Origin of the sequence: Parafilimonas terrae, assembly GCF_900115755.1 — a bacterium.
GTDB classification, from domain to species: Bacteria; Bacteroidota; Bacteroidia; order Chitinophagales; family Chitinophagaceae; genus Parafilimonas; species Parafilimonas terrae.
Genome location: NZ_FOXQ01000003.1, coordinates 1 through 115,343, shown reverse-complemented (window position 1 = coordinate 115,343; position 115,343 = coordinate 1). Strand labels below are relative to the sequence as shown.

101 protein-coding genes and 1 tRNA gene (1 of these 102 running past the window's edge) are annotated in these 115,343 nt (G+C 38.7%); 57 read left to right on the top strand and 45 right to left on the bottom strand.

The genetic code is table 11. The features are described from left to right. A protein-coding gene (locus BM015_RS06855) for a hypothetical protein (protein ID WP_090656535.1) crosses the window boundary here: on the top strand, positions 1 to 578 show its 3' portion. Its footprint begins 34 nt before the window's first position; only the last 578 of its 612 coding nucleotides appear in the window; the start codon falls outside the window, past its left edge; the stop codon is at positions 576 to 578. A 172-nt stretch (positions 579 to 750) separates the two neighbouring features. Here the strand turns inward: BM015_RS06855 and dnaJ are convergent, their stop codons facing one another. The 5 genes from dnaJ to folK form a co-directional block, all read right to left on the bottom strand. Next, positions 751 to 1,911, bottom strand: a complete 1,161-nt coding sequence (dnaJ, locus tag BM015_RS06850; protein ID WP_090656532.1) for a molecular chaperone DnaJ — start codon at positions 1,909 to 1,911, stop codon at positions 751 to 753. Between the two features lie 21 nt (positions 1,912 to 1,932). Next, a complete protein-coding gene (locus BM015_RS06845) occupies positions 1,933 to 2,496 on the bottom strand; it encodes a nucleotide exchange factor GrpE (protein ID WP_090656529.1) in 564 nt (187 codons plus the stop codon). 160 nt (positions 2,497 to 2,656) lie between these two features. Continuing rightward, positions 2,657 to 4,342 (bottom strand): tetratricopeptide repeat protein, encoded by a 1,686-nt coding sequence (locus BM015_RS06840; RefSeq protein ID WP_090656526.1) that lies wholly within the window; start codon positions 4,340 to 4,342, stop codon positions 2,657 to 2,659. 207 nt (positions 4,343 to 4,549) lie between these two features. Beyond that, a complete protein-coding gene (locus tag BM015_RS06835; protein WP_090656522.1) occupies positions 4,550 to 5,179 on the bottom strand; it encodes a deoxynucleoside kinase in 630 nt (209 codons plus the stop codon). 25 nt (positions 5,180 to 5,204) lie between these two features. Next, entirely contained in the window at positions 5,205 to 5,696 is a 492-nt protein-coding gene (gene folK / locus BM015_RS06830; RefSeq protein WP_090656519.1) for a 2-amino-4-hydroxy-6-hydroxymethyldihydropteridine diphosphokinase, read from the bottom strand. Positions 5,697 to 5,844: 148 nt separating this feature from the next. Between folK and sppA the strand changes: the two genes are divergently transcribed. Continuing rightward, positions 5,845 to 7,605, top strand: coding sequence for a signal peptide peptidase SppA (sppA, locus tag BM015_RS06825; RefSeq protein WP_090656516.1), 1,761 nt, complete (start codon positions 5,845 to 5,847; stop codon positions 7,603 to 7,605). Positions 7,606 to 7,629: 24 nt separating this feature from the next. Here the strand turns inward: sppA and BM015_RS06820 are convergent, their stop codons facing one another. Further along, positions 7,630 to 8,001, bottom strand: coding sequence for a hypothetical protein (locus tag BM015_RS06820; RefSeq protein WP_090656512.1), 372 nt, complete (start codon positions 7,999 to 8,001; stop codon positions 7,630 to 7,632). A 91-nt stretch (positions 8,002 to 8,092) separates the two neighbouring features. Here BM015_RS06820 and BM015_RS06815 point away from each other — a divergent pair, with 91 nt between their 5' ends. The 4 genes from BM015_RS06815 to BM015_RS06800 all read left to right on the top strand — a co-directional run bounded on the left by BM015_RS06815 (position 8,093) and on the right by BM015_RS06800 (position 13,559). Further along, complete coding sequence (locus BM015_RS06815) at positions 8,093 to 10,621, top strand: ATP-dependent Clp protease ATP-binding subunit (RefSeq protein WP_090656508.1); 2,529 nt, start codon at positions 8,093 to 8,095, stop codon at positions 10,619 to 10,621. A gap of 273 nt (positions 10,622 to 10,894) precedes the next feature. Next, positions 10,895 to 11,470 (top strand): RNA polymerase sigma factor, encoded by a 576-nt coding sequence (locus tag BM015_RS06810; RefSeq protein WP_090656505.1) that lies wholly within the window; start codon positions 10,895 to 10,897, stop codon positions 11,468 to 11,470. After that, a complete protein-coding gene (locus BM015_RS06805) occupies positions 11,445 to 12,689 on the top strand; it encodes an outer membrane beta-barrel protein (RefSeq protein ID WP_090656503.1) in 1,245 nt (414 codons plus the stop codon). The genes BM015_RS06810 and BM015_RS06805 overlap by 26 nt, the downstream gene beginning before the upstream one ends. A gap of 165 nt (positions 12,690 to 12,854) precedes the next feature. Beyond that, positions 12,855 to 13,559, top strand: a complete 705-nt coding sequence (locus tag BM015_RS06800; RefSeq protein WP_090656499.1) for a toxin-antitoxin system YwqK family antitoxin — start codon at positions 12,855 to 12,857, stop codon at positions 13,557 to 13,559. Here BM015_RS06800 and BM015_RS06795 read toward each other — a convergent pair. The 3 genes from BM015_RS06795 to BM015_RS06785 all read right to left on the bottom strand — a co-directional run bounded on the left by BM015_RS06795 (position 13,556) and on the right by BM015_RS06785 (position 16,282). Next, positions 13,556 to 14,851 carry a hemolysin family protein gene (locus tag BM015_RS06795; RefSeq protein WP_090656495.1) on the bottom strand — a complete coding sequence of 432 codons (1,296 nt, stop codon included), beginning with the start codon at positions 14,849 to 14,851 and terminating at the stop codon, positions 13,556 to 13,558. The genes BM015_RS06800 and BM015_RS06795 overlap by 4 nt on opposite strands. Before the next feature lie 63 nt (positions 14,852 to 14,914). After that, a complete protein-coding gene (locus tag BM015_RS06790) occupies positions 14,915 to 15,517 on the bottom strand; it encodes a phosphatase PAP2 family protein (RefSeq protein WP_090656492.1) in 603 nt (200 codons plus the stop codon). A gap of 21 nt (positions 15,518 to 15,538) precedes the next feature. Next, positions 15,539 to 16,282, bottom strand: coding sequence for a class I SAM-dependent methyltransferase (locus BM015_RS06785; protein ID WP_090656488.1), 744 nt, complete (start codon positions 16,280 to 16,282; stop codon positions 15,539 to 15,541). Positions 16,283 to 16,383: 101 nt separating this feature from the next. Here BM015_RS06785 and glmM point away from each other — a divergent pair, with 101 nt between their 5' ends. Together glmM and BM015_RS06775 are read left to right on the top strand one after the other, a co-directional pair. After that, positions 16,384 to 17,775, top strand: a complete 1,392-nt coding sequence (gene glmM, locus BM015_RS06780) for a phosphoglucosamine mutase (RefSeq protein WP_090656485.1) — start codon at positions 16,384 to 16,386, stop codon at positions 17,773 to 17,775. Between the two features lie 7 nt (positions 17,776 to 17,782). After that, positions 17,783 to 18,328: a GNAT family N-acetyltransferase gene (locus BM015_RS06775; RefSeq protein WP_090656478.1), complete on the top strand. Its 546-nt coding sequence runs from the start codon at positions 17,783 to 17,785 to the stop codon at positions 18,326 to 18,328. A gap of 36 nt (positions 18,329 to 18,364) precedes the next feature. On the opposite strand, the gene BM015_RS06770 is transcribed toward BM015_RS06775, so the two are convergent. From BM015_RS06770 to BM015_RS06760, 3 genes are all read right to left on the bottom strand, one after another. After that, positions 18,365 to 18,937: a hypothetical protein gene (locus tag BM015_RS06770; RefSeq protein ID WP_090656474.1), complete on the bottom strand. Its 573-nt coding sequence runs from the start codon at positions 18,935 to 18,937 to the stop codon at positions 18,365 to 18,367. 90 nt (positions 18,938 to 19,027) lie between these two features. Continuing rightward, positions 19,028 to 20,698, bottom strand: a complete 1,671-nt coding sequence (locus BM015_RS06765; RefSeq protein WP_090656471.1) for a TonB-dependent receptor — start codon at positions 20,696 to 20,698, stop codon at positions 19,028 to 19,030. Positions 20,699 to 20,788: 90 nt separating this feature from the next. Then, positions 20,789 to 23,824, bottom strand: coding sequence for a tetratricopeptide repeat protein (locus BM015_RS06760; RefSeq protein WP_090656468.1), 3,036 nt, complete (start codon positions 23,822 to 23,824; stop codon positions 20,789 to 20,791). A gap of 178 nt (positions 23,825 to 24,002) precedes the next feature. Here BM015_RS06760 and BM015_RS06755 point away from each other — a divergent pair, with 178 nt between their 5' ends. The 3 genes from BM015_RS06755 to BM015_RS06745 all read left to right on the top strand — a co-directional run bounded on the left by BM015_RS06755 (position 24,003) and on the right by BM015_RS06745 (position 25,690). Next, the gene (locus tag BM015_RS06755) at positions 24,003 to 24,413 is read left to right on the top strand and encodes a DoxX family protein (RefSeq protein ID WP_090656465.1); all 411 of its coding nucleotides are present in this window, start codon (positions 24,003 to 24,005) and stop codon (positions 24,411 to 24,413) included. Positions 24,414 to 24,501: 88 nt separating this feature from the next. Then, entirely contained in the window at positions 24,502 to 24,909 is a 408-nt protein-coding gene (locus BM015_RS06750; protein ID WP_090656461.1) for an acyl-CoA thioesterase, read from the top strand. Positions 24,910 to 25,306: 397 nt separating this feature from the next. Continuing rightward, positions 25,307 to 25,690, top strand: coding sequence for an RNA recognition motif domain-containing protein (locus BM015_RS06745; RefSeq protein ID WP_090657080.1), 384 nt, complete (start codon positions 25,307 to 25,309; stop codon positions 25,688 to 25,690). A gap of 122 nt (positions 25,691 to 25,812) precedes the next feature. On the opposite strand, the gene BM015_RS06740 is transcribed toward BM015_RS06745, so the two are convergent. Further along, positions 25,813 to 26,028 carry a hypothetical protein gene (locus BM015_RS06740; RefSeq protein WP_090656458.1) on the bottom strand — a complete coding sequence of 72 codons (216 nt, stop codon included), beginning with the start codon at positions 26,026 to 26,028 and terminating at the stop codon, positions 25,813 to 25,815. Between the two features lie 189 nt (positions 26,029 to 26,217). After that, positions 26,218 to 26,637, bottom strand: a complete 420-nt coding sequence (locus BM015_RS06735; protein ID WP_245751273.1) for a hypothetical protein — start codon at positions 26,635 to 26,637, stop codon at positions 26,218 to 26,220. A 196-nt stretch (positions 26,638 to 26,833) separates the two neighbouring features. On the opposite strand from BM015_RS06735, the gene BM015_RS06730 reads away from it, so the two are divergent. The 11 genes from BM015_RS06730 to BM015_RS06680 all read left to right on the top strand — a co-directional run bounded on the left by BM015_RS06730 (position 26,834) and on the right by BM015_RS06680 (position 39,342). Beyond that, positions 26,834 to 28,912 (top strand): ComEC/Rec2 family competence protein, encoded by a 2,079-nt coding sequence (locus BM015_RS06730; RefSeq protein WP_090656452.1) that lies wholly within the window; start codon positions 26,834 to 26,836, stop codon positions 28,910 to 28,912. A gap of 12 nt (positions 28,913 to 28,924) precedes the next feature. Beyond that, positions 28,925 to 30,454 carry a bifunctional phosphoribosylaminoimidazolecarboxamide formyltransferase/IMP cyclohydrolase gene (gene purH / locus BM015_RS06725; RefSeq protein WP_090656449.1) on the top strand — a complete coding sequence of 510 codons (1,530 nt, stop codon included), beginning with the start codon at positions 28,925 to 28,927 and terminating at the stop codon, positions 30,452 to 30,454. A 177-nt stretch (positions 30,455 to 30,631) separates the two neighbouring features. After that, positions 30,632 to 32,665, top strand: a complete 2,034-nt coding sequence (locus tag BM015_RS06720; protein ID WP_090656446.1) for a T9SS type B sorting domain-containing protein — start codon at positions 30,632 to 30,634, stop codon at positions 32,663 to 32,665. Positions 32,666 to 32,710: 45 nt separating this feature from the next. Next, complete coding sequence (idi, locus tag BM015_RS06715; protein WP_090656443.1) at positions 32,711 to 33,238, top strand: isopentenyl-diphosphate Delta-isomerase; 528 nt, start codon at positions 32,711 to 32,713, stop codon at positions 33,236 to 33,238. Continuing rightward, positions 33,231 to 34,724: a 1-hydroxycarotenoid 3,4-desaturase CrtD gene (gene crtD, locus BM015_RS06710; RefSeq protein ID WP_245751272.1), complete on the top strand. Its 1,494-nt coding sequence runs from the start codon at positions 33,231 to 33,233 to the stop codon at positions 34,722 to 34,724. Before idi ends, crtD begins: the two co-directional genes overlap by 8 nt. Before the next feature lie 10 nt (positions 34,725 to 34,734). After that, positions 34,735 to 35,424 carry a carotenoid biosynthesis protein gene (locus BM015_RS06705; RefSeq protein WP_090656439.1) on the top strand — a complete coding sequence of 230 codons (690 nt, stop codon included), beginning with the start codon at positions 34,735 to 34,737 and terminating at the stop codon, positions 35,422 to 35,424. Next, entirely contained in the window at positions 35,421 to 35,912 is a 492-nt protein-coding gene (locus tag BM015_RS06700; RefSeq protein ID WP_090656436.1) for a sterol desaturase family protein, read from the top strand. The genes BM015_RS06705 and BM015_RS06700 overlap by 4 nt, the downstream gene beginning before the upstream one ends. A 357-nt stretch (positions 35,913 to 36,269) precedes the next feature. After that, positions 36,270 to 37,592, top strand: coding sequence for an alpha-L-fucosidase (locus BM015_RS06695; protein ID WP_090656433.1), 1,323 nt, complete (start codon positions 36,270 to 36,272; stop codon positions 37,590 to 37,592). A gap of 154 nt (positions 37,593 to 37,746) precedes the next feature. After that, positions 37,747 to 38,334 carry a polysaccharide deacetylase family protein gene (locus tag BM015_RS06690; RefSeq protein ID WP_245751270.1) on the top strand — a complete coding sequence of 196 codons (588 nt, stop codon included), beginning with the start codon at positions 37,747 to 37,749 and terminating at the stop codon, positions 38,332 to 38,334. Between the two features lie 125 nt (positions 38,335 to 38,459). Further along, on the top strand, positions 38,460 to 39,227 hold the full coding sequence (locus BM015_RS06685; protein ID WP_090656427.1) for a TatD family hydrolase: 768 nt from the start codon (positions 38,460 to 38,462) through the stop codon (positions 39,225 to 39,227). Between the two features lie 28 nt (positions 39,228 to 39,255). Further along, a tRNA-Ser gene (locus BM015_RS06680) sits at positions 39,256 to 39,342 on the top strand. A gap of 512 nt (positions 39,343 to 39,854) precedes the next feature. Here BM015_RS06680 and BM015_RS06675 read toward each other — a convergent pair. From BM015_RS06675 to BM015_RS06660, 4 genes are all read right to left on the bottom strand, one after another. Further along, on the bottom strand, positions 39,855 to 40,079 hold the full coding sequence (locus BM015_RS06675) for a recombinase zinc ribbon domain-containing protein (protein ID WP_090656424.1): 225 nt from the start codon (positions 40,077 to 40,079) through the stop codon (positions 39,855 to 39,857). Positions 40,080 to 40,082: 3 nt separating this feature from the next. Next, positions 40,083 to 40,325 carry a recombinase family protein gene (locus tag BM015_RS22060; RefSeq protein ID WP_090656421.1) on the bottom strand — a complete coding sequence of 81 codons (243 nt, stop codon included), beginning with the start codon at positions 40,323 to 40,325 and terminating at the stop codon, positions 40,083 to 40,085. 312 nt (positions 40,326 to 40,637) lie between these two features. Next, entirely contained in the window at positions 40,638 to 42,290 is a 1,653-nt protein-coding gene (pgi, locus tag BM015_RS06665; RefSeq protein WP_090656419.1) for a glucose-6-phosphate isomerase, read from the bottom strand. Between the two features lie 27 nt (positions 42,291 to 42,317). Further along, on the bottom strand, positions 42,318 to 43,337 hold the full coding sequence (locus BM015_RS06660; RefSeq protein WP_245751269.1) for a threonine aldolase family protein: 1,020 nt from the start codon (positions 43,335 to 43,337) through the stop codon (positions 42,318 to 42,320). Positions 43,338 to 43,588: 251 nt separating this feature from the next. Between BM015_RS06660 and pfkA the strand changes: the two genes are divergently transcribed. The 5 genes from pfkA (at position 43,589) to cysS (ending at position 51,674) form a co-directional block, all read left to right on the top strand. Further along, positions 43,589 to 44,593: a 6-phosphofructokinase gene (pfkA, locus tag BM015_RS06655; RefSeq protein ID WP_090656413.1), complete on the top strand. Its 1,005-nt coding sequence runs from the start codon at positions 43,589 to 43,591 to the stop codon at positions 44,591 to 44,593. A gap of 36 nt (positions 44,594 to 44,629) precedes the next feature. Further along, a complete protein-coding gene (gene pyk / locus BM015_RS06650; RefSeq protein ID WP_090656410.1) occupies positions 44,630 to 46,123 on the top strand; it encodes a pyruvate kinase in 1,494 nt (497 codons plus the stop codon). A 139-nt stretch (positions 46,124 to 46,262) separates the two neighbouring features. Continuing rightward, positions 46,263 to 47,897: a beta-N-acetylhexosaminidase gene (locus BM015_RS06645; protein ID WP_090656407.1), complete on the top strand. Its 1,635-nt coding sequence runs from the start codon at positions 46,263 to 46,265 to the stop codon at positions 47,895 to 47,897. 51 nt (positions 47,898 to 47,948) lie between these two features. Then, positions 47,949 to 49,847, top strand: a complete 1,899-nt coding sequence (gene nagB / locus BM015_RS06640; RefSeq protein ID WP_090656403.1) for a glucosamine-6-phosphate deaminase — start codon at positions 47,949 to 47,951, stop codon at positions 49,845 to 49,847. A gap of 318 nt (positions 49,848 to 50,165) precedes the next feature. Continuing rightward, the gene (cysS, locus tag BM015_RS06635; protein ID WP_090656400.1) at positions 50,166 to 51,674 is read left to right on the top strand and encodes a cysteine--tRNA ligase; all 1,509 of its coding nucleotides are present in this window, start codon (positions 50,166 to 50,168) and stop codon (positions 51,672 to 51,674) included. Positions 51,675 to 51,822: 148 nt separating this feature from the next. On the opposite strand, the gene BM015_RS06630 is transcribed toward cysS, so the two are convergent. After that, positions 51,823 to 52,044 (bottom strand): hypothetical protein, encoded by a 222-nt coding sequence (locus BM015_RS06630; protein ID WP_090656397.1) that lies wholly within the window; start codon positions 52,042 to 52,044, stop codon positions 51,823 to 51,825. 154 nt (positions 52,045 to 52,198) lie between these two features. Here BM015_RS06630 and BM015_RS06625 point away from each other — a divergent pair, with 154 nt between their 5' ends. After that, positions 52,199 to 53,710: a glycerol-3-phosphate dehydrogenase/oxidase gene (locus BM015_RS06625; RefSeq protein WP_090656394.1), complete on the top strand. Its 1,512-nt coding sequence runs from the start codon at positions 52,199 to 52,201 to the stop codon at positions 53,708 to 53,710. Positions 53,711 to 53,837: 127 nt separating this feature from the next. On the opposite strand, the gene BM015_RS06620 is transcribed toward BM015_RS06625, so the two are convergent. Beyond that, positions 53,838 to 54,710 carry a cell division protein FtsX gene (locus BM015_RS06620; RefSeq protein ID WP_090656391.1) on the bottom strand — a complete coding sequence of 291 codons (873 nt, stop codon included), beginning with the start codon at positions 54,708 to 54,710 and terminating at the stop codon, positions 53,838 to 53,840. A gap of 221 nt (positions 54,711 to 54,931) precedes the next feature. On the opposite strand from BM015_RS06620, the gene fbp reads away from it, so the two are divergent. Further along, a complete protein-coding gene (fbp, locus tag BM015_RS06615; protein WP_090656388.1) occupies positions 54,932 to 55,954 on the top strand; it encodes a class 1 fructose-bisphosphatase in 1,023 nt (340 codons plus the stop codon). A gap of 11 nt (positions 55,955 to 55,965) precedes the next feature. Beyond that, positions 55,966 to 56,985, top strand: coding sequence for a zinc-binding alcohol dehydrogenase family protein (locus BM015_RS06610; protein ID WP_090656385.1), 1,020 nt, complete (start codon positions 55,966 to 55,968; stop codon positions 56,983 to 56,985). A gap of 324 nt (positions 56,986 to 57,309) precedes the next feature. On the opposite strand, the gene BM015_RS06605 is transcribed toward BM015_RS06610, so the two are convergent. From BM015_RS06605 to BM015_RS06595, 3 genes are all read right to left on the bottom strand, one after another. After that, positions 57,310 to 58,230 (bottom strand): alpha/beta fold hydrolase, encoded by a 921-nt coding sequence (locus BM015_RS06605; protein WP_090656381.1) that lies wholly within the window; start codon positions 58,228 to 58,230, stop codon positions 57,310 to 57,312. 257 nt (positions 58,231 to 58,487) lie between these two features. Further along, entirely contained in the window at positions 58,488 to 58,997 is a 510-nt protein-coding gene (locus tag BM015_RS06600) for a hypothetical protein (RefSeq protein WP_143075771.1), read from the bottom strand. A gap of 666 nt (positions 58,998 to 59,663) precedes the next feature. After that, positions 59,664 to 60,941 carry an NAD(P)/FAD-dependent oxidoreductase gene (locus tag BM015_RS06595; protein WP_090656375.1) on the bottom strand — a complete coding sequence of 426 codons (1,278 nt, stop codon included), beginning with the start codon at positions 60,939 to 60,941 and terminating at the stop codon, positions 59,664 to 59,666. Positions 60,942 to 61,089: 148 nt separating this feature from the next. Between BM015_RS06595 and BM015_RS06590 the strand changes: the two genes are divergently transcribed. The 3 genes from BM015_RS06590 (at position 61,090) to BM015_RS06580 (ending at position 63,751) form a co-directional block, all read left to right on the top strand. Beyond that, a complete protein-coding gene (locus tag BM015_RS06590) occupies positions 61,090 to 62,145 on the top strand; it encodes a glycosylasparaginase (protein WP_090656372.1) in 1,056 nt (351 codons plus the stop codon). 86 nt (positions 62,146 to 62,231) lie between these two features. Continuing rightward, entirely contained in the window at positions 62,232 to 62,759 is a 528-nt protein-coding gene (locus tag BM015_RS06585; protein WP_090656368.1) for a hypothetical protein, read from the top strand. Positions 62,760 to 62,875: 116 nt separating this feature from the next. Continuing rightward, a complete protein-coding gene (locus tag BM015_RS06580; RefSeq protein WP_090657077.1) occupies positions 62,876 to 63,751 on the top strand; it encodes a pirin family protein in 876 nt (291 codons plus the stop codon). A gap of 95 nt (positions 63,752 to 63,846) precedes the next feature. Here the strand turns inward: BM015_RS06580 and rpsT are convergent, their stop codons facing one another. Beyond that, positions 63,847 to 64,101: a 30S ribosomal protein S20 gene (rpsT, locus tag BM015_RS06575; protein ID WP_090657075.1), complete on the bottom strand. Its 255-nt coding sequence runs from the start codon at positions 64,099 to 64,101 to the stop codon at positions 63,847 to 63,849. Positions 64,102 to 64,315: 214 nt separating this feature from the next. Here rpsT and BM015_RS06570 point away from each other — a divergent pair, with 214 nt between their 5' ends. Together BM015_RS06570 and odhB are read left to right on the top strand one after the other, a co-directional pair. Then, positions 64,316 to 67,114, top strand: coding sequence for a 2-oxoglutarate dehydrogenase E1 component (locus tag BM015_RS06570; RefSeq protein WP_090656365.1), 2,799 nt, complete (start codon positions 64,316 to 64,318; stop codon positions 67,112 to 67,114). Positions 67,115 to 67,212: 98 nt separating this feature from the next. Beyond that, positions 67,213 to 68,820, top strand: a complete 1,608-nt coding sequence (gene odhB / locus BM015_RS06565; RefSeq protein WP_090656362.1) for a 2-oxoglutarate dehydrogenase complex dihydrolipoyllysine-residue succinyltransferase — start codon at positions 67,213 to 67,215, stop codon at positions 68,818 to 68,820. A gap of 32 nt (positions 68,821 to 68,852) precedes the next feature. Here the strand turns inward: odhB and BM015_RS06560 are convergent, their stop codons facing one another. From BM015_RS06560 to BM015_RS06540, 6 genes are all read right to left on the bottom strand, one after another. Next, on the bottom strand, positions 68,853 to 71,627 hold the full coding sequence (locus tag BM015_RS06560) for a CHAT domain-containing protein (RefSeq protein WP_090656359.1): 2,775 nt from the start codon (positions 71,625 to 71,627) through the stop codon (positions 68,853 to 68,855). 313 nt (positions 71,628 to 71,940) lie between these two features. Beyond that, positions 71,941 to 74,706, bottom strand: coding sequence for a CHAT domain-containing protein (locus BM015_RS06555; RefSeq protein WP_177191836.1), 2,766 nt, complete (start codon positions 74,704 to 74,706; stop codon positions 71,941 to 71,943). Positions 74,707 to 74,771: 65 nt separating this feature from the next. Next, the gene (locus BM015_RS21525) at positions 74,772 to 74,912 is read right to left on the bottom strand and encodes a hypothetical protein (RefSeq protein WP_177191835.1); all 141 of its coding nucleotides are present in this window, start codon (positions 74,910 to 74,912) and stop codon (positions 74,772 to 74,774) included. 48 nt (positions 74,913 to 74,960) lie between these two features. Then, on the bottom strand, positions 74,961 to 75,695 hold the full coding sequence (locus BM015_RS06550; RefSeq protein ID WP_090656352.1) for a tetratricopeptide repeat protein: 735 nt from the start codon (positions 75,693 to 75,695) through the stop codon (positions 74,961 to 74,963). Positions 75,696 to 75,754: 59 nt separating this feature from the next. After that, a complete protein-coding gene (locus tag BM015_RS06545; protein ID WP_177191834.1) occupies positions 75,755 to 76,321 on the bottom strand; it encodes an RNA polymerase sigma factor in 567 nt (188 codons plus the stop codon). A gap of 288 nt (positions 76,322 to 76,609) precedes the next feature. Next, positions 76,610 to 77,095 (bottom strand): hypothetical protein, encoded by a 486-nt coding sequence (locus tag BM015_RS06540; RefSeq protein ID WP_090656346.1) that lies wholly within the window; start codon positions 77,093 to 77,095, stop codon positions 76,610 to 76,612. 794 nt (positions 77,096 to 77,889) lie between these two features. On the opposite strand from BM015_RS06540, the gene amaB reads away from it, so the two are divergent. The 8 genes from amaB (at position 77,890) to BM015_RS06495 (ending at position 85,993) form a co-directional block, all read left to right on the top strand. Further along, positions 77,890 to 79,410 carry an L-piperidine-6-carboxylate dehydrogenase gene (gene amaB, locus BM015_RS06535; protein WP_090656343.1) on the top strand — a complete coding sequence of 507 codons (1,521 nt, stop codon included), beginning with the start codon at positions 77,890 to 77,892 and terminating at the stop codon, positions 79,408 to 79,410. A 65-nt stretch (positions 79,411 to 79,475) separates the two neighbouring features. Then, positions 79,476 to 80,096, top strand: coding sequence for an energy transducer TonB (locus BM015_RS06530; RefSeq protein WP_177191833.1), 621 nt, complete (start codon positions 79,476 to 79,478; stop codon positions 80,094 to 80,096). Between the two features lie 118 nt (positions 80,097 to 80,214). After that, positions 80,215 to 81,009 (top strand): thymidylate synthase, encoded by a 795-nt coding sequence (locus BM015_RS06525; protein WP_090657073.1) that lies wholly within the window; start codon positions 80,215 to 80,217, stop codon positions 81,007 to 81,009. Between the two features lie 119 nt (positions 81,010 to 81,128). Beyond that, entirely contained in the window at positions 81,129 to 81,626 is a 498-nt protein-coding gene (locus tag BM015_RS06520) for a dihydrofolate reductase (protein ID WP_090656337.1), read from the top strand. Positions 81,627 to 81,760: 134 nt separating this feature from the next. Next, the gene (locus tag BM015_RS06515) at positions 81,761 to 82,525 is read left to right on the top strand and encodes an O-methyltransferase (RefSeq protein ID WP_245751268.1); all 765 of its coding nucleotides are present in this window, start codon (positions 81,761 to 81,763) and stop codon (positions 82,523 to 82,525) included. 354 nt (positions 82,526 to 82,879) lie between these two features. Beyond that, on the top strand, positions 82,880 to 84,016 hold the full coding sequence (locus tag BM015_RS06505) for a Re/Si-specific NAD(P)(+) transhydrogenase subunit alpha (RefSeq protein WP_090656327.1): 1,137 nt from the start codon (positions 82,880 to 82,882) through the stop codon (positions 84,014 to 84,016). A 220-nt stretch (positions 84,017 to 84,236) separates the two neighbouring features. Further along, positions 84,237 to 84,548, top strand: a complete 312-nt coding sequence (locus tag BM015_RS06500) for an NAD(P) transhydrogenase subunit alpha part 2 (protein ID WP_245751267.1) — start codon at positions 84,237 to 84,239, stop codon at positions 84,546 to 84,548. Between the two features lie 5 nt (positions 84,549 to 84,553). Next, positions 84,554 to 85,993 (top strand): NAD(P)(+) transhydrogenase (Re/Si-specific) subunit beta, encoded by a 1,440-nt coding sequence (locus tag BM015_RS06495; protein WP_090656320.1) that lies wholly within the window; start codon positions 84,554 to 84,556, stop codon positions 85,991 to 85,993. A 37-nt stretch (positions 85,994 to 86,030) separates the two neighbouring features. On the opposite strand, the gene dprA is transcribed toward BM015_RS06495, so the two are convergent. From dprA to BM015_RS06475, 4 genes are all read right to left on the bottom strand, one after another. Continuing rightward, complete coding sequence (dprA, locus tag BM015_RS06490; protein ID WP_090656317.1) at positions 86,031 to 87,131, bottom strand: DNA-processing protein DprA; 1,101 nt, start codon at positions 87,129 to 87,131, stop codon at positions 86,031 to 86,033. A gap of 180 nt (positions 87,132 to 87,311) precedes the next feature. Further along, positions 87,312 to 88,028 carry an SIMPL domain-containing protein gene (locus BM015_RS06485; RefSeq protein WP_090656314.1) on the bottom strand — a complete coding sequence of 239 codons (717 nt, stop codon included), beginning with the start codon at positions 88,026 to 88,028 and terminating at the stop codon, positions 87,312 to 87,314. Between the two features lie 89 nt (positions 88,029 to 88,117). Beyond that, positions 88,118 to 88,933 (bottom strand): mechanosensitive ion channel family protein, encoded by an 816-nt coding sequence (locus BM015_RS06480; RefSeq protein WP_090656310.1) that lies wholly within the window; start codon positions 88,931 to 88,933, stop codon positions 88,118 to 88,120. A 181-nt stretch (positions 88,934 to 89,114) separates the two neighbouring features. Next, positions 89,115 to 90,347: a nucleoside recognition domain-containing protein gene (locus BM015_RS06475; protein WP_090656307.1), complete on the bottom strand. Its 1,233-nt coding sequence runs from the start codon at positions 90,345 to 90,347 to the stop codon at positions 89,115 to 89,117. Positions 90,348 to 90,469: 122 nt separating this feature from the next. Between BM015_RS06475 and ychF the strand changes: the two genes are divergently transcribed. After that, a complete protein-coding gene (gene ychF, locus BM015_RS06470) occupies positions 90,470 to 91,567 on the top strand; it encodes a redox-regulated ATPase YchF (protein WP_090656304.1) in 1,098 nt (365 codons plus the stop codon). 164 nt (positions 91,568 to 91,731) lie between these two features. Here ychF and hisS read toward each other — a convergent pair whose 3' ends face one another. Both hisS and BM015_RS06460 read right to left on the bottom strand, forming a co-directional pair. Further along, complete coding sequence (gene hisS / locus BM015_RS06465) at positions 91,732 to 93,090, bottom strand: histidine--tRNA ligase (protein WP_090656301.1); 1,359 nt, start codon at positions 93,088 to 93,090, stop codon at positions 91,732 to 91,734. 41 nt (positions 93,091 to 93,131) lie between these two features. Next, complete coding sequence (locus BM015_RS06460) at positions 93,132 to 93,614, bottom strand: low molecular weight protein-tyrosine-phosphatase (protein WP_245751266.1); 483 nt, start codon at positions 93,612 to 93,614, stop codon at positions 93,132 to 93,134. Between the two features lie 168 nt (positions 93,615 to 93,782). Here BM015_RS06460 and BM015_RS06455 point away from each other — a divergent pair, with 168 nt between their 5' ends. The 7 genes from BM015_RS06455 to coaD all read left to right on the top strand — a co-directional run bounded on the left by BM015_RS06455 (position 93,783) and on the right by coaD (position 99,961). Beyond that, the gene (locus BM015_RS06455) at positions 93,783 to 94,595 is read left to right on the top strand and encodes an energy transducer TonB (protein ID WP_090656298.1); all 813 of its coding nucleotides are present in this window, start codon (positions 93,783 to 93,785) and stop codon (positions 94,593 to 94,595) included. A 31-nt stretch (positions 94,596 to 94,626) separates the two neighbouring features. Next, positions 94,627 to 94,860, top strand: a complete 234-nt coding sequence (locus BM015_RS06450; protein ID WP_090656295.1) for a hypothetical protein — start codon at positions 94,627 to 94,629, stop codon at positions 94,858 to 94,860. 7 nt (positions 94,861 to 94,867) lie between these two features. After that, positions 94,868 to 95,818 carry a PstS family phosphate ABC transporter substrate-binding protein gene (locus BM015_RS06445; protein WP_090656292.1) on the top strand — a complete coding sequence of 317 codons (951 nt, stop codon included), beginning with the start codon at positions 94,868 to 94,870 and terminating at the stop codon, positions 95,816 to 95,818. Further along, on the top strand, positions 95,818 to 97,575 hold the full coding sequence (locus BM015_RS06440) for a tetratricopeptide repeat protein (protein WP_090656290.1): 1,758 nt from the start codon (positions 95,818 to 95,820) through the stop codon (positions 97,573 to 97,575). Before BM015_RS06445 ends, BM015_RS06440 begins: the two co-directional genes overlap by 1 nt. A gap of 211 nt (positions 97,576 to 97,786) precedes the next feature. Further along, a complete protein-coding gene (gene pyrR, locus BM015_RS06435) occupies positions 97,787 to 98,308 on the top strand; it encodes a bifunctional pyr operon transcriptional regulator/uracil phosphoribosyltransferase PyrR (protein WP_090656286.1) in 522 nt (173 codons plus the stop codon). Positions 98,309 to 98,506: 198 nt separating this feature from the next. Continuing rightward, complete coding sequence (locus BM015_RS06430; protein WP_090656282.1) at positions 98,507 to 99,439, top strand: aspartate carbamoyltransferase catalytic subunit; 933 nt, start codon at positions 98,507 to 98,509, stop codon at positions 99,437 to 99,439. Between the two features lie 54 nt (positions 99,440 to 99,493). Next, positions 99,494 to 99,961, top strand: coding sequence for a pantetheine-phosphate adenylyltransferase (coaD, locus tag BM015_RS06425; RefSeq protein WP_090656280.1), 468 nt, complete (start codon positions 99,494 to 99,496; stop codon positions 99,959 to 99,961). Between the two features lie 65 nt (positions 99,962 to 100,026). Here the strand turns inward: coaD and BM015_RS06420 are convergent, their stop codons facing one another. After that, positions 100,027 to 101,637, bottom strand: a complete 1,611-nt coding sequence (locus tag BM015_RS06420) for a Na+/H+ antiporter (RefSeq protein WP_090656278.1) — start codon at positions 101,635 to 101,637, stop codon at positions 100,027 to 100,029. A gap of 149 nt (positions 101,638 to 101,786) precedes the next feature. On the opposite strand from BM015_RS06420, the gene BM015_RS06415 reads away from it, so the two are divergent. Further along, on the top strand, positions 101,787 to 102,248 hold the full coding sequence (locus BM015_RS06415; RefSeq protein ID WP_090656276.1) for a hypothetical protein: 462 nt from the start codon (positions 101,787 to 101,789) through the stop codon (positions 102,246 to 102,248). Here BM015_RS06415 and BM015_RS06410 read toward each other — a convergent pair. After that, positions 102,245 to 103,093, bottom strand: coding sequence for an aminotransferase class IV (locus BM015_RS06410; protein WP_090656273.1), 849 nt, complete (start codon positions 103,091 to 103,093; stop codon positions 102,245 to 102,247). The two genes, BM015_RS06415 and BM015_RS06410, sit on opposite strands and share 4 nt — an antisense overlap. Beyond that, entirely contained in the window at positions 103,090 to 104,211 is a 1,122-nt protein-coding gene (locus tag BM015_RS06405; protein WP_245751264.1) for a DmpA family aminopeptidase, read from the bottom strand. The genes BM015_RS06410 and BM015_RS06405 overlap by 4 nt, the downstream gene beginning before the upstream one ends. Positions 104,212 to 104,524: 313 nt before the next feature. Here BM015_RS06405 and BM015_RS06400 point away from each other — a divergent pair, with 313 nt between their 5' ends. Continuing rightward, a complete protein-coding gene (locus tag BM015_RS06400; protein WP_218148446.1) occupies positions 104,525 to 105,691 on the top strand; it encodes a mechanosensitive ion channel family protein in 1,167 nt (388 codons plus the stop codon). Positions 105,692 to 105,788: 97 nt separating this feature from the next. On the opposite strand, the gene BM015_RS06395 is transcribed toward BM015_RS06400, so the two are convergent. Both BM015_RS06395 and BM015_RS06390 read right to left on the bottom strand, forming a co-directional pair. After that, the gene (locus tag BM015_RS06395; RefSeq protein ID WP_090656267.1) at positions 105,789 to 106,418 is read right to left on the bottom strand and encodes a porin family protein; all 630 of its coding nucleotides are present in this window, start codon (positions 106,416 to 106,418) and stop codon (positions 105,789 to 105,791) included. Positions 106,419 to 106,614: 196 nt separating this feature from the next. Further along, a complete protein-coding gene (locus BM015_RS06390) occupies positions 106,615 to 106,983 on the bottom strand; it encodes a hypothetical protein (protein WP_143075770.1) in 369 nt (122 codons plus the stop codon). Positions 106,984 to 107,181: 198 nt separating this feature from the next. On the opposite strand from BM015_RS06390, the gene BM015_RS06385 reads away from it, so the two are divergent. Continuing rightward, complete coding sequence (locus tag BM015_RS06385) at positions 107,182 to 107,688, top strand: hypothetical protein (protein ID WP_090656260.1); 507 nt, start codon at positions 107,182 to 107,184, stop codon at positions 107,686 to 107,688. Positions 107,689 to 107,805: 117 nt separating this feature from the next. Here the strand turns inward: BM015_RS06385 and BM015_RS06380 are convergent, their stop codons facing one another. After that, entirely contained in the window at positions 107,806 to 108,861 is a 1,056-nt protein-coding gene (locus BM015_RS06380) for a ScyD/ScyE family protein (protein ID WP_143075769.1), read from the bottom strand. Between the two features lie 325 nt (positions 108,862 to 109,186). After that, complete coding sequence (locus BM015_RS06375; protein WP_090656253.1) at positions 109,187 to 111,223, bottom strand: adenylate/guanylate cyclase domain-containing protein; 2,037 nt, start codon at positions 111,221 to 111,223, stop codon at positions 109,187 to 109,189. A gap of 149 nt (positions 111,224 to 111,372) precedes the next feature. On the opposite strand from BM015_RS06375, the gene BM015_RS06370 reads away from it, so the two are divergent. After that, entirely contained in the window at positions 111,373 to 111,924 is a 552-nt protein-coding gene (locus BM015_RS06370) for a hypothetical protein (RefSeq protein WP_090656249.1), read from the top strand. Positions 111,925 to 112,004: 80 nt separating this feature from the next. Here the strand turns inward: BM015_RS06370 and BM015_RS06365 are convergent, their stop codons facing one another. Together BM015_RS06365 and BM015_RS06360 are read right to left on the bottom strand one after the other, a co-directional pair. Further along, complete coding sequence (locus tag BM015_RS06365) at positions 112,005 to 112,667, bottom strand: hypothetical protein (RefSeq protein WP_090656246.1); 663 nt, start codon at positions 112,665 to 112,667, stop codon at positions 112,005 to 112,007. Between the two features lie 3 nt (positions 112,668 to 112,670). Then, positions 112,671 to 113,009, bottom strand: coding sequence for a PadR family transcriptional regulator (locus BM015_RS06360; RefSeq protein ID WP_090656242.1), 339 nt, complete (start codon positions 113,007 to 113,009; stop codon positions 112,671 to 112,673). 188 nt (positions 113,010 to 113,197) lie between these two features. Here BM015_RS06360 and BM015_RS06355 point away from each other — a divergent pair, with 188 nt between their 5' ends. Together BM015_RS06355 and BM015_RS06350 are read left to right on the top strand one after the other, a co-directional pair. Further along, entirely contained in the window at positions 113,198 to 114,370 is a 1,173-nt protein-coding gene (locus tag BM015_RS06355; protein ID WP_090656239.1) for a sialidase family protein, read from the top strand. Between the two features lie 148 nt (positions 114,371 to 114,518). Beyond that, positions 114,519 to 115,256: an IS982 family transposase gene (locus BM015_RS06350; RefSeq protein ID WP_090656236.1), complete on the top strand. Its 738-nt coding sequence runs from the start codon at positions 114,519 to 114,521 to the stop codon at positions 115,254 to 115,256. Positions 115,257 to 115,343 lie beyond the last annotated feature (87 nt).

The following is a 115,343-nucleotide window of genomic DNA, read 5'->3' as shown; positions in this document are numbered from 1 at the left end:
ATCCAAACATTCATATAGACGAACTCATTCAATCATTAAAAGCAGATGGCTTGGCTGCAAAGTTTGAGTTAAGCTCGACCGAAGAACCAGGCAGGTGGACGATACTTAACATTTTAAATGCTGATGGAGAACCTTTAGCTCAGTTAGAAAGAAATCTAATTGTTGAAGGAGAATTGGGAAAAGAAGAACTCGATGAGTTTAAGGAAGATATTCAGAATTACAAACCTATATCTGCTGTTAAATGGCTTACAAATTACTTTGACAAAGTAAAAGTCATTTACGCTTTTCAAATGCTCAATGCTGCATTTGATGACGGGAATTTTGAAATTGTTAGTAGCATCAAAACAAAAATCTGGAACAAGACTAAAGGCATATTGCAAACCGACAATGAAGGATTTTCTAATGAAGACGGCTATCATATTCTTTGGCAATTTTCAGATACAGTAACTGGTGACTGGAGTTGTGCAGTAAGAAATTGGTTAGGCAATTGGGACATGTTTGTAATGGACTTGGGCGACAAAAATCAAAGACAAGAGTTTCAAGACGGTAAAATTCCTAAAAAAGCAAAGCGACTTTAAATCAGCAGGCGAATATCTACCCAATTTACTTCAGGACGGATCGAACAAAAAAACGTCCCGGCTCTGCCCGGACAGATCAAAAACATCATCCTGTTTTAAAAATATTTCAAGTTCATCAATATAAAAGCCGCCTGATATTTCCAGGCGGCTTTTATAAAATATGCTTTCTTATTTAAGAGAAAACTTCCTTCACTTTATCAAAAAAGCTTTTTTCACTTTTGCCTGGCTGCGGCTTGAAATTAGGACTGCCGTTTAGCTGGTTCAGCATTTCCTTTTCCTCGTGTGTTACATGCTGCGGCGTCCAGACATTTACATGAATAAGCTGATCGCCCCTGCCATAACCATTTACTTCAGGAAAACCCTTGCCTTTCAGCCTGAATATTTTTCCGCTTTGTGTACCGGGCGGGATTTTTATTTTAGCCCTTCCATCTATAGTAGGCACTTCTACCTGGGTTCCAAAAACCGCATCTGGAAAAGAAATATGCAGTTCGTAAGCTACATTCAGGCCATCACGTTGTAATTCTTTATGTGCTTCTTCTTCAATAAGCACAATTAAATCGCCAGGCATGCCGCCGCGTTCCCCTGCATTCCCTTTTCCGCTAAGGCTAAGCTGCATACCTTCCTGTACGCCGGCTGGAATATTAATGTTAACGGTTTCTTCGCCATACACGCGGCCTTCGCCTTTGCAGGCAGAACATTTACTGGTGATGGTAGAGCCTTCGCCGTTACAGGTGGGGCAGGTGCTTACCGTTTGCATTTGCCCTAAAAATGTATTGGTAACTTTTCTTACCTGGCCGCTGCCACCGCAGGTACTGCAGGTTTGAATGCTGCCTTTATCTTTTGCACCGCTGCCATTGCAGGTGGTGCAGGGCACATATTTTTTTACCTTAATGTTTTTAGTTACACCCTTTGCCATTTCCTCGTAATTAAGCTTAAGCTTTATACGAAGGTTGCTGCCCCTTGTGCCATGGCCTCTTCCGCCGCCACTGCTTCTTCTTCCGCCGCCAAAAAAACTGCCGAAAATATCATCGCCGAAGATGTCTCCAAACTGGCTGAAGATATCTTCCATATTTACGTTCTGGCTGCCACTGAAACCGCCGCTGCCAGGCGCAAATGCTGCATGACCGTAACGGTCATATTTTGCTTTTTTATCCGGATCGCTTAATACTTCATAAGCTTCGGCAGCTTCTTTAAATTTTTCTTCTGCTTCCGCATTGCCGGGGTTTCTGTCAGGGTGATATTGCATTGCTACCTTGCGGTAGGCTTTTTTTATTTCATCTCCTGAAGCAGTTTTTGTAACGCTTAATATTTCGTAATAATCTCTTTTTGTCATGTAACCTGTGTATCTCTGTTATTATTTGCCTACTACAACTTTGGCAAAACGAATGATTTTGTCGTTTAAGTAATAACCTTTTTGAATTTCGTCAACTACTTTACCTATATGCTTTTTATCGGGCGCCGGAATTTCAGTAATAGCTTCCTGTTTTTCAACGTCAAAATCTTTGTTGAGGCTATCCATTTGTTTTAGGCCTTTGCTTTCCAGTGTTTTTTTGAGTTTGTTGAAAATAAGCAAGGCGCCTTCGCTGAATTGTTTGATATCTCCGGAAGATTCCAGTTGTTTTTCTGCACGCTCACAATCGTCCAGCACATCCAAAAGTGATATAATTACTTCTTTACCTGCTGTTTGGCGCAGTTCTGCATTTTCTTTTGCAGTGCGCCTGCGATAATTGTCAAATTCAGCAAAGAGGCGTAAATATTTGTCTTTTTGATCCTGAAGCTCGGTATTCAGCTTTTCTATCTGCGATTCTTCCTCAACCGGGTCGTTCAGGTAATTGGTGCCGGCTGCATTTTCGTCAGCATTAATATCCAAACCGGCATCGTTTACATTCGTTTGTTCCTGTTTATCTTTTTCTTCCATAATTAATAATAGAAAATAAGTTTAGTCAAAATTTTTGCCAGTGGCAAATAGACGAAAAATTGTCAGCCTGAAAAAACTAAAATTTTCATTTACGGGACTAACAAGCGTTTAACTGACAGATATGTATGCCAGTTATCATTACTGTGCAAAATCTAATTTTCTAATGCATCTTCAAAAAAGACCGGGCTACGCCAATTTCAGGCCTGCCGGAGCTGGCAATATCTGTTACAGCCAGTAACTGTTTGAAATAGAAATTGGCTTTTTCATTATCGCCCGATTTTTGTGCGGCTATGCCTGCATTATATAAACTGTTAAAGCGATTAGGGTTTTTAATTAACACTGCATCATAAGCGTTTAATGCAGCTTTATTTTGGTTGGTTTGCATCAGCATATTTGCTAATAATTCTCTTGCCGGCAACACTTTCCCAGGCGTTACGGGATGTTTTTCAATACTGTCTTCCATATCTGCGGCAAGCTTCATTTCCTTTAATGCATTTGCTGTATCGCCTTGTTCAAATTGCACCCAGGCATTGCCTGCCTTTATTTGAATGGCAACTTCTTTTGCATTATAGCTGTCTTTTTGCTTATCCAATATATCTTTAAGCTGGTAAAGTTTTGCTAGCTCGGCCTTAGCCTCATTTATTTTACCTATGTGCGCAGCGCCTAATGTTCTTGTAAAATGTACAATGGCTTCCTGCCACGGATATGCGCCCCATGAAAAATTTGCCTGCGGCAACTGCAATTCAGCCGCTTCTTCCCACTTGCTGTTCTCCAATACATACCGCGAAGGAATGGCTGCAAAAGCGTAAGCAATTTTAAAATTAACAGGATAAACCAACCTGATGCTATTTAAATAGCTAACCTGTTGTGCGGCGAGCTTATTATTGCCTTTTTGCAGATACGCATAAACAAGATAGTCCAGGCCATGCAGTTCTTCATCCCAATGCCCCGAAATGCCTGCCTGCTTTGCATAACATTGAGCGGCAGCCACAGACTGCAAATTGGAACGTATATCTTCATCCCAAAGGCCAAGCCTTGTAAATATATGCGATGGCATGTGCAGCGCATGGGCTGAAGAAGGCGCTACCTGTGCATAAGCTTGCGCAGCCGGCAAAGCTAGCTGAGCAAGGCCCGGATAGTCGTAAGTATGAATAATGTAATGAATAATGCCGGGATGATCTGGCTCTTTGGCGTAAAGGGCATTTAATATGCTGCCTGCCTTTTTTTGCTTTGTATATGTTTTATCGGCCGGGCTTGCGGCTGCATCTAATGCCAATGCATAAAAAATAGCGGCTTCATTATCATCAGGATGTTTTGCGCATAATTGCTCCATTGCTTTTTCAAAATACAGGCAACGGGTATAATGATCTTTTGTATCCCAATCTTTATAATACAATCCTATGGCGTTTATGTAACCGGCTTCTCTTTCAGATTTGGTTTGAATGCTGTTTGCGATGGCAATTGCTTTAGCGCCTTTTTGCAATTCCGCTTCAGTTGGCGGGCTCCATAACGGGTGAAAATTACACATGGCAATGCCCCAGTATGCCATGGCACAGTTTGGGAATTCATCTATCACTTTTGCAAATACTTTCTCCGCTTCATCGTATTCAAAAGAGTGCAATAATTCAACAGCCAGGTTAAAATCTTTTTTGGCGGCAACACCACAGGTCATATCAAAATTAACTATGCCAAACTGCGCATTTGTAGCCCCGCAGGAAATAACATTACCCCTTTTTAAATTTAGCTGGCTGATAACTTCATTAGAGGGAGAGGTATTTTTGTTTTTGCATGATAACAGCACAGGTGTGAACAAAAATACAGGCAGCAGTTTTTGCAGGTGATTCATTAGGTTAATTTGAATACAGTATAAAGTTACAGGAGATTATTTCAGAAAGCAGTGCGGCCCACGGAAAATTATTCTGAATTTATTAAAGGGAATGAGCGGCTTTTTGATTTAAAGATGGTTGCAATGAGTTTTTATATTAAATGAAGGCCGGGGAAGCAAAGCCAGCTTCAGGTTAAAGTTTCTATTTTCCAAACAGGGATCATCAGCCTATAAAGAAATATATTGCTGGCCGCCTTCAAATTCTATTTTTAATGCATCCATTAAAACCTGCAAATGTTCTTCGTTGCTTAAAAAATCGGCATTTACAGCATCCACAAAAATTGTTTTTATATTATGCTGTTTTATATAGCTGGTATAGGTTTGCTGAATATTGAACAGGTATTCATCCGCTATATTTTGTTCGTAAATACGGTTTCGTTTTTTAATGTTTTTCTGCAGTTTTTGAACAGGTGAATGCAGGTAAATCAAAATGTCGGGGAAAGCAATCTGCGTTTGCATTATATCGAATAAGCGCTGGTACAGCCTGAACTCTTCTTCCGGTAAATTAACTTTTGCAAATAGCAGGCATTTGGTAAAAATATAATCGGAAACAGTGATACTTTGAAAGAGATCGCTGGTGTGAATCATGTCTTTTAGCTGCTTATACCGTTCAGCCATAAAAAATAATTCCAGCGGAAAAGCATTTTGTTTTGGGTTTTCGTAAAACTTTGGAAGAAAGGGGTTGTCAGCAAATTGTTCCAGTATAAGGCGTGCATTTAATTTTTTGGCAAGGAGGTGCGCCAGCGTTGTTTTGCCAGCTCCAATGTTACCTTCAATAGCTATGTAATGGTATTGCATCAGCGCTCAAAATTAAAAGCCGTATTTACTTTTCTGGTGAAATTTTATGCACAGGTAATTCATCTTTACACTCTTTCAATAATTCGATAATGTTTTTTTTGTAAACAGGATGTATAATATTACCGGCAATTTCTGTAAGCGGCGCTAATACAAATCTTCGTTCGGCTAAACGCGGATGCGGAATGGTAACAGTTGCAGATTTGTAAATCATTTCATTCATTAATAAAATATCAATATCAATAACTCTGGGCGCCATTTTAAAACTGCGTTGCCTGCCCATTTCGTTTTCAATTGCCAACAGGCGTTGCATTAATTCATCTGGCTGCAATAAAGTATTAATTGATAAAGCCTGGTTGAAAAAATCCGGTTGTTCGGTAAAACCCCATGCGGCAGTTTGGTAAACAGACGAAATGTTGTTAATGCTGCCACAATTCTTTTCTATAAGTCTTGCAGCCGTTTGCAAGTTTTCAAAACGATTGCCCAAATTGCCACCTGTAAGCAAAAAAGCTGTATTCATAAATACGCACAAATATGGCTTCAAATATCTTTATTTTTGTGTATTGTGATGTATGAACTGTAATTGCACATTCCCTATATCTTAAAAGGCAGAGTTTTGTTGTTCCGGTTTAATCAGTCACTTTTAAGGGTTAGTAAATTCAGATAAAATGAGAAGCTTTCTTAAGATATTTCTTGCAACATTGGTAGCATTAATAGTATTTACGCTTGCCTTATTTTTTGCTTTTTCGGCAATTATCGGCAGCGCTACTTCACCCTCAAAACCCGCGATAGGAAAAGATGCGGTTTTAGTGCTTGATTTAAACCAACAGCTTGATGAACAAGCAAGAAACAGCCCTTTAAATACCTTATTTGATAATCCTTCCAACAATGTTCCCGGTTTGTACGACGTTGTGCGCATGATTGATTATGCAAAGAGCGATTCTTCTATAAAGGGTATCTATATAAAGGCTGACGGCAACGAAAATGGTTATGCTGCAAGCGAGGAATTAAGGCAGGCTTTGGTTGCCTTTAAAAAGAGTAACAAATTTATAATTGCTTATGGCAATGTTATTCCCGAAAGCTCCTATTATGTAGCTACCATTGCCGATAAAATTTATTGCAACCCTGCCGGCGGTGTTGAGTGGAATGGCTTTTCTGTTGATCTGGTATTTTTAAAAGGGCTGCTTGATAAGCTTGAAATTAAACCCGAAATTTTTTATGCTGGCAAATTTAAAAGTGCTACAGAACCTTTGCGGGCAACGCAAATGACGGATGCCAACCGCCTGCAAACTACTATCTGGCTAAATGACATTTATAATAATTTATTGATAAGAACGGCGGAAGCAAGGCATTCCGATACAGCTACTTTGCATAACCTCGCTAATTCAGGCGCTGTGCAAACAGCTAATGATGCATTAAAATATAACCTGGTAGATGGTTTGAAATATGATGATGAATTGAAGGCTGACATTTCAAAGCGCCTTAAAAAAGATGCTGATGATGACATCAATTTTGTTTCGTTTGGCAAATATGCAAAAGCAGTAAATTTTACCAAAAATGGCAGTGGCGGAAAGATTAATATTATTTATGCACAGGGCGATATTGTGGATGGAAAAGGAGATAGGGACCAGATTGGCAGCGATGATTTTGTAAAGCTTATTCGTAAGGCAAGGCTTGATGATGATGTGAAGGCCATTGTTTTTCGTGTAAACTCACCAGGCGGCAGCGCTATGGCCAGTGAAGCAATATGGCGGGAAATTATTTTAGCGAAAAAAGCAAAACCTGTTGTAGTAAGTATGGGCGATTATGCAGCTTCGGGCGGTTATTATATTTCATGCGCAGCGGATTCTGTATTTGCAAACGAAACAACTATTACAGGGTCAATTGGTGTGTTCAGTGTTTTGGCTAACATGAAAGATTTTTTCAACAATAAACTCGGCGTAACATTCGATGGAGTAAAAACCGCACCTTATGCAGATCTTGGTTCTATAAGCAGGCCGCTTACCGATCCCGAAAAACATTTTATACAGGCTTCAATTGATACCATTTATTCCACTTTTAAAACACGTGTAGCCGATGGCCGTAAAAAAGATACAGCCTATATTGACAGCATTGCACAAGGCCGTGTTTGGATTGGCAACCGTGCTATTGGCATTGGCCTCGTTGACAGAACCGGAACTTTGCAGGATGCCGTTAATTGTGCGGCACGCATGGCTAAACTTACAGACTACCGCACCCGTGAATATCCTGAACAAAAGACCTGGCTTGAACAGTTGACCGATCAGTCTTATTCTGTTGAAGGACAACAAAAGGCATTAGTGAAAGAGATTGGCCAGCAACAATACACGCTTCTGCAAAAAGCAAAACAGTTATCTGAAACGATTAATATTCCGCAGGCGAGGCTGCCGTTTTATTTTGAGTGGCGCTAACAGTTTTTGGGTTGATATTAATACTTATTCATCTCCCAGTAATTCTCTTTCAATTTCTTCCATTTGCACTATATCCCAGGCTTCTGTTTCTGAAGGCGTGATGTTTAACCCGCTGTCTAAATCTAGTTGATTAATGAATGCCTGAACGGGCAATTGCAATTCGCATAAAACAAACGAAACCTGGTGCTCATAAAATTGTTGTTGCCATGCAGCTAATTCTTTAACAAGATTTTCTTTAACAGTTACGGCATTCTTCAAGTTGATAACAAGATTTGTCTTATGTTGCAGGAACGAAGTAAGCAGTTCTTTCAATTCCGCTGTTAAATTGTCAGAAGTAAAATCTGAATCCGGCGTTATTATCGTAAATTTTTCTCTGGTATCAATTTTGAATTTCATACAGTTCTTTATTAGATCTTTTAACACTTGTGCATAATTGATTTAGTACAGACCTCAAAAATATTTCTTAAACTTGTACAAACACTATTAAATGGATAACAACTTTTCCGCCCAGGTTAAAGAGATCATATCCTATAGCAGGGAAGAGGCATTAAGATTGGGAAATGATTTCATAGGCACAGAACATCTTTTGCTGGGATTGATTAGAGATGGAGAGAATACAGCAATAAAGATTTTAAAACAATTGAACGTTGATCTGTACGAATTACGCAAGGAGGTAGAACTGGCTGTGCGTGATAAAACAGGTAAGAATATAGCTAATATTAACAGCATTCCTTTAACCAAGCAGGCTGAAAAAGTAATACGGGTAACCGTGCTTGAAGCAAAAGCGCTGAAAAGCCCGCTGGTTGAAACGGAACATTTAATGCTGTCTATTTTAAAGAATAAAGAAAACATTGCTACACAAATTTTAAATCAGTACGACGTGGATTACGATTTATTTAAGACAGAGCTTGGTGTTGTACGCAGCAATGAACCGCGCAGCGAATACACCGAAGAAAATGATGATGATTTTGAAGACGAAAGGAAACAGGGTTATTCATCGGCACAGAAAAAAACAACCGGAAATGCAAAAAGCAAAACACCGGTATTAGACAATTTTGGCAGGGATATTACCAAACTCGCTGAAACAGGCGCACTTGATCCTATAGTTGGCCGTGAAAAAGAAATTGAAAGGGTTTCTCAAATCCTCAGCCGCCGTAAAAAGAACAATCCTATTTTAATTGGTGAACCGGGCGTTGGTAAAACTGCCATAGTAGAAGGCCTTGCATTACGTATAGTGCAAAGAAAGGTAAGCAGGGTTTTATATGATAAACGTGTTATCAGTCTTGATCTTGCGGCATTGGTGGCAGGTACAAAATACCGCGGCCAGTTTGAAGAAAGGATGAAAGCCATTATGAATGAGCTGGAAAAGAACCGCGATGTAATTCTTTTCATAGATGAAATTCATACAATAGTTGGAGCGGGCGGCGCCAGCGGTTCACTTGATGCCAGCAATATTTTTAAACCGGCTTTATCAAGGGGTGAACTGCAATGTATTGGTGCTTCAACATTGGATGAATACAGGATGTATATTGAAAAAGATGGCGCTTTAGACCGTCGCTTTCAAAAAGTGATAGTTGATCCTCCAACGGTTGAAGAAACCATCCAGATACTGAATAACATTAAGCCGCGTTATGAAGATTATCACAATGTTGTTTACAGCAATGATGCAATAGAAGCTTGTGTTAAGCTCAGCGACCGTTACATGACAGACCGTTTATTACCCGATAAAGCAATAGATGTATTGGATGAAGTGGGGGCAAGGGTGCATTTAAAGAACATCAATGTTCCGCAGAATATACTTGATCTTGAAAAGCAGATTGAAGAAATAAAGCTTGAAAAGAACCGCGTGGTTAAAAGCCAGCGTTTTGAAGAAGCTGCCGCTTTGCGCGATACAGAAAAAAGGCTTGGTGAAGAACTGGAAAAAGCAAAAACAGACTGGGAAGAAGAAAGCAAGCACAAACGCTACCCGATAGATGAAGAAAATATTGCTGAAGTAGTAAGCATGATGACAGGAATACCGGTAAAACGCATGGTGCAGGCAGAAAGCGAAAAGCTGCGCAAAATGTCGGAAGATATGAGGGGCATGGTAATAGGCCAGGACGAAGCAATTTCAAAAGTGGTAAAAGCTATACAGCGTAACCGTGTGGGATTGAAAGATCCTAAGAAGCCCGTTGGCAGTTTCATTTTCCTTGGCCCTACCGGTGTTGGTAAAACCGAATTGGCAAGATCGCTTGCAAGATATATGTTCGATTCAGAAGATGCGTTAATCCGCATTGATATGAGCGAATACATGGAAAAATTTACGGTAAGCCGTTTAATTGGTGCGCCTCCGGGATATGTTGGTTATGAAGAAGGAGGCCAGCTTACAGAAAAAGTGCGCCGCAAACCTTACTGTGTTATTTTGCTGGATGAAATAGAAAAAGCGCATCCTGATATTTATAATATTCTTTTACAGGTTTTGGATGATGGCCAGCTTACTGATGGCCTTGGAAGAAAAGTGGACTTTAAGAACACGCTTATTATTATGACCTCAAATATTGGCGTACGCCAGTTGAAAGATTTTGGCGAAGGCGTTGGTTTCGCTACGGCAGCCAGGGTTCAGAGCGCAGAAGAAAATAATAAAGCTGTTATTGAAAAGGCTTTGAAGCGTACATTCTCCCCGGAATTCCTTAACAGGATTGATGATGTGGTTATCTTCAATTCTCTTTCTAAAGAAAACATCTTCCAGATTATTGACATATTAATGAAAGGTGTGCTGAAGCGCCTTAACAATATGGGCTTTACTTTGGAAATAACCAATGAAGCAAAAGAATTTATTGCTGAAAAAGGTTATGATGTACAGTTTGGTGCAAGGCCGTTGCACAGGGCAATTCAAAAATACCTTGAGGACAGCCTGGCAGAAGAAATACTGAATATGAATATTAAACAAGGTGATGTTTTAATTGCTGATCTTGACAAAGAAAATCAAAAGATAAAATTTGAGTTTGGTAAAAAGGAAGAAGAAGCGAAAGTTTAAGAATATATACAAAGGTAAAAAGCCCCGTTTCTAAAGCGGGGCTTTTTATTTATTTGATTTAATAAGAATGGCAGCAGCATGAATGATTTTTCACACTCCTTAATAAATTTAAATACCTAACCCAAAAAAATCAATACCTTTCCATTGTAATTAAATTCCTGCACTAATCGTTACGCCTTATTATGACAAACGCCATCCATTGTTTTCATCTTTTCAGGCAACCATCTTTAATTAGGTTACGTATTCTTATCAAAAACATAAATCCTTGACAATTTGGAATCTTTATACAAATTAATCAGGGATTGCATTGCAAGGGACAGTAAAAGCCAACGTGCATTTTACGAGTATTATTACGGATTTGCTTTAAAAACGGTTTTCAGGTACATATATCAATACGATAAGGCTGCGGATGTTGTGAACGATGGTTTTGTAAAAATATTCAACAGCCTTGAAAGGTTTAAGTTTAAGAAGGGTGACGCTGATACAGAAAGAATATTAATGGGCTGGATGAAACGCATCCTGATTAATACAGCTATAGACGAATTAAGAAAACTGCAGAATTCACCTGTTGTTGTAGAGTTGCCCGAATATATATGGGAACAAACGGACAGGTGTTACAATGCGGATCAAAAAATATTATATAAAGAACTGATTTGCGAGATAAAACGGTTGCCGCCTTCTTACAGAAAGGTATTTAATATGTTTGTCATAGATGGCTTTTCACATGGCGAAATTGCCAATATGCTGGGAATTTCTGAGGGCACTTCAAAGTCGGCATTGGCAAAAGCAAAAGCGCAGCTAAAAAGATTTATAGAAAACAGATTTGCTGAAAAAAGTTATGCTGTATAATAACGATGATTTTGAAAAATTATTCCGTAAAGCGGCTAAGGGTTATCCCCTGAAAACAGATTCAGCCAATTGGGATGATCTTGCAGCAAAACTTGAAACTTCACAAAAAACGGCCGTAAAAAAAAACAAATGGACGTATAGTTTAATTATTCTGCTGCCGGTTCTTATTACAGTTTCACTCTTGGTTTACAGGTTCAATACAAACACAAACGATAATAATATTGCGAAGGAGGCAGCATCGGCTTCAATACCACCTATTATTAAAGGTTCACTAAAAGATGAAGTGCCTGGCAGTAGTTCAAATGTTGCTGCTGTAACTAAAGAACCTGTGTTGGAAAACCAGGCCGTGCATACAGAAAAGCAATATTTGTTACCTGCGGAAATAAATATCCTGGGAAGCAATACTAATATTAATACCGGTTCATTTAATGAGAGCTTTAAAACTATTTCAAACATTAACCTGCCTGAAAGAATACTATATAATGAAGACATAATGCCGGTGCAGTCAGTTAATGCTGAACCTGCAATGCAGAAAGAAAGACTTAAAAATGAAATGGGGAGTGAAATAGCGGCAGATGATGCTGCAAATGCACCCGAATCAAACCAAATAAAACTAAAGCTGGAAAAAAGAATTTATGGGGTAGCGTATGGCGGGCCTGAGTTAACCAGCGTTAAGTTTCAAAGAGCTTCATCACCAGGCTATAGACTGGGGGTGGCGCTTGGTTATAAAATAAACAACAGGTTTAATATTGAAGTGGGCCTGCAACGGGAACGAATAGATTTTTACAGTGATGGCCGGTATATTGATACGAGCCTTTTAAAAATACAAAAGGGCAATGATGTTGAAAAAGCTTATGCCAGCAGCAAAATAACGAGTGTGCCACTTAAGTTAAAATATAATTTCTGGCAAAAGAAAAACAGCAGTTTCTTTATTGGAGCTGGCGTTAATGCTGTAATCATTACGCATAGTGAGAGGTATAATTACGCTGTTTCAAAAAACGGTGTTCAGGGCTATATGTCGAAACAATATAGTGCACTAACAATGCCAAAATATTTTTCGGGCGTTAGCTTTAGCGGAGGTTACCAAACGAAAGTTGCAGGCGACTGGAGTATTAAAGCTGAGCCATATTACCAGGCGCCGGTTAAAAATTTTGGTGTTGGAAAAATACCAGTCAGCAATTTTGGAATTGATATAGGAATAATAAAAGATTTGAAATAAAAATACTAAGCTTTGTTTGATGTGTTTAATGTTCCCTTACGCCCGGCCTGAAAAAAACAAATCTTTGGGGGTTCTTTTAGAGTGGTAAACTCAAAGCCTCGCCTTGGTGCGGGGCTTTTTTCTGCGTATGATTTTTGCACAACTTTTTATTACAAAAATCGTTTTATGAATATGAAGCCGGTTACAGCTATTTTTATTTTAATATCAATGCATATATCACAGTGGTCTTTTGGCCAGTGTAAAACTTATAAATTAAATAAAAAGAGCGATACCATTAATTGCACCGATTTTCAAAATTTAAAACAGGGAAAATGGGTAACCAGAGTTGAAGAAAATTATGGAGAGCCCGGCTACCAGGAAGCCGGTTTTTATAAAGATGGCAAAAAAGAAGGCGAGTGGACGCGCTTTAATTTAATGGGCGATGTAACTGCTGAGGAGCAATACAAATGGGGTTATAAAGATGGTATTTGCCGTTATTATAACCTGATGGGGTTAATACGCGAAGAAAGCTGGCGTGCAACCAATCCTAAGAATCCTTATGATACGGTGAGGGCTTATCATCTTGATAATCCTGATAAATACGACTTAAAAATTATTAAGGTTGATGCATCAACGGTAAAGCATGGCACATGGACTTATTATGATCCGCAAAGCGGAACAATTACCAAAACGGAAGAATATGTGATTGACCAGCTCATTCCTGCCAAAAAAGCAAAGATGATCGCAGCAAAAGATTCCTCTGTTTTTAAGAGCCCTGCAGATTCGCTTGCTGCTGCCAATAAGAAAAAACCTCCGGAAGTGTTGGAATGGGAAAAGAAACATCAGAAGAAAAAAATTAAGGTAAGGGATGGGGCAACAGGTGTAAATTAATCGTTCTCTGATTTTAATTCTTCCTGCGATTTGTGCACAAGAATTTTATCAATGCGGTTATTATCCATATCTACAATTTCAAACCTGAAGCCCTGCCATTCAAGCTCATCGCCGGGCTGTGGTATGCGTTCCAGTTGTTCGAGCACAAAGCCTGCAAGCGTATCAAAATCCAGCTCGGTTTCCGGCAGGTAATCGGTATGATGGAAATAACTTAAAAAATTATAAAATGGTATCTGCGCATCAATTAAATAGCTTCCATCTTTTCTTTCAATAATCTCATATTGTTCTTCATCAAGATGCGGCACCTCGCCCACAAGCGCATCAAGAATATCATTCAGTGTAATTATGCCTTGCAACGTTCCATATTCATCCACAATAAAGGCATAATGCGATTTTTGTTCTTTAAACCTTTCCAGTATTTTATAAGCCGTATTATTTTCAGGCACATACAGCCCGGGCCTCATCACATCTTTTAACGGTGTTCCCGGCTCTGCGTTTATAATATTTTTAAGAGAAACAATACCTTTTATTTTATCGATAGAACCGTCGCATAAAGGAAAAACACTGTGAATCTCATCATCGGGCAGTTTGTGCACATCATCCACCGTAAGGTTTGAATCAAGCCAGATTATATCGCTGCGGTGCGTCATCAATGAAGTAATATTCCTGTCGCTCAGGTGAAACACCCTTTCAATAATTTCCTGTTCCGCTTCTTCAATAGTACCTTGTTCCGTGCCTTCATGAATGATGGCCTTTATTTCATCTTCTGTAACATTAGTGTCTTTATTCTTGATGTTTAAAAGCTTTACAATAAGGTTTCCCGATTTGGAGAGCAGCCACACAAAGGGATAACTGATCATTGAAATAAAACGCATGGGGCCCGCCAGTGTTTTGGCTATTTTTTCAGGGTTGCTTAGCCCTATTTTCTTTGGGACCAGTTCGCCCAGCACCAATGAAAAATAAGTTACTATAATTACAATCACTGTTGTTGCCAGCCCGTTGCTGTAAGCTGCGGTGAAATCAAATTTTTGAAAAAATGCTATGAGGTCATCTTTTAAATTCTCTCCCGAAAAAATACCATTAAGTATACCAATTAAAGTAATGCCGATTTGTATAGTAGAAATAAAAGTGTCAGGATGATTAATGAGTTTCAGCGCTTCTTTGGCCCTGTTGTCGCCCCGGTTTGCCTGGGCTTCCAGCCTCGCCCTGCGTGAAGATACCAGCGCAATTTCGGCCATAGCAAAAACTCCATTCAAAAGAATAAGCCCGAGAATAATTAATATTTCAGTCATATAAAGTTGTAAAACTAAATAATAAGTAGTTACCTATAACATTTGTGCCACGATGTTAACAGGTTACAAATTATTTACAAAAGCCTCCGGGGATTTTAGTGGAGGCAAACCGACTTTTTTATTGTAGATAAGCGCTACGCAATAACCGATAATGCTGCCTATTATAGCACCCGCTAAAATGTCGGTTGGGTAATGAACGCCAACATACACCTGGCCGTAGCTGATGGTGGCTGCCCAAAAGAAGAAAAGATAAATCCAGTTGCCGCAATATTTTCTTAACGTGCAAAAGATAAAAACGGCTGCACCAAAATGATTGGTTGCATGCGAAGAAGGGAAACTGTTGCCACCGCTGCAATGATTTAAAAGCATGCGTACATATTCAATCATATCCGGATCGCGGCACGGCCTTAACCGCATTGCCCATTGTTTAATAACGGAACTGCTGAATTGATCAGTAAGTGTAACATTAATAATGATAAATAAAACCCACGTCCAGGCGCGCCATCCAAAATTTATAAATATGAAAACTAATAAAAATAAATATAACGGATACCAGGTGGTTGCATCCCTCCACCATGGAAAATTATTATCCAGGAATGAGTTTGTCCAAACTGTGTTTATCTTATAAAACAATTGAATATCCCAGTTATGTATGGTTTGCCACATTGCTTTTATTTATTTGAGTAATCAGTGAATCTTTTTTGCAATCATAATCATCCTTGGTGAATTCTTTACATGGTAAGCATTCAGGTTGTAATCACCAAACACATCTTCCACCCTTAATCCCTGGTAAGAAAACATGTCAGTAAAATCGCCCAGGGAAAATTTTTCAACCTGTTCTGTAAAAGTTTCATCAATGCCTTTTGCAGTATCATGCACATGAATGCGTTTGAAAAAATATTTTTCGTCACTCCATCTTTCAATATTAAAATCAATGCCTTCAAGTTTCAATGTTTCGTTATGCTTTAAATGTCCTTCCGTATAATGCACATTCAGGTAATCAATTACCAGTAAGCCATTCTGCTTAAGGCTTTGGGCTAATGTGCGTATGGCATCATTATGCTCACGGGTTGTTTTAAAATAACCAAAACTTGTAAAGAAATTAAAGACATAATCAAAATAGTTGATGTAAAAAGGCAGCCTTATATCATGCAGGTAGAAATGCAGATTTTCAGTTTTATTTTTCTGAGCTTCGGCAATTGCTTCTGCACAAATATCAACTCCTGTTGTATTAAATCCCTTTTCTGCCAATGCCACGCTGTGCCTGCCTTTGCCGCATGCAGCATCTAAAACATAACTTCCTGCAGGCATTTGTAATTTATCTGCGAGTTTATTCACCAGCATAGCTGCTTCAGCCTTATCATGTTTCCTGTATAAAACATCGCTGTAAGGTGAGCTGAACCATATTCTAAACCATTCATTGGCCTGCATGCAACAAGTTTTTATTTGAGTTTTTAGCCGGAATATTTATTCACCATAAAACAGCTTTCTGTTTTTTACGGTATGTTTGCGCACTGCAAATAACCGCAAAAATGGCTTTAATAAAAAGTATATCAGGAATAAGAGGCACGATAGGAGGAAAACCCACAAATTCTTTAAGCCCTTTAGATGTTGTAAAGTTCACTGCTGCTTACGCCGAATGGCTGAAGCAGCAAAACCAGGATAAAAAAAACAGGTATTCCGTTGTAGTTGGCAGAGATGGCCGTATCAGCGGGCCATATATACAGCAGCTTGTAATATCCACATTGGTTGCAAGCGGAATTGATGTAATAAATCTCGATTTAAGCACAACGCCAACTGTAGAAATGGCCGTTGGTTTTAATAATGCCGATGGTGGAATTATTATTACAGCAAGCCATAACGGCGCCGAATGGAATGCTTTAAAATTATTGAATGGACAGGGTGAATTTTTAAGCGCTGCTGATGGTGAAAGCTTACTTGCACTTGCAGATAGCGAAGCGTTTGGTTTTGTAGCTGTTGACAAATTGGGTACAGTTACAAACGATAACTTTGCCATGGAAAAACACATCGAAACCATTGTGCAGTTGCCAATGGTGGATGTGGAGGCCATTAAAAAGAAAAAATTTAAAGTTGTTGTTGACTGTATAAACAGCACAGGTGCAATAGCTGTTCCCGCTTTATTAAAAGCGCTTGGCGTAAAAGATATTATTTTATTGAATGAAGAGGTGAACGGAAAGTTTGCGCACAACCCGGAACCATTGCCGCAACATTTGAACGGTATATGCAACGAAGTAAAGAAGCTGCATGCAGATATTGGCATTGCTGTTGACCCTGATGTTGACCGGCTTTGTTTTATTTGCGAAGATGGCAGCCTGTTTGGTGAAGAATATACTCTGGTTGCAGTGGCAGATTATGTATTGCAGCAAACAAAGGGTAATACGGTAAGCAATCTTTCATCAACCCGCGCATTAAAAGATGTAACGGTTAAACATGGCGGCGAATATTTTCCCAGTGCCGTTGGCGAAGTGAATGTTGTTACGAAAATGAAAGAAGTGAATGCTGTTATTGGCGGTGAAGGCAATGGCGGCGTTATTCTTCCGCAGTTACATTATGGCCGTGATGCGCTTGCCGGCATAGCTTTGTTCTTAACTTATCTTGCAAAAAATAATAAAAGCGTTTTGCAATTGCGTAAAACCTATCCCGATTATTTTATCAGCAAAAACAAAATAGAGCTGTCAAACGGCGTTAATACAAAAAGCATTTTTGAACAGTTGCAGCGCAAATACAAAAACCACCCTGTTAATACAGAAGACGGGCTGAAAATAGAGTTTGATAAAGACTGGGTTCATTTACGTACCAGTAATACTGAGCCGATTATCCGTATTTATGCCGAAAGCAATTTTGAAACCACTGCTGATAATATTGCCCGTCGTTTAATGGCGGATATAAAAGAATACATGTAATTATAACATGGTTAGTTTTTCAAATGCAGCTATTACGCTTGCAACTACCAGCGATATTCCAGCACTGCTTGTTTTGCTTAACAGCGCTTACAGAGGTGAGGCCTCCAGGCAGGGCTGGACCACTGAAGCTGATTTAATTGCCGGTGATGTGCGCACCGATTACAATGATCTTTTACGTGTTATGCAAACGCCTGCAAGCGTTATGCTGAAATATACGGATCCTCAAAACGAAATAACAGGTTGTGTGAACCTGCAGCAACGCGACAATAAAATTTATCTCGGCATGTTTAGTGTTTCCCCGCAATTGCAGGGTGGCGGTATTGGCCGGCAGTTATTGTTGGCTGCAGAAGAATATGCACGGAATCTTAATTGCAATTATATTTATATGCTTGTAATTGCTGCACGTGCAGAATTAATAGCCTGGTACAAGCGAAATAACTATTATGATACCGGTGAAAGAATTCCTTTTAAAGAAGATGATTTAAGCGGTAAACATTTGCAGCCACTTGAATTTATGGTACTCGAGAAGGAATTAATAAGCAAGACCCATTAACATTATCTCCATGCTAATTTAGTAGCATAGTATATATCAATTGTTATATACGGCGTAATAAAAAATTATAGCAGCAATTCCTATCAAAGCAAGTATGCCGGCGGTTACCCACCATTTTTCTTTTCTCAATGTTTGCGCCTGTTGCAATACGGTATGCATTTCTTGAGATGTCCTCTCATCTTCACCAACCCTTACGGTATGACCGGCATTTTTACGGATAATTTTTTCAGCAACAAGCTCAGGAAAATAAGCAGGCCTTACTTCCTGTTCAAACGCCAATGATACTGCATTTTGCTTGGTTAACCTGCCAATGCCTTTTAAATAAATAGTCTTCTTCTCATTCAGTTCATTACGCAACCTGGCAATAAATTCATTGAAGTATTGTTTTGCTGTTACTTCATCTGTTTTTAATTCAAAAGAAAGGAAATTATAAAAAGCGTTTTCAGGTTCATGTTTATCATTGGTAAATTCAATTGTATTTTCTTTCGAGGTTATGCTCCGGTTAACAAAATCAAGTTGTGCAGGTTTTGTTTCAACAGAAAAATTTCCAATGCCGGGCAATGCAATGTGTTTGTGCAGGATAAGATATTTGGTAACCTCGTTCAGCATTATTTAACCTATTATAATTTTTATTCCTGTTGCCAGGTTGAATTGGCCATAAAAAACCTGGCATGTTTTTGATTGCTATGTATGGCTCATTTATTTTCTTATATCGCCAAACGAATATACAACTCCAATCAGCATATTAAACCCAAGCACGGGATATTGTTTCCATCTTTCATATTTATTGTTGAAAACATTATTAAACTGCAGCCATGCTTTCCATTGAGGTAAGAAGGAAAACTCAGCGCCAAGATTTAAATCGAATGCGGGATCAAGTTTGCCTGAAGAAATAGTTTTTGTGCTGTATGCTGCGCCATCCCAGAAATATGCATCAGCTTTCAATAATAAATCTTTAATAGCTACATACCGGATGGCCGCATTTATTTCCGTTGGTATTAAACCAAAAGCTTTATCATATACATCAAGGCCGGCATACCTGTTTAAGGTGATACCACCCAATGCAGAAAATTTTTCACCTGATGTATAACCAATTTCACCATGCACACGCATATTGTTAATGTCCGGCTCATACACCACCTGGAACGATTTGCCTGTAGCTGTATCGTTTATAAATAAAGGCTGGTTATTTATTTTTAAGATAGATACTCTTGCATTGTAAGTAAAATGATCCCCGGCGCTGCCTTTAAATCCGCCATAAAATTCTTTCACTAATGAATTAATTAATTCGTTGGGTTGTTGTATGAAAGGATTAAAATCTGCAAGTGTTTGATAGGAGTTCCTGTTATAATAACCAATGAAGCCTGCCTGTAAAATGAATTTCTCTTCATTCAGTTTTACATCTGCTGTAAAATTGGGCAACAGGTTAAATGTGCTGTTGCTCCAGGAAGGCGTAAGCCCTGCAACGATTTTTATGTTTGATGTTTTATAAGCCAGTGAAGGTTCCACATTAAAAATGGAATTTTTTATAGTTACAGTATCACCATTAAACCTGCTGAAGCTTCCGTTTATGCCAACATTAAAATCGAAAACATCCGTTATGGATTTAGTCACAGGCACATCATACATAAAAGTCATTTCCTTTCCATTATGATTATCGCCAAATGCATTAAATCCAATGGAAGGGTTATAATCAATACCGAAATCGTTTTTTATTTTATTACGCACACCAAGCTTGGCGCCAAAGGAAGCAAACCTTTGTCTCAGATCTGATTTATCAAACTTTAAACTGTCTGGCTGAAATCCGTATAAATATTGTGTTGTGCCTTTAAAGTAAGCATTTGCATTCCATTCATTTTTATTATTGGGCGAAGTGAAAATGCCGATGCCTTCAAGACTTAATTTATTAAAGTTCTGATATTGTAATGAGCCATTGGATGAAGTATAAAAGCCATTTAAGTTAATGACAGAATTTGCGCCATCACCTAAAGACAAACCGGCTTGTGCATAGGGCGTTGTATAGTTGCCAAAACCAAGCTTTATAAAGTTGGTATTATTCCAGCGAACATTTGAATCAATGCTTTCTGCAAGCGCTTTTAATGCAGGTGATTTGTAAGCAAACGAAAGATTTTGAACAGGAATGTTATAATCAAGTTTTGGCCTCACCGAATCGGGGAGAGGTGTGGCGCCGTTAAAATTTATTTTTGAAGTTGGCTTTAAAGCCGGTGCAAATTCAGATGTAACAATTACTGTTCTTGGCGGCAACGCTGTATCAGATGCGGCTTTTTGCTGCTTTGCATTCTTTGTACGTTGTGCAAAACCTGTATATGATATAAAAACAAAAATGAAAAATGCTATTATATATTTCATGCTTTAAGTGCTTGCATTTATAAATTAATAATCAACACTAAAATCATCGAATTGAATATTGATTATTACATATTGTGTATTCAAAATTTATTATTGTGCTACCTTACTGTTCTTATCTTTTTCTGCAACTACTATGTTTAATTTTTGCTGCGCCTCCTGCTTCAATTGTGCATCGCCTGCATTTTCAACAACACTGCGCAATGTGGCTTCTGCATTAAAATAATCTTTCTCTTTAAAGTAAACATCGCCTAAAAGAATATAGGCCTTTGTTATCCAGTAATCATAGCTGCCTGCTTTGTTTATTACATCAAAACCTGCTTTTTCCGCATCTTTTAATTTGTCTTGCTGCAGTAAAATTTCTGCAATGCGATAACGTGCTTCTGCTGCATATTCACTCTTTCCTGTGTTTACAACAGCTTTATATGCTGTGCTTGCATCGTTAAGCTGGTTATTGTTCTGATAATTTTTAGCGATGATTAAGTTAGCCATTGCCTTATCATCTGAAGCAATACCTTTTTGCTGCAGCAGATCCTGTGCATTGGCTAATGCTGCATCAAACTCGTTCAGTTTATATTGACAACGCAATAAACCGCGTTCACTTTCCAATGTGTTTTCAGGTGTTGTCGCAATATTTTTTAACTGGGCAAAATATTGTTCAGCCTGTTTATAATCTTTCAATTCAAAATAATTAATACGGGCTGCCTGCAATACACTTTGTTCTGCAAAATTATTTGGCGCTTTTGCAGCTACGTTATTGTAATAAGTTAATGCATGTGGAAAGTCTTTTCTCGTATTGTAAATATCAGCCGCCATATAGTTGGCTTCAACTGAATATTTGCCTGCGGGAAATTTTGTGAGATAAGTTGTAAGCGCCGGTAAAGCTTTATCAAAATTGCGGTCTTCATAAGCTGATTGTGCAATTGAATACGTTAATGAATCCTGCTCTGAGTAGCTCACTGTTTTACCGCTCCTTTGCATAAAAGCAACAAAGTCATCAGGCTTTTGCATGCTCACAAAAATGTCACGCACATAATTAACTGCTTCATCGCTTTCAGGGGAATTTGGATAGGTTGAAATGAGTTTTTGAAAATTATTTAATGCATTTTGATTATCCTTTAAATTAAAATAACTCACGCCCAACTTTAAATAAGCCTGCGGTTTAAATGCACCAGCATTTTTATTGTTGATGATTACGTTTAACGGTTTAACCGCTGCATCATATTGTTCACTTGCCAGGTAAGTATTAGCAACTTCCATGTTGGCGTCTGCAATTAATGTTGAAGACGGATACCTGTTTTGTATAGATTGAAGCAATGAAACCTTTTGAGCATAATCGCCGCTTGCGCCTGAAATAACTGATTTCTGGTACAATGCATAATCAGCCGAAGGCAATTGATAATTTACAATAGCTTCATACATAGGCAATGCCCTGCTGAGTTGTTTCTTCATAAAATAACAATCCGCTTCACGCAAATAAGCGTCAGACTGTAAAGGAGCGGCGCTGCCGTTTACCGTTGTAGCAACTTGTTCAAAATGTTGCAGCGAATTATCATAATCCTGCTGGCGCAGGTAAGCATAGCCTAAAGTATAATGTGCGTTGGTTGTATTCACTTCGCCACTTGTAGCCGGGTTTCTTAAATAAGTTTGCAAATAGTAAACTGCGGAATCATAGTTATTAAGGCGATAAGCAATTTCGCCCTTCCAGAAATTCGTATAACTAATGTATGCGCCGTTATATTCCGCGCTGAATATCCTGTTCAGTAAATTATCTGCCTGTTGAATTTGCTGGTCATTGATAAACTCGACAGCTCTTCCATATAAAATTTTGGGATAAGCCTGTTTTACAATATCGCTTTGAGAGTTTATAGCATCCAGCAAATGCAGTGCCTCAGCATAGTTGTTGGTATTAGATAAAACGTTTACCAGCAGCTCCTTTGCTTCGGTTGAATATTCAGAATTAGGATAGTTGGAAATAAAAGATCTTAATTCTGTTAAAGCAACATCTGTATAACCTAATTCCACCGACAGCTTGCCATAATTGAACTGTGAAATTTCTTTTTGTTTGCTGCCGCTGCTGTTAAGCGCGCAGAATAAAAATGCATTTCTTGCACCGGGTTTATTATTCAATTTTAAATAAGAGTCGCCTAATAAATACATACTGTTTTGAGCAATGGTATCCTGTTTGCCGCCGAGCACTTTAAAACCATCGCTTGCTTTTTGATATTGTTTTGCATCATAGTAACAATAGGATAATTCGTATAAATCCTCGCGGCTTACTTTAGGCGTATTGCTCACATATTTTTCAAGATAAGGCAATGCCTGTTTGTAATGCCCTTTTTCAAAATGAATATGGCCGGCCAGTTCACGCAATTGCAAATCGTAATATTGATTGCCTCTTTCCAGCACGCTTTCCGAATATGCTAAAGCTTCATCTTTTTCACCACGGTAATAATAAATTTCAGCAATATAGTATGGAATGATTGGCTGGTATTTCGGTTGCTTCTCAATTACCTTGAACGAGTTTAAAGCCTGCGCATAATTTTTATCAGCAAAAGCTATATAGCCATAATAATAGTTCGCGTCGTAATAATTAGGGTCGGAAGGAATTTGTGCTATTGATTCAAACAAAGGCTTTGCATTACTAAACTGCTGCATGGTAAAATAGCCATAAGCTTCATGAAAACGCATGTTGGCAATTTCTTCATTGCTTAAATTATTCAAGCCTGCTTTTTCATAATAAGTAATTGCATCAGTAAAATTACTTTGCCTGTAATAATACTCAGCCAGTTGATAGCACATCATTTCAATGCGCGGTGCATTATGTTCAAGCTCAATAAAATCAATTGCTTCGTCAGCAGCAGTCATATCATTTAGTTGCAGGCGGCAGGCAATGGCATAATATTTTGCTTCAGTTTGCACACTTATGGGTATGCTGCTTTGCCTTGCTTTATCTAAATACAGTTTCTCAAACTGCGGGTAAGCCAGGCTGAATTTTTGCTGCTGGTATAATTCTTTTGCCAGCTTAAAAGCAGCATCAGGATCATTATAAATCTTTGTTGATTGCGCGTTAGAATAGTTAATCAATAACAGAAGGTATATTAAAGCGGCTAACTTTTTGTACTTCATAAATTTCCTCAACGATGTATGCATGCAAATATTTTAAATGCTTTCTTAAATAAAAGCAAAACCGGTTAAAGATATTGTCAACAAAAAATAACATCAATCAATATGTGTTTTAATTGTGGATAAAGATGGAGACCTTTATTTTTGCCGTGATTGTTGCATTTGAAAATTATATTCATTCATGAAGAAACTCCTTTCAGTTAAATACAGCGATGCTGCTTTTAATTTTTCCATGTTAGTGATACGGATTTTTTTCGGCGTGTTATTATTATCAAAACACGGCTACGGCAAAATGGTAAAATTTGAAGAGCTGCACACCCGCTTTTACAACTTTTTGGGAATGGGAAGTACCTTCAGTTTGGTACTGGCCATATTTGCAGAAGTAATTTGCGCCGCATTCATTATACTTGGATTGTTTACAAGGCTTGCCGCTATTCCTTTAATCATTGCTATGCTGGTTGTGATTTTTGGCGCCAACGGTGCAAAGCCAATGTCAGAATCTGAACTTGCTATTTTATTTCTCGGCGCTTTTATTACCCTGTTGTTTTGCGGCCCCGGAAAAGTAAGCGTTGATGGCATGATTAATAAATGATTTTTGGTACGAACAGGAGTAAGTTGTAAAACACGGTTGTGCCACACCCTTGTACTGCATTAATTCTATTCAGCATAATTAAAAAAACATGTATCAATCAACCACTCAAACACGTGTGCGCTACGCTGAAACAGATCAAATGAATGTAGTGTATTACGGCAATTACGCACAATACTTTGAGATAGGCCGCGTGGAAAGTATTCGCGCTTTGGGCTTTACCTATAAGCGCATGGAAGATGAAGGTGTAATAATGCCGGTTGTTGAATTATATACAAAGTTTCTGCGTCCTGCAACTTACGATGATCTTTTAACCATACAAACCCAGGTACGCAAACTGCCTGAATCATATCATATAGAATTTCACCAGGATGTTTTTAATGAAGAAGGCAAGCTGCTTGCAGCCGGAAGGGTGAGCTTATATTTTCTTGACAAAGAAACCTGGAAGCGAAGAAGTATTCCTGATGATCTTAAAGAAGCGCTGGCTAAATATTTCTGATAAAATAAAATTTTAGTGCATTAACATTGATTTAAAGCATTTATATATGGATAATGACAAGGCTGGCAGAAGAAAGAATATGGAGGTTTGCTGATGTTGATGGCAGGATTTTACTTAGCCCTATTAATTATAAAGTAAGCATTTTTGGTTTTGTATAAGTGTAAAGTTTTAATAGTTTTTGACAATATAGATACGGGTTGAAAATAAATTCAATTTTTTTTATATAAATACGCCTTGTAATTAAGTTTTTAATATTTTTTACGTGGGAAGCAGAAAAATCAATATTTCCCATATTTTCGTGTATATTTTTACAGATTAGTCCATTGCTCCTAAACGTTTCCCGTAAATGTTTTTGATTTTTGGGTTTCTGTTCTTTTTAAAAACTAAACATTTAAGTATGAACATTTATGTAGGAAACTTAAACTGGAGCCTAACCAGTGATGACCTTTACAATTTATTTACGCCTTACGGCGAAGTGGTTTCTGCCAAAATTATTACTGATAAGTTTAACAACAACCGCAGCAAAGGTTTCGGTTTTGTTGAAATGAGTGACGATGAAGCAGCCCGCCAGGCAATCAGCAACCTGCATGATACTGAGTTATCCGGCAGAAAGATTGTTGTGAACGAATCTGCACCTCGTAAAGAAGGTGAAGGTGGCGGTTACAAGAAGAAGAGTTTTGGCGGTGGCGGCGGTGGTTACAACCGTGGCGGCGGCGGAAGCCGTGGCGGTGGCGGTTACAACCGTAATCGTGGCGAAGGCGGTGGTTATAACCGTTATTAATCTTTCGAGTAAATTAACTCTGAATAGGCTTCCTGGAAAACGCTTTAAGAAGTTCCAAAAATTACCCTGGAACTTCTTTTTTTTGTTATAAGTCAAGTTGCTGATAGGCTAAAAGAATAAAGTCACGATGACTTTTTATTACCAGCCACTAAAACCACTACACCTGCAACAGTTACAATTGCTCCGGCATACAAAGGCCAGTTTACAGAATTATTTTTTTCTTTGTTGATTTCGAGCGGGCCCACATCGGCAACCTTTTCTTTTGTAGTAAAATTAACGCTGCGAAAAATCATCATTATTATTCCAATAACGATTAATACAATGCCTAAACCTTTCATCTTTTTCAATTTTGAATTGTGTATAAATGAAACCTCAGGTGTTAATGCAAAAAATTATGCATCCTGATAATTACCGTTATTTTTTAAAACATTCAAACGGTAATACCTGAAGTACTGTATACAAAAAGAAATAATCATGCCACGTAAATTGGCATGGTACGAAAAGATATAAGCAATGCTTTAAAAGAATCAATCAGCTTCCGACAGTACAGATCTCGATTTTGACTTTAAAATGGCAGGTTCTTCACAGCAATTTTTCTTAAATAATAATGCTGTCCAAACATGATCCAGTGCCACCTGGGAAGTGGCTTCATATTCGCAATCGCTTAAAACCTCCCAGTTTGCATTTCTGTTCAAATCGCTGGCAATTTTGCTTGTAACTTTAGGATAAGCGATCCATAGTTTACTGTTTTTATGCAAGGCAGGAAAAACGTCACGCAAAATGTTACACAATTGATTACGGTTAACTGCAAAAACCAAAGCAAAATCAATTTTTTTTGATTTTAAGAGCGGCGTAACATTTTTTGCGTAAGATAATTTTGCGAACTGTTTTTCAATTGAAGAAGGGAGACCTTGGATAAGTAAGTTTTTTTCTTCGCTTAATTCCAATTTTTCAAACAGACTGTTAGAGAACATTCGGCAAAAGAAATTTTGTTAAACAATAAAACGGACTGCAAAAGTAAGCTTTTTTTTAGTTAATGCAGTTAAAGTTTTGTTTTTAGTATGGGAAATTAAAAAAAACAATGATTGATATTGAACAAAAAAGATAAAGTAAATAACTTTAAAATACTTAATCCAAACCTGAATGTATTTTAAACGCTTGCCCTTTGTAAGATTGATTGCTGCATTATGCGCAGGTATAATTGCAGGATGGTATTTTAATATTACACTGCAATTTATTTTGATCTTTATATGCCTTTCGGTATTGCTGTTAATTGCATTTGGCTTATTGCCCATATCAAAGAAATTTATGTATCGATGGTTAGGGGGCGTGCTGTGGCTAATGCTCTTTTGTGGCGTTGGTATGCTGATACTGTTCAATAAGAATATCACCAATAATCAAGGCTGGTATGGTAAGCATTATAAAGAAGACAATGCTGTATTGTTTACAATACTTGAGCCGTTACAGGAAAAGCCTAATTCTTATAAGGCGCTTGCTGAAGTAAATGCTGTGTATAATAATAATTCATGGGTTTCATCAAAAGGCAAAGTGTTGCTTTATTTTAAAAAAGATTCATTGAAGCCTCAGTTGTATTATGGCTCTAAAATTATTTCCAATAAATCTTTGCAGGCCATACGAAACAGCGGCAACCCGGCGGCTTTTAATTACAATCGTTATTGCTTGTTCCAGGATATAACGGCACAGGTATTTCTTGCTGCAGATGATTATCATATTCTTTCATCACAAAACAAAAATGCTGTACAGAATTTTCTATTTATGATAAGAGATAAGGCTCTGCAAACACTAAGACAAAACATTCATTCTCCCAATGAACTGGGCATTGCAGAAGCTTTATTGATTGGTTACAGGAATGATCTTGATAAAGACCTCGTGCAAGCTTACAGCAACACCGGTGTTGTACATATAATCGCCATAAGCGGCCTGCACCTTGCCATGATTTACGCAGGCCTGCTTCGTTTATTTTCATTAATCAAATCATCACGCACCAAAAGGTGGCTGGAGCCGGTTGTAGTGCTGGCTATTATATGGCTGTTCACGCTTATTGCCGGCGCTGCTCCATCTGTGTTAAGGGCTGCCGTTATGTTTACTTTTATCCTGCTTGGAAAAATTATAAGTAAGGATACTAACGTTTATAATACGCTTGCTGCTTCTGCCTTTGTGCTGTTGCTTATTAATCCTTTTTATTTATGGGATGTTGGATTTCAATTGTCTTACACTGCAGTGTTTGGAATACTGCTTTTTTTCAAACCGGTGAGAAACCGGCTTTATTTTAAAAACAAAAGTTTAAGATGGGTTTGGGATATGTGTGCTGTTAGTTTATGCGCACAGGTATTTACGCTGCCACTGGTTATTTACCATTTTCACCAGTTGCCTTTGTTGTTTTTATTCAGTAACCTGGTTGTTGTTCCTTTATCAAGCCTTGTGCTTATAGCAGAACTTGCTTTATTCCTTTTTGCATGGTTGCCTCATATCAATTTATTCATAGGTAAATTAACGGAAGCACTGCTATGGCTGATGAATGCCTTCACTATGCATCTTGATAAGCTGCCTTTTTCTGTGTGGAATGGTTTGCAAATTTCATTGCTGCAGTTACTGATATTATTTGCAATAACAACGATGGTTACATGCTGGCTGTTTACCAGGCATGCAAAAAATGCAGTTGCAGCATTATTATGTATGGTGTTGTTTTTTATTCTTCGGGATATAAATATTTTTCAACACAAAACACAGCAGAAACTAATTGTTTATAATGTTCCAAAGCATCGGGCAATAGATCTTATTGCAGGAAAAGATTGTCATTTCTTTGGTGATTCAGTTGTGATAAAAGACGCAGTGCTCAGGAATTTTAATATTAAACCTGCCCGCACAAGAAACAGGCTTTATGCCTCCGAAGAAATTATTCTGCCTGATATTTCCAACTTCATCATTCAGCTAAACGCTTTAAACGTATTAGTGCTTTCGGGAAAAATGCCTCAGGCTAAGCCGCCTGAAAAGATAAGTGTTGATATAATAATACTTTCCAATAATACAACCATTGCACCTGCTCAATTGAATCAGTTTTTTAATTGTAAATATGTTGTTGCAGACAGCAGCGTGCCGGCCTGGAAATTTTCAAAATGGAAAAAAGAATTTGAGCAATTACATTTGCGCTTCTATTCAGTACCGGAACAAGGTGCTTTTATTTTGAAATCACAGGTTTAAACTCACATTCTCATGCAAAAAAGAATATCAGGCGCATTAATTTCTGTTTTTTATAAAGACGGACTGGAGCCTGTTGTAAAAACGCTTGAAAAGCTCGGCATTAAAATTTATTCTACCGGCGGCACGCAAAAATTTATTGAGGACCTTAATATAAAATGCATTCCCGTTGAATCGTTAACCACTTATCCTTCTATTCTCGGCGGAAGGGTTAAAACGCTGCACCCGTCTGTGTTTGGCGGCATTTTGGGCAGAAGGGATGTTGAACAGGATTTGCAGGAAATGGCTCAGTATAAAATACCTGAAATTGATTTGGTGATCGTTGACCTTTATCCTTTTGAAGAAACGGTGGCGCAGCATGCCTCGCCTTTATTCAGTGGCGATAACAGTGGCATTGAAAAGGCAATCATTGAAAAAATTGATATTGGCGGCCCTTCCATGATTCGTGCAGGGGCCAAAAATTTTAAAGATGTATTGGTTATTGCTGCCAAAGAAGATTACCAGCCGCTTGTGTCTTTATTGGATGCTCAGCAAGGTGAAACCACGCTTGAACAGCGTAAACAATTTGCAGCTAAAGCATTTGAAGTAGTTATGAATTATGATATAGCTATCAGTAATTATTTTAACAAGGCGCTGTTCAATCCTTTTCATGAAAAACAGGGATTGAGATATGGTGAAAACCCGCATCAGCAGGCCGTATTTTACGGTGATTTGAAAAATTGTTTTAATCAATTACATGGTAAAGAAATATCTTACAATAACCTCGTTGATATAGATGCTGCCATACAATTAATAAGCGAGTTTGATACAACAACTTTTGCTATAATTAAACACACCAATGTTTGCGGCGTTGCACAACGCACATCAGTAAAAGATAGCTGGGATGCTGCTTTGGCCGGTGATCCTGAAAGTGCATTTGGCGGTGTGCTTGTGTGCAATAAACCTATAGATGCAGCAACAGCTTCAGCTATTAATGAAATATTCTTTGAAGTGCTGATTGCGCCTGCTTTTGATGAAGATGCATTGCAGATATTGAAATCAAAAAAGAACAGGATCCTTTTACAGCTAACAGGAACATATGCCCCGCAAATTCAATATAAATCCGTATTGAATGGCACGTTGGTGCAGGACAATGACAAAGGTAATTTTAATGAATGGAAAGAAGTTGGAGGACGCAATGCAACGCAGCAGGAACATGCTGATCTTGCATTTGCCAACATTGTTTGCAAACATTTAAAAAGCAATGCCATCGCTTTAATAAAAAACAGGCAACTGGTTGGCAAAGGCTGCGGGCAAACAAGCCGCATTGATGCTTTGCGGCAGGCCATTGAAAAATCAAAACAATTTAAGTTCGATTTGAAAGGAGCAGTGCTGGCAAGCGATGCTTTCTTTCCGTTTAATGATTGTGTGCAATTAGCGCATGCAGCGGGCATTGAAGCTTTTATTCAGCCTGGCGGGTCAGTAAGGGATAAAGACAGCATTGATTATTGTGTGCAAAATAATCTTGCAATGGTTATTACGGGAATGAGGCATTTCAGGCATTAATGTTTATCAGGATTGTTTTCTGAAATGGATATGGCAGTCATTATAGCAACTGTTTATTCGCATTATTTCTTATGGAACTTCTCTAAAAAAAATAATTAATTACAACGATTCAGGCTTCATTTACGTCTTGTTTAATAGCAGTTAATAATTAAAAGCAATTATTTTAATTTGTGAAATATGCTTGGGAGAATTTCCGGTTTACTTTTTCTGCTATTAATAAGCTTTCTGCGAGGCCAGGGCCAGGCATGTACCACGCTGGGCCAAACACCGCAAACCGCTTTCCCGGTTTGTGGCGTTCAAACTTTTCACCAGTCAAGTGTGCCCACCTGCAGTAATCATGAAGTTCAGGTTCCCTGCAGTGATGGCGTTAGTTATGTTGATTTTAATCCTTTCTGGTACAGGTTTATGTGTTATGAAAGCGGTACGCTTGGTTTTGTAATAACGCCGGAAGATTTGGGCGATGATTATGACTGGCAGCTTTTTGATATTACCGGGCATGATCCATCGGAAGTTTATACAAACAGGGCACTGTTTGTTACGGGAAACTGGAGTGGCAGTTATGGCGTTACAGGCACTTCGGCAAATAATTCAAATAACATAAGCTGTGCATCTGACCCAAATGCTCATTTAACTACTTACAGCAAAATGCCCACGATCACGGAAGGGCATGAATACTTATTGCTGATAAGCCATTTTTCAGGTGATAATCAAAGCGGTTACGATCTTGATTTTAAAGGTGGTACTGCAAGCATTGATGACCCGTTAAAGCCGCAGATGCTTGCAGCAAGTGCAAATTGTTCGGGCCAGGTTATTTATATCAAGCTAAACAAGAAGGTAAAATGTTCAAGCCTTGCTGCAAACGGCAGCGATTTTGTATTGACTTCTTCAGTTGCTAAAGTTAAATTGGCGGCAGGCATTAATTGCAGCAATTCATTTGATATGGACTCGCTGCAGGTTACATTAGATAAACCATTACCTCCGGGTAATTATACTTTGAATATTCAAAATGGCAATGATGCCAATACACTTCTTGATAACTGCGCCAATAATATTCCTCCCGATTCAAAAATATCATTCACTGTTTATCCGCTTGTACCTACGCCTATGGACAGTATTGCACCGGTTGGATGCGCCCCGGATGAAATAAAACTTGTATTTCAAAAGCCGATGCTTTGCAGTTCGGTTGCTGCCAATGGAAGTGATTTTGTTATTACCGGAACAGCGCCGGTTTCAATTGTATCAGCCGCAGGTGAAAATTGTAATAATGGCGTAAGTAATGTTATTACAGTAAAGCTTAATAAAGCAATTCAAACTGCCGGTAATTTTGTAATCACGCTTAAGGAAGGAACGGATGGCAATACAATTTATGATGAATGTTCGCAGGAAACGCCTGCCGGATCTTCATTAAACTTTGTAACGGCAGATATCGTTTCAGCCGATTTTAGTTACCGCGTTGGTTTAGGCTGTGTGAATGATACCTTATTTTATAGCCACGATGGCAGAAACCAGGTTAATAACTGGGACTGGACGTTTGATGCAAACGGAACAAGTGATGCAAGGGATTCTTTTTTTGTCTTTAATGATTATGGCAGCAAGCATATCAAATTATATGTGAGCAATGATCTGTGTTCTGATTCTGCAACTGCAGATATATTGCTCGATAACGAACTGGTATCACGTTTTAATGTTTTGCCTTCGCCTGAATTATGCCCTGAAGACCCGGCACAATTTGTTGATTCAAGCATTGGTAAAATTGTAAGCTGGTACTGGAATTTAGGTGATGGCGCTGTTACCGTTATGCAAAACCCTTCTCCAAAATATTATCCTTATCCTTTAACGAGGAATGGAAGCACTTATCCGATATCACTTGTTGTTGAAAATGATCTTGGCTGCTTCGATACATCCTATCAAAACCTTGAGGTGCATTATAGTTGTTATATTGCCGTGCCGGGTGCATTTACACCTAATGGAGATGGCCTTAACGATTATCTTTATCCGTTAAATGCATACAAGGCCGATAACCTGATATTTCGTGTGTATAATCGCTGGGGCCAGCTTGTGTTTGAAACAAAAGACTGGACTAAAAAATGGGATGGAAGAATTAATGGTTACCCGCAGGCGGCAGGCACGTATGTATGGATGTTAAGTTTTAAAAACCGCGATACAGGGCAGGCCTATTCATTGAGAGGAACAACAGTGCTGATACGGTAAACAAATGATGAATGTAATTTCGAACTTTAAATCCCCGCTTAAAAGATGGAAGAAGTTATTTTGGTAGATGATCAGGACAAAGAAATTGGCGTGATGGAAAAGATGGAAGCCCACTTGAAAGGCAGGCTGCACAGGGCTTTCAGCATATTTATATTTAATAATAAAAATGAAATGTTGCTGCAGCAGCGGGCAGCCGGTAAATATCATAGCGGCGGCTTATGGACGAATGCCTGCTGCAGCCACCCAAGGCCTAATGAAAATATTGAAGATGCAGCCGCAAGGAGGTTAAAAGAAGAATTAGGTTTTGAAACGCCACTCGATAAAATCTTTGATTTCACTTATAAAGCTTCATTTGATAATGGCTTAACGGAACATGAATTCGATCATGTATTTGCCGGTATTTATAGCGGCGAAATGAATATAAATAAAAATGAAGCAGAGAATGTTTGCTTTCGCTCGATGGAAGAGATTGAGTCTGACCTGCAAACACATCCGCATAAATTCACTGCATGGTTTTCACTTGCCTTTCCGCGTATAAAAAATTGGAAAAATACTGCCTCGGCAGTTGCCTGATTATTGTGTGCAAAAAAAAGTTTTTATAATAGGTTCAGGTATTGCAGGTATGGCCTGTGCCATAAGGCTTGCAGTGCACGGTTATGAAGTAAGCATATTTGAAAAGAATAATTATGCAGGCGGAAAAATATATTTGATTGACCAGGATGGCTATTGTTTTGATGCCGGCCCGAGCCTATTTGTTCAGCCTGGAAATATAGAAGAACTATTTAAGCTTTGTAATGAAGACATGCATGAATATTTTCATTACGCACCTTTGGAAATTAGCTGTAAATATTTTTATGAAGATGGCGTTGTAATAAATGCATATACTGATAAAAATAAGTTTGCCAATGAAGTTGAGATAAAAACCGGCGAACCGGCACGCCATATAACTGATTATCTCGATGAATCAGAAAAGATATATAAAAATATCGGTGAAATATTTCTGAACAATTCATTACATCAAAAATCAACGTGGCTTAATTCAAATGTGTTAAAGGCTTCGCTTCAAGCGAAACCCTCATATATATTTTCAACGTTCAACGATGCCAATAAAAGAAAGTTCAGTGACCCGCATATTGTGCAATTATTTAATCGCTTTGCGACCTATAATGGCAGCAGCCCATACAAAGCTCCGGCAATGCTGCAGCTTATTCCACATATAGAATTTAATGAAGGCGTTTTTTATCCAAAGGGAGGGATGATAGCTGTAAGGGATGCTTTGTATAAGCTTGCCTGCAAAATGAATGTGGAGTTTCATTTTAATTCGCCGGTTGAAAAAATCATAACAGAAAATAATAAAGCAACCGGCTTATTTGTGAATGGGCAGGCATTGTATGCAGATATTATTGTAAGCAACACTGATATTTATTTTACATATAAACAATTATTGAATGATACACATAAAGCGAATGCAATTTTAAAGCAGGAGAGAAGCAGCAGCGCTATTGTTTTTTATTGGGGTATTATAAAAAAATTTCTGCAACTTGAGCTGAACAATATTTTTTTCAGCAAGGATTATGAAGGAGAATTTAATAGCATCTTTAAATCAAAAACAGTTTATAACGATCCAACGATCTATGTAAACATTACAGCTAAATGTGAACCAGGCATTCATGCACCTGCTGGTAAAGAAAACTGGTTTGTAATGATAAATACAGCAAGCGGTGCAGATATTAATGACGCTGCCATTCAATCATATAAAAAAAGTATTATTGTTAAACTTAACCACATGCTGCAAACAGATATTGAACCATTGATTGAAACAGAAGGTGTATTGCATCCGCAAAAAATTGAAAAAGAAACCGCAAGTTTTGGCGGTGCTATTTATGGTTCGGCTTCAAATAGCAGGATGGCAGCTCTTAACAGGCATCCTAATTTTTCTAAAAGCATTCGCGGCCTTTATTTTACAGGAGGAAGCGTTCATCCGGGCGGTGGTATTCCACTTTGTTTGAAGAGCGCTGCCATAACTTCTAACTTAATTATTAAAAACAGCAGCCGATAAATTAAACTGCATGATATCAAAATCAAATCTTAATAAAGCTGCATTATTCATCGCCTTGTTATTTCATATATGCGGGTTAATTGGTATTTTGCTTACGCCTTATAAAGAGTGGTTTATAAGTATCACACCCATCCATCTTTTATTAATGGCTGCTTTACTTATTGCAACACATCGCAAAAAAAGCAAACAATTTTTTCTGTTTTTCTTAATCACCTGTACTGCTGGTTTTTTAATAGAGGCTGCTGGCGTAAGCACGGCGGCAGTTTTTGGAAAATATATGTATGGTGAAACGTTGGGCCTGCAATTATTTAACGTACCGCTTATAATTGGTATCAATTGGTTTATTATAATTTATTGTGCCGGCATGTTTACACAAGCTTATGAAAACTATATGCTGCAAAGGTTAAGCAAAGGCGGCTTTTTAGTGAGCAAACAATTACAGGCAGCTTCTTTTATAATTGATGCTGTTTTTCTCACTGTGATGTTTGATTGGGTTATGGAACCCGTTGCTGTAAAACTTGGTTATTGGCAATGGCAAAATAACCATATCCCGCTTTTCAATTATATAAGCTGGATAATTATAAGCGCATTACTGCTTGCTCTTTTCAGGAAGTTGAATGCCGGAAGCCGTAATATATTCGCTGTACATTTGTTTATAATACAGTTGTTGTTTTTTTTAGTACTTCGGACATTTTTATGAGCCTCCTTATCTACATATTAATTGGCGCAGCAGCTTTTATTTTTATGGAAGGCGTTGCCTGGTTTGCCCATAAATATATTATGCATGGTTTTTTGTGGAACCTGCATAAAGATCATCATTTACCTCACGAAGGTTTTTTTGAAAAAAATGATCTCTTCTTTTTAATTTTTGCTATTCCGGGCTGGTTATGTATTCAGTTTGGATGGAGCAGCGAAACATGGTGGGTTGTAAGCATTGGCTGCGGCATAACATTGTATGGCATTGCTTATTTTATTGTACATGAAATTATTATACACCGGCGGTTCAAGCTTTTTGAAAAAACTAATAACCGTTATATAAAAGCAATAAGATGGGCGCATAAAATGCACCATCGCCATTTAAATAAAGAAAATGGTGAGAGCTTTGGAATGTTATTCGTTTCAAAAAAATATTGGCAAAAAATAAAACGGGATGAGCAGGTTAAAGAACAACTCTCCCGTATAAATTAAATAATAATTGCTGCATAAAATCAACAATGCCCAAGCGCCCAGTAAATCAGCAAAAAAACAACAACTGTACCCAGGCAGCCGCCGCCCCATTTATAAGCGCCATAGCCTGCAATTAAAGTTCGTAACCAGTCACGCATAATTTAAAATTTAGTATGATGTGTTTAAAAATTATGCCATTTTTATAAGTGCAATCGTTTGTGATTATAAGTTTGAAAATATAATTATAAGTTTATACGGTCATGCCTTATTGTGTATTCAATTACAATTTGATAAAGCAGTCAAGATTGCAGGACTAAAAAAAACCTTCCGATTTTATTAAAAGCATCAGATAAGCTTCAAACGTTTAAAATATAATCCATGAAGAAATTAGCAGCTATTCTTTTATGTTTTACAGTTTTTAAAACAATACAAGCTCAATACACGCCTGCGCCGCAAAACCTTGCGGCCAGGCAGTGGTTTGAAGACGCCCGTTTTGGCTTATTTATTCATTGGGGGCCATTCAGTATTCCGGGATCCGGTGAATGGGTGATGAATAACCGCAACATCACTGTAAAGAATTATACAAGGCTGATGGATTTTTTCAATCCCATTGATTTTGATGCTGCAGCCTGGGTGGATGCTGCAAAAAATGCCGGTATGAAATATATAACGCTTATTACCCGGCATCACGATGGTTTTAGTATGTGGGATACAAAAGCGTCTGATTTCAACATCATGAATTCGCCTTATAAGAAAGACATTGTAAAGATGATTGCAGACGAATGTCATAAGCAAGGCCTGAAAATATTCTTTTATTATTCCCTGCTCGACTGGCGCCGGAATGATTACAGTTACTGGACGGGAAGGACCGGCCAAGGCACCGGCAGGACTGTACATGGCGATTGGAATAATTATATAAAATTCATGGAGCAGCAGTTAACCGAGCTGCTTACTAATTACGGTGAAGTTGCAGGGATATGGTTTGATGGCTACTGGGACCAGACCGAACCTGAAGGAGCAGCCGACAGAACGCCGAGAATTGACTGGCATTTAGATGAGATTTATGCGCTTATTCATAAACTGCAGCCGCAATGTTTAATTGGGAACAATCATCATCTTTCTCCTTTGCCCGGCGAAGATTTTCAAATGTTTGAACAGGATTTGCCAGGTGAAAACAAAGGCGGTTTAAATTATCAAAAACCTTCTGACCTGCCGCTTGAATCTTGCGTAACCATGAATAATTCATGGGGTTTTAATCTTACTGATACAAGCTATAAAACACCAAAACAGCTAATAGATTTGCTGGTGAGGGCAAGCGGTTATGGCGCTAATCTGCTGCTCAATATCGGGCCTATGCCTAACGGTAAAATTCAGCCGGAATTTCTTGAAAGAATGGCTTATATGGGCAACTGGCTTAAAACTTATGGTGAAAGCATTTATGGAACAAAAGGCGGTTATATGCGCCCGCAAACATGGGGCTGCATTACACAAAAAAACGATACTATGTTTGTGCATGTACTCGATAAAAAAGCTACCTCCATAAAGCTGGAAAATTTTCCCTTTAAAAAAATTGCCAGGGCCTATTTACTGAAAAATAATGCTATTGTGCAAACACAGTTATCCAATGGCACGCTCACTATTACGGCAAACCCGGCAATGGATGAACCTGATGAAGTAATTGTTCTTGTAAACAAGAAATGATTTTTTGGAGTTACGAGCTTTGTATTTTATGGCATCACGGTTGCGTCGCATCACTTGTGCCGCATATTTTCATGGCAGCAATGTACAGCTTCAATATAAAGCATTCACGTAATTTTGGCCTATGTTTTATACACCGGTCATACCATCATGGCTTATGAAATTAAATCCTTCTATGGTATGGAAGATGCCGGTAAAAGATAAAGAATTGTTTCTTACGTTTGACGATGGCCCGCATGAAACAGCAACGCCGTTTGTGCTGGATCAGTTAAAGCAATATGATGCTAAAGCCACATTTTTTTGCATAGGTAAAAATGTACAGGCGCATCCTGGAATTTATAAGCGCATTTTGGATGAAGGGCATTCAGCAGGCAATCATACTTTTAATCATCTGAACGGCTGGAAAACAAAAAATGAGCAATATATAAGCGACATTACTGAAACAGCAAAATACGTAGATAGCCATCTTTTCAGACCGCCGTATGGTAAAGTTTCTCCTTTCGTTGCTAAAATGCTAATAAACAAGTTTCATTATAAAATTATAATGTGGCATGTATTAAGCGGCGATTTTGATGAGAAATTGTCTCCCGAAAAATGCACTGAAAATGTATTAATGCACAGCAAAGCAGGTTCTGTTATAGTGTTTCATGATAGCACAAAAGCTTGGGAAAGAATGAGTTATGCGCTTCCAAAAACATTGGAATATTTTAAGGAACAAGGGTATGAATTCAGGGCAATTCTATAAAAAAATGAAGGCCAAGGTAGACACCTTAGCCCGTTTTTAATCCGTACCCTATGAAAACTAAATCAAAAATAAAGAATTATATATTCATAGCTAAAAAATAGCTACAATAATTTCAAAAAAATTTTATGCAACTTATAGATACACATTGCCATCTATACTTGCCTGACTTTAAAGACGACTTGTCTGACGTTATATTACGGGCTGAATCCCAAGGTGTTAACAAGTTTTATTTACCTTGTATTGATAGCTCCGTAATAAATGATATGTTAACACTGGAACAGGCATACTCAGAAAAATGCTTTTCAATGGCCGGATTACATCCCTGTTCAGTCAACAACGATTTCAAGCAAGAATTAAGCCAAATAAGAGATTTTTCTACAAAAATTTCTTTCCCTGCCGTTGGTGAAATTGGCCTCGATTTTCACTGGAGCACAGAATTTATGCGTGAACAATACCAGGCCTTTGAAATTCAGATGCAATGGGCGCTCGAAGAAAAACTGCCTATAGTAATTCATACACGGAATGCAATGAAGGAAACAATTGATTTTGTAAAGCCATATTCAAATAAAGGTTTGAGGGGCATTTTTCATTGTTTTGGAGGCTCTTATGAAGAAGCAGCCCAAATAATTGAAATGGGTTTTTTATTAGGCATTGGAGGTGTGCTTACTTATAAAAAGTCAGGCCTGGATCAAACTTTATCAAAAATAAATCTTGAGCACATTGTACTTGAAACCGATGCGCCTTATTTAACGCCGGTGCCTTATCGCGGCAAGCGTAATGAAAGCAGTTATATAAAGATTATCGCTCAAAAACTGGCGGAAGTTAAGCAGGTTACACTGGAAGAAGTGGCTGCCGTTACTACATCAAATGCAGAAAATATTTTCGGCAAGTAAAAAGCCATTATTTTTGCCGCCCGAAATAGGAGAGGTGTCCGAGTGGTTGAAGGAGCACGCCTGGAAAGTGTGTATACTCGAAAGGGTATCGCGGGTTCGAATCCCGCTCTCTCCGCTGAGAGGGACTTCTTTAAGAAGCCCCTCTTTTTTTTCGTATATTAAATAACCTTCCTCCTTCATTTGCAATGCATTATGGGTAAACAGCCTAAGCATTGTAGGTGTTCGATAGATGCTATCCTGATAATATAAATTGTTGTCGAACACCATGTTTATAAATTCTCGCTTCTGCAAGGTATCTGACCGTGTATATACATATCTCATGTCTGATAGCAGGGTAAGATTTTTCTCCAATATTTCAAATGCCTTTGCAGTATTCTCACCAAGCCGTTCTATTGAACCTTTTAGACTCAGGATAGTATGGTTATAGGTAGAATACCACCTGTCATAAGTATCTCTGGATATCTCATTCTTGATCCATTTTTCTTCCACAGAATAAAGCTTTTCCTGAACATCATCTAACTGTCTCCTTTTTTCGTTAACCTTTTGCCGGTTGTTTTTCCATTTCAATTTCGATAGATAGCCTACAGCCATTTCTGATTTCAAGTACTTTGGTTTCCGGCAGGCTCATTAATTCACAAGCTCCAGGAATTGGTTATGAGCTTTAATCGCGCTGATATTATTGTGCTTTGAATGCCTGCATTTATAATAATAAAAATACTTGCCTGATTTTCCACGGGAAGACGCGCCGGAAAGCGGATTACCGCAGTGGCATTTTAATACACCCCTTAAAGGAATTTCATCATCAATGATCGTTTTTGTTTTTGCCGGCTTCTTCATTTTACTTTGTACCATTTGTCATGTAGTTATATCAACTATTGGCTCATGATTAGCCGGGAACAACCCACCGGGATAATTCTTATAGGCATCTACTTTTAATAAGGCTGTATAAACAGGATTTGAAAGCACTCTCTCGATCGCCATATTTCCTTTTCTATTGAATCCAAGCCCACAAGCCATCTCTTTGATTTTGTAAAGAGGCGTGCTTCGTAAATATGCATCATAAATAAACCTGACAATTTTTGCTTCTGCTTCCTCCACGACTAAGTGCCGTTCTTTGCTTTCACCTTATTTCTTATATCCGAACGGTGGATTCTTATAAACAAACCTGCCTTCTTTTGCTTTTGCTGTATAAAAATCCGCTGCGGCAGGAATCAGCTCCAGGATTGCAGGCACAGCTACTCCATCAGGCCGGGTATGCCGACAGCTTTGTTGCTTTTTTATTTACACCTCTTAAAACAACAACATGCTTAACGTCATTTAGACAGAATTTTAATCTTGGCCTCCCATTGAGGTGAGAGATTGTAAACAAGTCTTTTTTGAGAGTAAGCGTTTATTACTCATCACCCATTCTCATTTCATCGCCTTCCAGGCATTGATTAAGCCATTGGTAGATGAATCATGCGAAGTGATCTTATTATTGTTTTCCAGCTCTGGCAACACTTTTGAGGCAAGCTGCTTGCCTAATTCAACACCCCACTGATCGAAGCTGAAAATATTCCAGATAATACCCTGAACAAAAATCTTATGCTCATATAAAGCAATAAGGTTGCCCAAAGTTTTAGGCGTAATTTCTTTTATTAAAAATGAATTCGTGGGTTTATTGCCCTTAAATACTTTAAATGGAACAAGCCTTTTTATTTCTTCCGGCGATTTGTTTTCTTTCTTTAATTCTTCCCGCACTTCCGCTTCGTCTTTCCCCTTCATTAAAGCTTCTGTTTGCGCAAAGAAATTACTTAACAGTTTTAAATGGTGATCGCCAATCGGATTGTGTGAAACAGCGGGCGCAATAAAATCGCATGGTATTAACAGCGTTCCCTGGTGTATAAGCTGGTAAAAAGCATGTTGGCCGTTAGTGCCCGGCTCGCCCCAAATTACAGGGCCCGTAGCATAATTGGTTTCGCTGCCATTGCGGTTTACATATTTGCCGTTGCTTTCCATATTGCCTTGCTGAAAGTAAGCGGCAAAGCGATGCATATATTGATCGTAAGGCAGAATGGCTTCTGTTTGGGCTTTGAAAAAATTGGTGTACCATATACCAATTAACGCCATCAATATTGGTATATTTTTATCGAAGGCAGTTGTTTTAAAATGCACATCAGTTTCATAACCGCCTTTTAAAAGTTCTTCAAAATTATTATAGCCAATGGTTAATGCAATTGATAAACCGATAGCGCTCCATAAAGAGTATCTTCCGCCTACCCAATCCCAGAACTCAAACATATTGACTGTATCAATGCCAAATTTTTTTACCTCTTTTTCATTGGTGCTTAAGGCTGCAAAATGTTTTGCTACATGCTGTTCATCTTTCGCCGATTGTAAAAACCATTCACGCGCCGTGTGCGCATTCGTCATGGTTTCCTGCGTGGTGAATGTTTTTGAGGCAATTAAAAACAGCGTTTCATCCGGCGTAATTTTTTTAAGTGTTTCAGCTATATGCGTGCCATCAATATTACTTACAAAATAGGGTTGAATACCTTCAACCCAATAAGGCTTTAATGCTTCCGTAACCATTACAGGGCCAAGGTCGCTGCCGCCAATCCCAATGTTTACTATGTATTTTATCTTCTTGCCAGAATAACCTTTCCATTCCCCGCTGTGTATCTTTTCACAAAATGCTTTCATCTGTTGCTGCACACGCTGCACATCGGGCATTACATCTTTGCCATCACTTAAAACAGGTTCGCCGCTAAAATTCCTTAATGCTGTATGCAGCACAGAGCGGTTCTCGGTTTCATTTATCTTATCGCCATTAAACATCTCTGTAATGGCTTCCTTTACTTTACAATCATCTGCAAGCTGCAGCAATAATTGTAAGGTTTTTTGTACGATTATATTTTTAGAATAGTCGAATAAAATATCTCCAAATTTTATTGAGAATTTATTAAAGCGGTCTTCATCTTCAGCAAAAAGGCGTTTCATGGTTATGTGACGCATTTCTTCACTCTGATGCTTGGTGAGTAACAGCCATGCCTGTGTATTGGCCGGATTTATTTTCGGTAACATTTCGTGTTAGTTTAATTTATCATTTAATTACAAATGGTTGATTACTTCAACCGTTTCATCAATCATTGCTGAATTTATATCCAAGTGTGTAACCATTCTTACATGCATTTTTGAAATTGCAATAACAAGTATATTATTTTTTTTAAAATGCGCCGATAACGTTTCTGCAGTAAACCTGCCCTTCACTTCAAAAATTACGATGTTGGTTTCTACGGGAAATATTTTGCCAACAAAATCTTTTTGCTGCAAAGCTGCTGCTAATTTTTGTGCATGCTCATGATCATCTTTTAACCTTTCAATATTATTATCCAATGCATAAATACATGCTGCAGCCAGATAGCCGGCCTGCCGCATGCCGCCGCCAAATACTTTCCTTATTCTTCTTGCTTTTGCAATAAAATCTTTTGTGCCAATGAGCAGGCTTCCAACCGGAGCGCCTAAGCCTTTGCTTATACAGATGGAAATACTGTCGAAAATTTCTCCATAATCTTTCGGCGAATTTCCTGTTGCAACAATTGCATTAAACAAACGGGCGCCATCTAAGTGTAACAGCAAATTATTGGCATCGCATATTTTTTTTATGGATTTAATGTCTTCGAAATTATAGCAGCTTCCACCGCCACGGTTAGCGGTATTTTCAAGCGAGACAAGTTTTGAATAAGCTTTATGCAAATCGTTCCTGTTGTTAATGCAGGCTTCCACCTGGTCTGCTGTTATCCTGCCGTAATTGCCATCAATTAAATTAACAGAGCAGCCAGAATTAAATGCAATGCCGCCGCCTTCGTATTGATAAATATGTGAAAGCCTGTCGCAAATAATTTCATCGCCGGGCTGCGTGTGGCATTTAATGGCAATTTGATTGGTCATGGTGCCGCTGAGACAAAAAACTGCAGCTTCCATTCCAAACAACGTGGCTATTTTTAATTCAAGTTCATTTACGGTTGGATCTTCTCTAAAAACATCGTCGCCAACTTTTGCATGCATCATTGCATTGAGCATTCCTGGTGTTGGTTTGGTTACGGTATCGCTTCTTAAATCTATCATCATCAGCGAAGATAATGGCAATGCATTTTATTTGAAGCATATTTGATATGCAGCACAAGATTGAATAATTATAAATTTTATAAATTATTGCTAAAACATTTGCTGAAAACAGTAATCAAAATATGCAATTGACAATTTATCCCATTTTAAGTGAAGCGGAAAATAAACATCTGTAAAAAACGCTTACTTTTGGCGCTTTGAGCAAGAGAATTAGACTACGAAAAATTTTTAATTAGAACAAACTGATTGCATTAATGTCAACGAAAGTTAACAAAATAGGCGTTTTAACATCAGGTGGGGATTCTCCGGGTATGAATGCAGCCATCAGGGCTGTTGTACGAACAGGAATTTATTACGGGCTTGAAGTTTTTGGCATCATGCGCGGATATAGCGGTATTATAGAAGATGATATGTTTCAAATGTCTTCACGCTCGGTCGCCAATATTATACAACGTGGCGGTACAATTTTGAAAACAGCTCGTTGCAAAGAGTTTTATAATGAAGAAGGCCGTAAAAAGGCCTTTGCTAATTTACAAAAAAGAGGTATTAACGGTTTAGTGGTAATAGGCGGCGACGGCAGCTTTACGGGCGCTTATAAACTAAGCAAAGAATTTGGCATTCCCTGTATCGGGATACCCGGTACCATTGATAAAGATTTATATGGCACTGACTTTACATTAGGTTTTGATACGGCAGCCAATACTGCCGTTCAGTCTATTGATAAAATACGTGATACGGCAGACTCTCACGACCGGCTTTTTATTGTGGAGGTAATGGGCCGTCATGCAGGTTATATTGCTTTGCATAGCGGCATTGCTACCGGCGCTGAGCACATATTAATGCCGGAAGTAAATACTACAATTGAAGAAATAATTTCATCCCTGTCTGAACAGGAAAAAAGAAAAAAGCTTGTTAACCTCGTTATTGTTGCTGAAGGTTATATGCCCGATCCTTCCAATCCTAAAATAAAAGGTGCAAACGAAGTAGCGCGTCTTTTGGAAGAAAGATTAAAGGGCCTTGAAATAAGGGTAACAATATTAGGGCATATTCAAAGAGGCGGCCCTCCTTCATGTATTGACAGGCTGATTGCGAGCCGCATGGGTTACCACGCTGTAGAGAGCCTGCTGGAAGGCAGGTACAATGTTATGGTTGGTATTTTGAATAATAATATGCATTACACTCCACTTGAGATTGCTATTCGCGAAAAGCAGAAAATGGGCGAGGACTGGCTTGATATTGTAAAGATACTGGCAAGCTGATTTTGCTATATGAACATAAACCACTGAAATTTTTATATGTCAGATAACATAACAAAATACCTGCATAAAGAAATGGATCGCCAGGCAGGTATAGAGCATACTTTTCACCGCACTAAAATAGTGGCAACAATAGGCCCTGCCTGCGATACATACGAGAAAATGCTTGAGCTTGCAAAAGCGGGCGTTAACGTTTTCCGTTTAAATTTTTCGCATGGCACGCAGGAAGATAAGGCAAGAATTCTCGGCCTTATTGAAAGAATGAATGAAGAAGAACCTTTTAATATATCATCCCTCGCCGATTTACAGGGACCTAAATTAAGGGTGGGTGAAATTCAAAATGGTTTACTTGAAATTAATAACGGAGATATTTTAACCTTTACTTCCAAAGAGAAAGTAATTGGCACTAAAGAAAAAATTTATGTATCCTATCCTAATCTCCATGAAGATGTAAAGGTGGGCGACAAAATTTTAATTGATGACGGTAAACTGGAAGTGGTTGTAATTGAAATTACACCTGAGGGTGATGTAAAAGTTGCCGTTAGCTATGGCGGTATTCTAATGCCCAAGAAAGGCGTAAACCTTCCCGATACTGATATTTCGTTGCCGGCTTTAACGGAAAAAGACATTTCCGACCTTGAATTTATATTACAACATAATGTTGACTGGATTGCACTTTCTTTTGTGCGCAAGGCAGAAGATATTATTGATTTGAAGAAGAGGATTGCAGAGAAAAACTCGAGCAGCAAGGTAATTGCAAAAATCGAAATGCCTTCGGCTTTAAAAGACCTGCGTAATATTATTCTTGAATCCGATGCTGTAATGGTGGCACGTGGTGATCTTGGCGTTGAGCTGCCGGTTGAAAAAGTACCGATGGCGCAGCGGGATATTATCCGTAAATGCATTCATCGTGGCAAGCCTGTAATTGTGGCCACACAGATGATGGAAAGCATGATTGACCGGATTAAGCCAAACAGGAGCGAGATTACCGATGTGGCCAATGCGGTGCTTGAAGGCGCAGACGCCGTAATGCTTAGCGCTGAAACCGCAACCGGAAAACACCCTGCACTCGTAGTGGAAACTATGCGCCGCATTATTCTTGAAGTTGAAAAAACGGAATACCGTTATAACAGGGAAGAAGATTTGAAACCATTATCGCATTCGCCCACTTTTTTAAGCGATGCTATTTGCTACAATGCCTGTAAAATAGCGAAAGACGCTAATGCCGATGCTTTGATTGGTATGACACAAAGCGGCTACACGGCATTTACATTAAGCAGCTACCGGCCTAAAAGCCCTCTATATATTTTTACCAAAGTAAAAAGCCTCGTTAACCAGTTGAGCTTAAGCTGGGGCGTACGCGCTTTTTATTATGATGAAGAAATAAGCCTTGACGATATTATTTTCGACCAGATAAATATTTTAAGAGAAAGAGGCTTTATAAAAACAGATGATGTGGTCATTAATACCGGCAGCACACCGGTTAACCTGCATCTGCCGACGAATGTTTTAAAGATTACAAAAGTTGAATAAAAGAAGCCCCCGCATTGCCGGGGGATTTTTTTATTTTTAATATTATGCATACGATTGCTTTACGCTCATTTGCAAACATTTCTTTTCTTTACGTTGCTTTAGTTACCAGCTTTTTTTTACTATTAAATTGACTAACATAATGAGTAAATTCCTGAGCTTAGTTTTCTCTTTTTTAATGATTGCCTCTCTTGCCCAATCACAAACATTAAACATTATTCCGGCGCCTGTAAAAGCCGAAGCAAAACAGGGTACATTTTCAATTACGCCTAAAACAAGCATTGTTGTAACATCGGCAACAGAAAATAAAAGTGTTGCTTTTTTAAATGATTATCTGCAGAAATTTTATGGGTTTAAATTAAATGTTTCAAAAAAGAAAACAACGAATGCGATTGAACTAATACTTGCTCCTGGTAAAAAAAGTGCCATCCCGGGCGGATATAGTATAGATATAAGCGGCAATGCCATTGCTATTAGCAGCGGTAATGAAGAGGGAATTTTTTACGGCATCCAAACATTAATACAGTTATTGCCTCCTGAAAAATCAAATAACCTTACTGTTCAGCAATGCAGCATTCAAGATGCGCCGCGTTTTGCTTACCGCGGTATGATGCTGGATTGCGGCAGGCATTTTTTCTCTGTAGATTTTGTAAAGCAGTTCATAGATTTTCTTGCTTTGCATAAGCTTAATACATTTCACTGGCATTTAACGGAAGACCAGGGCTGGCGCATCGAAATAAAAAAATATCCGAAACTTACCGAAGTTGGAGCATATAGAAATGGGACCATCATTGGCCATCATCCCGGTACCGGTAATGATAATACAAGATATGGCGGTTTTTATACACAAGACCAGGTAAAGGATATTGTAAAATATGCGGCAGACAGGTATATTACTGTCATTCCCGAAATTGAAATGCCGGGCCATGCATCTGCTGCTATTGCTGCTTACCCGCAATTAAGCTGCTTTCCCAACGAAAACACACCCATTGCAAAACGCGTAAAATGGAGTGGCGATTCAACCGGTAAACATGTGCAGCAAAGCTGGGGCGTTTATCCTGATGTGTTTGCCCCAACAGATTATACGTTTAAATTCCTGGAAGATGTGCTGGATGAAGTGATGGCTTTATTCCCTTCAAAATATATTCACATAGGCGGTGATGAATGCCCTAAAGATTATTGGAAACGTTCTGAGTTCTGCCAAAATCTTATTAAAGAAAAAGGATTGAAAGATGAACATGGTTTGCAGAGTTATTTCATCAGCACCATAGAAAAATATTTAAACAGCAAAGGCCGCCAGATTATTGGCTGGGATGAAATTCTTGAAGGCGGTCTTGCGCCTAATGCAACAGTAATGAGCTGGCGCGGCGAAGCCGGTGGCATTGAAGCAGCTAAACAACATCATAGTGTGATTATGACGCCAACCACTTATTTCTATTTTGACTATGCGCAGTCAAAGCATGAAGACAGCCTTGTTATCGGCGGTTACCTTCCGCTTGAAACGGTATATAACTACGAGCCTTTTACACCAAAGCTTACAACAGATGAACAACAATATATTCAGGGCGTTCAGGCAAATGTTTGGACAGAGTATATGGATAATGGTAAAAAGGTTGAATACATGGTTTTCCCACGTATGGAAGCTTTAAGTGAAATTGCATGGAGCAGTAAGGATAAAAAGAACTGGCCGGATTTTCAGCAGCGTCTTCAAAAGCAGTTTAAACGCTATGATTTTTGGAATGTTAGCTATAATACAAAAGGCATAAATAAGGAATAAATCAGGGCTGTTTAAAACACTTAATAAAATATAAACTATAATCATACAATCATGGTAGATTCTTTTGAAAAAATTCCGGTTGAAATTTTTCCAACATCCACCGAAGGCTCGCACTATGCAGCCGGTGAAATTGCAAAGCTTATCAGGCAAAAACAAGAAGAGAACAAGCCTTGTGTTTTAGGGCTTGCCACCGGCTCCACGCCCATCAGCATGTACAAAGAGCTTGTACGCATGCATAAAGAAGAAGGCCTGAGCTTTAAGAATGTTATCACCTTCAATCTTGATGAATATTTTCCTATTACAAAAACAGCTTTTCAAAGTTACTGGAGCTTTATGCACAGGCATTTATTCGATCACATTGATATCAAGCCGGAAAATATTCATATACCTAACGGGGATTTATCAAAAGAAGAAGCTAAAAAACATTGCATAGAATATGAGCAAATGATTGATGATGCCGGCGGTATTGACCTGCAGGTTTTAGGCATAGGCAATAACGGCCACATTGGCTTTAATGAACCGGGCTCGAGCATATTTTCAAAAACGCATATTACCAATCTTGATAACAGCACACGTGTTGCCAATGCAAGGGAATTTCAGAATATATCCAAAGTGCCGCGGCTTGCGCTCACAATGGGCATAAGCACCATAATGAAAGCCAAAAGGGTTTTGCTGATGGCATGGGGTTTTAAAGCGCCTATTATTGCAAAAGCAATGGAAGGAAATGTAACAGAGCAGGTGCCTGCCAGTATTTTACAGCAGCATAACAATTGCACCTTTATTCTGGATGAACAGGCTGCATCGGAACTGGCGCGTTTTAAATCGCCGTGGCTTACAGGCGAAATTGAATGGACGCCGAAAATAATAAAACGCGCTGTTGTAAACCTTGCGCTGAAATTAAATAAGCCTGTTTTAAGCTTAACCACGCTCGATTACAATGAAAATGGTTTGGGCGATTTATTAGTGGAAAAAGGGGATGCTTATGAAATAAACCTGCAGGTTTATTACCTGCTGCGCGACAGCATTACCGGCTGGCCCGGCGGTAAACCTAATGTGGATTTACCAACGCATCCTGAACGGAGTGACCCTTACCCAAAACGTGTAATCATTTTTTCGCCGCATCCAGACGATGATATTATAAGCATGGGCGGTACATTCATGCGTTTGCACGACCAGGGGCATGATGTACATGTTGCGTATCAAACCAGCGGCAACATTGCTGTTACAGATGAATTTGTAACCCGCTTTTTAGATTTCGCTGTTGGCTTCCAGGACCTTTTTGATATGGATAATAAAAAGAGCACGAAGATTTTGGAAGATGCACAACATTATCTTGCCTCTAAAAAATCTGGCGGTGTTGATACGCCTGAAATACGCGCTATAAAAGGATTGATAAGACGTTGCGAAGCAAAAGCCACCTGTAAATATGTTGGTTTAACAGAAGGCCACTGGCATTTTCAAAACCTGCCTTTTTATGAAACAGGCACCATAGAAAAAAAGCCGATGGGTGAAGAAGATATAAAGCTTACCATGCAGCTACTGCGTGAAATAAAACCGCACCAGGTTTATGCCGCCGGCGATTTGGCCGACCCGCATGGCACACATAAAGTTTGTCTTGATATAGTATTTGAAAGTTTAAGAAGAATTAAAGCCGAAGGCGATGAATGGATAAATGATTGCTGGCTTTGGCTGTACAAAGGTGCATGGCAGGAATGGGATATTGCCGATATTGAAATGGCCATACCAATGAGCCCCGACCAGGTTGTGAAAAAACGCTTTGGTATTTTTATTCACCAGAGCCAGAAAGATGCAGTGCCTTTCCAGGGAACTGATACCCGTGAATTCTGGCAGCGCGCTGAAGACCGCAATGCCAATACGGCCAACCTGTATTCTGCATTAGGCCTTACAAAATATGCAGCAATGGAAGCATTTGTAAGATGGATGTATTAAAAGCCCGGTATGCATATAAAAGGTGCGGCTTATAATTATTGCCGCACCTTTTTTGTTATGTTTTTACGGCGGTTATGGCAGCATGTTTTTAAGTGTGTCATAAAAAGGCATAAACGTTTGTAATAAGTGGTTCTTTAAATTTATATTGCTGAATTAAAAAAATGCCTTGATTTTTGCAGCCACATGCACCAACAGGCCGGAGCCGCCATGCCATTCAATAGCCGAAGTGTTGCGACGCGAGGGACCCTGCCTGTATGATGCAGTCAGGCAGGGATGACACAAAGCAAACAGCTCGTCACCCAAAAAAATTATTATTAAATGAGCGAACTAAAAGTTTATAATTCACTTACAAGAGAAAAAGAAGTTTTCACGCCTATAACACCGGGCCATGTGGGTTTATATGTGTGCGGGCCAACGGTGAGCGGTGAAAGCCATTTGGGCCATGCAAGGCCATACGTAACATTTGATATTGTTTTTAGGTGGCTTATGCATTTGGGTTATAAAGTTCGTTATGTGCGCAACATTACCGATGCCGGCCATTTTGAAGAAGAAGGCCGGGCGGCAGAAGATAAGATATCTAAAAAAGCCGTACTGGAAAAGCTGGAACCGATGGAACTGGTGCAGAAATATACCAACCTGTACCATTGGGGCATGAAGCAATTGAATAATCTCGACCCGAGTATTGAGCCTACTGCAACCGGCCATATTATTGAACAGATAGGCATGATTGAAAAAATCATTGCTGATGGCTATGCTTACGTGGTAAATGGTTCTGTTTATTTTGATGTGGAGAAATACAATAAAGATTACAGCAAAAAAGGCGAGCCTTACGGCATATTGAGCGGCCGTGTGCTGGATGATATGATTGCCACCACCCGTGAGTTAGACAACCAGGAAGAAAAACGCAATACCAACGATTTTGCTTTATGGAAGAATGCGCCGCCTGAACACATCATGCGCTGGCATAGCCCGTGGGGCGAAGGTTTCCCCGGCTGGCATATTGAATGCTCTGCCATGAGCACAAAATACCTGGGGGGCCAGTTTGATATTCATGGCGGCGGCATGGATTTACTTTTTCCGCACCATGAATGTGAGATAGCGCAAAGCAATGTTTGCAATGGCCATATTCCTGCCCGCTACTGGATTCATAATAACATGATTACCATTAACGGTAGAAAAATGGGTAAGAGCTATAACAATGTTATTACGCTTACGCAATTATTCAGCGGCGATAATCCTGTTTTGCAACAGGCCTATCATCCAATGGTTATACGATTTTTTATTCTGCAAACGCATTACCGTTCCACGCTCGATTTCAGTAATGAAGCCTTGCAGGCATCGGAAAAAGGTTTGAAGCGTTTATGGGAGGCGTATGATAATCTTAAGAAGCTTTCGCCTTCAGGCGGAAATGCCGCTACTAATGGCGAAATTGATGAACGCTGCATTAAGCTGCTGGGTGAAATGGATGATTTTATGAATGATGATTTCAGCACTGCTAAAGTATTGGCGAATATGTTTGAACTGGTGCCGGTGATTAATGGTTTGAAAGATAAACATATTGCTGCCGACGCCATCAGCGCATCAACCATTCAATTGCTGCAGGAAAAAATGAAATTATACATTGAAGATATTCTTGGTTTAAATGTGCAGGTTGGTTCAGATAATAATAAATTAGATGGCCTTATTCATGTACTAATCAATATGCGCAAAGATGCAAGGGCTAAAAAAGATTATGCCACCAGCGACAGGATACGCAATGAACTGCTTACACTCGGCATACAATTGAAAGATGAGAAAGATGGAAATATGAGTTATACAATGAACTGAAAATGTGCCTTTGCGGCGTCATTATAATTTTAAAATTTTAATCCACGCGGAAAAGCCTTATATCCATTTGCTGGCATGTTTTGAATATCTGATGAATCAGCAATAATATTTGTTGCTTCATTCCTGTTAGGATTACAAGGATAAAATTTTATAAAATAGTTTGTGCCATCGTCTTTAAGGGTAATGAGGTAATGCCGGCATAGTTTTTCCCCTTTAACTCAAAGACATATTTTGTTTTCGGGCCGCCGGCTTTCCCTCCGGGAAAAGAAGAAACATGATGGGTAATTGCGTAAGCATGGTCTTTATTCATGTATATAATATCAAGCAAACGATCTGCAAAAGGATATATCATTGCAAGAAGAATAATCATAAGTACAATATAAACTCCCTTGTTTTTTTGCACTATTGTTTTAGTTAATAGGTTTAATACAATAACCTGGTTAAATTAGTTAACGCTCAAACTACAAAAAATTTATATTGCTACTTTAATCTATTTTAATAAATAAAATATTTGAAGAACTGATATGAACAGAACATCCATGTTAGCGCAGCTTGATGAAAATAAAACATGGGATGTAGTTATTATTGGCGGTGGCGCAACGGGGCTGGGCGTTGCAGTAGATGCCGTAACCCGCGGTCTCTCAACCCTGCTTATTGAAGCCGATGATTTTGCGAAAGGCACTTCAAGCCGTTCTACCAAACTGGTGCATGGCGGCGTTCGTTACCTGGAACAGGGCAATCTTAAATTAGTGCGGGAAGCTTTGCGGGAGCGGGGCTGGCTGCTTAAAAATGCACCAAACGCTACCAAAAAACTGGGGTTTATTATTCCGGCGTTTTCGCTGGTGCAGCAAATTTATTTTGGAACCGGCCTTAAATTTTACGATGTGCTGGCAGGTAAATTAAGCCTGGGTAAAACAAAAATTTTAAAGAAGAAAACGACCATTAATTTTTTACCTGGCATCAACCAAAACAATTTGTCCGGCGGCATTGTTTATTACGATGGCCAGTTTGATGACGCAAGGCTTGCTATTTCACTCGCTAAAACAGCCGTTAAACACGGCGCCGTTTTAATTAATTATTGCGAAGCCATATCGTTATTAAAAACAGAAGTGCCCGCCGGCAAACAGCCAAAGGTTTGCGGCATTGTGGCCGAAGACGTGCTTACCAATAAAACCTTCGAAATAAAAAGCAAAACAATTATTAATGCCACCGGTGTTTTTGCAGATGATATTTTGCAGATGGATAATAAAAACGCAGAAGATATTATAACGCCGTCGCAAGGTATTCACCTGATAATTGATAAAAAATTTTTCCCGGGCAATCATGCTATGATGATACCCAAAACAGATGATAAGAGAGTTTTGTTTGCAGTGCCCTGGCATAATAAAGTTATCCTGGGCACTACTGATACGGAAGTAAAAAATATCAGCGACGACCCGTTGCCATTGCAGGAAGAGATTGATTATATTTTAAAGCATATTAACCGGTATCTCAGCACTAATATTACGTTGAACGACGTAACCAGTATGTATGCAGGTTTGCGCCCGCTTGTAAAAACAAAAGGCGTTACCAACACTTCTTTATTAAGCAGGGATCATATCATAATCGTATCGCATTCAAACCTTATTACCATAACCGGCGGCAAATGGACAACCTATAGAAAAATGGCTGAAGATGCTGTAAACAATGCAGTGTTTGTTGGCAAAATAAAGTGCGGGGAATGCATAACGCATAACCTGCCGATAGAAGACAATGCACCGGCCATTCCGGATTATGACAACAGCATTGAAAACATTTATTCCCTAAACAATATCCGGGATTTTATTGAAAATGAAATGGCTGTTTGCGTTGAAGATATACTGGCACGCAGAACGCGGTTATTATTCCTTGATGCCCGCAAAGCCATACAGGCTGCACCTTTCGTGGCAAAACAAATGGCTGCAATTTTACATAAAGATGATAGCTGGATACAAAGTGAGGTTAATAGTTTTACAAGTTTTGCAAAACAGTATTTACCGGCTGGAAAAATGAGTTGAGCACAATAAAACGAAGGCAGGAATGCGGATTTAACAGCATTAGATTAGCCATAGGTGCGCAGGTTATCTGTGCACCTGTGGCTAAAGTTTTTATTTAAATTGATGATTGCCTGAATTCTAATTTCTGCTAATATAAATCATCCAGTTTCATGCGCAGGTATTTAAGCACGCTGCGGTGTGTGCTGAACAGCGAAATACTAATGCCGATTATTATTAAACCGCCAAATAGAGTAATCATCAGGCCGGTATTATGAATAGCTTTTAACTGGGGAAACTGGCTTTCGGCCCATTGCATTAAACTGAATAAAATAATGATTGCTATAACGGCGCTGATTAAACCATTTATAATGGCGCGTATATCCATTGGCCTGGCAATAAAACTCCGGGTTGCGCCCACCATTTGCATGGTTTTAATTAAGAACCGGTTACTGAACATGGCAAGGCGTATAGTAGTATCAATACTTATTATTACTATTACGCAGAGCACCACAGTTACTACCAAAAATATTACCCCAAGTTTTGATGCGCGTTCATTCAGGTTGTTTACCAGGCCGGAAGGATATTGAAGATCGGTGATCTGGTTGCTGTATAAGCGCATAATATCGTTCGAGATTTTATCAAGGCTGTCTTTGTTTACATAAGCGGCCTTTGCATAAAAATCAATGCTTTCAGGCAAAGGGTTTACATCAAGAATTTTATTCCAGTCTTCATTATTGTCTTTATTCCATATTTCTTTCGCCTTCTCTTTATTTACGTATTCAACGTTCTTGGCATAAGGCTGGCCGGAAATATATTGCTGTATCTGCGTAATGCTGTCTTTGTTCATGGTGCGCAGGTAGGCGCTTATGCGAATGTCTTCTTTAAATGCATTGCCTGCCTGGGCAAGGTTTAAAAACATCCAGCCCATTATACCAAGTATCAACAGAACTAATGCAACGCCAACAATGCTATAAATATAATTAGGCTTGCTGCGCCTTAAAGATTTGCTTTTAACTGCCATAATGCAACATGCTTTTACAATGCCGACAAATTTATAAGATTAAGCTGCTTTTTATAAAAGAATAATTCTATTTTCAGTTAACGCTGCAAATCTTTTAATTATTATAACAAATACCTTTTATATATTTTTTTGGCCACGGGCAAAGTTTTAAACCATCTTCATCTCAATCGTTTCCGAAGAAAAATTTACAGGCAAGTATTAGTATTTATACATTCGTACTCATGAATATAAACAGGCAATATGCCACGCTGGATGAATTTACCATCAAGCAATACAGAAGCATACCAAACGCCACAGGCGAGCTCAGCGCCTTATTAAGAGATATTGGCCTTGCTGCCAAACGCATTAATGTGGAAGTAAATAAAGCCGGGCTTGTTGATATTTTAGGCGATGCAGGCTCTGTAAATGTGCAGGGCGAAGAAGTAAAGAAGCTTGATATTTTTTCCAATACCCAACTCATTGGCGTTTTAAAACACGGTATTAGCTGCGCGGGCATTGCCAGTGAAGAAATGGATGATATTGTTGTGTTTAATGATGAGATAAGCAACAACAGTAAATATGTTGTGATGTTCGACCCACTGGATGGCAGCGCCAATATTGATACCAATACTTCTATCGGTACAATCTTCGGTGTTTACCGCCGCGTTACTTCGCCCGGCACACCTTGCGGCACCAGGGATTTTCTGCAGGCCGGTTCGCGCCAGGTTGCAGCCGGTTATATTATTTATGGTTCATCTACTATTTTGGTATATGCAACGCGAAGGGGCGTTAATGGCTTTACGCTCGACCCTTCCATCGGTGAGTTTTGCTTAAGCCATCCTGATATAAAAGTGCCGGAAGATGGAAAAATTTATTCTGTGAACCATGCTAACTTTTTTTTGCTTAGCAGGGGCATGCAGGAATATATTACCAATTGCCAGCACAAAAACGAAACAAACGGCGGGCCTTATACCAACCGTTATATAGGCAGCATGGTGGCCGATGTGCACCGCACTTTAATTAAAGGCGGCATTTTTATTTATCCCGGCACCACGCAAAAGCCCGCAGGTAAATTAAGGCTGATGTATGAATGTAATCCCTGCGCATTTATTATGGAAGTGGCAGGCGGAAAATCAAGCAATGGCAGCATGCGCATACTGGATATTCAGCCGGCAAAACTGCATGAAAGAACGCCGTTTATAACAGGCAGTAAAAACATGGTGCAGGAATGCCTCGATTATTGTAACACCACACCAAAATCATAAAACTTCTTTTCGTGAAATCTCTTATTTGTGTTGAACCGGGTTCAATAAAACTTTCAGATGAAACCTTACCAACCCTGCAACCTGGTTATGCTTTATTAAAAGTAAAACGCATTGGTATTTGTGGCACCGATCTGCATGCATTTGAAGGCACACAGCCTTACTTCAAATATCCCCGCATTTTAGGACATGAAGTATCTGCTGTGATAGAAGATGTTGATCCTGCTTCCGGTTTTGAAAAAGGTGAAGCCGTTACGTTTATTCCCTATTTTAATTGCGGGCATTGCATTGCGTGCAGGAGAAATAAACCTAACTGCTGTGTAAACATTAATGTATTTGGCGTGCACATTGATGGGGGCATGCGTAATTATATTCTTGTGCCGCAGGATAAGCTGGTGAAAAGCGAAGGGCTAAGTTTTGACGAGCTGGCTTTGGTGGAACCATTAGCCATAGGCGCCCATGCCGTAAACCGCGCTGCTATTGAAACAGGGGAGTTTGCATTGGTTGTTGGAACGGGGCCGATTGGTATGGGCATTATAGAATTTGCCCGCATTGCAGGCGCTGAAGTAATTGCAATGGATATGAACGATGACAGGCTGCAGTTTTGCAGGGACCATCTCCATATAAAACATACAATTAATCCCTTGAAAGAAGATACAGTTGCAAGCCTGCAGCAAATTACCCATAACGATATGGCTACTGTTGTGTTTGATGCAACCGGTAATTTAAAAGCCATCAATAATGGTATTAATTATTTGGCACATGGCGGCAGGTATGTATTGGTGGGTTTACAGAAAGAAGATTTTCATTTTAATCATCCTGAATTTCATAAACGCGAAAGCAGTTTAATGAGCAGCCGCAATGCTTTGAGATCAGATTTTGAGAATGTTATTACTTCGCTTAAAAGCAAATTGATCAACCCTGAAACTTATATAACACACCGCATACATTTCGGAGATGTAAATAGTGAGCAATTTTCGTATTGGTTAAATCCTCAGCACAAAGTAATAAAAGCAATGATACATATTAATTGATGCAGTAATGCTACCGGAATATCATCATAGGCATCACTACATTTAGCTATTATCTACCTATTGCGCTATTAAAATTTTGAGGTATGTATTAAATAATGTTCTTGGCACGTTATGTCGAGGTAACGAGACATCTCTATACACAATTATAAATTCAAAATAAAGTCGAGATTTCTCCTGTCGTCGAAATGACGATTCGATCTTCTTCTATATAGTTCAATAACGCAACATATTATTGGGTTAGTCGTAAGTATCAATGGAGAGGTGTGATTACCAAAAGTGGGACGCCTGAATTTTGCTCATAACTAACCACTCATCACCGCTATATCATTCCTGTTCACCATCACGTATAATCAATGGTTCATTGCCCGGAAGTATATCGTAATCTTCTTCAAGAATATCATTTATATCAATTATGCCGGCTGATATAAAGGACACAATATCCCTGTTCAAAAGGTTTTTATGTGTGAAGAATAAGCCATGCGGGGCATTTGGATAAACTTTATACAGTGAGTTTTTAATTAATCTTGCAGCCATTTCACCAGCCGCTTTTACCGGCACTGTTTTATCGGCATCGCCATGAATAATCAACGCCGGAACATTGATAGCCGGCAGCTCATCCCTGAAATCAGTTTGGGAAAAAGATTCCATACAATTGAGCATGGCTTTTTGAGAAGCGGTAAAAGCAAGCGAATTCGTCCATTCCAGTATGCCTGCGCTTACCGGGTGGCTTAAGAACCCAACTCCATAAAATTGTTTGGCAAACCCGGCAAGAAAACCAGGCCGGTCTTTTCTTATTTTCTCATCAAATTCCTCGAACACCTCCAGCGGTGTTCCATCCGGGTTATCATCTGTTTGCAGCATATAAGGTACAATAGAACTAATCAAAATAATGCGGCTTACCCTTGCGCAATTATATTTACTGCAATAGCGCACCACTTCTCCGCCGCCCATTGAAAAACCTGCAAGCGTTATATTATTAACATCAAGTTCATCCAGTAAATTTTTAAGGTCTTCGGCGAGTGTATCATAGTCATAATGGTTAAGCGACTGGCCTGATTTTCCAAATCCCCGCCTGTCATAGGCAATGCAGCGGAAACCGAGCTCACGCAAAGGCGTTAACTGGTATTCCCACATTTGATGCGTTAATGGCCAGCCGCCAACAAATACGATTGTTTCTCCGGTTCCAAGGTCTTCATAAAACAACTGAAGTTCTTCATTGCCGGTTTTGCTTTTAAAATATGGCATAGGTAAATTTTTTTAGAAGGAATAAAAATAAACACAATTAAGGGCGCAATTTTATTGCCATAAATATTTAGTGCGGTAAAGGAGTAATAAATAACGAAAGCTTAAAGCAAACTTTGAATAGTGTTCCCCGCTCATAGCTTTGCTAAAGAGACATTCGAAGAAGGGAAGTTAAAAACAAAAATGTTTAAGAAACAGTCATAAATTCATTGGATAGAATTTGGATTGGAACACAGAATCTTAGTTATTGGCTGTAGCCTTTATTTGTTACGCTTATCAACATGAATTATGAACTTAAAATCTTTGTCAATTATTTGATTTTCTTGATTGATCTGATAAATGACCTGTTCTAATGTATCCATGATTTCTTCTTTTTTTATGACAAGAAATTTGCTTTGAATTGTATTATGAATACTTTCCTTGTCAAGCGTAATCAAACTATCTTTCAATAGATATTTTCCTCTTGAGTATGTTGCGCCGATACCGCCGCTATTACCAAATTTATAAGTTCCATCTTCTCGAAACTCAAACCAAGCTCCATTAAAACCTCCATCATAACCTGCTTGAAGTAAGATTGGAGATTTGTCACGAGCTGCCAAAACCGAATTTGTAACAAAAAAAGAAAGGATGAAAATAGCACCTACAACTGACGGTATAAAACTTAATTTTAAACTTGTTTGCATATATGCTTTACTGTCTCTACTAAGTGTCCATAAAAATGCAATTATAAAAATCACAACAACGAAAACTATCATTATATCATCTGTCATTAATTCTATATTGGATTGTTTGATAAGTGTTAGATTTAAGAATAGACCAACTAAAGTTACCGGAAGCAGCCTAAATATTGTCTTTATGACGTTGCTCATTTGCGTGTCGTGTGAAGGTTTACAGCTAACGTTTTGGGCTTTGCGATCGGGCGTGCAATCGAAGCACAAAAAAAGCTGGATTTATTATTAAAGTTCAATAGAAGCACAAAACTTCAAGTTTGCAGTCAGCCCGCCTGAGGCAAAACCGCTTGTTATGCCTCGTTTTTATATCTGTCAAAATATTTATTCAATGTCTCGATTAGTCTGTCCGAGCTTATGTCAAGTCCAGCAGATGCAATATTGAATGGTGCCTTAGCCCCCTAAAAGACTGGACAAAAATTGTCCTCCTTCACCGTCGCTGATTAAAGAGTTATTGCAGTAAAATTCTAACCCCACAAATTACATTTACTCACGCAGCGCCAGAAAAATCAACCGTCTTTTTTAAGAACAAACCCTATCCTAAAAAATCAGGATGCCATATAGAAAAGTTTGTGGCCTATCCTAAAAAATCGGGATAGGCACCGGCAAAAAAATTATATGGAAATTCCGCTTTTAATGGTGTTGTTCACCACGTTTCGGCAGGGTTCATCTTCCCCCTTTTCTCATCAAAAACTTCGGCAACCACAGTTATTTAATCCTGTCTTCGTCCCTGAGCGTGGTACGTATCAGTAACCTTAAATTCTGATCATAAGTAAAATATTTATACAACCAGTTTATAAATATCTGCATCCTGTTCTTCACGCCTAATATAAGCATCAGGTGAAGGCTCATCCAGATCATCCAGGCAAACCATCCGCCAAAATGCAGTTTAGGTTTGGGTATGTCAACTACGGCGAGGTTTCTTCCCACAGTGGCCATCGTGCCTTTATCGTGGTATTCAAATTCCTGCTGCAAATGTTTATTGCCATTTACCTGGTGTATTAAATTGCCGGCAAGGTTTTTTCCCTGGTTAATGGCCACATTGGCTAATTGCGGGTGCCCGTGCGGATATTTAGGTGTTTCCATATAGGCTATGTCGCCAACGGCATAAATATTTTCCGTGCCTTCCACTTTATTATGGCGGTCAACTTTTATGCGGTTGCCCCTCACAATAAGTGAAGCGTCAATTCCTGCAGGCACATTGCCTTTTACGCCGGCTGCCCATAATAAAGTTTTTGTTTTTATAGTTTCACCGTTCGATAAAATGGCCGTAGTGCCATCATAATCTTTTACAACGGTATTTGTTTTTACGGTTACGCCCAATGCTGTTAAATATTTCTGGCTTTGTTCACTGCTTTGTTCGCTCATTACGGCCAGCGTTTTAGGGCTGCCTTCAACCAGTATAATTTTCATCTCCGAAAAATCAAGTTCAGGATAATCTTTCGGTAAAATATACTTGCGCATTTCTGCAATAGCGCCACTAAGCTCAACGCCTGTGGGCCCGCCGCCAACTATTACAAAAGTCATGTATTGCTCACGTTCCTGCTTATCCGTTACAAGCAAGGCATCTTCAAAATTTTTAATTACATGGTTGCGCAGTTGCAGCGCTTCCAGTGTAGATTTCATTGGCAGCGCAGTTTTTTCCAGCTTTTCATTACCAAAGAAATTGGTGGTGGCGCCGGTGGCCAATACCAATACATCGTATTCAAATTCGCCTATATCGGTTACTATTTTATTTTCAGCCTGTTTTATTTCAAGCAATGAGGTTAAACGAAAACGTACGTTTCTTGCTTTCTGAAAAATTTTACGTAATGGAAAGGATATGTTGCTGGCATCGAGCCCGGCCGTAGCCACCTGGTAAAACAGTGGCTGAAACTGGTGGTAGTTATTCTTATCAATAATTAATACTTCTATATCTTTTTTGTTTACAAGGCTGCGGGCAAGTTTTAAACCTGCGAATCCGCTGCCAATAATAATTACACGCATAACTATATTTTAGTTTACAGGTAATGTTGATGAATAATGCGTAAACTGAAACTATGCATTATTTTTCATCAGCCTGTTTATGTCAATTTCCATGCTTGAATTTATTTTAAGACATAATGGCTTTGTATCTTTCGCACAAAACTAAATTATGATTAAAAGAAGACGCCTGCTGCAAATGGGCGCTTTGGGATTGAGCGCTTCTGTAGCGCCAAAAGTGTTTAGTGCAAACAATCATACACCTTTTATAAAAAATATCAATGGTAAAAAACCTCTGGTAATATCAACCTGGGATGCAGGTATAAGTGCCAATAAAGCAGCCTGGGAAATATTAAAAAATAAGGGGCGTGCATTGGATGCTGTGGAAGCAGGTGTTATGGTTACAGAAGGTGAGTTGCATAATTGCTGTGTGGGATTAAATGCTTATCCCGACCGCGATGGCCACGTAACATTGGATGCTTCTATAATGGACGAATATGGCAATGCCGGCAGTGTTTGTTTTTTGGAAAGAATTAAACATCCTATTTCCGTTGCAAGGCGGGTTATGGAAAAAACGCCACATGTAATGCTTGCCGGCAGTGGTGCGCAGCAATTTGCTGTAGAACAGGGCTTTCCGCTGGAACCTGATAAATTGAGTGAAGATGCACAGAAAGCTTATAAGGAATGGCTTAAAAAATCTGAATACAAACCAGTAATCAATATAGAACATACAAGAGGCGAAAATGCATTTGCAGCGCCGCCTGTGCGTTTAAGCAATGGTGCTTTTAATCATGATACAATCGGCATGATTGCCATTGATGCGCAGGGAAATGTAAGCGGCAGTTGCACCACAAGCGGTATGGCTTTTAAAATGCGTGGCCGTGTGGGCGATTCGCCTATTATTGGCGCGGGTTTATTTGTTGACAATGAAGTGGGCGCAGCCGTTTCAACAGGGCTTGGGGAAGAAGTAATAAGAACCTGCGGTACGCACATGGTTGTAGAAGCCATGCGGCATGGCGCATCGCCTGAAGATGCCTGCAGGCTTACGGTTGAAAGAATTGTAAGAAGACATACGCAGGAAGAATTGAAAAATATCCAGGTGGCATTTATAGCTATTGATAAGCAGGGCAATTATGGCGGGTATGCCATTCAGAAAGGGTTTAATTATGCGGTTTGTTATGCGGATGATTATAACAAGCTTATCGATTCAAAGTTTTTATTGCCCTAAACCTGAAAGGGAAGCAAACTGTAATATTTCTGTTGATGAAGATGAAGAGGGAATAAGGAATTAGGAATTAGTAATTTGTAATTGGGATGAACATTCGCGAAGCGTTATTAAAAGAAAAGGATTATAATAAAGAGCAGGCTTTAAAAATTACCGCGCATGCCTGTTCTTCGCCTGCATATTTTAAAGAATTAATGCAATTTTTTTTATCAGGTGAATACAGGCTTGCGCAGCGCGCCGCATGGAGTGTAAGCCGAGCGGCAACACAAAACCCTGAACTTATAAAGCCTTATATAAAAAATCTTGTTGAAATATTACAGCGTAAAAACATACATGATGCAGTTATAAGAAACAGTGTGCGCATTCTTCAGCAAGTTGAAATACCGGAAGCATTGCATGGGGAATTAATGAATAGCTGTTTTGAAATGATTGAACAGCCTTCAACACCCGTTGCTATAAAAGCGTTTTCGCTAACTGCTTTATATAACCTTTCCAAATATTACCCTGAGATTAAGAACGAATTAAAACTGATAATTGAAACCAATTTCAATAACGAAACTGCTGCTTTTAAAAGCAGGGGCAAGTTGATATTGAAGAAGCTTGATAGCAATGGTTGACAGTTGATGGATGATAGATGACAGTTAGAGAATTCACTCACCACTCACAATTCTTACCATACATCAATGCAGCAGGGCAGTAGCTCATGATAAATTTGTGCTATAAAATTTTTACTATGGCAACAAAACAAATAGAATCAGTGATCGCTCCCGGCGCTGCACACTATGTGGGCGATGGTTTCAGGGTACATAATTTTATTCCCGGAACACATGGCTTAACCATGCAAAGAATGTCTCCGTTCATCGTGCTTGATTATAATTCTAAATTTTATTTTTCTCCAACAGATAAGCCAAGAGGCGTTGGCGTGCACCCGCACCGTGGTTTTGAAACCGTTACCATTGCTTATAAAGGCAGTGTAGCGCATAGCGACAGCAGTGGTGGTGGCGGCGTGATAAAAGAAGGCGATGTGCAATGGATGACGGCGGCATCCGGCGTTTTGCATAAAGAATACCACGAAGAAAACTTCAGTAAAAAAGGCGGTGATTTTCAGATGGTGCAATTGTGGGTAAATCTTCCTGCGAAAGATAAAATGAGCAGGCCTAAATACCAGGCGCTTTCAAATGAAAATATCAATCGTTATCATCTTGAAAATAATGGCGGCGAAATAGAAGTAATGGCCGGTATTTATAAAGATGTAAAAGGTTCTGCCAGCACTTTTACACCGGTTAATCTGCTGAATGCTAAAATAAAAAAAGGTTTTTCCGCAGACTTTAATTTTCCAGCAAACTATAACACTTCGCTGCTGGTAATTGAAGGCAGCGTTATTGTAAACGACACGGAAAAAATAGCGTTGGATAATTTTGTATTGTTTAAAAATGATGGCGAAACATTTACGGTTAAGGCCGCTGAAGATGCAGTGGTTTTAATCTTAAGCGGTGAACCCATTAACGAACCAATAGCTGCACACGGGCCGTTTGTAATGAATACAAAGGAAGAAATTATGCAGGCTTTTGATGATTATAATAAAGGCAGGTTTGGTTACCTGGCATAATAGGATCAGGTTGAGTTAAACTGCCAGGTTTAATCATACAAAAAAATCCCGCAGCAATGCGGGATTTTTATTGATATATCTTTTGCCAGCAATATTTAAGCTGTAGCTATTGCTCTCTTTGAAAGTTTGCTTTTAAGATTGCTTGCCTTGTTTTTATGAATAACACCTTTTTTTGCAAGCTTGTCAATCATAGAAACAACGGAGGGAAGCGATTCGCCGTATGCCTTTTCATCAGCAGAAGCCTTTAAATCGCGAATGGCATTACGGGTGGTTTTGCCATAATATTTGTTACGTTCCCTGCGCTTTGCTGCCTGGCGCACATCTTTCTTGGTAGCTTTATGATTTGCCATAATAATTTTTTCGGACGGCAAAGGTAAGGGATTAGCAGGTTTTATCAGCAAGTTTTTAATACTTAATTTCCTGTAAAAACATTTAAGTGCGCAGTAAAACGTGTTCTTAATTAATTTTTAACCTGTTATTTAGAAAATTAACTTCATCTATCTCCTGTTAAAATCAACGATATTTGCATTCTAAATTATAAAAAAACCTCGATAAATTGCCTCCATGAAGGATTTTTCATACATCACGAGCTCGCATCCGGCATATATTGAAAGTTTATACCAGGATTTTAGAAAGGATCCCAATAGCGTGGACCCTGAAATGAAGAAATTTTTTGAAGGATTTGATTTTGCTATTTCAAACGCCAACGGCAAACACACAAGCCCAGCCACAGGCGCTGCTGCAACTGCAGAGATTTTAATTCCTGTTGAAACAACGGAAACCTTAACCTCCAATCCTTTAGCCAAGACAGATTGGATGAAGGAAATTCGTGTTTACAGGCTTATTCTCGGCTATAGAAATAAAGGCCATCTTATTGCCGACACGAATCCTATCCGCAAACGAAAGGACCGGCATGCCAATCTCGACCTTTCTTTTTTTGGGCTCAGTGAAGCTGATCTTGACAAAACTTTCCAGGCCGGGAACCTGGTGGGTTTGGGCGAAACAACACTGCGTAATATTTTAAACCATCTTAAGGCCTGTTATGCCTCGCATGTGGGTATTGAATTTAAGTATATCAGCGATCAAAGGCAGATCGAATGGCTTACAAATGAGGTTGAAAGGAAGTTTATACATCCGCTGCCAATTGAAACCCAAAAAAGGATTCTCGAAAAGCTTAACCAGGGTGTAATGTTTGAAAAATTCCTGCATACAAAATATGTGGGGCAGAAAAGGTTTTCACTGGAAGGGGGCGAAACCACTATACCGGCGCTGGATACAATGATTCAAATTGGGGCTGAACATGGCGTTGAAGAAGTAGTAATAGGCATGGCACACCGGGGAAGATTAAATGTGCTGGCCAATATTTTAGGCAAAACGTATGAACAAATATTCAGCGAGTTTGAAGGCACGGCTAAGCTTGACCAGACTATGGGCAGCGGCGATGTGAAATACCACATGGGTTTTGGCAGCGAGGTGGAAACAAAAAATGGCAGAAAAGTTCATCTTAAATTAATGCCTAACCCATCGCACCTGGAAGCTGTTGACCCTGTTGTGGTAGGTTTTGCAAGGGCTAAGGCAGATATTTTATACAGCAGTGAGTACGATAAAATTCTTCCTATACTTATACATGGCGATGCTTCTGTCGCCGGACAGGGCATTGTATATGAAGTGATACAAATGAGCGACCTGAAAGGATATTATACGGGCGGCACCATTCATTTTGTAATCAATAACCAGATTGGCTTTACCACCGATTTTGATGATGCAAGAAGCTCAGATTATTGTACTTCTTTAGCCGGCGCCATTCAGGCGCCCGTTTTTCATGTAAACGGCGATGATCCTGAAGCTGTGGTTAAATGCGTGGAAATTGCAACACGCTACAGGCAGGAGTTTAACCAGGATATTTTTATTGATATGGTTTGTTATCGCCGTCACGGTCATAATGAAGGCGACGATCCGAAATATACACAGCCACACATGTATAAACTTATTGACGGGCATCCAAACCCAAGGGAAGTTTATACCAAATACCTGATAGAACATGGCGAGGCCGATGCGCAGGAACTTGCAAAAGGCATGGAGAAAAAGTTTTGGGAAGATTTGCAAGAACGCCTTGACGAAGTAAAGCAAAACCCTTTGCCCTATAAATACCAGCAACCGGAAGAATGGTGGCGCAGCCTGAAAAAGGCAACACCTGAAGATTTCAATGCATCGCCGGTTACTGCCGTTAGCGAGGAGCAGTTGAAATTTTTATTTGACGGGCTGATGAAATGGCCCGATGATTTCCATCCTTTAAGAAAGGTTGAAAAGCTGCTCCAGGAAAAAGTGAAATTGTTTACAAACGAAAGAAAAATTGATTGGGCCACCGGTGAATTATTAGCTTATTCATCTTTATTAACCGAAGGGAAGATTGTTCGCATGAGCGGGCAGGATGTTTGCCGCGGCACCTTCAGCCACCGTCATGCTGTGCTGCGCGATGAGAATACAGATCAGTCTTATAACCGTCTCAATCATTTTAACGAAGAGCAGAAAAAATTCTTTATCTATAATTCTTTGCTGAGTGAATATGGCGTGCTGGGTTTTGAATATGGTTATGCGCTGGCTAATCCAAATGCACTTGTTTTATGGGAAGCCCAGTTTGGCGATTTTAGTAATGGCGCCCAAACTATGATCGACCAGTTTATTGCCGGCGGCGAACAAAAATGGAACCGTATGAACGGCCTTGTAATGCTATTACCGCATGGCTATGAAGGCCAGGGCCCCGAGCATAGCAGCGGCCGCATGGAACGCTATCTTCAAATGTGCGCCCAGTTAAATATGATTGTTACGAATATTACTACGGCTGCAAACTTCTTCCACGCATTAAGGCGCCAGCTTGCATGGAATTTCCGCAAGCCACTTATTAATTTCTCTCCAAAAGCTTACCTGCGCTATCCCGGCAGTTATAGTGATATAAATGAATTTACCGAGGGTGGATTTAAAGAAGTGATTGACGATGCCGGTATTACCGATGTATCCAATGTGAAGAAAGTATTGTTCTGCAGCGGTAAATTATATTTTGAACTGGCAGAAAGAAAACAAAAAGATAACCGCAACGATATTGCGCTTATCCGTCTTGAGCAGGTTTATCCTTTGCCGGTTAAGCAATTAAATGAGTTGTATAAAAAATATAATAAGGCAGTATGGTTTTGGGTGCAGGAAGAGCCGCTTAATATGGGCGCTGCATCATTCCTTCAAATGAATTTAAAGAATATTAATTATGGCGTGATAAGCAGGAGCGCCAGTGCTTCCACAGCAAGCGGTTATGCAAAAGTGCATGCACAGGAACAGGCGCAGATAATTGATACTGCATTTAGTATTTAAAACCCTTGTCTTGAAGGTAGTTTTCGAAAATGACTAATATCTTTGAACAGTTCAAAATAAAAATATAAAATACTCCCCTTTAGGGAGACGGAGGGCTTATGATTGAAATAAAAGTTCCGGCAGTAGGAGAGTCTATCAGCGAAGTAACCTTACTAAGATGGTTGAAAAAAGATGGTGAATATGTTGACCGCGATGATGTAATAGCAGAGCTTGAAAGTGAAAAGGCAACGTTTGAAGTAAACGCTGAACAAAGCGGTGCTATAAAGCTTATTGCCAATGAAGGTGACACCCTGAATATTGGAGCTGTTCTTGCCAATATAGACGAAAAGGCAAAAGCGCCCGATGCATCATCATCAGCTACCAGTTTAAAGCGGCCCGAAGTAATTGAGCAGGCAGAAGAGCCTCAGCCAAACGAAACTGTTACAGAAAAACCTGCTGTAATTGCAGAAACCAAACCTGCAGCGGGAAAAGGTATTATTGAATTGAAGGTGCCAACGGTTGGCGAATCCATCAGCGAAGTAACTTTATTAAAATGGACAAAAAATAATGGCGACTTTGTTGACCGCGATGAAGTAATTGCTGAACTGGAAAGTGAGAAGGCAACTTTTGAATTAAATGCGGAAGAAGCGGGAGAGCTAACCCAAATTGCTAAAGAAGGCGATGTAATTAAAATAGGCGATGTGGTTGCAACGATAAATACGGATGTGGCGGCACCGGCAAAGCAGTCAACAGCTAACAGTCAACAGCCTGCTGAAAGCGTGAATCGTGAATCGTCAAACGTGAAACCTGTAACCGGTAACCAGCAATCTGTAACAGATGTAAAAGCAACTCCAGTTGCATCAGCCATTATAGCAGATAAGAAGGTAAACCCATCTGATATAAAACCTACCGGCAGTAATGGCAGGATATTAAAGAATGATGTGCTGGAAGCTTTATCCCATCCGGCAAAACAACCGTTTAAAGGCCAGGAATTAAACAGCCGCAATGAACGCCGGGAGCGTATGAGCAGCCTGCGTAAAACCATCAGCCGCCGTTTAGTTGAGTCTAAGAATACTACTGCGATGCTTACTACTTTCAATGAAGTAGATATGACACGCATTATGGAAGTTCGCAAGCAATACAAAGAGATTTTCAATAAAACACATGGCGTTAACCTTGGCTTTATGAGCTTCTTTGCAAAAGCCTGTGCTATTGCATTAAATGAATGGCCTGCCGTTAATGCTTATATTGATGGAGATGAACTGGTATATCATGATTATGCTGATATAAGTATTGCTGTGAGCACGCCACGTGGTTTAACCGTGCCGGTTATACGTAATGTGGAAAGCTTAAGCATGGCTGATATTGAAAAGAAAGTGATTGAACTGGCTGGTAAGGCGAGGGATAGCAAACTTACTGCTGAAGATTTACAGGGCGGAACGTTTACTATAACAAATGGCGGTGTGTTTGGCAGCTTAATGAGCACGCCTATTATTAATCTTCCGCAAAGCGCTATACTTGGTATGCATAAAATCCAGGAGCGGCCTGTGGCAATAAACGGGCAGGTTGTAATAAGGCCGATGATGTACCTGGCTGTTAGTTATGATCACCGCATAATTGACGGAAGAGAAAGTGTAAGCTTTTTGGTGCGTGTGAAAGAATTACTGGAAAACCCCGAACTGCTGCTGTATCCAAAAGATCCGATCAAGGCATTGCTTGAAATATAACATGTATGAAAGATTATAAAAGGGCTGAAACTTCAGCCCTTTTTTTGTAAGTTCTTTTTCCGGATATAAAATAAAAGGGATGCAACTGCAATGCCTGCAATGGCAATCCACCATATATAATTATAATTTGAAGCGTCCACATTCACCGCATTTGTATTTCCTATTAACACCATATTTGCCCAGTAATAGGGCAACAGCTTTTCTTTGCTGCTGTTTTTAATAAAATGCAGCTTTGCCTTTTGCAACGCTTCATCCTTATTCATGCCTTCGGATAAATACTGGTTGAATTTTTTTGAAATTTTATAGATGGATTCTTCATCGGCTTTCCAAAGGGTAGCTGCTATTGCCGGAATGCCCGCTGCTGCAAAGCCTCTTGCCAAACTATAAACACCTTCTCCTGTTGCATTTTTGCCAACATTCGTTTCACATGCGCTTAATAAAACCAATTGTGTTGCAGGGTTATTTAAGAGCTGCAATTCTGATAAATGAATAACCGAATCCCACATAAATAACACTGGTTCTTTACCTGAAGTGTCAGCGCTTGCATGGGAAAAAATATTGATGATTGAATAATTGGAAGCATTGGTAAAAAAATTATTTCTTGTCGCATCTTTATGCGTAAACAATAAAACATTTTTATAGAAACCTGCGCATTCCTGCATTGCAACGTCTGCATATTGAAGGGCAGGCACATGAAGATCATTTGAAAAAGATACCGGGGCAAATCCTATAAAGCTGCCTTTGGCTGCACTGTTTTTAAACTGCTGCATTAGAAGCCGTGCCGAATAAACATAATCGAAGCTGTAATTATTAATTAAAAAAGATTTGCCACTGTTGTCTGAACACAAGGCTTCAAACGGAATTAAACTATTGTCAGTGCAAATTATTATCCTGCCCTTTGGCAAATTCAAAGGTTGAAAGATTGATGTGAAAAGTGAATTAGATAAGGTGATAAAATAATTATAATTGCTGTTAAGCCGGTTTTTATCAGCGCATAATTCGCTGAATGCAGCAAGCTGGCTCTTAATATTTTTAGCTGCGGGTATTCGAAGAAAATTGATATTATCCGCTGTTATAGCCAATGCATATAAAACTGAATCGCTAAAAAAATAATGCACAAAACATTGTTTTGATTTGCTTAGAAATGTTTGTAATGTTTCAAGGCCGGGAACTTCATCGGCATATTTATATTGATAATAAAGCGGGTATTTTTGTTCCAGCGATTTTATATAATGCTCAAAATTATCTTTTGCATTTAGTAACTGCAATTGCACGTTTTGAAACGCTTTATCCTTTTCATCTAAGGCAGCAAGCTTTTGCTCAAGTTCTACAATTTTAAACTGATAACTTTCTTCTTTTTTTGTTTCCGGTTCCGGCAAATAAGCAGCGGCATTTAATTCATTGAGTTTATCGCCTAATAAAATTGCCCTGCTTTTTTCAAAAAAATAAAATGCCATCGATGGGTTTTTATCAAGATAACAGGCTTCAATCGCAATTGCGTAAAATTGATTCGTTTTGTCGCGCCAGTAGATCTTGCTTTGTTCACTTATATGTTCATGCCTTATTTGAGTGATGATGGAATCGGTAGTAAGTGCTGTTTGAAGGCAGGCCTTAAGATAAGCTGTATTTTTATTTCGATGATATTCCTCGAGCAACAGCTCTGTTTTGTTTTTCATTAAAGTTATTATCAATTCGGCCCTGTTGCCAAAAACGCTTATTTTATTGATGGGAGGATTTTGCAGAATACCTGAAACATTAAATTTTAAAGTGTTCATTGCTTTCAGATAAAGGTTTCCTGCTTCTGTTAGCTTATTTTGTTTAAAATAAGACTCCCCATAGTTTAAATAGGCAAATGATAATTTGACTGAACGATCAACAGGGTCTGTTATCTTCCCTGCATAATATAAAAACTGCTCATAGCATTTTGCGGCATTTTTATAATCGTTTAATCCGTTATAAAAATTTCCAAACTCGTTATAATCTGCGCCAATGTTTGAATAAGAAGTTGTTTTTAATCTATAGTTGATAGCTTCATTATAATAGTATTTTGCAGAATCAAATACTTTTTTGTTATTGTAAATTAACGCAAGGGTTTTATAAGCTGTTGCTAATTCAAATGCATCATTAATTTTTTTTGATGCGTTTAATGCTGTATAAGCAATGGGTAAACTTGCTTCAATATTATTTTGAAAAAATAAAGCCTGCGCCTGCATATTTAAAAAAGTTGTTTTTGCAGATGCGTTATTTTCAATTTCAGCCAAATGTGCGCCCTTTATACTTTCTTCAACAGCTTTTTGATAATCTCCTGAAGAAAAGTAAATGTTAGCTTTTGCTGTTCTGGCATCTAAGGCAAAGGTGTTGGTATCTATAAACCTGGAAGCAAGATTGATTGAACTATCATAGTTTTTTAATGCCTGTGTATAGGATAATAAAGTTTCATAAGCAGAGCCAAGGTTAAAAAAAGCATTGATGTTTAAATATGTGGATGATCCTGTATCAGAGGAGTTATTAACCTGCAGTGCTGCCTTTGTAAACTTTATTGTACTGTCATAATTGTGATTGGCAATATATTCATACTTACCTATTTTTAATAATATCCATGCATAAACAGAATCCTTATCTTTTAAAGATTTGGATACAGTTTTTTCCAGCACATAAAAATCCTTTAGTTTCTGCTTGTTAGAGATTGATGAATTATCTTCTATAGCAAAAACCTTATTTAAAATTTCAGGCTTAGACGGGCTTTGGCTCTCTAAGCCTGAAAGAAAAAAAGAAGTAAATAAGTATGCAATCAAATACCTGTACATTATCACATTAAATTGTCAGTAAAACTGGCCTAATTTAATGTAATGCCGTGCAACAGCAGAACAAATTTTTTACGAAGCTGCCCAGGAATTAAAAAGAGCCTTATTAATAAAGTTATTTGGGCTTGGTTTGTTTTGTTGTTCCTGTGGGAGCAGTTTCACTTGCTGCGCTTGCGGTAGGCTGAACTGTCACATCTTTTTTTGTTTTTGTCTTTGCCATAAAACTGGTGTTTTGATTTGATATTTGAATTTTACCTATTAGTCGTGGTTAAAACAAATAGGGCAAGCAAGTTATCAAATTTATCTGTGTATGATCTTATAAATTATTTAAAGCTTTCTTTTTAATGATGAAAGCTCCTGAGATAAGTATAAACAATAAAGCCGCCGCCAACCATAAATAAACGCCGGAGCGATTGGTTTGAAGCTGAATTGCATCTGCATTTCCAATCAGTATCATATTTGCCCAATAATAAGGCAACGTTTTTTCACTGCTATTGGCCTGTATAAAATCTAATTTGGCTTTTCGTAAAGCTTCATCCTTAGTCATTCCCTCAGATAAGTATTGATTAAGTTTTTCAGAAATAGCATAAATCGTTTGTTCATCTGCTTTCCATAAAGTTGCTGAAACCGAAGGAATGCCAGCACTTGCAAAGCCCCTTGCAAGACTGTAAATGCCTTCGCCTGTTGCCTTTTTGCCTACGTTGGTCTGACAGGCGCTTAACAAAACAAGCTTTGTTGCGGGATTGTTCAACGTTTGTAATTCTGATAAATGAATTAAGGAATCCTGCATGAAAAGCACAGGCTCATTATCTGTGGTATCAGCATAAGCATGGGAGAAAATGCTTACAACTGAATAGGAGGGTGCGTAAGAAAAAAAGTTATGGCGGCTTGCAGATGTATGGGTAAAAAGCTTATCATTGTTATAAAAAGATGCAGATGTATTTAATGCGTTTGCAGCATTTTTTAAGTCAACAACACCGAGCGATTTATTAAAAGAAACAGGAGCAAAGCCGATAAAGTTTCCCTTGGCAGGCGGGTTATTAAATTGCTTCATTAAGAAACAGGCAGAATAAGCATAGCTGAAACTATAATCATTTAACAAAAAATGTTTTCCGTTTATATCGGTGCACAAGGCGCCAAAAGGAATTACTGTATTTTCTGTACAAATTACAACCCTGCCTCCAGGCAATTGCAAAGGCTGAAATATCTTCTTATAAATTGAATTGGATAGTAAAGCAAAGCTTTGATAATTATTATTCAGCGCTTTTTTATCAGAACATAACTGCAGAAAATTGGTAAGGTCATTTTTGTTAAACTCCTGTTGTGAAAGCTTAATAAAACGGGTTTTATTGGCTGTTATTGCGAGTATATAAGTGGCAGTATCAGCAAAAAAATAATGAACAAAACTTTGATTATTTTTTGCGAGATAGGATTGAATCGCTTCTAACGTTGGAACATTATCTGCATACTTGTATTGATAATACACAGGATATTTTTGTTCAAGTGATTTGATGAATTGTTCATAATCATTCTTAATGTTTAATAGCTGTAACTGCAAAGCCTCGTGTTTTTTAGATGTATCGGATAATGCTGACATCTTTTGCTGCAGTTCAATTATCCTGATTTCATAATCTTCCTGTTTGGCTGCATCTGCTTTTGAAAGATAGGAAGCCGCATTAAGCTCATTTAATTTATCGTTGAGTAATACAGCACGGCTTTTTTCCATGAAATAAAAAGCTGCATCAGCATTGTTAGCCAGGAAACCCGCTTTAATTGCATTTGAATAAAAACCTTTTGTTTTATCGCGCCAAAATAATTTGCTCTGATTGCCGGTTTGAACATGCCGCATATTCGTTAGAAAAGTATCTGTTACGAACGCCGTTTTAACGGACGCAGACAAATATTCCTGTTTTTTAGTTTTCGAAAACAATTGCAATAAAGCTTCCATTCTGTTTCTCATGATTACCAGGGCAAGCTCTTTGGCACTGATAATATCCAGCTTTTGAGCAGTTGGAGGTTGGATATTATTTTGTTTAACAGGAATGTTAAGAAGGCTTAGCGCTTTGGTTGAATTTTTTAAAGCTTCTTTATAATTACCCTGTTCCAAATAAATTTCACCAATGTTTATTGTTGCCCTTGCAAGTGCAAAAGAATCTTCTGCTCTTTTTCCATAGGCAAGACTTTCCAAATAATATCGTTTGGCGTTACTATGATCATTTAAACTATCAAGATAAAAATTAGCATAATCGTTATAATCTGCAGCTATTTGTTCAAAGTCTTTCGTTTTAATTCGTGCTTTGATTACTTCTTTAAATAAAGAATCTGTTACATTGAAATTTCCAATTTTTTGAAAAATGCGTGCCTTTATTTTTAAGGCAGAAGCTAATTCATATACTGACTTGTTTTTTTGTGCAATGCTTATCATTAAATTAGCATCTTCAAGAGATTTATCTAATTTATTTTCATAATAAAGTGACTGTGATCGTTGCGTCAAAAGTTCGAGAAACCGGGTCGAATCCTTTTTATTAACACAGCTATATAATCCTGAAGTGCTTTCTTCAACGGCTTTTTGATAATCGCCGTTTTGAAAATAAATGTAGGCCATGTACAACTTGCACTGTATAGTGTAGTTTGTATTATTGGGGAACGTATTTATAATGGAAATAGTGCTATCAAAATATTTTAATGCTTTGTCATATAAAAGCATCCTGTAGTAATAAGCCGCAAGAGAAAAGTAACCTTTTGCAGCAAGAAGTTTTGAACTGCCCGGTTTATTGCTGGTATTTATCTTTAACGATGCTTTTGTAAAGTTGATACCAATATCGAAATCCCTGTTAATCCTAACTTCATAATATCCAATCTTAAGTAGTATGTTAGAATAAACAGAGTCAGGTTGAATTTTACATTTGTCCCAAAGCTGCTTTAGCAAATAGAACTGCTCTAATTTTTTTGCATCGTTTAGTTTTTCATCTTCTTCTATTTGAGATGCTTTACTCTGTATTTCACCTTTCGTAAGGCATTGGGCAGAAACATTAAAAGATAAAATGCATGAAAATGCTAATGAAAATAAAAGTATCCGCATGTTAATATAATTATGCATAAACCTTTATTTCATTAAGAATGCATATTAGGATAATGTAATTGTGATTACTTGGGATCTGGCGGGTCCTTTGGTTTATTGTCGCCGCTGGAAGTATTTTTTGCAATTGATGCGGTGCTGGAACCGATCCATACCAGGGCCACAAGTATGCCGCCTTCAATAATAGTTTGAACGGTAGTCTGATCCATAATTTATATTTTGGGTGTTAGCTAATCAGATCAATAAAAATCACATTGCTAAAACTTCTTCAACCATTCCTCAGCAGTTTCTTTTTCGCTTTCGTTTTCACTTACTACTTTCTGCAGTAATGTTTTGGCTGTTGCTTCATCCCCGGATTTATTTCTTTTTAATAAGGCTACGGCTTTTAAAAAATCTCCCGGGTTATAATAGAGGCCTTTCATGTTGGCCAGCGCATCAAATTGCTCAATGGCTTTATCGTAATTATTTAATTGTATATAGGTTAAACCTGTATATTTTTTAGCGTCGCTGTTAGCAGTATCCTGTTTTGCAACGCCTTCAAAATACCCTAATGCTTTGGCATAATCCTTATTCTTATAAGCTGCAATACCAAGCTGAAGGCTATCGTGGGATGCATCCATGGTTTGGCTTAAATCTATATTATTGATGTATTGAGAAGCGAGTCTTTGCGGCGAGCTTTGCATTTCAAACAGGAACATAGATGCTACCAATAGCACGCAGGCTGCCGCAGCGTACATGATCCATTTGCTTAAGGTTGATTTTTTAGAGATGGAAAAAACAGGGGCGCTTTCTTCTTCTGCTTTTAATTTCTTCCACTCCTGCTGTTTTTTTGCCAGCAATTCTTCGCGCAAAGTTTCGCGGGTAATTATATAGAAGGCAACTTCTTTGGCAAAAGCTTCATCTGTTTCGCATCTTTCTTCAAAAGCCTGTTTTTCCCCGGCATTTAATGCCTGCTGAAAGTAGGATTCAATATATTCCAGGTTGTCTGGCATAATTATTTTTTGTTTAGAGTATCTTTTTTAATAGAACTGATGCAGTAACCATATCTAAGCTAATTGAGTATTTTTTCCCTGAGCTTATCCAAACACCTCAACCGCGTGGTTTTAACTACCGCCGCTGTATTGTATGACAGGATTGCTGCAATTTCTTTATCCGTAAGGCCGTCTTCAAACATCAGTAAAAGCTTCCTGCATTTTTCTCCTATTGCATCAAGCTGCTTTCGCACTGTTGCCTTTAACTCATTGGTTATTAGCCCATCAATCACAGTTCTTGTGCTGTCCGGTAACTGGCTCATTGCATCTGCTACAGGCATTGTTTTATGCACCTGATGCTTATTAGTCGTGTTTTTTCGAATCAGGTCAATACATTTATTGGAAAAAATCTGGTACAGGTAGGTTTTTAGCGATGAGCGGCCATCAAACCGTTCATTTACAATATTATGTATAGCTGAAAGTATGGTATCGCTGTAAGCGCTAAAGCTATCATCGTTATTTAAATTGTATTTTCTGGCGCCTTCATCAATAAAATAAGCGTATTGTCTGTAAAGTATTTGTTCATACCTGGTGCGTTTTGCGTACTCACCTTTAAGGCCGTCCAGTATTTGTATATCTTGTTCCAACAAACAGAAGTTTAATTATGCTGTTATTAATAGTTATTTATATAAAGCTCAGCACTTAACCGGTTAGCTGCAGCCATAAGAAGCAATGCACGCCTCCTGCAAACAATTAGAAACCCGTTTAAACAGCCGGAAATTTATAACCATTGCAATCTTCCGGCAGATTTCCATTAGTCCTAAAATGTTGAAATGCAAGTTAATAACTGCTACTCAAAATTTTCTCATTTATTTGGTTTGTTTACAGTATTGCCTTAGCTGGCCTGGTTCGCTTTAAAACTTTTCAAACTTAATTTACAGGTAATATTTTTCATCAAGGTAAAACAGCCCGTCTGTTTTTTTCCAATACCAGAATTTGTTTTTCAAAATATAATAACTGCCTTTTAAAGAACTGCGCACATATTGCTGCGGAACATATAGCACCCGCGGTGGAATTGTTTTATAACGCGCCTGCATATTAGCCCGTTGCTGTGTTGTAAATCCTTTTGAAAGTTGCAAATTATTATAACTAATTCCGCTGTCTTCCGGCAAATTCTGTTGTGGTGTAATAAGCCTTCCATATCCATCTGCCACAATCATCACCCTTGCCGCCGCCGCCTCGTTAACCGTTTTTGCGGAATCAGCAGTTTTTGCAGAATCAATCAAAACAGGCCGGTTATTATTTTTTGTGGTTGAAGTATCAAAAGTAGTTGCCGGTGTTTTTTGTGGTACACGTTTTCTGGAACAACTTATAAGCGCAAAAAGAAAAATGCTGCAAAGAATGATAGGAAGTTTTTTCATGTTCAGTTTTTAAACAAAATATTATGCCAGATAAAACTAATATGTGCTGATAAAAAGTTTTTGTGAAAAATAAATCGGTTTGAGCTTTTCGTGAAGTTCAAATTTTTGAAATCTTCTGTCCTTCATTGTCCAAAATCCGCGAAACCGGCTGTTTGCAAAATCGCTAAAACCCAGCGTGAACTGCTTCTCTTTTTCATATTTGGAGCCAAAATCCTATTTAAAATCTTATCCGCTTAAACAGAAAATCTTTTAAAAGAAAGAAGGTTTCGGGAAGCCCCACAACAAAATTCTAATTCACATTTAATTCTAACTGCTGCCGTTTTTGTATCAACAATTAGTAAATTTTCAGCTATATATTTTAGTTATCTATTGATTGAATGATAATATCTATAGGCTATTTTAATTAGTTCAAATTCATATCTAAAATTAAATTGTAAATCAATTAATTATATAATTTAATTATTATTTTTTCAATAAATAAGTTAAGTAATGATAAAACTTGCTACCTTCTTTAAGCTGCACAAATATGTGAGCAGTTATAAAATTATATATTTTATTATAAATAATTGATAATTATATAAATATAGTAATTTATATAATTTTAATTATTAGATAAATTTTGAATTTAAATTACTGGTTATGCTTCTACCCGCTATTTTGCTTTTAAGCCGTTTATTTTTTAAAAACCTCTCTTCTTCCCGCTAAGAATAGATGCTTAAATTTGCTGCCTTAAATTGCTTTCTGTAGCCATTCGATAAAGTGGCTCAACAGCTCATCTTTAAAAAATTATTCACATGGATTTTTTACAGCAGCTCGGCATCACAACTGAAAATGCCGGCACTTCAACCGGCTCAAAAACTTTTACAGGTTCAGAAAAAAAAATAGATTCCATATCTCCGGTTGACGGAAAACTGGTTGGTAGTGTTTGGGAAACTTCACCGGAAGGTTACAGCAAGGTTTTGGAAACTGCTCAAAAAGCGTTTCTGGAATGGAGAAAAATTCCTGCGCCAAAACGCGGCGAAATTGTGCGGCAGTTTGGCGAAGCCTTGCGAAAAAACAAAGCGCCGCTTGGCAAGCTGGTGAGCTACGAAATGGGTAAAAGCCTGCAGGAAGGTTTGGGTGAAGTGCAGGAAATGATCGATATCTGCGATTTCGCTGTTGGCCTCAGCCGCCAGTTGTATGGCTTAACCATGCATAGCGAAAGGCCAGGCCACCGTATGTACGAACAATGGCATCCACTTGGTATTGTGGGAATTATTTCAGCCTTCAATTTCCCGGTTGCAGTATGGAGCTGGAATGCCGCCATTGCCTGGGTGTGCGGCAATGTTTGTATATGGAAGCCATCGCCCAAAACGCCGTTGTGCGCTGTTGCCTGCCAGCAAATAATTACCGAAGTGCTTAAAAATAACAATATGCCGGAAGGCATCAGCTGCCTGATAAATGGCGATACTATTAGCAAAACTATGTGTGAAGACGAGCGTGTTGCACTCGTTTCTTTTACCGGTTCCACAAAAATTGGGAAGATTGTGGGCGCTGCGGTGGCTTCAAGGTTAGGTAAATCAATCCTGGAACTGGGCGGCAACAATGCCATTATTGTTACCGAAGATGCTGACTTGAAAATGGTACTTACCGGCGCTGTTTTTGGCGCCGTGGGAACTGCCGGCCAACGCTGTACTACCACGCGCCGTTTAATTATTCATGAAAGTATTTACGATAAGGTAATTGAAAATCTGAAAGCTGTTTATAGCCAGTTAAAGATCGGTGATCCCCTGGAGGTTGAAAATCATGTTGGGCCTTTGATTGATAAAGCAGCCGTTGATAATTATTCAAAGGCTATTGAAAAAGCCAAATCGCAATCTGCCAAAATTATCGTGGAAGGCGGTGTGCTGGAAGGGGAAGGATTTGAAAGCGGCTGTTATGTAAAGCCCTGCATTATTGAAGCAGAAAATAACCTGGATATTGTTCAGACAGAAACTTTCGCACCTATATTATATATAATGAAATATTCCACCATTGAGGAAGCCGTTGCAAAACAAAACGGTGTGCCGCAGGGTTTGTCGTCTTCCATTTTTACCAATAACATGCGGCAGATGGAATATTTTCTGTCGGCTGAGGGAAGCGATTGCGGTATCGCCAATGTAAATATCGGCACCAGTGGAGCAGAAATAGGCGGTGCTTTTGGCGGCGAAAAAGAAACAGGCGGCGGACGGGAAAGCGGCAGCGACGCATGGAAAGCTTACATGCGCCGGCAAACAAACACTATAAATTATAGTACGCAACTGCCTTTGGCCCAGGGAATTAAGTTTACTGTTTAAAAACATATACAGTTATTTTGGTATTTATGGCATCTTGTTTGAATGAAGGCGTACTAAAAATTTATATGAAGTACACAAAATTTAAGAGTTTAGGATCGCTTGCACTGTTTTCTTTAATGATGGCCGCATGTAATTCAAACCCTTCAACTGATAAAATTGCCGATACTGCATCTATGCCGGCTTATACAACGCCGGAGCCGTCAAATTCAGCAACCGATAATTTGGGAGATACTGCCACAGCGCAAAATGGAGTAACGCCGGCTACCGGTGAAAAACCCAGGGCGGCAATAACAACTAAAAAACGTAAAGTGGTTATTGAAGCAGAAACTGCAACAAAACCCAAAAAAGTGGTGGCGGATAAAGATGGCATTTATACTTTTACTGATGTGGCGCCGGCTTTTCCGGGCGGCCAGTCTGCCATAGAAAATTACATTAATAATCAAATTGAATATCCGCAAGCTGCTTTGGATAATAATGTGGAAGGCCGTTCAGGCGTAAGTTTTGTTGTGGATGAAAATGGTAAGGTTACAGATGTGCATGCCATTGGCGCCAAAATAGGCTCTGGTTTGGATGAGGAAGCGGAAAGGGTAGTGGCTTCTATGCCTAAATGGACACCCGGAACTGTGAAAGGAAAACCGGTAAAAACAAGAATGACCTTGCCAATCGTTTTCCAGATTGAAGAATAATTTTTATTTCGGTAAGCAAAATAAAACCTCTGCACTTGCGGAGGTTTTTTAATGCACACCTTCTTCACAGCTCACTCATCACAGCTCGTAGCTCATGGCTTTCTTTTACCTTGCGCTCATGCAACAGTATCAGCAATTATTACAATTTATTTTAGATAACGGCACACAGAAAACTGACCGTACCGGCACCGGCACCATCAGCTATTTTGGCTATCAAGTGCGTTTTAATTTGAGTGAAGGCTTTCCGCTGGTAACCACTAAAAAAGTGCATTTGAAAAGTATTATTTATGAACTGCTTTGGTTTTTGCGTGGTGAAACCAATATTAAATATTTAAAAGAACATGGCGTAAGCATCTGGGATGAGTGGGCCGATGAAAACGGGGAGCTTGGCCCTGTTTATGGAAAGCAGTGGCGGAGCTGGGGGGGTGCAAACGGCGAAACGATTGACCAGGTTGCCGGTGCCATCAATCAAATAAAAAATAATCCCGATAGCCGCCGCATAATTATAAGCGCCTGGAATGTTGCTGATTTGCCTGATATGGCTTTAATGCCCTGCCATAGTTTATTCCAGTTTTATGTGGCCGATGGAAAGCTAAGTTGCCAGTTGTACCAACGCAGCGCCGATGTTTTTCTTGGCGTGCCATTCAATATTGCATCGTATGCTTTATTAACCATGATGATGGCGCAGGTTTGTAACCTGGAGGCGGGCGATTTCATTCACACCTTTGGCGATGTGCATATTTATAATAATCACATAGAGCAGGTGCAATTACAGCTTTCGCGAAAGCCCTATTCTTTGCCAACGATGAAATTAAATCCTTTGGTAAAAAATATTTTCGATTTTAAATATGAAGATTTCACGTTGGAGAATTACCAGTTTCATCCTGCTATAAAAGCGCCGGTGGCGGTGTAACATCCATTCAAACCTTTTCAAAGAGAAGGCTTTTGAGCAACTTGATTTTAATTGAACACATTAAATACTTTTGAACTTTCAAAAGCCTCCTTTCAGGGGAGGTGGGAGGGGATTTTCTTATGGTTAAAAGTTTAGTGGTAGCAGCATCAACAAATAATGCTATTGGAAAAGACAATCAACTGCTTTGGCATTTGCCAAATGATCTTAAGTTTTTGAAAAATAAAACCTGGGCAATGCCGGTTTTAATGGGCAGGAAAAGTTTTGAATCGCTTGGTAAAAAACCGTTGAAGGGAAGGGTAAATATTGTGCTCAGTTCAAGTAGATTTTTTAAAAACGATGGCATTGTGCACGTAAATAATTTAAAGAACGCTTATTTCTTTGCACAGGAAAATGATTATAAAGAAATAATGATTTTAGGCGGTGCACATGTGTATGACCAAACCATAAATGAGGCTGATAATATTTATATAACAAGGGTGCATCATGTTTTTGAAGACGCTGATGTTTTTTTTCCTGTTATTGATGAAAGCAAATGGAAACTTGTGTTTAACGAAGATCATTATAAAGATGAAAAACATGCTTACGATTACAGCTTCCAGCATTGGGTGAAAAAGTAAGCCCATTCCATAACCAGAAGAAATAAAATCACTAATTCATAAACAGCTATTAAGTTTGCGCAATCCTTAAGGGTTACACATAGCTCCCTTCAGGGCAGGGCATGTATTCTTCAGCACAACTCGCTTTTAAATATTTGAAATACTGGTTAACCGCGTCAAACGGAAGTGGCCATGGTGTACATTCCCCTTTTGTGTTTGATTTTATAAACAATGTGCTCAATGATAAACGTGAGTTTGACAGTTTTCGTTTTATTGAAAATATAAGGGCTGAATTAAAAGATAATCAGAAAGAGATAAATGTTCCTGATTTTGGCGCAGGCTCAAGAATGCAGCTAAACAATAAACGGAAAATTTCCGCCATAGCAAAATCTTCATTAAAGCCAAAAAAATTCAGCCAGCTTTTATTTCGAATCGTTCATTATTATAAGCCGCAGAGCATTCTCGAACTTGGAACATCATTGGGCATTACCACTTCATATTTATCGGCGGCTAATCCATCAGCTCAGGTTATAACAATGGAAGGTGCGCCGGAAGTGGCGGCTGTAGCTAAAAACAATTTTAAGCAATTGCATCTTTCCAATATAAAAGTTATTGAAGGCAATTTTGATGATAATCTTCCAGCGGTCATCAATCAACTTTCATCGGTTGACTTTGTTTTTATTGATGGCAACCATCGCAAAGAACCAACGCTGAATTATTTTTATGAGTTGCTTAAAATTACAGAGCGTACAACCATTCTTGTTTTTGATGATATACACTGGAGCCGCGATATGGAAGCTGCCTGGGAAGAAATAAAAGAGCATCCTTCAGTAACGCTTACCATTGATTTATTTTTTGTCGGGCTTGTTTTCTTTCGCATAGAACAAAAAATAAAACAGGATTTTGTTATACGGTTTTAAAAGAAATTATTACAACGAATGTGCTGGTTGATTTGCCTGCTGATAACAATTGCAGTTATTGCGCTTTGTTATAAAATATATTTCAATGTGCAAATTGAAATGATAGAAAAGAAAAGGCTTACACCGTGGTTTTGGTTAACGATAAGTTTGATGTGCATGGTCCCTGTGCTTCAACATTTAAAAAACACTTCAGCTATTATCCTGGCAACCCGTGCCAATGCTGCTTTATGCATATTTTATTCCTGCATTCTTATAGTTCTTTACCTGTTTTATTAAACATGTTCGTCACAATATCGCGACCGGATTTTGTTAATACAATAAAAGCCGATAATTTACGGGTTGTAACTATTGCCAATGACGATAGCCATCCTGAAAGAACCAATTAATGAAACGAGGGTTTCGCTTCTCCCTGAAGCGGCTGATACACTTACCAAACAAAATATAGTTGTAAATATTGAAAAGAATGCCGGTGCATTGGCTTATGCACCTGACGAATTATACCAATCAAAAAATATCAGGATAGCTGAGCGGACAGAAATTTTAAATGCTTCAGATATTATCTTGACCATCCAGCCTTTATCACAAGAGGAAATTACAGCGCTTAAAACAAATGCAATATTGATTGGTATTTATCAGCCTTTATTCAATTATCAGTTTATAAAGCAACTGGCTGAAAAAAATATAACTGCATTCAGTCTTGATATGATGCCGCGGACCACCCGTGCGCAAAGTATGGATGTGCTTAGCAGCCAGGCTAATATTGCAGGTTATAAAGCAGTGCTTGAAGCGGCCAATATTTATCCGCGGTATTTTCCCATGTTTATGACGGCTGCAGGCAGCATTAAGCCTGCAAGGGTTTTAATTCTTGGGGCAGGTGTTGCAGGCCTGCAGGCAATTGCAACGGCAAGACGTTTGGGTGCAGTAGTTGAAGTGTTTGATACAAGGCCTGCAGTAAAAGAAGAAGTGATGAGCCTTGGTGCAAAATTTATAGAAGTGGAAGGCGCCGCGGATGCATCAAAAGCTGGTGGTTATGCTGTTGAACAAACTGAGGAATATAAGCAAAGGCAACAGCAAAAGATTGCAGCTTCTGTTGCCAAAGCAGATATTATAATAACTACGGCGCAAATTCCCGGCAGGAAAGCACCGGTATTAATTACCAATGAAATGCTCGATAGTATGAAGCCTGGTTCTATTATCATTGATCTTGCAGCAGCAACCGGCGGTAATACACTTCAAACAAAAAACAATGAAACGGTTAAGTATAAAAATATAACCATTGTTGGCAACAGTAACCTTGCTGCAACCATGCCCGGCGATGCCAGTAAATTGTATGGAAAAAATGTATTGAATTTTCTTCAGCTTATTATAACAAAAGAAGGAAATATCAATCTGAATTTTGAAGATGATATTGTTGCAGGCTGTTGTATTACACATGGTGGTAAAGTGGTGAATGAAAGGGTGGGAGGATTGATTGATAAGCTGATTGGTTGAGTAGTTAAGGAAACCAGGAATTGGGAATTTGAAATAAACTTGTGAACAGGTGAACGTGTGAACCTTTGAACAAATTAAAGAGAGTTTTACAGGTTGAAGCGTCTTTGCATGGTCAAACGCTTCAAAAGCGAGAACCCAATATTTAATTGCACAGAAAAACAGAGAAGAGAGAGGCTTTTTATCTGTTAGCTCTAAACGCTGTGCATAAAAAATAAAAATTATGTTGAACTGGATAAGCGAAAACCAGCAGTACATCTACATCGTAATACTTATGATCTTTTTGGGTATTGAAGTAATAGGAAGAGTGCCGAGTGTTTTGCATACGCCGTTAATGAGCGGCGCCAATGCCATTCATGGTGTAGTGATTATCGGCGCCATCATCGTAATGGGTAAAGCGGAAAGTAATAATTATGTAGCATTAATACTTGGCTTTCTCGCTGTGATATTAGGAACCCTAAATGTAGTAGGCGGCTTTGTTGTAACCAATCGTATGCTGGAAATGTTTAAAGGCAAAAAAGAAAAAAAACATTAATGTAAATGCTGTCAGAATTACTCACTTTAATTTATATACTGGCTTCAGTAACATTTATTATTGGTTTGAAGATGTTGTCAAATCCTGCAAAAGCGCGTAATGGTAATTTAATTGCTGCCGCAGGAATGACGCTTGCTATTCTCGGAACTATTTTTTTATATAAAGATGAGTATGGTCAACGGCTTCACAATTACGGATGGATTTTCGGTGGCATTATAATAGGCGCAGTAGTTGGAGCACTTGCTGCGAAAAAAGTAAAGATGACGGCCATGCCTGAAATGGTGAGTTTGTTTAACGGCATGGGTGGCGCCTGCGCCATGCTTATTTCAGTTGTTGAATTCAATCATTTAAGCGAAGTGTTTTATAAACCGGGCTGGAGCGAGGTTCCCTGGAAAATTAATGGCGCAATTATCGGTCACCTGCTTACAATATATGCAGGCGCTTTTATAGGCAGCGTTTCTTTTGCCGGCAGCATAATTGCCTGGGGTAAATTAAACGGAAAAGTCAAAGACTTTTCTTTTAAAGGCCAGCATATTTTTAATATCGTGTTGCTGTTTGTTATCATCGGATTAATCATCTTTTTATTATTTGGCCTTAACCCGCTTAACTATAAACTGTTTTATCTTATTCCTTTTTTATCGCTTGTTTATGGAGTACTATTTGTGTTCCCAATCGGTGGCGCAGACATGCCCGTTGTAATTTCCCTGCTGAATTCATTTACCGGGGTTGCTGCTGCCTGCGGTGGGTTTTTATATGATAATAAAGTTATGCTCACAGGGGGCATTCTTGTTGGTGCAGCAGGCACATTGCTTACCATTCTTATGTGCAAGGCCATGAACCGCAGCCTGAAGAATGTATTGATAGGAAATTTTGGAGGAAGCAAGACTGTTGCTGCACAAAGCAAATCGGGTGGGAATTATAAAGAAATAAGTGTGAGTGACGCGGCTGTAGCAATGGCTTATGCAAAAAAAGTAATGATCGTTCCGGGCTATGGCCTGGCTGTAGCACAGGCACAACATGCTTGTCATGAACTGGAAAATATGCTGGAAGAAAAAGGTGTTGAAGTAAAATATGCCATTCATCCGGTTGCAGGAAGAATGCCCGGCCACATGAATGTTTTATTGGCTGAAGCCGATGTGAGTTATGATAAACTGCTTGAAATGGAACATGCCAACGATGAATTTAAAACAACAGATGTTGTGTTGATTCTCGGCGCCAATGATGTAGTAAACCCTGCAGCTAAAACAGATAAATCTTCTCCTATTTATGGCATGCCTGTTCTTGAAGTGGAAGAAGCAAAAATGGTGATCGTAAACAAGCGCAGCATGAAGCCGGGTTATGCAGGCATTGAAAACGAACTTTTCTTCAAACCCAAAACATCCATGTTATTTGGCGACGCCAAAAATATATTGCAGCAACTGGTGGTTGAAGTGAAAGAGTTATAATTCAAGGAAAAATAATACCCTCCCACCGGTTGAAGATTTAATACACCAGCTTATACATTTTTCCCGGCAAACTTGTTATTACATTCTGCAATTCTAAATTTAATATAGCTGCCGCTATTGAACTGCTGCTAAGGTTACTTCCAATATTCAGCTCATCAATATGCACACTATCTTTTTGTTTTAAAAGATTAATGATTATTTTTTCATCTTCACTTAACTCAATAAACAATTCGGCCTGCAATTTTCTGCTGGTTTTTTTTGGTTGCCAGCCAAGGCTTTCTATAAGATCTTTCGCATCAGTAAATAATGCAGCCTTATTGCTTTGAATAAGATAATTGCAGCCTGCACTTTTTGCATCAGAGATGCGGCCGGGCAAAGCAAAAACATCGCGGTTATAATTGTTAGCCAGTTCAGCAGTAATCATGCTGCCGCCCTTTATTGCGGTTTCTATTACAATTGTGGCATCTGCCATACCTGCAACAATCCTGTTGCGTTTTGGAAAATTATATTTATCAGGTTTTTCATAATGACGAAATTCTGTAAGCAAACCGCCCTGTTCTGTTATTTCTTTTGCCAGCGATTTATGCTGGCGCGGATAAATTGTTTGCAGCCCATGGGCCAATACGGCAACCGTTTCAAGTTTATTTTGCAGCGCTGCTTTATGTGCTATGCTGTCAATACCATAAGCAAGCCCGCTTACAATTAAAACATTCATGCCAGCAAGGTCATTCACCAGTTTTTCAGTGACCTGTTTACCATAATCCGTATTATTTCTTGTGCCGATAATGTTTATAATACGGGAAACATTTAAGCTTGCATTGCCGCGATAATACAACAGTGTTGGCGTATCATAGCAATTCAATAAACGCTGCGGATAATTTTTGTCTGTAATAAAGAGCGGTTGTATTTTATACTTTTCAATAAACTTTATTTCTTCTTCTGCTATTGAAAAATCTTCAAACGATTTTATATTGGCGGCGCTTATTAAACCAATATTTTCCAAAGTGCTTAACTCTTTCTTTTTAGCTTTAAAAACACTTTCAGCATCGCCATAAGTTTCAATAAGTGTTTTAGCCTGAACGCAGCCTACATTGGGAACGAGGGTTAAGGCAATTTTATATAAGAGGTCATTATTCATAGAGCAGGGTTAATGTATGATATAAGGAATGAAAATAATAATTATTATTCAAAAATGAATGATAGCCATAAATCGTCGATCGAAAAATGCGAAAGTTGATTTGCCAATAATAAAAAACTCACAATTCATTTAAATGAATTGTGAGTTGAATGACTAAGTTGTGGCCGGGAGCTTATTTAATTACTTCAATTCAAACACTACATTTACGTTATACTGAATTTTTATTTTCTTAAAATCAACATCCATTGGTGCAGCTTCTGCATCGGCAGCCTTCATCATCATATTAGCTGCATAAACGGGCCTTGGATAACTGCCGTTTTCTACCGGGTCATTGATGGTTAAAGCCTGGCCCACATTATCGCCTAAAGCAGCAGCGAGGTAAGTTGCTTTTTCTTTAGCAGCTTTTATAGCCTGTATCTTCAGTTCTTTTTTAATTGAATCCATATTGCTGTGCGATGTGCGGCTTAAAGAAAAATTTTGTGTTGCCTGGTCATCAAGTTTATCAACCAGCTTGTCCATGTCATTCACTGATTTCATTTTTACTTCATAAGTAATGCCGGCCTTCATGTCAGGGTTTTTCTTTTTATTTTTTTGGTACCACCAATAGTTGCCATCCCACCCTGAATATCCCTGCACAACCACATCAGTATCTGCAATGCCCATACTTTTGGCAGCGCTTAAAAACTGGTTACGAATGGTTTCTATATCCACCTTTTCGCCATTTTTCTTTGTGTATTCACGCAGTTCCACCTGAACATAAATTTCATCCGGCGTTATTTCCAGTTCAGCAGTGCCGGTTACATTAATAGTGCGTTGCTTAATAACATTATCACCTGTTTGCGCATTGGCAAATAATAAAAACAAACTTGCAGAGAGCGCTAAAAATACTTTCTTCATAATTCTCAATTTAATTTACAGAATGATGAAGCTATTTAAAATATTACACAAGCACAAAATGCTATTAACAATGGTTTAAGAACTTCTTCCTAAGCTGTTTTGGAAATTAATACCTGCGAAGGCACTGGCGCTGTAATATTATTTTCAGTAAATGCTTTCTGAATTTTTTCGAGCGTTCCAAAATAAACACTCCAATAATTTTCAACAGTTGAATAAGGGCGTATGGATAATTCATTAAAATAACCACCCAGCTTTGAAACAAATACACCGGGCGCAGGGTCTTTTAAAATATTTTCATCCTTATTCATTACCTCAATTGCAATTGCTCTTACTTTATCCATATCATTATCGGCAGCCACATTCATGCTAAGGTCAACACGTATACTGCCATGCCTGCTATAGTTGGTAATAATACCATTCGATACCATTGCATTGGCAATAATAGTGGTTTTATTATCTGGTGTGAGCAATATGGTATTGAATATTTGTATTTCGTGCACAGTGCCAATCTGCCCGTTACTTTCAATAAGGTCGCCTACTTTAAAAGGCTTGAATAAAAGTATTAAAACGCCTCCCGCAAAATTGGCCAGCGAACCCTGCAAAGCCAAGCCAACAGCCAAACCCAAAGCGCCTATCACTGCAATAAAGCTGGTGGTTTCAATGCCAATCATACCGGCTACACTTACAAGTAATAACACTTTCAACCCAATGCTGATGAGGCTGAGCAGGAATGATTGCAGTGATACATCAAAGCCGCGACGCACCATTAATTTGCCCAATAACCTTGTAATAATATTTGTTATCCAGAGGCCTATAATAAAGAAGAGTATGGCGCCAAGAATCTTTAAACCGTAGGTTGCGAAAAGCACCTGTATATTCTCATACATTTTGGTAATATTATCCATAGTTGAAAGTTTTAGTTAACTAAAAATAACAGTTACATTTTTATTTATGCTGATATTTTGGCTGAAGGATGTTGTTTGATTGTATGAATTGCTTACAGTAAAATAGTTAGTGCAATTAATCTTCTATCGTGAGCGAATAAGAATATCAATTAAATTCTAAAATAACCCTTTAGATCGTTTATTACTTAAAGAAGATATAGGCAATAATAATAGCAGCAATCACGCCAATAATATCTGCAAACAATCCTGCCCACACAGCGTAGCGAACTTTCTTAATGCCAACACTGCCAAAGTATAATGCAAGAATATAAAAAGTAGTATCAGTGGTGCCCTGGAAAGTGCTGGAAAGCTTACCAATAAAGCTATCCGGCCCGTAAGTTTTCATGGCGTCTATCATCATGCCCCTTGCACCGCTGCCGCTAAAAGGCCTCATGATTGCAGTTGGTAATGCAGGAACAAAATCGCTGTTAAGCCCTGTTGCATGTATCACGTAACTTATGCCATCCACAATATAACCAAGCGCCCCGCTATCCCTGAAAACACGGATGGCAACGAGCATTCCAACGAGGTAAGGAATTATTTTCAGCACTACGTTAAAACCTTCCTTCGCGCCTTCAATAAAAGCATCAAAAACCGATACTTTTTTATAAGCGCCGCCCACAATAATTGCTACAATTATTATAAGCAAAATCAGGTTGCCGCTTATGGTGCTGAACGTGCTTTTAGTTGCAGCGCTCATGTGGCTTACGCCTATCATTAACACAGCAACAAGCGCTATCAAACCTATTATCCAGGCAAGCAAAACAGCATCCCATTTTAGTTTTTGTTTAATGCCCACAACAATAATGGAAGCAAGTGTTGTAATAACTGTTCCCAGAACACATGGAATAAAAACGCTGGTAGCATCTGTTGAGCCAACGGAAATCCTGTATGTAAAAATTGAAAGTGGAATTAATGTAAGCCCGCTTGTGTGCAATACCAAAAACATTATCTGCGCATTGGATGCAGTGCCTTTGTTAGGGTTAATATTTTCCAGGCTTTGCATGGATTTTAAGCCAAAAGGCGTGGCAGCATTATCAAGGCCGAGTATATTAGCGCTGAAATTCATTACCATTTCACCCATCACAGGGTGGCCATCCGGCACCTCGGGGAAAAGCCTTTTCATTAATGGGTTTAACTTTCTTGCCAGCCAGTTAATAGCGCCTGCTTTTTCAGCAATATTCATCAGTCCCAAAAAGAAAACCATTGTTCCTATAAGAGAGAAAGCAACATCTACCACGGAAGATTTGGCAGAATCGAAAATCCCATCAACCAAAGTTTTAAAAATGGTGGTATCGCCATCAACAAAAAACTTAATTAACGCGATAATAAAAGCTATAACAAAGAATGCAATAAATACAATGTTTAAAGCCATGCGGGAAAATTAATAATTAACAATGAATAATTAATAAAGGTTTATATAACACAACGTTCTGTATAAGATTATTACTTTTGCGGCCATTTTTGAATTTTTACTTTTGAATTTCAATTTTTACTATGGCTTTACAGGCAGGTATTGTTGGGTTGCCCAACGTAGGAAAATCAACCTTGTTTAATGCATTGAGCAATGCGAAGGCACAGGCAGCAAACTTTCCGTTTTGTACAATAGAACCTAATGTGGGTGTTATAACGGTTCCTGATGAAAGATTATTTGAACTGGAAAAACTGGTAAACCCGCAGCGTGTTGTTCCGGCTACCGTTGAAATTGTTGACATTGCCGGGCTGGTAAAAGGCGCCAGCAAGGGCGAAGGATTAGGCAACCAGTTCCTGGGGAATATTAGAAATACTGACGCTATTATTCATGTGCTGCGCTGCTTTGATGATGACAATGTAATTCATGTGGATGGCAGCGTAAACCCGGTTCGCGATAAGGAAATTATTGATACCGAATTACAGTTGAAAGACCTTGAAAGTGTTGAGAAAAAAATTTCAAGGCTTGAAAAAGTTGCCCGCACCGATAAAGATGCAGCAGCAGGATTGGAAATATTAAAAGCATTAAAACAACATTTTGAGCAAGGCAAAAATGCAAGGGGTTTTAGTGTGAATGAAAAAGATCGTGAAAAATATATTGATGATATTTTCCTGCTTACCATAAAGCCGGTAATTTATGTGTGTAATGTGGATGAAAAATCTGTAATCACGGGCAATCAATACACCGAAGCTGTAAAAGAAGCAGTGAAAGATGAGAATGCAGAAATATTATTTATCAGCGCTGCTATTGAAAGCGAGATTGCGGTAATGGAAAGTTATGAAGACCGCAAAATGTTTTTGGAAGATTTGGGACTGAAAGAAAGCGGCGTTGTACGGCTTATTCGTTCAACCTATCATTTATTAAACCTTGCCACTTATTTTACCGCCGGCGTGCAGGAAGTAAGGGCCTGGACGATTCATAGAGGTATGTCTGCACCACAGGCTGCCGGTGTTATACACACAGATTTTGAGAAAGGATTTATTCGCGCAGAAGTTATAAAGTATGATGACTTTCTTAAATACAAAAGTGAAGCTGCATGCCGCAGCGCCGGTAAGTTAGCTGTGCAGGGAAAAGATTATATTGTTGAAGACGGCGATATAATGCACTTCCTTTTTAATGTGTAATATTCAGGTTGAATAATAAAAAAGAGGTTGTTTGAATTTCAAACAACCTCTTTTTTATTGAAGTTATTTATGTTTTAAAATATGCTAATATGAAAATACTTTAAAGCTTTAAAAAGAATCCAAAATGCCAGGTCGTTTATCTATGCAAACATTTCAAACAACATCTACTCAAAAGAAAAAGATATAAGCTCTGCTTGTTCTATTGTTTCCTGTTTGCCTGTAGCAATGTTTTTTATTACACAACTGCCCGCTTCAAGTTCCTTGCTGCCAATAATAATAATATAAGGGATGTTATTGCGTTCGGCATATTTAAACTGCTTATCAAACTTAGCAGCCTCATGATAAATTTCTGCTTTTACTTTATTGTTTCTTAATTGCCGGAGAAGATCGTACGCAGCTTTGCTTTCTGCCTCGCCCAAATTAAAAAACAATACCTGTGTTGATGTTTGCAATGATGAAGGAAATAATTTCAATTCTTCCATCACATCATACATCCTGTCAACGCCGAAGCTTATGCCAACGCCCGGCAAACCAGGCACATCAAATAAACCTGTAAGATCATCATAGCGGCCACCACCACCAATGCTGCCCATCTGCACGTTTTGGGCTTTAATTTCAATAATGGTTCCGGTATAATAATTTAAACCACGCGCCAATGTAAAGTCTATGGAAAAGTTGGCATTATCCTGATTATGCGACAATAAAAATTCCAGTTCCCGGATACCTTGCCTGCCAATTTCAATTTCGCCTATCAGGGATTTTATATTGTTTATTTTAGATTCATTATCCCCGTCAATTGAAATGTATTGTTCAATCAACTCAATCTGCAAATGCTGCAAGCCTCTGTCGGCAAGCTCTGTTTTTACCTTGTCCCAGCCAATCTTATCCAGCTTGTCAATAGGAACGGTTATATCAGTTATTCTTTCGCTGCCACCGCATAATTCAGCGAGAGCTGAAAGAATTTTCCTGTTGTTGATTTTTATTTCAACATCAACATTCAGTTGCTTAAAAACGTCTGTATAGATATTGATAAGCTCCACTTCATTTAATAAAGAATTGCTCCCCACCACGTCTGCATCGCACTGGAAAAATTCACGGTACCGGCCTTTTTGCGGACGGTCTGCACGCCACACAGGTTGCACCTGGTAACGTTTAAATGGAAAATTCAATTGCCCGTAATTCATAGCGACGTACCGCGCAAAAGGAATAGTGAGATCATAACGCAAAGCACGTTCAGTAATGCCGGCAACGTTTTTGCCCTCCAGCACTTTTTCAAAATCAAGCCTGGCCTGCTCATGCTTTTCTTTTCGCTCAAGGCCATTGTTCAGTATCTTAAAAAGAAGCTTATCGCCTTCTTCTCCATACTTGCCTGTTAACGTATCAAGGTTTTCCATAGCCGGTGTTTCCAGCGGTTGAAAACCATATAATTCAAATACGTTTTTTATTGTATTGAAAATATAGTTGCGTTTGCGTATGGTTGTTGCGTTAAAATCCCTGGTTCCCTGTGGTAATGATGGTTTCATGCCTCTGACTTCTTAATGCGAGAACTTTTTATGAAATAATATTATACAAGCTTTTTATCTTTTACGGTTGGTGCGTATTTTTTAATGATAATATCACAAGCATTGTCAATCATAGCATATACTTCGTGATAACCCTGCTCTGTGCCATACCAGGGATCGGGCACATCCATATTTTTCCCCGGATAAACTTCATTCATCAGTAAAGCGGTTTTAGATGGATCCCATAATTCACCACTTATGCGTTTAATATCATTATAAATGTCTTTATCCATTGCGTATATTTTATCAAAACGCAGCATATCTTCTTTTACAAACTGCCTGCAGCATTGATTGCTTATATCCACACCGTTAAGTTTAGCCACTTTTTGCGAAAGCCTGTGCGGCGGCTCGCCCACATGATAATTTGCCGTGCCTGCGCTATCAACCTGCCAGTTTAAACCGGCTTTATCTGCCTTGTGCTGCATAATGCCTTCTGCCAGCGGGCTTCTGCAAATATTGCCAAGGCATACCATTAAAATCCTCATCTTATCCTTATTTATTAAGGCGCAAATATAGCTAACGAAAGGCTGATGGAACTTTCGTATAACTCAAACAAGTACCGGAACTTAATATTTATGGAAATATTTTATTAAAAGCATCTCATAAGCAGAGCGCTCTGTAACAAAATCTATTCATCATTTAAATTTTATTTTATGCTGCCTGATAAAATTATGCAGAGCGATTTGCTTGATATTCTTTTTGAAAACAGGAATAAAAATTATGGCGCTTATGCAATCAGAAAATCTTACAATAAAACATTATTATATGCTACCGGAATTACTTTGTTTATAGCAACTGCTTTTTCTTTTTCGCAGTTTATACATCATAAAAATGATGCGGTGCTTTCCAGCCGGCTCGTGTATATACCCGACCAGGATTTGATAAAGGTTATAGAGGCGCCTAAAGAACCTAAGCCGGTTGAAAGCAAGCCGGTTGAAAAAAAGATTAACCAGAAAATATATTCCAAGCCGGTAATATCTGATAAGATTGAAACAACGGAAATGCCGGCAATAGAAGATTTGGGTAAGAGTATAATTGGTGCGCAAAATATTATTGGCGCAGATGACGATGGCTCTGTAAAACCACCTGTGGAAACAGGTGCTGGTAAAGGAACAGAGACTGTTAAACCTGAACCAGTAAAAGAAGATAAGCCTTTGTTCAAAGCGCAGGTGATGCCTGAATATCCCGGCGGCATTGAAGCGCTTAAAAAATTTATGCTGAAGAATTTACGTCAGCCCGATGATTTGCAGGCAGGTGAAAAAATTATTGTGCGGGCATCATTTGTTGTAAATAAGCAGGGAAAGATTGAACTGGTGAAAATTATTGCAAAAGGGAGAGAAGACCTTGATAAAGAAGTAATAAGGGTTATTAACAAGATGCCTTTATGGAAACCCGGCATGCAAAATGGTACTGCAGTTTCTGTATATTTTAATTTACCTGTAACATTTCTGGGTGCGGAAGAATAAAAAATATTTTATATTGCCAACTTTGAATTAAATGAATAACGATTTAGAAAGCAGGCGCCGTAAGAGTTATACGCAAATGCGTATGATTTACGATCTTACCATGGCTGGCCTTATGATTGGTATGTCTTTCATACTTTTTTTTGGAGATAAATTTGGATTGGATTTAATTGCAGGCCTTGATTCGCTTATGCGCTATGGTTTTGGCACGTTGTGTTTGCTGTATGGAGGATTCAGAGTGTACCGTGGCATAAAACACAATTATTAATTTTTGAATGATGAGTGAGCGCAGGCTTTTTATAAGTTTTTGCATTAGTGTTTTTTTATGTCTGGCGTTTGTAAACTGCAGAAATAAAGTTGACAAATACGATTCGCCGATAAGAGGTAAAATTTTCATAAGTGTTGATGAAAGCTTTAAACCTGTAATAACAGAGCAGGTCAAGGTGTATGAAGCATCGCATCCCGGAACGCATATTGAAGCAAGCTATAAATCAGAAGCCGATTGTTTCAGGGATTTGCAGAAAGACAGCACAAGAATGATAATTGTTTCGAGAGGATTGAGTGAAGAAGAAAACCAATTCTATAAAGATAAATTATCATTTAAGGTACAGTGGGATATTTTAGCGTATGATGCCATTGTTGTAATTGTAAACAAACAGTCAAAAGACAGTCTTTTCACTATTGATAAACTCAGGGATTATTTAAGCGGAAAGGATACCAGTAAACTGGTTGCTGTTGATGGGAGAAATGCTACAAGCACCGTACGAATGTTAAAAGATTCCTTATTAATGGGGGGTGAATTTGGAAAAAATGTGATGGCTGCGCCGGATAGCAAAGACCTGATCAGTTATGTTTCGTCTAACGAAAATGCAATTGGTTTCATAGGTTTTTCATGGGTGGGCGATGAGGATGACCCTGTTCAGCAACGGTACAAAGATTCTATCAGGTTTGGCCTAATAGAATGTAAAAATTGTGAAGCAGGCACATTTGCAAAGCCTTCACAGGCAACAATTACAGCAGGGCAATATCCTTTGGTACGGCCTTTGTTTTTTGTTTTAAAAGAAAACACTTTAGGGTTAGGCTCGGGTTTTGTAAACTTCTTAAGCCTTGAAAGAGGCCAGCTTATATTCAGGAGAAGTTATCTCGTACCGGCTAAAATGAATTTCACAGTTAGAAAATCCATGATGGAGTCAAATACAAATCTCATAAATAAAACAACAGAATAATGAAGAAAACAATCTTATCTCTTGTTACTTTCTTAAGCATGTACACCATTGTTACTGCGCAAAGCATTGATGATGGTAAAAAGTTTTTGTATTATGAAAGGTATACAAGTGCTAAACAGGTGTTTGAAAAACTTGCGTCGGGTAATAAAGATGCAGAAGCTGTTTACTGGCTTGGCCAGGCTTACCTGGATGCCGACCAGCTGGATAGTGCAAAAACCGTTTATCAGAATGCATTAACCGCAGGGCTTAACGATCCGTGGATATGGATTGGCAGCGCTCATGTTGATGTATTGCAGGGTGGCGATATAAATGCTGCAAAGCAAAAGTTTGAGCAGGCAATTACTGCCACCACTAAAACAAAGGGAAGAAATAAAGGGCCTAACGCTGATATCTTAAATGCAATTGGCCGCGCTATGGCCGATGGCCCAAGCACTGTAGGCGACCCGAATTATGGTATTGATAAATTAAAACAGGCCGCTTCAATCGATCCTCAAAATCCGGGTATATTTATCAATCTCGGAAAATGTTACCTGAAATTAGGCGGCGATCATGGCGGCGAAGCTTTTGAAGCCTTCAGGCAATCTACTGTTATTAACCCGCAATTTGCTTTGGGTTATTACAGGATCGGGCTTATTTATCAAAGCCAGCGCAACCAGGAGTCTATGAACGAATGGTACGGCAAGGCTATCAATGCAGACCCTACATTTGCCCCTGTATATCTTCAATATTTCCAGTATTATTCTGAAACAGACGTTTCAGCAGCAAAAGAATACCTGGATAAATATATTGCCAATGCTGATAAGGATTGTAAAACAGAATTCTTTGTGGGTGATTATCTTTTCAGGGCTGGTAAATACCAGGAGTCATTGGCGAAAGCAAAAGAAATGGAAAGTGGTTCCTGTAAAGATTATCCGAGCATTAGTATATTATATGCCTATAACTATGACAGGTTAGGCGATTCCGTACAGGCAAAATCTTATATTCAAAAATATTTTGCAGTGGCAAACCCCGATGCGCTTCAGCCTGCAGACTACGCTTTTGCCGGCAGCATTTTTGCAAAATTTCCGGGAGGTGAAGATAGCGCAATTGCCTATCTGCAAAAAGCTGTGGATTTAGATACAGTGAAAGATGAGCAATTGAAATATTTGATTACAGCAGGCAAAATTGCTGCTGCTTCAGCAAATTACAGGAGGCAGCTTGCTATTGTGAAGAAAATGGAAACCATAAACGGCGGCAAACTTTCAGAAACAGAATATTTCAATCTTGCAAAAGCAATTACTGATGCTAAAGAAGCCGATTCTTCAAAAACATTTGATTCTTCAAAATACCTGATTGGCGATTCTGTGATCATGTTATATGTAACTGCATATCCTGATAAACCACAAGGTTATTCTTTCAGAACGCGTTTTGCGAAAATGAGCGATGTGGATTCAACAAGAGGTTTAGCAGTTGCGCCAATTGAGCAATACAATGAATATTTGTCAAAAGATACATCGGAAGATGCTAAAAAATCAATGTTTGCCAATTACTATTACCTGTTGCTTTATTACGCACAGTATGCAACCGATGTTCCCAAAGAACAGGAATACCAAAGGGCGATTGATGTTACTGAAAAAATGAAAGCCATATATCCTGATCCTAATTCTGATGAATACAAGTTTGCAGATGGAACAGGTAAATCACTGCAGAGCTCACTTGATAAATTCAATAAATCAAAAGCAGCAAACGGAAGTGGTTCCGGTAAAAGCCAGAAATAAATTGTTGGATTATTTTTTAAAAAGCCCTTCAGTAATGAGGGGCTTTTTTAATGAATAGAAATGCGTAAAAATTTTTTGCCGGTATGCGCAGGTTGGCGTTTGAAACAAGCTTGGTACTTTATGTATCGCACCGGCTGTAATAATCTTACTGCTCTTTATTAGCCAATAGAATTAATCTTTATCTTTATTCAAAACCAAAAAAATCCACGCTTTGAAATCTATTCTCACAAAAAACCAGATTAAGTTAACGGTAAAAAGATTGGCACATCAAATTTTAGAAAATCATCTTAATCTTGAAAATACAGTGCTTATCGGCATTCAGCCAAGGGGTATTTTTTTAAGCGACAGGATTGTTGATGAATTGAAAAATTTAATTCCTTCTGATAAAATATTATATGGAAGGCTTGATATTACTTTTTACCGGGATGATATTCGCGAAGAGTTAAAGCTTGCCAATGCAACGAAAATACCTTTTAGCACTGCAGGAAAAAATATCGTGATTATTGATGATGTTTTATGGACAGGCCGCACCATTCGCTCAGCTTTGGATGCGCTTATTGATTTTGGGCGCCCGCAAAAAGTGGAATTATGTGTTTTGATAGACCGGCGCTTTAGCCGCGAATTGCCTATACAGGCAGATTATGTTGGCCGCGCCATCGATACCTTTCCTTCCCAAAAAGTATATGTGCGCTGGCAGGAAAATCATGGCGGCGATGAAGTGATATTAGAATGATAAGGTTTAATGTTTAAAAGTTCACGAGTTTAAAAGTTCACGGGTTTACGAGTTGTTGTTCTTTTTGTTTAAAGTTGAATGTATAAAGTTTAAAGATTCCATTAATCACCAACATTGATTACAATTTGGAAGATGTGTTTATAAAAACTATAAACTGAAAACTATAAACTACAAACTAAATTATATCTTCGCTTTTTAATGAAGCTGTCATCAAAAAACCTGCTCGGCATTAAAGATCTCTCCAGAGAAGATATCCAGTTAATTCTTTCCACCGCAAGCCAGTTTAAAGAAGTTTTACAAAGACCTGTAAAAAAAGTGCCTTCGCTGCGCGATGTTACAATCGTAAATCTTTTCTACGAAAATTCTACACGCACAAGATTTTCTTTTGAGCTTGCGGAGAGGCGTTTAAGCGCCGATGTTTTAAATTTTGCCGCCGGCACATCGTCTGCAGCAAAAGGAGAGACGCTGCTTGATACCGTTAATAATATCCTCAGCATGAAAGTGGATATGGTGGTAATGCGCCACAGCGCCACAGGTGCGCCTCATTTTCTTGCACAGCACATTCCTGCAGCCATTGTAAATGCAGGCGATGGCATTAATGAACATCCAACGCAGGCCCTGCTTGATGCTTATTCCATGCAGGAAAAAACAGGCAGGCTGGAAGGATTAAAAGTTGCTATCATCGGCGACATTATGCATAGCCGCGTAGCGCTCAGCAATATTTATTTACTTACAAAAATGGGCGCTGAAATTACAATTGCAGGGCCGCCAACGCTTATCCCAAAATATTTGCAGGAAGCATTTAATGTAAATGTTACTTACAATGTAAAAGAAGCGTTGCAGTGGTGTGATGTGGCAAATGTGTTGCGCATTCAACTGGAAAGGCAAAATCAGCCATTGTTTTCCTCGCTGAGGGAATACAATCTTGCTTATGGCATAAAAAGAAGTTTGCTCGACAGTATTGATAAAGATATTGTGATCATGCACCCCGGCCCCATAAACCGCGGTGTTGAATTGGACAGTGATGTTGCCGACGGGCCTTACTCTATTATTTTAAACCAGGTGGAAAATGGTGTGGCGGTGCGCATGGCGGTTTTATATTTGCTAAGCCCGCAAAGCGCGAATTCTTAATAACATAAATAATAATTCCCGGAATAATTTTTCGGGAATTACAAGGAGCATGCTATGAGTATTTGCTTATTTCCAGGTACGTTTGATCCGGTTACTTTAGGCCATATTGATATTATCGTTCGTGCAAAACCTTTGTTTAAAAAAATAGTGATTGGCATTGGCAAAAATGCATCCAAATCTCCTATGTTTTCTGCCGAACAAAGACTGGAATGGTTCAATGAAATTTTTAAAGATGAGCCCGGCATTGAAGCTGCCATTTATGAAGGCCTTACTATTAATTTTTGTAATGAAATAGGTGCAAAATTCATTCTTCGCGGCATTCGCTATGTGAGCGATTTTGAATATGAAAAAGCTATTGCCGATGCCAACCGCACATTGGATAAAAGCATCGAAACCATTTTTCTTACCGGCGCACCAATTTATACGCATGTGGCTTCAACTATTGTTCGGGATATTATAAAGCACCACGGGGATGCTTCCCTCTTTTTGCCTGAAGTTGTTACTAAAAGTTTGAAGAAATAAATTAGCAATTAATCTAAAAACTGTTCTTTTAACCGGTAAAATTACTGTACCGGCTGGCTGTTCTGTTACTGCTTTTTAAGGCGTGCTTCTTCTAAATCAAGATTGTCTTCCACATCTCTTATAATATAATCTTCATAAATTCTTTCATCTTCAAGTTTATGCAGGAGGCGCCTTCGCTCTTCAATAATATCGAGCATAATGTTTTTGTATAATTTTCTTGATGAGCCCACAAATTCTTTTACTGATAATTCCTCGCCTCTTGCCTTGTCTGTCGCTTCAATATTTCTTTCAAATTGTTCCTTTATCCTGGCTATTGATTCGTATTGCTTCATTTCTTCCTGGTAATGTTCATTGAGATAATTTATCACCTGTTTTGCTATGCGGTACCGTATATCTTCTACTTGCACTTCATCGGGCACATATTCATCAATTTCTTCAACCTTTAAAAGCTTAATGAAGAATGGCAGGGTGAGGCCCTGGAAAACAAGCGTTGCAAGAATAATTACGAATGTTATAAAAAGAATAAGGTTCCTGTGCGGAAAAGCGCTGCCATCATCCAGTGTGAGCGGAATGGCCAGTGCGGAAGCCAGCGAAACAACGCCTCTCATGCCAGACCAGCCTATAATAAAAGGAAACTTCAGCCCCGGGCTTTTTTCTTTTTTCCTGATGGTTGCGCTAAGCCATCTTGGAGTAAATTCTATCACATATACCAGTATAATTCTTAATGCAATTACAATAGCAGCGATAATAAGCGCATATTTTATGGCCACATCAATTTGGTATTCGCCTTTCAGGCCTTCCATAATTACGGGCAGCTCCAGGCCAATCAGTATAAATACAAAACCATTTAATAAGAAGTCGATGGTTTCCCACACTTCTTTTGTTTGCATACGTGTGTGATAGTTGAGAAAATCTTTTGAACGGAAGGATAAAAACAACCCGCCGCTCACTACAGCCAATACACCAGACCAGTTAAATTCTTCAGCAATTATATACATTAAATAAGGAGCAATTAGTGTGATAGGCGTTGTAATGCTGGAAGACTTTGCCCATGATGTTAAAACGAAATATAACAGATGGCCAATCACCAATCCCACAAAAACGCCCATTACCGAAAGCACAAGAAAATTTACTATGGCATCCTGTGCCACAAACTCGCCTGTTTTTATTGCAGCCAAAGCAAATGAAAATACGGTGAGTGATGCTGCATCATTTACAAGGCTTTCGCCTTCCAGGATGGCAATACCCCTTTTTGGGATTTTTGCACCCTTTAATACGGAAGCGGCCGCCACTGCATCAGGCGGGGAAATAATACCGCCCAGAAGGAATCCCATTGCCAGTGTAAAACCGGGAATGATATTAATAGAAAAATGCGCTATCGCCATTGATGTAAAAAACACCAGTCCAAACCCGAGCAAAAAGATAGACCGTTTCCATTTCCAGAAATTATTCCACGATGTATGCCAGGCGGCATCGAACAGCAGGGGAGGAAGGAAGATGAGAAACACTATATCCGGGTTTACGCTTATATTGGGTATTTGCGGAATAAACGATATACCCAGCCCGCCAATAACCAGGAAGATAGGATAAGATATTTTTATTCGCTGGCTCAGCACAAACAATAAAGCCATTGCAAAGAACAACGAAATAATAAGCAACAAACTGTGGTGAATCATACGCTGCTAAAATACAACATCATTTTTTGCCTTTTTTAAGGTGGCCATAAAATGGTGTGAGAAGGGAGCTGTTATATTACATCATCAACGGATAAAAAGATTATTGAAATAACATACATTCATATACATTTGTTATAAACGTTTACTCTATGAAAAAAATTTACTTTTTGCTGTTTGCACTTGTTTTATTTGGATGTGTTAACAGCCATGCGCAGTCGCCGCTTGATTCTATTACAAATCCTAAAGACAAAGAAAAAGCAACTGCATTAACACAAACGATTAAAGAGCAAAAGGAAAGCCTTGCCGATATGGAAGACAAACTGGAAGAGCTTAAAACTACTGCTGATAAAAAAGCAAATGATGCAAAAATTAGTACTGAAGCAAATAAACAGGCTGCGGCCAATTTAAGCGAAGATGCTGCTGATAAGAAAAAAGCTAAACGTGCAAAGCGGGCTGCAAAAGATGCTGTAGGCGATGCAAAGGATGCAAGGCTGGCTTTGAATGATGTAAAAGATATGGAAAAAGATATTGAATCGATGAAGTCTAAAATTGCATCTAATGAGAAAAAGCTTGATAAATTAATGAAACGGTCATTGGCTTCTAAAAATTAAGCACCTGCAGCAGCAGGCGCTGTTTCTTTTTGTTCCATTTTTAAAAACAATTCATATAACCGGGCAGTAATTTTTCCGGGCTTGCCATCACCAATTTTCTTACCATCAATTTCAACAATTGGCAATAAACGTTTGGTGGTGCTGGTCATAAAAACTTCAACGGCATTCATTAATTCATTTGTGCCGATATCACGTGCAGTAACAGGCATAACGTCTTTGGCCAGTTCCAGAACTTTTTTGCGTGTTATGCCTGCAAGAATATTACTGGCCGGGGTTAAAAGCTCTCCGTTATTGTTTACGATAAATATGTTTGAGCGGGGAAACTCACTTATAACATTATTCTTATAATACAATACATCATCTGCCTGTTTTTCTTTTACTTCTTTTTGAAGCCATACGCCCATTAAATAATTGATAGATTTTACTGCAGGAAGATCACGCACATATTCATGGGTAATGATCTTCATGCCATTTTCATATTTCTCTTTTGGCGGCAGCTTTAAAGGCTGCTGCTGGATGATGATATTGCCTTCAACAGGCATATAGCCGTCCGGAGAATAACCACCGGTTGCAGTGATACGGATACCGCTTTCGGGCAGGTTATTTTTTTCTGTAAGTTTAAAAACAACTTCTTTTAATTGCTCCCTTTCAAGCGGAACAGTAATGAATATTGCTTTTGCAGACTGATAAAACCTGTTAAGGTAATCTTCTATAAATAGTGGCTTGTTATTAACTGTTCTGAAAAAATCAAACACACCATAACCTCTTTGCAAACTCAGGTCACTTATTTGTATAGCGGCTTTGTCTTCTTCAAAGAAATCATCGTTTATAAATACCCATTTCATGGCTGGTACCTGTTGTATTTTTTTAAAATAGAAATTACTTTGTCTTTCGGCAGTTCTTCAACAATATGCCCGTTACGGCCTTTCATGGTTTTGGCGGCAAATAAAGAATTGATAACAGCTTCTTCTGTGGCTTCAATAGCAGCCATAAACAATGGCGACATATCATCATTAAAAACGGTGGATGTTGTATATAATTTTTGCGCAGACTGGTGAGGAATGCGGATACTTGTATCGGCAGAAAAAGCAATTACATAATCGCCGCTGCCATTACTGGCAATGCCGCCTGTTTTTGCCAGGCCCATGAAAGCGCGTTTGGCCAGGCGTTCCAGGTTGCGGGCATCTAACGGCGCATCGGTTGCCACCACAACCATACAACTGCCATCGGCGGGATCGTTGAGCTGGTCGCTTAAGAAGTATTTGCCCAATTCTTCTCCTACCGGCACACCGGCTATCTGCAATACACCACCGAAATTTGTTTGCACCAGCACACCTACTGTATAACCGCCTGAAGCTTTTGGCAACACCCTTGATGAAGTGCCAATACCGCCTTTAAACCCAAAGCAAACCGTACCGGTGCCGGCACCAACATTACCCTGCTCTACCTTACCGGTTTTTGCATTGTTTATAGCCTCTGAAACATCCTGTTCACTTACATGTCTGCCGCGTATATCATTTAGATATCCATCATTGGTTTCACCTGCAACAATGTTTACACTGGCTATATCTTCATTGCCTTTTTGCGATAAAGTGTATGTGATGCCGGCGTTAATGGCGTTGGCAACACTTAACGTGTTAGTAAGAATAATTGGGCTTTCAATATTGCCTAATTCTTTCACTTGTGTGGTGCCTGCAAGCTTGCCGAAACCGTTGCCTGTGTAAATAGCTGCAGGCACTTTATGCTGAAAAATGTTGCCGGCATGCGGCATTATAACGGTAACACCGGTTCTAATACTATCACCTTTTATTAATGTTTTCTGGCCAACCAAAACGCCTGCAACATCTGTAATGGCATTGTTGCTGCCCTTTGATAAAACACCGATTTTAACGGGCGCCTGCGCATTTGTACTTAATATACAGCATAAAGAAGCAAGTAAATAAAACATTCTGTAGCTGAACATCTGTATTGTTTTCATGTCCGCGTAAATATATTGTAAGATCAGCTTACATAATAGTTGAATAAGTTTGAGAAGACCCCGGGGTGTGTATAACAGCGTTCCTGTATATCTTTTGTAAATTTGCGCTTTTATCATTGATGTAAAGCTGCATCCAAACGACTCGTTTTTTATTATGGAGACAATATCGGGAAAGACGAAATTTTTTTTGTATGAATGGACATATGCAATGTTGCGGAATTGGGGGCTTTCAGAAACTTCAGCGCACTTAATTAATCTCTTGTTCCTGGCGTTAATTTTTGGGATTTTATTATTGCTCGTGCAAGTCATTATAAGAAAAGTGCTGGTAAATTTTGTGGGCCGGGCTGCTATGAAAACTGCCTCCAAATTTGATGACTACCTGGTGCATAACCGCACCTTAAACAACATTGCCAGGTTAATTCCTTTATATATTTCTATTCAGTTAGTGCCGGTTATATTAACAGGTTTTCCCGGCTGGATAAATCCTGCAAAAAAATTAATCAATGTTTTGCTGGTGATAGCCTGGGTAATGGTGATACGGTCAATTCTCCGTTCATTCAGAGATCATTTACAAACCAAAAAAAGTTTTGAAGGAAAACCGCTTGACAGCTATTTACAGGTAGTAAATATCTTTATGTTTTTCATAGCCGGCGTTTTAATCTTTTCCACATTCACCGGCCAATCTCCCTGGGCATTTTTAACCGCAATGGGCGCAGCGTCTGCTATTTTAATGCTTATATTTAAAGACACTATTCTTGGTTTTGTGGCCAGCATACAGGTTTCAACAAACGATATGGTTAGGGTAGGAGACTGGATTGAAATGCCGAAATGCGGCGCCGATGGAGATGTGATTGAAATAAATCTTAACACCGTGAAAGTGCAGAACTGGGATAAAACAATTACAACTATTCCAACCTATTATCTTATTACCGATTCTTTTAAAAATTGGCGGGGCATGCAAAATGCCGGTGGCAGAAGAATAAAGCGTGCCATCAACATAAAAATCTCTTCCATTCATTATGTTTCTAAAGAAGAGATAACAGAGCTGAAAAAAATACAGTTATTGTCAGCTTACATTGAAGAGCGACAGGCAGAAATAGACCTTTATAATGAAAAACATTTTCCTGACAGAACAATGCCGGTAAACGGGCGTAACATGACAAACATAGGTTTGTTCAGGCAATACATTAATAAATATGTACAACAACATCCGCGCATAAGAAAAGATATGACTTTACTTGTTCGTCAATTATCGCCGAGCGAATATGGGTTGCCGATTGAATTGTATATGTTTACCACAGATACGCGTTGGGCAGTGTATGAAGATATTATGGCTGATATTTTTGATCATTTATTATCCGCTATAAAATACTTTCATCTTGAAGTGTTTGAAGCGCCTGCTTCAGATGATATAAGGGGTTTAAAACTTTCTTTTAAACCTGAATTATTTGCTTACCCAGGATAGTATAACAGGCACAAAAACTTTGACCATATAGTAATCGGTCAAAACGATAACAAGCCGGCCAGGTGTAATGAGCCGGCTTGTTATATAAATTAAAAAACTAATAATAATCACTTGAATTGCTGCCAAACATCCAGCCGATTGAAAAACCGAAAGCATCCATGCTTTTCAGTTTATAATAAGAGTCATTGGAAAGATTGGAAAGACCGAGGTTAAAGAAAGTGCTCAATGAAATACCATTGGCAAACTGGTAACCGCCTTTTAACTGGAGGCCAATATCAAAGCGTTTTATCTGCCCTGCCGTATCGCTTCCAAATTCAATTTTACTGGTGTAACCAGCAGAGGAATATTTACCGGAAATATTATACATGAGGTTAGGCCCGGCGCCTGCAAACAAGGTACTGTTATTGCCAAATATGTGTGAGTACATAATGGGAACAGGTAATGAAATGCGGTTAAGCGAATACTTTTCATCATAGTAATCATCGGCTATTTCCATATCACCGGCTTTAAATAACAGCGAAGGCCTTATTGCCAGAAAATTTGTAAGCTGAAAATGTGCTGTTACGCCTCCATGATAATTAAGCCCTGCATAAATATCATTGTCATTATAAAGTCCCGAAGCTGTAAAACCGATTTCAGGGCCAACACTTACCTGGGCATGAGTTTTTAAATGGATTGAAAAAATAATAAGGGCGGAGAGTGCCCATCTCAAAGCGTTTAGTTTCATTTTTTTAAAAGTTTAGACTGCAAAAGAAAACATTATTATAATCCAAAGAATATATCTCTGAAAATATTTTTAAGTAAAGAGTAATAGCCGTTGCCATTTAAATCAGCGAGCTTTGTTTTGCAGGAAGAGGAAATAACAAAAAGCCGCTTCAAAAGGAAACGGCCTGAATTTTATAAAAGGATATTATGCTTCTTGTTTATTCTTTGTTGCCCGTATAGATTTGTCCCTGGTAATCTATCTGCAGTGTGGTAACTTTATTATCGCCATCCCGTAAAAAAGTAAATGTGGCTGCACCACTTGCATCAAAAGCATCCTTTTTATCGCTTATAGCATCCAGCGGGCCGTTGTATTCACCTCCGGAATAATAAAGCTTGCCATCTTTTACACTTATTTCCATGTACTCAAAAGGCAATCCTTCATATTTATACTTGCCGGTAAATGTTGAACTGTCGGCAATGGAAAATGCAGGGGCGCTGCTGATTGTTTCGGTTGTAGAATCCTGGGCAGAAACCTTTAAGGTGAAAAGGCAAATGCCAAGAAGTGAGATAAAAATTGTTTTTTTCATACGTGCTGATATTTTGGGTTTTGAAGATAATGCAGGTTTATATCTGTGCAAAATAATTTGTTTGATTCCAGAACGTTTAGCCTGCAAGACAGTCATGCATTTTATGTTCAGCCTTTGTTAATGTTCTCAATAGTAACGGCTGCGCTTTTTACAACATAACTGCGTTTGTTATTTTTGCCGCCTTTAAATTTTATTGCTATGAAATTAAAACTAATTTTTACAGTAGTATTTGCATACACTGCCATGAGCTTGTTTGCGCAAAGCAGCAGTTATAAGCAATCAATCGGTGTGCGTTTAGGCAGTGGCTATTATGATGCAGCGGCAGCGGCCTATAAAACGTTTATAACACAGCCGGGCGCCCTTGAGTTTGACCTTGGCATCCGCCCTTACAGCCGTCATGCTAATGATTGGGTGAATGTATCTTTCTCAGGCGTTTACCAGCATCATTTTGATATAAAACCGGTAGAAGGTTTAAAATGGTTTATAGGAGGTGGCGTGGTTGTTTCAAATTCTTTTTCAGACAACAAAGACCGCCGCGGTTTTAACCTGGGTTTATTTCCTACGGGAGGTGCAGATTATAAGTTTGCCAAAATACCTCTAAGTGTATCTGCAGATATACGCCCGACAATAAATGTTACGGAAGCTTACGATTATTACGACAGGGTTTATCCCAATTTTGGTGTATCTGCGAGATATACTTTCTAAGTAATTACCAGGTAATTATGCCAAGCTGCGCAACGCCCGGCTAAACGAATAATAAAAAGGCCTTAAATAATAATGGCGCAATTTTTTAATTGCGCCATTATTATTTATGTTACCAGCTTAATTACCTCCGCCGGTATATGAAATTTCTAAAAGCGTTCCATCGGCTAAAGAAGTTACATACCAACTCTTGTGATTGGTTTGCTTAAGGCCGGCTGGCATGTTCAATCCATCTGCAATGGTTTTTGTTGTAAGGCCATTGGTCAAAAGCAATGAGCCGGTATTGGGCTCAAAATCAGTGGCGCCAAAATTTGCAAAATGTAATACAGCTTCTCCGAAGAAATTACCGGGGGCTATATCGGTAAGTGTTGTAAGATTTTTCTTATACACAGATATTTTGCCTGCCATGGAAACCCTGTAAATAACTGCTTCTCCCTTCAGAAAAGGAAAACCTGTAAGTGTTGATACCAAAAATCCATTTCCGTTAAAAATAATTCCGGTAGGCACCCTTTGAATGTATGGTGGGCCTACAGATGTGGGATTGGGAAAATCTGGAAATTGCGCAAACACACTGTAGTCGCCGGCTTTTTTACGTTGTATAATTGCATTGGCTCCGGCATCTGCAATGTATATATCGCCACCAGGCCCTTTGGTAAGATTATAAGGATGACTGTCGTTTGGCGTAACAATATTCAGTGAACGAACATAGCTTCCTATATCCTCATGTGACAATGTTGTGGCATCAATTGCAGGATCGCCCGGTCTGAAAGAGCTCACATCAGCCGTATATAAAAAATCGCCGGCCAATATATATAATATCCCGTTATCAAAAAGCATGTGGGCCGGACCTTCAACTTCTCCCGACAATGCGTTCGTGATGGACGAAAGGTTAATAATGGCATCATAGGTTGCAGTTGCATTTTTATCTGAGCCCGGCACAATTACAACAACTTTACCATCGTTATGGGCAGTGCCTGTTTCTGCTACCCAAATATTACCATGCCAGTCTGTTTCAATACCCATAGGCGCCATCAGGCCGCTGGCTACAGTTGTAACCTTTGCAGATGGCAAATCTGGAAGCTTGCTGCATCCTGCAATAAATAAAATCATTAAAACTGAAGGCAGAGAGAATAACACTCTTCTGCGAAGGGCGTAGCGGCGTTGCGAAGTTCTCATTGTTTTTGTTTTTAGTATATTAAAAAATCATTACCGGGCTAAGGAGTAAACGTGAAGTTTTAGATAGGAGGGGCATAAAGGTAAATGACATACACTAAAAAGTTTTTTTAATATTTGGTTGAATAATTATTGTTGATGGTGTGTATTTAAAATCTTCCTACGGGTACGTTTAGTTGCAGTACGATTGAGTAAATTGTATACTTTTTGAAGTTGAGGTGTGTAGTAAAGAGTGAAGAAATTTATGGTGCACAATACCAGTAAATGGCAAAGCTTTTTTAAGTGAAACTTTTAGTCGGCAAAGCAATAAATTACCTTGTTTGATCTATCACAAACCCAGCTTATTTGTTATATCAATAAATACATTTTCTTTATGAAGATTGTCAAAACCAGGCTCTACTTTCAGGTATATCAGCGAACTGAATTCTTTATTGTTGTATGCGTTTTTAATAAAGTATAAAGCCTTTTCATTTTCTTCCATAAATGCGCAAAGCAGGGCCATCTCTGTATAATTTATATGTTCGTTCTTTAGCTGTTCATTAAGCATTTGTTGCAATTTTGATTTATCGTGATTAAACACAGTTTTCCAGAATAAAGCATTACGTAAATTATCCTTATTAAGTGCTGCATAAGAAAGCACCGAATCTGTTTGCCCGAGCCAGAAATGACATTCAGTTTTGTACCTGTAAAGCAATTGGCAATTGTCAATGCAGCTATCTATAGCATGATTAAGCACTTTGATAGCTTCTTTGTATTGCCGGGCAAATTTGAGTATTAACGCCTTGTTAGCCCATATTCTTTCGGAATAAGGGTCAAGAAGAAGTGCTTTGTCAATATGGGAAACAGCGGAATCAAATTGCCCCGCTGCTGCGAGTTCCAAAGCATACCATTGGTTTGCATCTGCATATTTGGGCCTGATGGAAAGTGCCAGCCTTAACTCCTTCACTGCATCAGCATATCTTCCTTCAAGCGAGCTAAAAAAAATAGCCCTTGATGCACGTATTTCTGCTGAAGATGAATCAAGCTTAAAAGCATGGTTAACTGCATTTCTTGCAAGGTTTATACCCGAATTATATGGCAGATAGCCATTATCAATAAGTATGGTATATGTATCACTCAGGCCCGAATAAGCCAGGGCAAAATTGCTGTCTTCCTTTATTGCTTTATTAAATAAACTTATAGCTTCCTGCATTGACCGGGGAGTACGTTTTCTCAGTGCAACACGTCCCTCAATGTAAAACCGGTATGCTTCCGGGTTATTAGTCCTGCCTGAGGCAAAACTTTTTGTTCCTGCCGGGCCGAGGCCTGTATTTAGAGATTCGCTGATTTTAATTGCCACCTGCTGCTGTACCGACATCAGGTCTTCAAACTTTTCACGATAGGTTTTCGACCAGATAACTTCGCCGGTTGAAATGTTTTGCAGGTTCACAAAAACATAAAGCTTATCATTATCATGCTGCACTTTCCCTTCTAATATAGAACCTGCTTTAATTTCATGTAACAGCTTTTTTAAGTTGTCTTTATTATTACTGGCAACATTGGCCGGTATTTCTTTGATAGTTAGTCCGGGATTGGAAGAAAGTAAAGCTATCATTTCCTCTGTAAGCCCTTTAGCAAATACAGTATTTTGTTCACCGGCATCTATGCTTTCAAATGGAAATACAGCAATAACCTTTAACAGTTCATCAGTTTTGCCAGCTGTTGTTTTAGCCACAAACCAAGTCGAGAGCAATCCAATAACCAGGATCGGTAAGGTAACTCGTAATAGCCGCGGCTTTTTTAGCAGAGTCCTGAATGCACTGCCGGTTTTTACCGGTTGATTTAATGATGATTGCTGCCCGCTTTCATTTAGTTTATGAATATAAGGAACCTTAATCCCGTCTGCTATAACAGCGTGCAGGTTTACGGGTTGGAATATATTTTTCAGATGGAAACTGCCTAAGGCAACGGTTGAAATTTCACTATGATTTTGCAGTTCTGTGCAAACTTTTTCTGAAAGGATAATGCTGCCGCCAATTCCATACGGCTGAATGCGTGAAGCAAGGTTTACAGCATCTCCAATTACATCTTTCTTTTCAATAATTATATCGCCCTGGTGTATGCCTATACGCACAGGAATAATAGGTTCTGTTTGCAATGCCCGCTGTAAAGCAATTGCACAATTTACAGCGTCAATTACCGAAGAAAAAATAGTAAGCGTTCCATCTCCCAGGAATTTTATATGCTGCCCTCTAAACTGCTTTACCTGGTGGAGATAGGTTTGCTTATACCGTTCCAAAACATGCATGGCTTCAGTTTCATTATGCTGCATCAGTTTTGTAAAACCTTCTATGTCTGTAAATATTATTGCGGCTAGCTTGCGCATAGATACGGTTCCTGATTAACGAAGTTATATTGCCCTGAAAGCTGTTTCTAATATATAATTTTTTTTTGTAATCCTAAAATAATAAAATAAATTAGGGGTAACTTTTGAAAACTAACCTTCCGCTTCTTACTCACTTAAAATAATACACCATGTCACAATCATTTTTAAATGCAGGGCTTGCCAAACGCCTGGCAGAAGCAGCCGATTGTTTTCGCGATGGCAAATACCATTACTTCATTTGCAGGAAAACGCCGCCTTATGATTTGAATTACACAAGAGGATACGATTCAGACCTGGATGCAAGCAAAGATGCTGACGAAGCAAAATTTGAATTAGGGGAGGAGTATGAAAAATTCGGGCCTTATAAAACAGATCTTGCCGATGCGCCAACATTTAATTATGATGCCATACAAATAACATTTCTAAACGAAGGCCAGCCTGTTAGTATTGAAATATTAGAGGGGGATGTTGATGCCATTATTTTAAGCATGTCGGCTTATGACAAATTTTTACAGCCTTACTACCTGCGGCTGTATGGCATGACAGTGGCAAACCTGATGAGAACCCATGCTATAGCCGGGCTTACCGCATCACCTATGAGCGCTGTCCTGCATCGTAGCGGCAGCAATTCAGCATTTGCTGAAAGTGCAAAAAAAAGACCCGGTGGAACACTTCTCTCGGTGGCTGATTATAGTATTTAAGTAACAGGCACAGATAGAGATTTGTTATTAATGTAACACAGTTATTGTAACCACGCCGTACCGCCAGTGGCAATTCAATTTTAATTAAACGCAGCAGGATAAAGCGCTTCAGCCTTTTTTCTTATGCTGATATATGTTTTAAATGTAGCCATTTCGAATAGTGTTGTTATAAAAAGAAGAACAACAAACAATAAAGGCGAGATACGTAAGCTGAATGGTATTATAAAAAATTGAAAGAAAGTGGATACTGACATATACATGGAGCCTTTCTCTAATAACAGTAGCGGTTTTTTTACGTTTTTCCTTTGTAATACGGAAATCATAGGGATTGATATAATTCCAAAATAAATAATGTAAAAGTATATTTCTAAACTATGCTGTAACAGCTTAGATAATATTGACAATCCTGATACAATCAATATGGAAAGCGCTATTTCAGGCCATTTGAACATATTTTTTATTTCAGACCACCATCTTTTTTTCACAGCCTTCGCAAGATGATTCTGACGCTCTTCTACAATTTTTGCAAAACCAAAAATGCCAAAACCTTTATATACATTTTCTAATGCAGATTCGAATGATATACCAGGAATAAGGCTTATTTCATCTTCAATGCTTGATGCTAAATGATCTACAATTTCAATTTGAAGATCGTACCAGCGAACAGATTTTTTTTCAACAAAGCGAAATAATGATTGTATTTCTTTTTCAGACAGGTTGAAATTGGTTCTTAAATTTTCCACGATTTATAAAGATGGTTTAAGGTTTAAAATATTTTGAATATCTGCAATAAAACTGGAAAAATCTGCGAGTTTAAGTTTTATTTCTTTCTTTCCGGTTTTGGTTAAATGATAATATTTTCTTTGCCTGTTACCAGCCAATTCTATTGAAGATTCTATTAAACCATCTGCTTCCAGTTTATGTAAGGCCGGGTATAATGCTCCTTCCGTTAATTGAATATTGCCATTCGTTAATTCCTTTACTTTCCTGGTAATTTCATAGCCATACATTTTTTTATTATCATTAAGCAGTTTTAGCACAACGGTTGTTAATGTGCCTTTGAATAACTGGCTGTTGTCGTTCATAGAGTAAATATACCTAAGATTCTTATGTATAAAAATGCTGTTGAGAAAATGATGTGTTGTTGCAATTGATTTAAACTTGCCGCAAATTCAAATGTAGTATAGCGTAATTATATTGCACCATGCGAATGCTTGTAATGAAGAATACAAACAAGTAGCCTAAAGAAGTTTCGACAACTAAAATATCAGCAATGAAAAATAAATTGGTTGGGCTAATAATAGGATTAGTTTGGTTAAACTTTGCCCATGCTCAAACAGCAACTGTTCCCGGTGTGGTTGTTTGCCATTCTCCTGCGCCTGCACAAAAATATATAGGTTCTCCAAGCCTGGCCATTCTTCCCAATGGAAATTATGTGGCTTCCCACGACTTTTTTGGCCCCGGAAGTTCTGAATGGTCACAGGCGGAAACAGAGATTTTTACATCGAAAGATAAAGGCCGTTCCTGGGAAAAAATCAGCACGATTAAAGGCGCTTTCTGGAGTTCGTTGTTTGTGCATAAAGGTGCATTGTATTTGCTGGGGCCAGACCGCCATCATGGCACGGTAATGATTAGGAAATCATTAGATGGTGGTAAAATATGGACAACGCCTGCGAATAAAGAAAACGGCGTATTGCTTACAGGCGAATTTCACTGCGCCCCGATGCCTGTAATAGAATACAAAGGCCGGTTGTGGCACCCGATGGAAACTGCCCACGGGCCAATACTTGAATGGGGAAAACGCTATGGCGCCATGATAATGTCAGCGCCGGTGGATGCAGACTTATTGCAATTCAAATCATGGAGCACATCCACCGTTCAGTATTATGACAGCACATATTTGGATGGAAATTTTGATGGATGGCTGGAAGGGAATTTTGTGGCAGATAAAAGCGGGCAAATGTGGGATATGCTGCGGGTGGCCCAAAAATCGGGGTTTGATGAAAAGGCGGCAATGGTAGCCCTTTCGCCTGATGGAAAAACCTTAAGCTTTAACAGCAAAACTGGCTTTATTCCTTTTGATGGCGGAAGCAAGAAATTTGTGATTAAATACGATAGTGTTTCCCAATATTACTGGGCGCTGGTTAATGATATTCCGGAAAAATACCAAAAGCAATACCCTGGCCGTAACGCTTCTTCTTTCCGCAATGTTTTGACCTTGCGGAAATCGCCTGACCTTATTCATTGGCAGGATGTGAAAGTGATACTTGAAAATGATGATATGGTCAATCACGGCTTTCAATACGTTGACTGGTTAATAGAAGGCAATGATCTTATCGTTCTTTCCCGCACTGCATTTTTTGACGGAAAAGAAAATGCGCATAACAATCATGATGCGAACTTTCTCACTTTTCACCGCGTTGAAAATTTCAGAAGTTTAAAGTAAAGCTGTGCAGCGTGTTCAAATACTAATTGGTTGATTTCAAAGTTAAATGTATTAAGCTTTAACCCGTTGGCGGAGTTTTTTTTGATATAGATAAAGCAAAAGATGTTATGCAGTTGTCTAAGTGAGTGACCAAACTTACCAATACAAGATGCATAACATCAAAACAAACTTCGATAAAATTTTTGAAGTGGTGAAAGCAATTATACAAGAAGAAACAGACGCAAAGGGCAACTACCCGCGCCGCGGTACAAAGCCCAGGTTTTCAGACATGGAAGTGATTGCATTAAGCCTTACAGCAGAATGTTTAAGTATAGACAGCGAGCATTATTTATTTGCAAAATTGAATAAAGAATATCAGGCTGACTTTAAAAATATCGTTAGCCGCAGGCAATACAATGACCGCAGGAAGTTATTGTTTGAAAAGACGGAACGGGTACGAAAGCTAATGGCAGCAAGGCTTAACAAACAGGCAGATGTATTTGCCATAGATTCCATGCCGGTTGAAATCTGCAAACTGTCAAGGCACGGGAGAAACAAGATGGGTAAAGAATCTTTGCACCACTGTCCCGACAAAGGGTATTGTGCTTCCCAAAAGAAATATTTCTATGGCTACAAATTGCACAGCGTTTGTTCCGTCGCCGGCGTAATAGCATCGCTGGATTTAACCAAAGCAAGTGTGCATGATGTTCATTACTTAAAAGATGTAAAAGAATTGTTCAGCAATTGCACCATAACAGGCGATAAAGGATACATTGGAAGGCAGCATCAGATTGATTTATTCCAAACGGCGGCCATACAGTTGGAAGTGCCATTGAGAAGTAACCAAAAAGAACAAAGACCTGTCATTAGAATTTTGAAGAAAGTAAGGAAGCGGATAGTGTCTTAGCCCCCTAAAAGACTGGACAAAAATTGTAAAACAATTTAGTCACAGTAAATTTAGGAACAATGAAAACGAGACGTCAATTTAGCCCCG

What these genes read in the sequence shown, in the direction of transcription:
- cysS (WP_090656400.1), top strand. Translation starts at nt 50,166, where the DNA reads ATGAGCGAACTAAAAGTTTATAATTCACTTACAAGAGAAAAAGAAGTT.
- BM015_RS06620 (WP_090656391.1), bottom strand. Translation starts at nt 54,710, where the DNA reads ATGGCAGTTAAAAGCAAATCTTTAAGGCGCAGCAAGCCTAATTATATT.
- BM015_RS06585 (WP_090656368.1), top strand. Translation starts at nt 62,232, where the DNA reads ATGAACATTCGCGAAGCGTTATTAAAAGAAAAGGATTATAATAAAGAG.
- idi (WP_090656443.1), top strand. Translation starts at nt 32,711, where the DNA reads ATGGAAGAAGTTATTTTGGTAGATGATCAGGACAAAGAAATTGGCGTG.
- sppA (WP_090656516.1), top strand. Translation starts at nt 5,845, where the DNA reads ATGAGAAGCTTTCTTAAGATATTTCTTGCAACATTGGTAGCATTAATA.
- BM015_RS06370 (WP_090656249.1), top strand. Translation starts at nt 111,373, where the DNA reads ATGTCACAATCATTTTTAAATGCAGGGCTTGCCAAACGCCTGGCAGAA.
- BM015_RS06580 (WP_090657077.1), top strand. Translation starts at nt 62,876, where the DNA reads ATGGCAACAAAACAAATAGAATCAGTGATCGCTCCCGGCGCTGCACAC.
- BM015_RS06630 (WP_090656397.1), bottom strand. Translation starts at nt 52,044, where the DNA reads ATGATTATTCTTCTTGCAATGATATATCCTTTTGCAGATCGTTTGCTT.
- BM015_RS06600 (WP_143075771.1), bottom strand. Translation starts at nt 58,997, where the DNA reads ATGACAGATGATATAATGATAGTTTTCGTTGTTGTGATTTTTATAATT.
- BM015_RS06800 (WP_090656499.1), top strand. Translation starts at nt 12,855, where the DNA reads ATGAATATGAAGCCGGTTACAGCTATTTTTATTTTAATATCAATGCAT.
- BM015_RS06770 (WP_090656474.1), bottom strand. Translation starts at nt 18,937, where the DNA reads ATGCTGAACGAGGTTACCAAATATCTTATCCTGCACAAACACATTGCA.
- dnaJ (WP_090656532.1), bottom strand. Translation starts at nt 1,911, where the DNA reads ATGACAAAAAGAGATTATTACGAAATATTAAGCGTTACAAAAACTGCT.
- BM015_RS21525 (WP_177191835.1), bottom strand. Translation starts at nt 74,912, where the DNA reads ATGGATCAGACTACCGTTCAAACTATTATTGAAGGCGGCATACTTGTG.
- BM015_RS06745 (WP_090657080.1), top strand. Translation starts at nt 25,307, where the DNA reads ATGAACATTTATGTAGGAAACTTAAACTGGAGCCTAACCAGTGATGAC.
- BM015_RS06765 (WP_090656471.1), bottom strand. Translation starts at nt 20,698, where the DNA reads ATGAAATATATAATAGCATTTTTCATTTTTGTTTTTATATCATATACA.
- BM015_RS06430 (WP_090656282.1), top strand. Translation starts at nt 98,507, where the DNA reads ATGAAGCTGTCATCAAAAAACCTGCTCGGCATTAAAGATCTCTCCAGA.
- BM015_RS06405 (WP_245751264.1), bottom strand. Translation starts at nt 104,211, where the DNA reads ATGTTCAGCTACAGAATGTTTTATTTACTTGCTTCTTTATGCTGTATA.
- BM015_RS06475 (WP_090656307.1), bottom strand. Translation starts at nt 90,347, where the DNA reads ATGGCTTTAAACATTGTATTTATTGCATTCTTTGTTATAGCTTTTATT.
- BM015_RS06455 (WP_090656298.1), top strand. Translation starts at nt 93,783, where the DNA reads ATGCTGCCTGATAAAATTATGCAGAGCGATTTGCTTGATATTCTTTTT.
- BM015_RS06645 (WP_090656407.1), top strand. Translation starts at nt 46,263, where the DNA reads ATGAGTAAATTCCTGAGCTTAGTTTTCTCTTTTTTAATGATTGCCTCT.
- BM015_RS06685 (WP_090656427.1), top strand. Translation starts at nt 38,460, where the DNA reads ATGCAACTTATAGATACACATTGCCATCTATACTTGCCTGACTTTAAA.
- BM015_RS06750 (WP_090656461.1), top strand. Translation starts at nt 24,502, where the DNA reads ATGTATCAATCAACCACTCAAACACGTGTGCGCTACGCTGAAACAGAT.
- BM015_RS06815 (WP_090656508.1), top strand. Translation starts at nt 8,093, where the DNA reads ATGGATAACAACTTTTCCGCCCAGGTTAAAGAGATCATATCCTATAGC.
- amaB (WP_090656343.1), top strand. Translation starts at nt 77,890, where the DNA reads ATGGATTTTTTACAGCAGCTCGGCATCACAACTGAAAATGCCGGCACT.
- ychF (WP_090656304.1), top strand. Translation starts at nt 90,470, where the DNA reads ATGGCTTTACAGGCAGGTATTGTTGGGTTGCCCAACGTAGGAAAATCA.
- glmM (WP_090656485.1), top strand. Translation starts at nt 16,384, where the DNA reads ATGGCTTTAATAAAAAGTATATCAGGAATAAGAGGCACGATAGGAGGA.
- BM015_RS06705 (WP_090656439.1), top strand. Translation starts at nt 34,735, where the DNA reads ATGATATCAAAATCAAATCTTAATAAAGCTGCATTATTCATCGCCTTG.
- BM015_RS06530 (WP_177191833.1), top strand. Translation starts at nt 79,476, where the DNA reads ATGAAGTACACAAAATTTAAGAGTTTAGGATCGCTTGCACTGTTTTCT.
- rpsT (WP_090657075.1), bottom strand. Translation starts at nt 64,101, where the DNA reads ATGGCAAATCATAAAGCTACCAAGAAAGATGTGCGCCAGGCAGCAAAG.
- BM015_RS06440 (WP_090656290.1), top strand. Translation starts at nt 95,818, where the DNA reads ATGAAGAAAACAATCTTATCTCTTGTTACTTTCTTAAGCATGTACACC.
- BM015_RS06675 (WP_090656424.1), bottom strand. Translation starts at nt 40,079, where the DNA reads ATGGTACAAAGTAAAATGAAGAAGCCGGCAAAAACAAAAACGATCATT.
- BM015_RS06540 (WP_090656346.1), bottom strand. Translation starts at nt 77,095, where the DNA reads ATGAAAAAACTTCCTATCATTCTTTGCAGCATTTTTCTTTTTGCGCTT.
- BM015_RS06835 (WP_090656522.1), bottom strand. Translation starts at nt 5,179, where the DNA reads ATGCAATACCATTACATAGCTATTGAAGGTAACATTGGAGCTGGCAAA.
- BM015_RS06785 (WP_090656488.1), bottom strand. Translation starts at nt 16,282, where the DNA reads ATGCAGGCCAATGAATGGTTTAGAATATGGTTCAGCTCACCTTACAGC.
- BM015_RS06595 (WP_090656375.1), bottom strand. Translation starts at nt 60,941, where the DNA reads ATGCGTGTAATTATTATTGGCAGCGGATTCGCAGGTTTAAAACTTGCC.
- BM015_RS06590 (WP_090656372.1), top strand. Translation starts at nt 61,090, where the DNA reads ATGATTAAAAGAAGACGCCTGCTGCAAATGGGCGCTTTGGGATTGAGC.
- BM015_RS06700 (WP_090656436.1), top strand. Translation starts at nt 35,421, where the DNA reads ATGAGCCTCCTTATCTACATATTAATTGGCGCAGCAGCTTTTATTTTT.
- BM015_RS06460 (WP_245751266.1), bottom strand. Translation starts at nt 93,614, where the DNA reads ATGAGGATTTTAATGGTATGCCTTGGCAATATTTGCAGAAGCCCGCTG.
- BM015_RS06350 (WP_090656236.1), top strand. Translation starts at nt 114,519, where the DNA reads ATGCATAACATCAAAACAAACTTCGATAAAATTTTTGAAGTGGTGAAA.
- BM015_RS06570 (WP_090656365.1), top strand. Translation starts at nt 64,316, where the DNA reads ATGAAGGATTTTTCATACATCACGAGCTCGCATCCGGCATATATTGAA.
- BM015_RS06760 (WP_090656468.1), bottom strand. Translation starts at nt 23,824, where the DNA reads ATGAAGTACAAAAAGTTAGCCGCTTTAATATACCTTCTGTTATTGATT.
- dprA (WP_090656317.1), bottom strand. Translation starts at nt 87,131, where the DNA reads ATGAATAATGACCTCTTATATAAAATTGCCTTAACCCTCGTTCCCAAT.
- BM015_RS06740 (WP_090656458.1), bottom strand. Translation starts at nt 26,028, where the DNA reads ATGAAAGGTTTAGGCATTGTATTAATCGTTATTGGAATAATAATGATG.
- BM015_RS06395 (WP_090656267.1), bottom strand. Translation starts at nt 106,418, where the DNA reads ATGAAACTAAACGCTTTGAGATGGGCACTCTCCGCCCTTATTATTTTT.
- pfkA (WP_090656413.1), top strand. Translation starts at nt 43,589, where the DNA reads ATGTCAACGAAAGTTAACAAAATAGGCGTTTTAACATCAGGTGGGGAT.
- BM015_RS06775 (WP_090656478.1), top strand. Translation starts at nt 17,783, where the DNA reads ATGGTTAGTTTTTCAAATGCAGCTATTACGCTTGCAACTACCAGCGAT.
- BM015_RS06625 (WP_090656394.1), top strand. Translation starts at nt 52,199, where the DNA reads ATGAACAGAACATCCATGTTAGCGCAGCTTGATGAAAATAAAACATGG.
- BM015_RS06485 (WP_090656314.1), bottom strand. Translation starts at nt 88,028, where the DNA reads ATGAAGAAAGTATTTTTAGCGCTCTCTGCAAGTTTGTTTTTATTATTT.
- BM015_RS06660 (WP_245751269.1), bottom strand. Translation starts at nt 43,337, where the DNA reads ATGATGATAGATTTAAGAAGCGATACCGTAACCAAACCAACACCAGGA.
- folK (WP_090656519.1), bottom strand. Translation starts at nt 5,696, where the DNA reads ATGAATACAGCTTTTTTGCTTACAGGTGGCAATTTGGGCAATCGTTTT.
- BM015_RS06605 (WP_090656381.1), bottom strand. Translation starts at nt 58,230, where the DNA reads ATGCCATATTTTAAAAGCAAAACCGGCAATGAAGAACTTCAGTTGTTT.
- BM015_RS06500 (WP_245751267.1), top strand. Translation starts at nt 84,237, where the DNA reads ATGTTGAACTGGATAAGCGAAAACCAGCAGTACATCTACATCGTAATA.
- BM015_RS06375 (WP_090656253.1), bottom strand. Translation starts at nt 111,223, where the DNA reads ATGCGCAAGCTAGCCGCAATAATATTTACAGACATAGAAGGTTTTACA.
- BM015_RS06385 (WP_090656260.1), top strand. Translation starts at nt 107,182, where the DNA reads ATGAAATTAAAACTAATTTTTACAGTAGTATTTGCATACACTGCCATG.
- BM015_RS06445 (WP_090656292.1), top strand. Translation starts at nt 94,868, where the DNA reads ATGATGAGTGAGCGCAGGCTTTTTATAAGTTTTTGCATTAGTGTTTTT.
- BM015_RS06560 (WP_090656359.1), bottom strand. Translation starts at nt 71,627, where the DNA reads ATGTACAGGTATTTGATTGCATACTTATTTACTTCTTTTTTTCTTTCA.
- pyk (WP_090656410.1), top strand. Translation starts at nt 44,630, where the DNA reads ATGTCAGATAACATAACAAAATACCTGCATAAAGAAATGGATCGCCAG.
- BM015_RS06720 (WP_090656446.1), top strand. Translation starts at nt 30,632, where the DNA reads ATGCTTGGGAGAATTTCCGGTTTACTTTTTCTGCTATTAATAAGCTTT.
- fbp (WP_090656388.1), top strand. Translation starts at nt 54,932, where the DNA reads ATGAATATAAACAGGCAATATGCCACGCTGGATGAATTTACCATCAAG.
- BM015_RS06820 (WP_090656512.1), bottom strand. Translation starts at nt 8,001, where the DNA reads ATGAAATTCAAAATTGATACCAGAGAAAAATTTACGATAATAACGCCG.
- BM015_RS06520 (WP_090656337.1), top strand. Translation starts at nt 81,129, where the DNA reads ATGGTTAAAAGTTTAGTGGTAGCAGCATCAACAAATAATGCTATTGGA.
- BM015_RS06795 (WP_090656495.1), bottom strand. Translation starts at nt 14,851, where the DNA reads ATGACTGAAATATTAATTATTCTCGGGCTTATTCTTTTGAATGGAGTT.
- BM015_RS06690 (WP_245751270.1), top strand. Translation starts at nt 37,747, where the DNA reads ATGAAATTAAATCCTTCTATGGTATGGAAGATGCCGGTAAAAGATAAA.
- coaD (WP_090656280.1), top strand. Translation starts at nt 99,494, where the DNA reads ATGAGTATTTGCTTATTTCCAGGTACGTTTGATCCGGTTACTTTAGGC.
- BM015_RS06380 (WP_143075769.1), bottom strand. Translation starts at nt 108,861, where the DNA reads ATGAGAACTTCGCAACGCCGCTACGCCCTTCGCAGAAGAGTGTTATTC.
- hisS (WP_090656301.1), bottom strand. Translation starts at nt 93,090, where the DNA reads ATGAAACCATCATTACCACAGGGAACCAGGGATTTTAACGCAACAACC.
- BM015_RS06845 (WP_090656529.1), bottom strand. Translation starts at nt 2,496, where the DNA reads ATGGAAGAAAAAGATAAACAGGAACAAACGAATGTAAACGATGCCGGT.
- BM015_RS06360 (WP_090656242.1), bottom strand. Translation starts at nt 113,009, where the DNA reads ATGAACGACAACAGCCAGTTATTCAAAGGCACATTAACAACCGTTGTG.
- BM015_RS06505 (WP_090656327.1), top strand. Translation starts at nt 82,880, where the DNA reads ATGACGATAGCCATCCTGAAAGAACCAATTAATGAAACGAGGGTTTCG.
- BM015_RS06550 (WP_090656352.1), bottom strand. Translation starts at nt 75,695, where the DNA reads ATGCCAGACAACCTGGAATATATTGAATCCTACTTTCAGCAGGCATTA.
- BM015_RS06790 (WP_090656492.1), bottom strand. Translation starts at nt 15,517, where the DNA reads ATGTGGCAAACCATACATAACTGGGATATTCAATTGTTTTATAAGATA.
- BM015_RS06695 (WP_090656433.1), top strand. Translation starts at nt 36,270, where the DNA reads ATGAAGAAATTAGCAGCTATTCTTTTATGTTTTACAGTTTTTAAAACA.
- BM015_RS06755 (WP_090656465.1), top strand. Translation starts at nt 24,003, where the DNA reads ATGAAGAAACTCCTTTCAGTTAAATACAGCGATGCTGCTTTTAATTTT.
- BM015_RS06450 (WP_090656295.1), top strand. Translation starts at nt 94,627, where the DNA reads ATGAATAACGATTTAGAAAGCAGGCGCCGTAAGAGTTATACGCAAATG.
- BM015_RS06390 (WP_143075770.1), bottom strand. Translation starts at nt 106,983, where the DNA reads ATGAAAAAAACAATTTTTATCTCACTTCTTGGCATTTGCCTTTTCACC.
- BM015_RS06355 (WP_090656239.1), top strand. Translation starts at nt 113,198, where the DNA reads ATGAAAAATAAATTGGTTGGGCTAATAATAGGATTAGTTTGGTTAAAC.
- odhB (WP_090656362.1), top strand. Translation starts at nt 67,213, where the DNA reads ATGATTGAAATAAAAGTTCCGGCAGTAGGAGAGTCTATCAGCGAAGTA.
- BM015_RS06420 (WP_090656278.1), bottom strand. Translation starts at nt 101,637, where the DNA reads ATGATTCACCACAGTTTGTTGCTTATTATTTCGTTGTTCTTTGCAATG.
- BM015_RS06525 (WP_090657073.1), top strand. Translation starts at nt 80,215, where the DNA reads ATGCAACAGTATCAGCAATTATTACAATTTATTTTAGATAACGGCACA.
- nagB (WP_090656403.1), top strand. Translation starts at nt 47,949, where the DNA reads ATGGTAGATTCTTTTGAAAAAATTCCGGTTGAAATTTTTCCAACATCC.
- BM015_RS06730 (WP_090656452.1), top strand. Translation starts at nt 26,834, where the DNA reads ATGTATTTTAAACGCTTGCCCTTTGTAAGATTGATTGCTGCATTATGC.
- BM015_RS06555 (WP_177191836.1), bottom strand. Translation starts at nt 74,706, where the DNA reads ATGCGGATACTTTTATTTTCATTAGCATTTTCATGCATTTTATCTTTT.
- pgi (WP_090656419.1), bottom strand. Translation starts at nt 42,290, where the DNA reads ATGTTACCGAAAATAAATCCGGCCAATACACAGGCATGGCTGTTACTC.
- BM015_RS06410 (WP_090656273.1), bottom strand. Translation starts at nt 103,093, where the DNA reads ATGAAATGGGTATTTATAAACGATGATTTCTTTGAAGAAGACAAAGCC.
- BM015_RS06480 (WP_090656310.1), bottom strand. Translation starts at nt 88,933, where the DNA reads ATGGATAATATTACCAAAATGTATGAGAATATACAGGTGCTTTTCGCA.
- BM015_RS06840 (WP_090656526.1), bottom strand. Translation starts at nt 4,342, where the DNA reads ATGAATCACCTGCAAAAACTGCTGCCTGTATTTTTGTTCACACCTGTG.
- purH (WP_090656449.1), top strand. Translation starts at nt 28,925, where the DNA reads ATGCAAAAAAGAATATCAGGCGCATTAATTTCTGTTTTTTATAAAGAC.
- BM015_RS06495 (WP_090656320.1), top strand. Translation starts at nt 84,554, where the DNA reads ATGCTGTCAGAATTACTCACTTTAATTTATATACTGGCTTCAGTAACA.
- BM015_RS06415 (WP_090656276.1), top strand. Translation starts at nt 101,787, where the DNA reads ATGAAAAAAATTTACTTTTTGCTGTTTGCACTTGTTTTATTTGGATGT.